77 protein-coding genes, 1 tRNA gene and 1 riboswitch (1 of these 79 running past the window's edge) are annotated in these 84,272 nt (G+C 68.1%); of the genes, 16 read left to right on the top strand and 62 right to left on the bottom strand.

Annotated features, from left to right (window positions below):
* The first annotated feature begins 100 nt into the window (after positions 1-100).
* The 3 genes from BMX37_RS15205 to BMX37_RS18550 all read left to right on the top strand — a co-directional run bounded on the left by BMX37_RS15205 (position 101) and on the right by BMX37_RS18550 (position 1,780).
* The gene (locus BMX37_RS15205; protein ID WP_093666635.1) at positions 101-397 is read left to right on the top strand and encodes an alkylphosphonate utilization protein; all 297 of its coding nucleotides are present in this window, start codon (positions 101-103) and stop codon (positions 395-397) included.
* Positions 398-468: 71 nt separating this feature from the next.
* Positions 469-903 carry a pyridoxamine 5'-phosphate oxidase family protein gene (locus tag BMX37_RS15200; protein WP_093666594.1) on the top strand — a complete coding sequence of 145 codons (435 nt, stop codon included), beginning with the start codon at positions 469-471 and terminating at the stop codon, positions 901-903.
* A gap of 478 nt (positions 904-1,381) precedes the next feature.
* Positions 1,382-1,780 carry a hypothetical protein gene (locus tag BMX37_RS18550; protein WP_139198101.1) on the top strand — a complete coding sequence of 133 codons (399 nt, stop codon included), beginning with the start codon at positions 1,382-1,384 and terminating at the stop codon, positions 1,778-1,780.
* Between the two features lie 130 nt (positions 1,781-1,910).
* Here BMX37_RS18550 and BMX37_RS15195 read toward each other — a convergent pair whose 3' ends face one another.
* From BMX37_RS15195 to BMX37_RS15180, 3 genes are all read right to left on the bottom strand, one after another.
* Positions 1,911-2,813 carry a DUF2171 domain-containing protein gene (locus BMX37_RS15195; protein ID WP_425288468.1) on the bottom strand — a complete coding sequence of 301 codons (903 nt, stop codon included), beginning with the start codon at positions 2,811-2,813 and terminating at the stop codon, positions 1,911-1,913.
* A gap of 166 nt (positions 2,814-2,979) precedes the next feature.
* Complete coding sequence (locus BMX37_RS15185; protein ID WP_170841993.1) at positions 2,980-3,486, bottom strand: DUF3833 family protein; 507 nt, start codon at positions 3,484-3,486, stop codon at positions 2,980-2,982.
* A 70-nt stretch (positions 3,487-3,556) separates the two neighbouring features.
* Positions 3,557-4,225 (bottom strand): TetR/AcrR family transcriptional regulator, encoded by a 669-nt coding sequence (locus BMX37_RS15180; RefSeq protein ID WP_244501626.1) that lies wholly within the window; start codon positions 4,223-4,225, stop codon positions 3,557-3,559.
* A gap of 159 nt (positions 4,226-4,384) precedes the next feature.
* Between BMX37_RS15180 and BMX37_RS15175 the strand changes: the two genes are divergently transcribed.
* The 3 genes from BMX37_RS15175 to BMX37_RS15165 are packed head-to-tail and all read left to right on the top strand — an operon-like array spanning position 4,385 to position 10,332.
* Positions 4,385-5,587: an efflux RND transporter periplasmic adaptor subunit gene (locus tag BMX37_RS15175; protein ID WP_093666592.1), complete on the top strand. Its 1,203-nt coding sequence runs from the start codon at positions 4,385-4,387 to the stop codon at positions 5,585-5,587.
* 5 nt (positions 5,588-5,592) lie between these two features.
* A complete protein-coding gene (locus BMX37_RS15170; protein ID WP_093666591.1) occupies positions 5,593-8,808 on the top strand; it encodes an efflux RND transporter permease subunit in 3,216 nt (1,071 codons plus the stop codon).
* Positions 8,809-8,853: 45 nt separating this feature from the next.
* Complete coding sequence (locus tag BMX37_RS15165) at positions 8,854-10,332, top strand: efflux transporter outer membrane subunit (protein WP_093666632.1); 1,479 nt, start codon at positions 8,854-8,856, stop codon at positions 10,330-10,332.
* Positions 10,333-10,388: 56 nt separating this feature from the next.
* On the opposite strand, the gene thiC is transcribed toward BMX37_RS15165, so the two are convergent.
* The 7 genes from thiC to BMX37_RS15130 form a co-directional block, all read right to left on the bottom strand.
* Positions 10,389-12,251 (bottom strand): phosphomethylpyrimidine synthase ThiC, encoded by a 1,863-nt coding sequence (gene thiC, locus BMX37_RS15160; protein ID WP_093666590.1) that lies wholly within the window; start codon positions 12,249-12,251, stop codon positions 10,389-10,391.
* Positions 12,252-12,293: 42 nt separating this feature from the next.
* Positions 12,294-12,404: riboswitch (TPP riboswitch) on the bottom strand.
* A gap of 272 nt (positions 12,405-12,676) precedes the next feature.
* Positions 12,677-13,675 (bottom strand): ferritin-like domain-containing protein, encoded by a 999-nt coding sequence (locus BMX37_RS15155; RefSeq protein ID WP_093666589.1) that lies wholly within the window; start codon positions 13,673-13,675, stop codon positions 12,677-12,679.
* Between the two features lie 22 nt (positions 13,676-13,697).
* The gene (locus tag BMX37_RS15150; RefSeq protein ID WP_093666588.1) at positions 13,698-14,687 is read right to left on the bottom strand and encodes a ferritin-like domain-containing protein; all 990 of its coding nucleotides are present in this window, start codon (positions 14,685-14,687) and stop codon (positions 13,698-13,700) included.
* A gap of 253 nt (positions 14,688-14,940) precedes the next feature.
* The gene (locus BMX37_RS15145) at positions 14,941-15,834 is read right to left on the bottom strand and encodes a MipA/OmpV family protein (protein WP_093666587.1); all 894 of its coding nucleotides are present in this window, start codon (positions 15,832-15,834) and stop codon (positions 14,941-14,943) included.
* Between the two features lie 84 nt (positions 15,835-15,918).
* Entirely contained in the window at positions 15,919-16,326 is a 408-nt protein-coding gene (locus tag BMX37_RS15140; protein ID WP_280139260.1) for a DUF2141 domain-containing protein, read from the bottom strand.
* The gene (locus BMX37_RS15135) at positions 16,274-17,065 is read right to left on the bottom strand and encodes a sterol desaturase family protein (protein WP_093666585.1); all 792 of its coding nucleotides are present in this window, start codon (positions 17,063-17,065) and stop codon (positions 16,274-16,276) included. The genes BMX37_RS15140 and BMX37_RS15135 overlap by 53 nt, the downstream gene beginning before the upstream one ends.
* 47 nt (positions 17,066-17,112) lie before the next feature.
* Positions 17,113-17,703 carry a GNAT family N-acetyltransferase gene (locus BMX37_RS15130; RefSeq protein ID WP_093666631.1) on the bottom strand — a complete coding sequence of 197 codons (591 nt, stop codon included), beginning with the start codon at positions 17,701-17,703 and terminating at the stop codon, positions 17,113-17,115.
* A gap of 80 nt (positions 17,704-17,783) precedes the next feature.
* Here BMX37_RS15130 and crtY point away from each other — a divergent pair, with 80 nt between their 5' ends.
* Both crtY and BMX37_RS15120 read left to right on the top strand, forming a co-directional pair.
* The gene (crtY, locus tag BMX37_RS15125; RefSeq protein WP_093666584.1) at positions 17,784-18,959 is read left to right on the top strand and encodes a lycopene beta-cyclase CrtY; all 1,176 of its coding nucleotides are present in this window, start codon (positions 17,784-17,786) and stop codon (positions 18,957-18,959) included.
* On the top strand, positions 18,956-20,434 hold the full coding sequence (locus tag BMX37_RS15120) for a phytoene desaturase (RefSeq protein ID WP_093666583.1): 1,479 nt from the start codon (positions 18,956-18,958) through the stop codon (positions 20,432-20,434). Before crtY ends, BMX37_RS15120 begins: the two co-directional genes overlap by 4 nt.
* A 113-nt stretch (positions 20,435-20,547) precedes the next feature.
* Here the strand turns inward: BMX37_RS15120 and BMX37_RS15115 are convergent, their stop codons facing one another.
* Both BMX37_RS15115 and BMX37_RS15110 read right to left on the bottom strand, forming a co-directional pair.
* Positions 20,548-20,973: a hypothetical protein gene (locus BMX37_RS15115; RefSeq protein ID WP_244501624.1), complete on the bottom strand. Its 426-nt coding sequence runs from the start codon at positions 20,971-20,973 to the stop codon at positions 20,548-20,550.
* Complete coding sequence (locus BMX37_RS15110; RefSeq protein ID WP_093666582.1) at positions 20,970-21,440, bottom strand: protein tyrosine phosphatase family protein; 471 nt, start codon at positions 21,438-21,440, stop codon at positions 20,970-20,972. Before BMX37_RS15110 ends, BMX37_RS15115 begins: the two co-directional genes overlap by 4 nt.
* A 130-nt stretch (positions 21,441-21,570) precedes the next feature.
* On the opposite strand from BMX37_RS15110, the gene BMX37_RS15105 reads away from it, so the two are divergent.
* Positions 21,571-22,236, top strand: coding sequence for a hypothetical protein (locus BMX37_RS15105; protein WP_244501623.1), 666 nt, complete (start codon positions 21,571-21,573; stop codon positions 22,234-22,236).
* 54 nt (positions 22,237-22,290) lie between these two features.
* Here the strand turns inward: BMX37_RS15105 and BMX37_RS15100 are convergent, their stop codons facing one another.
* From BMX37_RS15100 to BMX37_RS15075, 6 genes are all read right to left on the bottom strand, one after another.
* Positions 22,291-22,605 carry a hypothetical protein gene (locus BMX37_RS15100; RefSeq protein WP_093666581.1) on the bottom strand — a complete coding sequence of 105 codons (315 nt, stop codon included), beginning with the start codon at positions 22,603-22,605 and terminating at the stop codon, positions 22,291-22,293.
* A gap of 160 nt (positions 22,606-22,765) precedes the next feature.
* Positions 22,766-24,535 carry a DNA helicase RecQ gene (gene recQ, locus BMX37_RS15095; RefSeq protein ID WP_093666580.1) on the bottom strand — a complete coding sequence of 590 codons (1,770 nt, stop codon included), beginning with the start codon at positions 24,533-24,535 and terminating at the stop codon, positions 22,766-22,768.
* Between the two features lie 246 nt (positions 24,536-24,781).
* Positions 24,782-26,827 (bottom strand): M13 family metallopeptidase, encoded by a 2,046-nt coding sequence (locus tag BMX37_RS15090; RefSeq protein ID WP_093666579.1) that lies wholly within the window; start codon positions 26,825-26,827, stop codon positions 24,782-24,784.
* A 53-nt stretch (positions 26,828-26,880) separates the two neighbouring features.
* Positions 26,881-27,645 carry an energy transducer TonB gene (locus BMX37_RS15085; RefSeq protein WP_093666578.1) on the bottom strand — a complete coding sequence of 255 codons (765 nt, stop codon included), beginning with the start codon at positions 27,643-27,645 and terminating at the stop codon, positions 26,881-26,883.
* Positions 27,646-27,726: 81 nt separating this feature from the next.
* Positions 27,727-28,671, bottom strand: coding sequence for a hypothetical protein (locus tag BMX37_RS15080; RefSeq protein WP_093666577.1), 945 nt, complete (start codon positions 28,669-28,671; stop codon positions 27,727-27,729).
* A 59-nt stretch (positions 28,672-28,730) separates the two neighbouring features.
* Entirely contained in the window at positions 28,731-30,551 is a 1,821-nt protein-coding gene (locus tag BMX37_RS15075; protein WP_093666576.1) for an ABCB family ABC transporter ATP-binding protein/permease, read from the bottom strand.
* A gap of 132 nt (positions 30,552-30,683) precedes the next feature.
* Here BMX37_RS15075 and BMX37_RS15070 point away from each other — a divergent pair, with 132 nt between their 5' ends.
* Positions 30,684-30,914, top strand: coding sequence for a hypothetical protein (locus tag BMX37_RS15070; protein ID WP_093666575.1), 231 nt, complete (start codon positions 30,684-30,686; stop codon positions 30,912-30,914).
* A gap of 22 nt (positions 30,915-30,936) precedes the next feature.
* On the opposite strand, the gene BMX37_RS15065 is transcribed toward BMX37_RS15070, so the two are convergent.
* The 12 genes from BMX37_RS15065 to BMX37_RS15010 form a co-directional block, all read right to left on the bottom strand.
* Complete coding sequence (locus BMX37_RS15065) at positions 30,937-31,890, bottom strand: phytoene/squalene synthase family protein (protein ID WP_093666574.1); 954 nt, start codon at positions 31,888-31,890, stop codon at positions 30,937-30,939.
* 4 nt (positions 31,891-31,894) lie between these two features.
* Positions 31,895-32,476: an LOG family protein gene (locus BMX37_RS15060; RefSeq protein ID WP_093666573.1), complete on the bottom strand. Its 582-nt coding sequence runs from the start codon at positions 32,474-32,476 to the stop codon at positions 31,895-31,897.
* Between the two features lie 59 nt (positions 32,477-32,535).
* On the bottom strand, positions 32,536-33,633 hold the full coding sequence (locus tag BMX37_RS15055) for a GGDEF domain-containing protein (protein WP_093666572.1): 1,098 nt from the start codon (positions 33,631-33,633) through the stop codon (positions 32,536-32,538).
* 170 nt (positions 33,634-33,803) lie between these two features.
* A complete protein-coding gene (locus tag BMX37_RS15050; protein WP_093666571.1) occupies positions 33,804-35,207 on the bottom strand; it encodes an ammonium transporter in 1,404 nt (467 codons plus the stop codon).
* A gap of 15 nt (positions 35,208-35,222) precedes the next feature.
* The gene (locus tag BMX37_RS15045) at positions 35,223-35,561 is read right to left on the bottom strand and encodes a P-II family nitrogen regulator (protein WP_093666570.1); all 339 of its coding nucleotides are present in this window, start codon (positions 35,559-35,561) and stop codon (positions 35,223-35,225) included.
* A 145-nt stretch (positions 35,562-35,706) separates the two neighbouring features.
* Positions 35,707-35,910 (bottom strand): putative signal transducing protein, encoded by a 204-nt coding sequence (locus tag BMX37_RS15040; protein ID WP_093666628.1) that lies wholly within the window; start codon positions 35,908-35,910, stop codon positions 35,707-35,709.
* Entirely contained in the window at positions 35,910-36,422 is a 513-nt protein-coding gene (locus BMX37_RS15035) for a YdcF family protein (RefSeq protein ID WP_170841992.1), read from the bottom strand. Before BMX37_RS15035 ends, BMX37_RS15040 begins: the two co-directional genes overlap by 1 nt.
* Positions 36,423-36,445: 23 nt before the next feature.
* Entirely contained in the window at positions 36,446-37,513 is a 1,068-nt protein-coding gene (gene ribA / locus BMX37_RS15030; RefSeq protein WP_093666568.1) for a GTP cyclohydrolase II, read from the bottom strand.
* Entirely contained in the window at positions 37,507-38,289 is a 783-nt protein-coding gene (xth, locus tag BMX37_RS15025) for an exodeoxyribonuclease III (RefSeq protein WP_093666567.1), read from the bottom strand. Before xth ends, ribA begins: the two co-directional genes overlap by 7 nt.
* Positions 38,290-38,747: 458 nt before the next feature.
* Positions 38,748-39,371, bottom strand: coding sequence for a LolA family protein (locus tag BMX37_RS15020; RefSeq protein ID WP_093666627.1), 624 nt, complete (start codon positions 39,369-39,371; stop codon positions 38,748-38,750).
* A gap of 399 nt (positions 39,372-39,770) precedes the next feature.
* The gene (locus BMX37_RS15015; RefSeq protein WP_093666566.1) at positions 39,771-40,091 is read right to left on the bottom strand and encodes a DMT family transporter; all 321 of its coding nucleotides are present in this window, start codon (positions 40,089-40,091) and stop codon (positions 39,771-39,773) included.
* 191 nt (positions 40,092-40,282) lie between these two features.
* Positions 40,283-42,577, bottom strand: coding sequence for a DNA translocase FtsK (locus BMX37_RS15010; RefSeq protein ID WP_093666565.1), 2,295 nt, complete (start codon positions 42,575-42,577; stop codon positions 40,283-40,285).
* Positions 42,578-42,691: 114 nt separating this feature from the next.
* Here BMX37_RS15010 and BMX37_RS15005 point away from each other — a divergent pair, with 114 nt between their 5' ends.
* The gene (locus BMX37_RS15005) at positions 42,692-43,906 is read left to right on the top strand and encodes a UbiH/UbiF/VisC/COQ6 family ubiquinone biosynthesis hydroxylase (protein WP_093666626.1); all 1,215 of its coding nucleotides are present in this window, start codon (positions 42,692-42,694) and stop codon (positions 43,904-43,906) included.
* A gap of 280 nt (positions 43,907-44,186) precedes the next feature.
* Here BMX37_RS15005 and BMX37_RS15000 read toward each other — a convergent pair whose 3' ends face one another.
* The 14 genes from BMX37_RS15000 to BMX37_RS14935 form a co-directional block, all read right to left on the bottom strand.
* Positions 44,187-44,387 carry a Trm112 family protein gene (locus BMX37_RS15000; protein ID WP_093666564.1) on the bottom strand — a complete coding sequence of 67 codons (201 nt, stop codon included), beginning with the start codon at positions 44,385-44,387 and terminating at the stop codon, positions 44,187-44,189.
* A complete protein-coding gene (locus BMX37_RS14995) occupies positions 44,384-45,004 on the bottom strand; it encodes an LON peptidase substrate-binding domain-containing protein (protein WP_093666563.1) in 621 nt (206 codons plus the stop codon). Before BMX37_RS14995 ends, BMX37_RS15000 begins: the two co-directional genes overlap by 4 nt.
* Entirely contained in the window at positions 45,001-45,897 is an 897-nt protein-coding gene (locus BMX37_RS14990) for a tetratricopeptide repeat protein (RefSeq protein ID WP_093666562.1), read from the bottom strand. Before BMX37_RS14990 ends, BMX37_RS14995 begins: the two co-directional genes overlap by 4 nt.
* An 83-nt stretch (positions 45,898-45,980) precedes the next feature.
* Positions 45,981-48,344, bottom strand: coding sequence for a bifunctional diguanylate cyclase/phosphodiesterase (locus BMX37_RS14985; RefSeq protein WP_244501622.1), 2,364 nt, complete (start codon positions 48,342-48,344; stop codon positions 45,981-45,983).
* Between the two features lie 280 nt (positions 48,345-48,624).
* Entirely contained in the window at positions 48,625-49,713 is a 1,089-nt protein-coding gene (locus tag BMX37_RS14980; protein ID WP_093666561.1) for a glycoside hydrolase family protein, read from the bottom strand.
* Between the two features lie 143 nt (positions 49,714-49,856).
* A complete protein-coding gene (locus BMX37_RS14975; protein WP_093666560.1) occupies positions 49,857-53,204 on the bottom strand; it encodes an error-prone DNA polymerase in 3,348 nt (1,115 codons plus the stop codon).
* A gap of 4 nt (positions 53,205-53,208) precedes the next feature.
* On the bottom strand, positions 53,209-55,782 hold the full coding sequence (locus tag BMX37_RS14970) for a Y-family DNA polymerase (protein ID WP_244501621.1): 2,574 nt from the start codon (positions 55,780-55,782) through the stop codon (positions 53,209-53,211).
* Positions 55,697-56,446 (bottom strand): ImuA family protein, encoded by a 750-nt coding sequence (locus BMX37_RS14965; protein WP_244501620.1) that lies wholly within the window; start codon positions 56,444-56,446, stop codon positions 55,697-55,699. The genes BMX37_RS14970 and BMX37_RS14965 overlap by 86 nt, the downstream gene beginning before the upstream one ends.
* A 493-nt stretch (positions 56,447-56,939) precedes the next feature.
* Entirely contained in the window at positions 56,940-58,487 is a 1,548-nt protein-coding gene (locus tag BMX37_RS14960; RefSeq protein WP_244501619.1) for a Y-family DNA polymerase, read from the bottom strand.
* A gap of 510 nt (positions 58,488-58,997) precedes the next feature.
* A complete protein-coding gene (locus tag BMX37_RS14955; protein WP_093666559.1) occupies positions 58,998-59,846 on the bottom strand; it encodes a TorF family putative porin in 849 nt (282 codons plus the stop codon).
* A gap of 155 nt (positions 59,847-60,001) precedes the next feature.
* Complete coding sequence (locus BMX37_RS14950; protein WP_093666621.1) at positions 60,002-61,483, bottom strand: SulP family inorganic anion transporter; 1,482 nt, start codon at positions 61,481-61,483, stop codon at positions 60,002-60,004.
* A 77-nt stretch (positions 61,484-61,560) separates the two neighbouring features.
* Positions 61,561-62,253 carry a carbonic anhydrase gene (locus tag BMX37_RS14945; protein WP_093666558.1) on the bottom strand — a complete coding sequence of 231 codons (693 nt, stop codon included), beginning with the start codon at positions 62,251-62,253 and terminating at the stop codon, positions 61,561-61,563.
* Between the two features lie 108 nt (positions 62,254-62,361).
* A complete protein-coding gene (locus tag BMX37_RS14940; RefSeq protein ID WP_093666557.1) occupies positions 62,362-63,687 on the bottom strand; it encodes an ATP-binding protein in 1,326 nt (441 codons plus the stop codon).
* Positions 63,688-63,689: 2 nt separating this feature from the next.
* Positions 63,690-64,400 carry a response regulator gene (locus BMX37_RS14935; RefSeq protein WP_093666556.1) on the bottom strand — a complete coding sequence of 237 codons (711 nt, stop codon included), beginning with the start codon at positions 64,398-64,400 and terminating at the stop codon, positions 63,690-63,692.
* 326 nt (positions 64,401-64,726) lie between these two features.
* On the opposite strand from BMX37_RS14935, the gene BMX37_RS14930 reads away from it, so the two are divergent.
* Positions 64,727-64,801: transfer RNA gene (locus BMX37_RS14930), tRNA-Gly, on the top strand.
* A gap of 134 nt (positions 64,802-64,935) precedes the next feature.
* Here BMX37_RS14930 and astD read toward each other — a convergent pair.
* Positions 64,936-66,342, bottom strand: coding sequence for a succinylglutamate-semialdehyde dehydrogenase (gene astD, locus BMX37_RS14925; protein ID WP_093666555.1), 1,407 nt, complete (start codon positions 66,340-66,342; stop codon positions 64,936-64,938).
* 162 nt (positions 66,343-66,504) lie between these two features.
* Between astD and BMX37_RS14920 the strand changes: the two genes are divergently transcribed.
* The gene (locus BMX37_RS14920) at positions 66,505-67,314 is read left to right on the top strand and encodes a DUF72 domain-containing protein (RefSeq protein WP_093666620.1); all 810 of its coding nucleotides are present in this window, start codon (positions 66,505-66,507) and stop codon (positions 67,312-67,314) included.
* A gap of 19 nt (positions 67,315-67,333) precedes the next feature.
* Here the strand turns inward: BMX37_RS14920 and BMX37_RS14915 are convergent, their stop codons facing one another.
* Genes BMX37_RS14915 through hemC form a run of 3 tightly spaced genes read right to left on the bottom strand, consistent with a single transcriptional unit; the run spans position 67,334 to position 69,833 of the window.
* A complete protein-coding gene (locus BMX37_RS14915) occupies positions 67,334-68,191 on the bottom strand; it encodes a hypothetical protein (protein WP_093666554.1) in 858 nt (285 codons plus the stop codon).
* 32 nt (positions 68,192-68,223) lie between these two features.
* On the bottom strand, positions 68,224-68,922 hold the full coding sequence (locus BMX37_RS14910) for a uroporphyrinogen-III synthase (protein WP_093666553.1): 699 nt from the start codon (positions 68,920-68,922) through the stop codon (positions 68,224-68,226).
* The gene (gene hemC, locus BMX37_RS14905; RefSeq protein WP_093666552.1) at positions 68,922-69,833 is read right to left on the bottom strand and encodes a hydroxymethylbilane synthase; all 912 of its coding nucleotides are present in this window, start codon (positions 69,831-69,833) and stop codon (positions 68,922-68,924) included. Before hemC ends, BMX37_RS14910 begins: the two co-directional genes overlap by 1 nt.
* 64 nt (positions 69,834-69,897) lie before the next feature.
* Here hemC and tsaD point away from each other — a divergent pair, with 64 nt between their 5' ends.
* Positions 69,898-70,923, top strand: a complete 1,026-nt coding sequence (gene tsaD / locus BMX37_RS14900) for a tRNA (adenosine(37)-N6)-threonylcarbamoyltransferase complex transferase subunit TsaD (RefSeq protein ID WP_093666551.1) — start codon at positions 69,898-69,900, stop codon at positions 70,921-70,923.
* A gap of 61 nt (positions 70,924-70,984) precedes the next feature.
* On the opposite strand, the gene BMX37_RS14895 is transcribed toward tsaD, so the two are convergent.
* Together BMX37_RS14895 and BMX37_RS14890 are read right to left on the bottom strand one after the other, a co-directional pair.
* Positions 70,985-73,348 carry a TonB-dependent receptor gene (locus BMX37_RS14895; protein WP_093666550.1) on the bottom strand — a complete coding sequence of 788 codons (2,364 nt, stop codon included), beginning with the start codon at positions 73,346-73,348 and terminating at the stop codon, positions 70,985-70,987.
* A 125-nt stretch (positions 73,349-73,473) separates the two neighbouring features.
* The gene (locus BMX37_RS14890; protein WP_093666549.1) at positions 73,474-74,124 is read right to left on the bottom strand and encodes a PilZ domain-containing protein; all 651 of its coding nucleotides are present in this window, start codon (positions 74,122-74,124) and stop codon (positions 73,474-73,476) included.
* Between the two features lie 234 nt (positions 74,125-74,358).
* On the opposite strand from BMX37_RS14890, the gene BMX37_RS14885 reads away from it, so the two are divergent.
* On the top strand, positions 74,359-76,521 hold the full coding sequence (locus BMX37_RS14885) for a transglycosylase domain-containing protein (protein ID WP_093666548.1): 2,163 nt from the start codon (positions 74,359-74,361) through the stop codon (positions 76,519-76,521).
* On the opposite strand, the gene BMX37_RS14880 is transcribed toward BMX37_RS14885, so the two are convergent.
* Genes BMX37_RS14880 through BMX37_RS14870 form a run of 3 tightly spaced genes read right to left on the bottom strand, consistent with a single transcriptional unit; the run spans position 76,494 to position 78,183 of the window.
* The gene (locus tag BMX37_RS14880) at positions 76,494-77,174 is read right to left on the bottom strand and encodes a M48 family metallopeptidase (RefSeq protein WP_093666619.1); all 681 of its coding nucleotides are present in this window, start codon (positions 77,172-77,174) and stop codon (positions 76,494-76,496) included. The two genes, BMX37_RS14885 and BMX37_RS14880, sit on opposite strands and share 28 nt — an antisense overlap.
* On the bottom strand, positions 77,168-77,605 hold the full coding sequence (locus BMX37_RS14875) for a YcgN family cysteine cluster protein (protein ID WP_093666547.1): 438 nt from the start codon (positions 77,603-77,605) through the stop codon (positions 77,168-77,170). The genes BMX37_RS14880 and BMX37_RS14875 overlap by 7 nt, the downstream gene beginning before the upstream one ends.
* Complete coding sequence (locus BMX37_RS14870) at positions 77,593-78,183, bottom strand: SCO family protein (RefSeq protein ID WP_093666546.1); 591 nt, start codon at positions 78,181-78,183, stop codon at positions 77,593-77,595. Before BMX37_RS14870 ends, BMX37_RS14875 begins: the two co-directional genes overlap by 13 nt.
* 64 nt (positions 78,184-78,247) lie before the next feature.
* Here BMX37_RS14870 and BMX37_RS14865 point away from each other — a divergent pair, with 64 nt between their 5' ends.
* Complete coding sequence (locus BMX37_RS14865) at positions 78,248-78,841, top strand: ankyrin repeat domain-containing protein (protein ID WP_093666618.1); 594 nt, start codon at positions 78,248-78,250, stop codon at positions 78,839-78,841.
* Positions 78,842-78,867: 26 nt separating this feature from the next.
* Here the strand turns inward: BMX37_RS14865 and BMX37_RS14860 are convergent, their stop codons facing one another.
* The 9 genes from BMX37_RS14860 to BMX37_RS14820 form a co-directional block, all read right to left on the bottom strand.
* Positions 78,868-79,362: an MmcB family DNA repair protein gene (locus tag BMX37_RS14860; protein WP_093666545.1), complete on the bottom strand. Its 495-nt coding sequence runs from the start codon at positions 79,360-79,362 to the stop codon at positions 78,868-78,870.
* 53 nt (positions 79,363-79,415) lie between these two features.
* Entirely contained in the window at positions 79,416-80,087 is a 672-nt protein-coding gene (locus BMX37_RS14855; RefSeq protein WP_093666544.1) for a cell wall hydrolase, read from the bottom strand.
* A 153-nt stretch (positions 80,088-80,240) separates the two neighbouring features.
* On the bottom strand, positions 80,241-80,567 hold the full coding sequence (locus BMX37_RS14850) for a DUF1491 family protein (protein WP_170841991.1): 327 nt from the start codon (positions 80,565-80,567) through the stop codon (positions 80,241-80,243).
* 10 nt (positions 80,568-80,577) lie between these two features.
* Positions 80,578-81,054: a PaaI family thioesterase gene (locus BMX37_RS14845; RefSeq protein WP_093666542.1), complete on the bottom strand. Its 477-nt coding sequence runs from the start codon at positions 81,052-81,054 to the stop codon at positions 80,578-80,580.
* The gene (locus BMX37_RS14840) at positions 81,044-81,511 is read right to left on the bottom strand and encodes a PTS sugar transporter subunit IIA (protein ID WP_093666617.1); all 468 of its coding nucleotides are present in this window, start codon (positions 81,509-81,511) and stop codon (positions 81,044-81,046) included. Before BMX37_RS14840 ends, BMX37_RS14845 begins: the two co-directional genes overlap by 11 nt.
* Before the next feature lie 95 nt (positions 81,512-81,606).
* On the bottom strand, positions 81,607-82,197 hold the full coding sequence (gene hpf, locus BMX37_RS14835) for a ribosome hibernation-promoting factor, HPF/YfiA family (RefSeq protein ID WP_093666541.1): 591 nt from the start codon (positions 82,195-82,197) through the stop codon (positions 81,607-81,609).
* 64 nt (positions 82,198-82,261) lie between these two features.
* On the bottom strand, positions 82,262-82,942 hold the full coding sequence (gene dnaQ, locus BMX37_RS14830) for a DNA polymerase III subunit epsilon (protein WP_093666540.1): 681 nt from the start codon (positions 82,940-82,942) through the stop codon (positions 82,262-82,264).
* Between the two features lie 7 nt (positions 82,943-82,949).
* Positions 82,950-83,564: a dephospho-CoA kinase gene (gene coaE, locus BMX37_RS14825; protein ID WP_093666539.1), complete on the bottom strand. Its 615-nt coding sequence runs from the start codon at positions 83,562-83,564 to the stop codon at positions 82,950-82,952.
* Positions 83,561-84,272, bottom strand: the 3' portion of a protein-coding gene (locus BMX37_RS14820) for a shikimate dehydrogenase family protein (RefSeq protein WP_093666538.1). The gene runs 98 nt beyond the window's last position; only the last 712 of its 810 coding nucleotides appear in the window; its start codon lies beyond the right edge, outside the window — the gene reads right to left on this strand; the stop codon is at positions 83,561-83,563. Before BMX37_RS14820 ends, coaE begins: the two co-directional genes overlap by 4 nt.

The raw sequence follows: 84,272 nt of genomic DNA, 5'->3' as shown, positions 1-84,272 counted from the left end.
ACAAGGATGCCGACGCCCCCATCTTCCAGGTCGCCGATATCGGTCTGGTCGGCGACCTCTTCACCCTGATCCCCGAACTGACAAGCAAGCTGTGAACGCGATGAGCGAAGAGTATATCTATGACGAGGCGAGCGGCGAATGGGTCGCCGCCGCCGATGCGCCGCCGCCCGCGCGCGACGACAGCGTCGAGGTGCGCGACGCGCTCGGCAACCTGCTGGCCGATGGCGATCAGGTGACGTTGATCAAGGACCTGAAGGTCAAGGGTGCGGGCCAGACGCTGAAACGCGGCACGCTGATCAAGTCGATCCGCCTGACCGGCGACCCGCAGGAGATCGATTGCCGGTTCGAGGGGATCAAGGGCCTGGTGCTGCGCGCGGAGTTCGTCCGCAAGCGCTGACAGGAATCGCGCGAGGGAGCCTCGGCACGGCCGGCACGTTGTTCCTGCGTTTCCACCAGGAGTTCCGATACATGGCCTACAAGACCCTCGCCGACCTGTCCAGCAAGATGGCCAAGATCGATTACTGCACGCTGTCGACGCATGGCGATGGCGGCACCATCGCCGCGCGGCCGATGAGCAACAACCGCGACGTCGAATATGACGGTGACAGCTTCTTCTTCGCCTATGACTCGGCACGTTCGGTTTCCGACATCGCACGCGATCCGAAGGTCGGTCTGTCGTACCAGGGCAGCAGCGGCATCGTCGGTCAGCGCCCGTTCTTCATCACGATCGAGGGCCAGGGCGAACTGATCCGCGACAAGGCCGCGTTCGAGGCGCATTGGACCAAGGACCTGGAGATCTACTTTCCGCAAGGGATCAACACCCCCGGCATCGTCCTGATCAAGGTGCATGCCGAGCGGGTGCATTACTGGGACGGCGAGGACGAAGGGGAAATCCGCGTCTGAGGCAAGGCAGGCGGTGGTATCGACACGTTCGGTATCGCCGCCTCCAGCCGGCTAGAGCGGGAAGCAGCGAAGTCGTGGCCTCGGCGTCTGTCTCCCCGTTATTGCCTGAACGCCACGGGTCTATCCGCCGCATACCCTTAACAGATTGAACGACTTTCCTGACGGCAACAGATGCGCACCGCGCGGACTGGTGCCACGGCTAGTTCGTCACCAAGCCCCTGCTCTTATCAGCGGAACCGGGCGGAGAGCGGAAGCTTCGTTCGCGTTTCCGCTCGCGGAGAGAGGCTCCGGCCTTCGCATTACGTCTATCCAGATCGGACCGGACAGCCGTTGCGCCCGACCTCTCCGCTTTTAAACACGCGACGTGCCAACATTCAGCAGCACCATACCCGCTTTGTGGGGCGTCGGCGGGGTCCTTCTCGGCGGTGGACTGACCAGCATCCGCGACTGGTCGCTACGGCGGGCAGAAGCACGGTCGGTGGACGCCGCCCTGACGGCCGAGGTGAAGGCGCTGCTCGAGACGATCGAGGCGCGTGGCTTCTTGCGTAGCCTAAACAGGTGTCTTGGCGAGGCCGAGCGTCTGGTCGCCGCCGAGCAAGGCGAAACACCTTTGGTCTTCCCGCAATTCTCCATGACATGGGACTATTTTGCTGTGTTCGAGGCGTTGCGGCCCAAATTGGGTTTGCTGCCAGCGCAGAGAACGTCGTTGGTAACGTGCTTCTATGTGGCGGCGAAATCATCCTGCGAAATGCTCATTCGCCGGCCCGAACAGCCACTGGCCCGGTTCCGGCACGGCACCTTTTGCCTCATCTGCGGATGGAGTCCGCGCTCGCGAACCGCGCCATCGGCCTGGGCCATAGCATCGTCGGGACGGTGATCGTCGGGACAACGGATTCAGCCAAGGCTTAGCCTTGGTACCGCCACGTTGAGCAAAATCGCAATGCAAACCGACGGACCGCTACACATGAAGTCCACCGCCCGACGCACGCCGGGCGCTGGAGGAACAATTACTTGGCCGTGACGGTCAGCTCGCTGCGGCGGTTTTCGAAACGACCACCAGCCGTCGCGTTGGTATCGGTCGGGTCGCTCTCACCACCCGTCGCGGTGGCAATGCGGCCCTTGTCGATCCCCTTGCCGGTCAGCGCCGTGGCCACGGCCTGCGCCCGCTGTGCGCCAAGCTGTGCGTTCAACGGCTGCGATCCGCGGGCGTCGGTGTATCCGGTGACGGTCACGCGCGCCTTGGGATAGGCGGCCAGGATCAGGGCGAGTGCGTCGACATTTCCCGCATCCTCTGCTCGGATCGCGGCCGATCCCGTGTCGAAGTTCAGCTTGTCGAAGGTGAAGGTGCGCGGGGTCGGCTGGTTGGAGGCGAGGTACCGCTGAAGCTCATAGTTTAGCGTGTTCGGCGCCAGATCGACCGAGCGGCCATTGGGCAGCTTCACCGCCTCCACCGGCAGTGGCGCGACGGCCGGGGCGGCGGTGTCAGTCGCGGCCGTGGTGGTCGTCGTCGTTGTCGCCTGCTCATGCGAGGCACAGCTGCGGAACAGCAGGAACAACAGCAACAGGCCGATCAGCGCGACGATCCAGGGTAGGTAATAATTGCCGCGCGGGCGCGCACCCTCGACTTGGCGGTTCTTCACCGGCGGAAACGGCGCGGCGCCATGATCCGCCGTGAACCCGGTCGCGCCTGCCACTGCAAGCAACCCCATCGCGGCGGCCGTGGTTCCGACATGGACATGCTCGTCGACGCGAACGACGTCCGACAGCGGCAGGTAATGGTGCTCGCCGTCGTTCGAATCCTTGCGCGTGAGCTTGATGCGGTCGCCGTCGACATGATCGATCGTCCCGACATGGATGCCGTCGGAGCCCAGCACTTCCATATGCGGGCGGATGTCCGATGCCTGTGCCATGACGCGTCCCTCCTATATATTCGTGTGAGCGGCGTAACGATTTCCGGCTAACCGCGTTCCGACTCCGGTGGAGGTGCGCCCTGCACCCTCGCATGCCGAGACGATCCGAGCGGATCTGATCGGAGTAGCTTATAGGCACACTCAACACATGCCCGGCGACGAGACCTCAGTCGACCTTGCGGATCACCTCATCCAGCCGCGCGACGACGAGCCCCAGTTTGCGCGCGGCCAGATGGTTGCGCGCGCTGCGCCCGTCCGGCGACAGGACCAGCCATTGATCGATCCGGACGCCGCCCTTTGCGGCATAGGCCAGGTGGAGACGATCCCCCTCCGCCTCCCCGACGACCGGCCCCGCCGCGTCGGACAGCCTGCCCGCGTAGCGCCCCGGCGCGACCTGGCGGATGCGCCATTGTCGCATGGTCGCTGGCCGGCCCTGTTGCGCCACGCGCTGGTCGAGGATCAGCGTGCCTTCCGCGTCCTGCCGTCCGACACCGCGCACCTGCACCGCGCGACCGCGTCGGAACATGATCTTCAGCCGCGCCTGCCCCTCGGTCGTGCCGGAAAAGAATTGGATCGGATCGAAGCATCGATGCCGCCGAGTGGGGCGGTGCCGCCGGCCGGGGTGATGGGGCGACAGGCACAAGGGCGGCGAGGAGGAGCGCGAACACGGCATCCGAACGCACTGGTCATGCAATCGGCTGCGGCGATAAGGCGGGACTCCGTCCCGGACAGCGTGTCCGTTGTCAGCTGTCCTGAACCTGCGCGACCTTGTCGGGGGCAGTTGCGGGGGCGTGCGCGCAGCACCCGGAACCGACCGCCAGCTCGTCCGTGTCGAAATCAGGTGCCACGGAGGTAAAGGTGCCGGAACAGGACTTCGTCGCCAAGGCATAGGCCAGCTCGACGATCAGGTCCTTGATGAAGTCGGCCTCTTCCTCATGCGTTTCGCCGTTGACGACCCGCATGCTGACCAGGCCCATGAAGAATGTCGAAAAGACCCGCGCCAGCGCCAGGTGACGATCGCTGACGGCATCCGCGCCGCCCAATCCGGCGAACGCGCGGGCGACACCGCGGATCACGCCATCCTTGGCGGTGCGGATGGCGTGGCCGACATCGGGATTGCGCACCGCTTCGGCCACCATCTGTACGAACAGCCGGTCGGATTCGTCGTCATGGGTATGGACGCAGTCGGACAGCCAGCCCTCGATGCCCTGCTTGTCGTGCGCGTCCAACGCGACATCCAGCGCGGGCAGGTTCGCGACCTGCTTGCAATCGACCTGGACGATGGCGGCGATGATGTGGTTCTTGGAGGGGAAGTCGCGATAAAGCTGCTGCACGGCGACGCCCGATTCCCGCGCGATCGCGGCGATACCCGTTGCATGAAAACCGTGCTCCACGAACAGGCGTCGCGCCACCTCCTTGATATGCTCGCGGCGTTGGTTGGCACGTTCACTTCTGCTCGCGCAGCCTGCGGGCGACACTTCATCTCTCCAACTGGTGTTGACGAGACATAGGGGCGTGGAGTAGCTGCGTCCAGAGTGATCGATCACTCTCACATTCCCAGGCGAATTGGCATGTTGTTCAAGCGGTTGACCGGAATCATCGGCTCCACGGCGCTGTTCACGCTCGCGGCGTGCGGCAAGTCGGAGCAACAGGCGCCGCCGCCACCCCCGCCGCCGGTGTCCTTCGTGGTCGCGACGAACCAGCCGGTGTCGCTGACCACCGAACTGCCCGGCCGGACCAGTGCGTTCGAGACGTCGGACGTGCGCCCGCAGGTGAACGGCCTGATCCAGGCCCGCCTGTTCGAGGAGGGCGACACGGTGCACGCCGGACAGCCCCTGTACCGCATCGACCCCTCCCCCTATCAGGCACAGGTCGCCAGCGCGCGGGCGTCGCTGGGCCGCGCCCGCGCCGCGATCGCATCGTCCCAGGCGCTGGCGCGCCGGTATGGCGAGCTGGTGAAGATCAACGCGATTGCCCGGCAGGAGTTCGAGAACGCGCAGACCTCCGCCGCGCAGGCGCAGGCCGATGTCGCGGCCCAGCAGGCGGCACTGCGCACCGCGCAGATCGACCTGGCACGCTCCACCATCCGCGCGCCGATCTCCGGCCGGATCGGGCGCTCGCTGTTCACCACGGGCGCGCTGGTGACCGCCAGCCAGACCGATCCGCTGACCACGATCCAGCGGCTGAACCCCATCTATGTCGACATCCAGCAATCCTCGTCCGACATCCTGAAGCTGCGCGAACAGATGCTCGCCGGTCAGGTGCGGCGCGGCGGTGCGGCCCGCGTCCGGCTGAAGCTGGAGTCGGGCAATGATTATCCGGTGGAGGGCACCCTGCGCTTCGCCGACGTGACGGTGGACCCGACGACTGGATCGCAGACCATCCGCGCGGTGGTGCCGAACCCGTCCGGGCTGCTGCTGCCGGGCATGTATGTGCGCGCGGTCCTGCCCGAGGGCACGCAGTCGCGGGCGATCCTGATCCCGCAGCGCGCGATCGGCCGCGACGAGCGTGGGCGGGCGACCGTGATGGTCGTCGGCGCTGGCAACAAGGTGGAGGTGCGCACGCTGACCACCGGTCGCACCCAGGGCGACAACTGGATCGTCAGCGACGGGGTGAAGCCCGGTGACCGCGTGATCGTTGAGGGCGGCATGATGCTGCGCCCCGGCATGCCGGTGACCCCATCCCCCTTCAACCCGAACGCCAAGCCCGCTCAGCCCGGCGCCGCCGGCCAGGGCAAGGGTGAGGCACCGGCCCAAGGTTCGGCAGGAAAGTAAGCCCCATGTCGCGTTACTTCATCGAACGCCCGATCTTCGCCTGGGTGCTGGCGGTCATGGTGATGATCGCCGGCCTGCTGTCGATCCGCAGCCTGCCGATCGCGCAGTTCCCCGCGATCGCCCCTCCGGCGGTCGCGATCACCGCCACCTATCCCGGTGCCGACGCGCAGACGTTGGAAAACACCACCACCCAGATCATCGAGCAGCAGCTGAAGGGGATCGACCACCTTCGCTACTTCTCGTCCTCGTCGTCCTCGGCGGGCACGGTGACCATCACGCTGACCTTCGAGCAGGGAACCGACCCGGACATCGCCCAAGTCCAGGTACAGAACAAGCTGCAGGCGGCGACGCCCCTGCTGCCGCAGGAGGTGCAGCGCCAGGGCATTCTGGTGGCCAAGGCGACGCAGAACTTCCTGCTGTTCGTCGGCCTATATTCGGAAACCGGCGAACATGACGCCGACGACCTGGCAGACTATGTCGCGTCCAAGATCCAGGACCCGCTGTCGCGCGTGACCGGCGTCGGCGACACCCAGATCTTCGGCTCGCAATATGCGATGCGCATCTGGGTCGACCCGCTGAAGCTCAACAATTACGCGCTGACCATGGCGGACGTGACGAGCGCCGTCACCGCTCAGAACGCGCAGGTGTCCGCCGGGCAGATCGGCGCCCAGCCAGCGCCCAAGGAGCAGATGCTGAACGCCACCGTGTCGGTGTCGTCGCGCCTGACCTCGCCCGAACAGTTCGGCATGATCCGGCTGAAGAGCAATGCGGACGGGTCCGTGGTACGCCTGCGCGATGTCGCGCGCGTCGCCATCGGTGCCGAGAACTACAGCTTCTCCGCACAATGGAACGGCAAGCCGGCGTCCGGCATCGGCATCAAGCTGGCCCCCGGCGCCAACGCGCTGAACACCGTGACCGCGGTGAAGGCGCGGGTGAACGAGATCGCCAAGTCGTTCCCGCCTGACGTGAAGGTCATCTTCCCATACGACACCTCGCCGTTCGTGCGACTGTCGATCGAGCAGGTGGTGGAAACGCTGGTGGAGGCGGTGGTCCTCGTCTTCCTGGTGATGTTCCTCTTCCTCCAGAACTTCCGCGCCACGTTGATCCCGACGATCGCGGTGCCCGTTGTGCTGACCGGCACCTTTGCGGTGCTGGCGGCGGCCGGATACTCGATCAACACGCTGACGCTGTTCGGCATGGTGCTCGCCATCGGCCTGCTGGTCGACGACGCCATCGTGGTGGTGGAGAATGTGGAGCGCCTGATTCAGACCGAGGGGCTCAGTCCCAAGGATGCGGCGCGCAAATCGATGGACGAGATCACGGGCGCGCTGATCGGCATCGCGACCGTCCTGTCGGCGGTGTTCCTGCCGATGGCGTTCTTCGGCGGATCGACGGGCGTGATCTATCGCCAGTTCTCGATCACCATCGTGTCGGCCATGGTGCTGTCGGTCGCGGTCGCCCTGATCCTGACGCCGGCACTCTGCGCCACCATCCTGAAGCCGCACGATCCCAAGAAGACCGAAGGCGACGGGCTGCTCGCGCGGTTCTTCCGCTGGTTCAACGACCGGTTCGATCGGGGTCGCGACCGCTACGAGCGCGGCGTGCGCTCTTCCGCCAGGCGCTGGGGCCGGTCGCTGATCGCCTATGCGCTGATCGTCCTGGGCCTCGTCTTCCTGTTCACGCGCCTGCCCTCCGGCTTCCTGCCGGACGAGGATCAGGGCGTCATGATCGCGCTGGTGCAGGGCCCCTCCGGCTCCACCACCGCGCGGACGCAGAAGGGGCTGGACCTGGTCCGCGACCACTTCCTGAAGGATGCGGGCAGCGCGATCCGCGGCGTGTACACGATCAACGGCTTCAGCTTCGCCGGTGTAGGACAGAATAGCGGCATCGCCTTCATGCCGATGAAGGAGTGGAAGGATCGCCCCGGTGCCGAAAACCGCGCACAGGCGATCGTCGGTCGCGCCATGGGCGTGCTGGCGCGCTACAATGACGGTCTGATCTTCGCGGTGATCCCGCCGGCTGTGCAGGAACTGGGCAATGCGACCGGGTTCGACCTGCAACTGGTCGACGAGGGCGGCATTGGCCACGAAAAGCTGCTCGCTGCGCGCAACCAGCTGTTGGGCATGGCGTCGCAGAACAAGTCGCTGGTCGGCGTGCGCCCCAACGCCCTGGACGATGCGCCGCAGCTGCGCGTCGAGGTCGATCAGGACAAGGCGCGCGCGCTCGGCCTCGACCTGTCGGCGGTGAACAACACCATCGCGACGGCGTGGGGCGGTTCCTACGTCAACGACTTCATCGACCGTGGCCGCGTCAAGCGCGTCTACATCCAGGCCGACGAGCCGTACCGTCAGAAGCCGGAGGATATCGGCAGCCTGTACGTCCGCGGCGCGAGCGAGGCGATGGTCCCCTTCACCGCCTTCTCCACGCTCAGCTGGCATGAAGGACCGATGCAGCTGACCCGCTATAACGGCCTGCCCTCGATGGAAATCCTGGGCCAGCCCGCGCCCGGCGTTTCATCGGGCGACGCGTTGAAGGCGATGCAGGACATGCAGGCGAAGCTGCCGCCCGGCACGCGACTGGACTGGACCGGCCTCAGCTATGAGGAGCAGTTGTCCGGCGGACAGGCGCCCGCGCTGTACAGCCTGTCGCTGCTGATCGTGTTCCTGTGCCTTGCCGCGCTGTACGAAAGCTGGTCGGTGCCGATCGCGGTGCTGCTGGTCGTGCCGTTGGGCGTGGTGGGCGCGATCCTGGCGGCGTCGCTGACCGGGTTGAACAACGACATCTATCTGCAGGTCGGCCTGATCACCACGATCGGTGTGTCCGCGAAGAACGCGATCCTGATCGTGGAATTTGCGGAGGAACGCATGGCGATGGGCATGGGCGCGTTCGACGCGGCGATCGAGGCGGCCAAGCTGCGACTGCGGCCAATCCTGATGACGTCGCTGGCATTCGTGTTCGGCGTGCTGCCGCTGGCGATCACCACCGGCGCGGGTGCGGGCGGCCAGAACGCCATCGGCCGCGCGGTGGTCGGCGGTATGTTGTCCGCGACCATCCTGGGCGTGATCCTGATCCCGGTGTTCTTCGTGGTCGTCGCCCGCTTGTTCGGCCACGGCCGTCGAGACGGCGACCGGCCGGGCGAGCATGGCGAGACGGCCCACCACGACGCGCCCGACGACCACCATCCTTCCCATGACCGCGGCACGGAGCCGCAGGGAGCATAAGGCGTGCGCAAGCTTCTTCTTTCCACCGCGCTGGCGGCATCGGCGATGCTGGCCGGCTGCAATCTGGCGCCGAAATATGTGCGCCCGGTCGGCGCCGTGCCTGCGGAACTGCCGCAGGGCGGTGCTTATCCGACCGCGATGGGTGCGGCGGCGGATGTGTCCGCGATCGGCTGGCAGGATTTCTTCGTGGATCCGCGCCTGCGCTCGACCATCGAACTCGGCCTCGCCAACAATCGCAATCTGCGGGTCGCGGCGGCGAACATCCTTCAGGCGCGCGCGCAATATATCAGCCAGCGTGGCGCGCTGGTGCCGACCACCGGCGTCAGCGGCACCGCGACCTATACCAACAATATCTTCGGTGCGACCGGCGCGTCGGCCGGCGGTGCCGGCGCGGGTAGCGGCACGGGAACGGGAACGGGTGCCGGCACCGGTACTGGCGTCGGTGCGGGCGCGGGAGCCGGTGCTGGCGCGGGTGTCGGCACGGGCGGCACCACCAACATCGAGGCGTATTCGGTCACCGCCGGCTTTTCCGCGTTCGAGCTGGACCTGTTCGGCCGCCTGCGCAACCTGACCCGCGCCGCGCAGGAACAGGTATTCGCATCGGAAGAGGCACAGCGGTCGACGCGGATCAGCCTGATCTCTCAGATCGCCTCGTCATGGCTGACCATGGCGTCCGACCAGGAACAGCTGCGCCTGTCGCAAAGCACGCTGAAGACCTACCGGCAGACGCTGGACCTGACCCAGGCACAGTTCCGCATCGGCGTCGGTTCCGAACTGGAAGTGCGTCAGGCCGAAACCAACTACCAGTCGGCGCGCAACGACATTGCCGCGTTCCAGACCCGGATCGCGCAGGACCAGAACCTGCTGAACCTGCTGGTCGGCACGACCGTCACCGCGGACATGCTGCCGGGCGAGCTGGGCAGCAACCCGTACACGCTGGACGCGCTGCCCGGTGCGCTGTCGTCGGAGGTGCTGTTGAAGCGTCCCGACGTGTTGCAGGCCGAACATCAGCTGATCGCGCAGAACGCCAATATCGGCGCGGCTCGCGCGGCGTTCTTTCCGACCATCTCGCTGACCGGGACGGTGGGGACGCTGGCGACGTCGCTCGGCAAGTTGTTCAGCGGCGGCAGCTTCACCTACACCGGCGCGCCTGGCGTATCGCTGCCCCTGTTCGACGGCGGGCAGCGGCGGGGCAATCTGGACTATGCCCGCGCATCGCAGCAGGCGGCGGTCGCCACGTACGAACAGACCATCCAGACCGCGTTCCGCGAGGTCGCGGACGCGCTGGCGCAGCGGGGCACGATCGACGAACAGGTGTCGGCGCAGACCGCCCGTGCCGGCGCGGCACAGACGGCGGCGAAGCTGTCGGACGCCCGCTTCCGGGCCGGCGTGGACTCGTTCCTCAACACGCTGGACTCGCAGCGCGCCGCTTATGCCGCGCAGCAGAGCCTGGTGACCACGCGCCTGACCCGCGCGGACAACCTGGTCACGCTGTACCGCACGCTGGGCGGCGGCATCCGCTAAGCGGTAACGACCCGGCAGGCGGCGCCTGAGCGCTCCGCCTGCCGGGCCTGGGCCGGTCACTCGGCCGGCAGATAGACCTCGCCGCCCTTTTCCCGGAAACGCTCGCTCATCTCCGCCATGCCAGCCTCGGCATTCTCGGCGGCGACGAAGCTTTCGACCGGTGCGTTCTGCTTGGCGGCGAACTCGCGCACCTCCTGCGAGATCTTCATCGAGCAGAATTTCGGCCCGCACATCGAACAGAAATGCGCGGTCTTCGCGCCTTCCGCCGGCAGCGTCTGGTCGTGGTACGATTCCGCCGTATCGGGATCCAGCGACAGGTTGAACTGGTCGCGCCAACGGAACTCGAACCGTGCACGCGACAAGGCGTCGTCGCGCATCTTCGCCGCCGGATGCCCCTTCGCCAGGTCGGCAGCATGCGCGGCGAGCTTGTACGTCACCACGCCGACCTTCACGTCGTCGCGGTCCGGCAGGCCCAGATGCTCCTTGGGCGTGACGTAGCAGAGCATCGCCGTGCCGTACCAACCGATCATCGCGGCGCCGATGCCGCTGGTGATGTGGTCGTACCCCGGCGCGATGTCGGTGGTCAGCGGCCCCAGCGTGTAGAAGGGCGCCTCTCCACACACCTGCAGCTGCTTGTCCATGTTCTCCTTGATCTTGTGCATCGGCACGTGGCCGGGGCCCTCGATCATGACCTGCACGTCTTCCTTCCACGCGCGGTGGGTCAGCTCGCCCAGCGTGTAGAGTTCGGCGAACTGCGCCTCGTCATTGGCATCCGCGATCGATCCGGGACGCAGGCCGTCGCCCAGCGAATAGGCGATGTCATACGCCTTCATGATCTCCGTGATCTCGTCGAAGCGCTCGTAGAGGAAACTCTCCTTGTGGTGCGCCAGGCACCATTTCGCCATGATCGATCCGCCGCGCGACACGATGCCGGTGACCCGCTTCGCCGCCAGCGGAACATAAGGCAGCCGCACGCCGGCATGGATGGTGAAGTAGTCGACGCCCTGTTCCGCCTGTTCGATCAGCGTGTCGCGGAAGATGTCCCAGGTCAGCTCCTCGGCGATGCCGCCGACCTTTTCCAGCGCCTGGTAGATCGGCACCGTCCCGATCGGCACCGGCGAGTTGCGGATGATCCATTCGCGCGTGTCGTGGATGTTGCGACCCGTGGACAGGTCCATCACCGTGTCGGCACCCCAGCGGATCGACCAGACCAGCTTGTCCACCTCGCTCGCCACGTTCGACGCGACGGCGGAGTTGCCGATATTGGCGTTGATCTTGACCAGGAAGTTGCGGCCAATCGCCATCGGTTCGGATTCGGGGTGATTGATGTTGCTGGGGATGATCGCCCGCCCGCGCGCCACTTCGTCGCGGACGAATTCGGGGGTCACGTAATCAGGAATCGCTGCGCCGAAGCTTTCGCCGTCGCGGACATAGTCCCGCAGCATCTCGCGGCCCAGATTCTCGCGCGTGGCGACATATTCCATTTCGGGCGTGATGATGCCGCGCCGCGCGTAATGCATCTGGCTGACGTTGGCGCCCGCCTTGGCACGCAGCGGTCGCTGGATGACGCGCGGGAAGCGCGGCACGCCACCCGAGCGATCGGGGCCGAGCTGGCCGTTATCCTCCGGCCGCAGTTCGCGCGCGTCATAGCTTTCGACGTCGCCCCGGCCCTCGATCCACTGGCGGCGCAGCTGCGGCAGGCCGGCCATGATGTCGATCCGGGCGTTCGGGTCGGTATAAGGGCCGGACGTGTCGTAGACGTTCAGCGACGGCTCCCCACAGGACGGGTCCAGGTCGATCGCGCGCATCGCGACACCCAGCGGGCCGACATGGATCTTGCGGCTGCCACGGATCGGCCCCGTGGTGACACCGATCGGATCGCGGGCAGCGCGTTCGATCGGCGAGTCGATATCGGCCATGGGATGCTCACTCCAAGATCGGAGCGAAGTTTGCAGGCACCCGGATGGCGACCGCTCCCTCCCTCCGCCGGTGTCAACCGGATCAGGTTCAGCGGGTCCAGGGCAGCGACGCCCAATCTCAGCCCGTGTCTGCGGGCTCCCCGGGGATAGACGCGGTTGTACAGGGCTTTGACAAGCTTGGGAAGCGCACCCGCGCAACCGCGCGGTGCGGCGTGGGGTCTGTCGGACGGCAGGAAGTCCGGGCTAGCCTAAGCCCAGTTGCGGTCGACCAGCGACACGCGATTTCGCCAGCCAGACGCCACAGCCAAGCCGACGCGATCAGATATGGGACCGGGTCGGCCGTCACCGGCATACGCCCGGGCGTTATGCCGCGATCCGGACTCGCCCGGCGGCGGTCGGCCACGCCGCCGCCACCGGGCGGTGCGTCAGTTCGCGCCGCTCTGGAAGATGCTGCCGTTGACGCCACTGGGGAAGAAGCCGCCGGCCTTCACCGCCGACTTGTTCAGGTACACCACGTTCAGCACCTGTGCGGCTGTGCGGCCGAGCACCAGGCCATTGCTGTCGGTGGGCACGATGTTGGCGCTGGTGCCGTCCGTGCCGACCACCGGCTGGTCGAGGTCGGTCGACCCGTCCAGCGCGTCGCGCGCGTCGCTGATCTTCACCGTGTTGGTGCGCAGGTCGGACCGGGTCAGCCCCTTGGCATACAGGTTCCCGCGGATCGCCGCATCGTGATACGCCTCCGCCGCCAGGATGCCGGCCGACGCCTCCAGGAAGGTCTTGTTGGTCAGCAACCGCGCCGCGCCGCGATAGGCGCTGACCCCCACATCGGACAGCAGATACGCGCCGAGCAGGAAGCTTTCGTCATTGGCATAGGGGTTGAACACGTCGTTCGGGCCGACCACGCCCGCCGCCCGCGCGGCCGCGGTGAAGGCGCCGGTCGCATCGCCCGCGATGTTGATCGCCGGCATCGCCGTCGACTGCCCGCCCAGCGCCGAACGCAGGAACGTGATGTGCGCCACCTCGTCATACGCGATCTCACGCGCCAGGTTGCGCACCGCCGTGTCGGTGAAGGTCACCGCCGCGCCGCCCGTGACGGTGCCGATCGTGCCCACGCCCGTGACCAGGTCGGCGCTCAGGCCGGAACCAAAGGCCGCCTTGTAGTAATAGTTCGCTTCCAGATATTCGAGCTGGAGTGCGAAGTTCAGCACGTCGACATCGACATTGGTGCTGGGCGTGGGGGTCGGCGCGGGCGTCGTGCCGTTGCCGCTGTCGTTGTCGCCATCGTCGCTGCCGCACGCGCTGAGCAGCGCCGCGCCGCCGGTGATGGCGGCCGCACCGCCGCACAGGCGCAGGAAGCGGCGGCGCGCCCGGCGCTCCGCCCCGGCGGCTTCCATGGTGTCGAGAAGGGTCTGGGTGTCGGTCATGGGTGCCTCCGCGTCCGCCCGATCAGCTGGCGCTGCTGGTCTTGATGGTGCCGTTGACGCCGGCGGGGAAGAACCCGCCCGATGTCGTGCCGGCGGTGGCGTTCAGATAGACGATGCCCAGCACCTGTCCCGCCGACCGGCTATAGGCACGGCCGTACAGGTCGGTCGGCGCGATGTTCGAATAATCGATCGCCGGCGTCGTCGCGGTTGCCGCCACCTGCTTGGTGGAGATGCCCTGATCGAGGTCCTGCGCCCCGTCCAGCGTGTCGCGGGCGTCCGAGATCTTGTCGGCGGAGGTCAGCAGCGAGGGCGCCGCGATCCCCTTGGCATACAGCGTCTGACGGATCAGGCCGGCATGGAACGCCTCCGCCGCCAGAATGCCTGCGGCCGCGTCGATATAGGTGTTGGAGCTGATCAGCGGGCTGGCGCCCTTGTACGCCGTCACGCCGACATCCTCGAACAGGAATGCCGCGAGCAGGAAATTCTCGTCGGACGCATAGGCGTCGAACGCGGTGCCGGCCGTGACCAGTCCTGCCGCCTGCGCCGCCTTGGAAAACGCACTGCTGGCGGTGAAGCCCAGGTCGATCGCCGGCTGTGCCACCGCACTGCTGCCCAGCTGCGTGCGCAGGAACTGCACGTGCGCCTGCTCGTCCGCCGCGATCTCACGCGCATATTGCGCCACTACGGGATCGGTGAATGCCACCTGCTTGCCGCCGGTGACCGCGCCCGGAGTGCCGGTGCCGCCTAGCAGGGTGGAGGGCAGCCCGGCGCCGGTGACGGCGTAGGAATAGAATTGCGCCTCGAGATATTCGAGGTTGAGCGCGAAGTTCAGGATGTCGGCGTCGGTCAGGGTGACGGCCTGCGCCGCAGCGCCGCTCGCCATGCCGAGCGCGGTCGCGCCAGCCGCGGCAACGGCCGCCCCGCCGATTGCCGCCCGAAAGAAGTCGCGCCGCCCTTCCCGGCGGCGAACGCGCGCATCGAGCGCGTCGAGGGTGGTCGCGCTGTCGGTCATGGCAGGTCCAACTCCCTGGCGGACGAACCGCCGTTCATTCCAAACACCCAGACGCCTTGGCGCGTTTACGGGTCGGCACGCAAGGCCGGACGTCGCTTTCGGACGCCCGACCTTGCCTGGAAATGAACCGCACGACCGCCTGGGACGGATGGAGCCCGATCCAATGCGAGCCGTAGCCGGATCGCAACGGCCGGATCAGCCCATGCCCGCTGACGAACCCCCGATCAGCCAAGCCCGGCTGGCGGCCGCCCGGTTAGAAGGTGTAGGCGACGCCCAGCACGCCCAGCCACTGGCTGCGCGAACCTGCGACGCTGACCAACGGGCTGTCCGCGAAGTCGTTCAGCATGCGGCGGTACGTGACGTTGCCGACCAGCTTGAACCCGTGCAGCAGGTCGCCGGTGACGGACACCGCGCCCAGCGCGCCGATCGTGTAGTTCTTCCACCCCTTGCCCGCGTCATAGACCGGCAGCGTGCTGGCCAGGCTCTGCGTCGGCGTGACGGAGAAATAGGCATCGGCATATCCGTTGCCGGCATGCTCCGCGGACGCGAACAGGCCCACCGCCGCCTTGCGGCTGAGCGGGGTGAAGTAGTTCACCGTCGGCTGCCAGATGCCGCTCTTGTGCGTGCCGCTGACATCGTGGCGATAGCTGAGCGAGACGCTCAATCGGTCGTATTCGGAGGTGATGACCCCCGTCTTGCCGATGCCGACGTAACCGCCCAGTTCGACCGCGGTATCGACCTTGCCCAGCGCCTTGACGCGGTCGTCGTCGATGCTCTTCGTGCTCGACCGGTTGAAGTTGATGACGCCGATCGGACCCGCCTGGATGTCGATCGTCGGGCCGCGACCGTCGGGGATCAGGTCGACGCTCAGCCGGTTGCCCGCCAGCGTGAAGTTGAAGCCGCGGAACGACCCGATCGCGCCGGGCGCCGGCACAAAGCGGTAATCGTCCGACCCCTCGTAATCCGGCAGATAGGCCGCGCCCAGGCCAACGGTGATCGAGTCGCCGGACATGTCGGCGGTGCCGACCTGCGTCGCGGTCGCGCCCGCGTCGGGCGGCGCGGTTTCGGCGACCTGCGCCGCTGCGGGAAGGGCGAAAAGGATCGCGACCGGCGCTAGTGCGCCAGCAAGATTCGAGGTCAAACGCATCGGAGGCTCCGAACGAGAAGAACGGGAAATGAATTGTTACAGGCGCGCAACGCAAGCAATTGCGAATCGCTCCCGCATCGCGGGTCAGAGAATGTAACGCATCCGAATCTGTTGCATCTCTGCATCACCCTCCAGCGCGAACCTTGCCGCGTCGAAGCGGGGCGGGCCGAAGCGGATCGCCGGATTGCGCGAGAAACCGAACCCTTCGCGCGGGATGCCGGCAAAGGTGTCGAGGCGGGCGTTCCCGTTCTCGTCATGGATCACCGCCACCGCATAGCGACCGCGCGGCAGCGCGTCGAAGCGGATGCTGGTCTGGCCCGCCGGCACCGACCGCCGCACCGCATCCGCATCGTCGACGCAGTTGGGGAAATTGCCCGGATCGTCGGTCAGGCAGATGCGCACCAGCCCCTTGGCGGAACGCATCCCGTCGATCTCGACATCAAGCCGCGCGACGGGGGCGGCGCCGAGGAGCAGGGGGACGCACAGGGGCAACGCCGCCAGTGCCAGCCGAACCCGGAACCGCCCGCCTGCGCGCGCGGGCATGGTCGCGTCCGAAGTCGCCGAGGCCGCCGTCGGTGCCGCAAAGCCTGTCCCAGAAGCGGAAATACAGTCCAAAATTACACCCGTACCGCTCATGATGCCGCTGGTGATGGCTTGCTGTGATAAGCCAGTCGCCGAGCCGCCCGGCCCATAGGACTCGTGGGAAAACCTCCCACCCCATATGGTTGGTTACCCCCATAACAGTCATGATGGTCAGCACCAGACCCAGGGCGGCGATATGAATCGGAATCAGGAACACCAGTAGCGGAATTACAACAGCGCCGGTCACCGCCTCGATCGGGTGGAACGCCATCGCGGCCCAGGCGGTCGGCGGTCGACTGGCATGATGCACCGCATGCGCGCGGCGGAACATCGCCGGCCGGTGCATCCAGCGATGGGTCCAATAGAACCACGTGTCGTGCGCGATCAGGTACAACAGCACCGACACCGGCAGGTACCAGATCGGAAAGGCGTGGATGTCGTCATAGATGCGGGTCCAGCCATGCGCACGCCAGCCCCAGGCGACGATCCCCGCCGGTACGCCATAGATCGCGGTGGATGCCAGGCTCCACCCGATCTCCGTACGCATCTGCCTGTCCAGGCCCGCATACAGGCCCGGGTGGCGCAGCCGCGTCGCCAAGGCGAAACCACCGGACGCGATCAGGTAGCGGACGCCGACGATAAGGGTCATAGCGACGGCGGAGGCGGCAAGGGCGAAAAGCGCGGTCACGATCCGTCCTATAGCTCCATAAGCGGCGGAACGGGCGGTTTTTCGCGCCGGAACAGCCGCACCGGCTGTTCGCGATATTGAACCGTGCCCGCCGGCCGAAATCCGCAGCGTTCGGCCAGGCGGATCGAGGGCAGATTGGCGTCGTCGATGATGCACAGCACGGGCGCGATCCCGTTCGCGTCGGCCCATGTCAGCATCGCGCCCAGCGCCTCCCGCGCATAACCCTGTCCATGCGCGTGCGGCACCAGCGTCCACCCCGCCTCCACCTCGTCCTCGAACGACGGGATCGTGGCGCGTCGGGACAGCATCAGCCCGACGCTGCCCAGATAGGCGCCATCCTGCCGGGCGCGGATCGTCCAGGTGCCGTATCCCAACAGATGCCAGTGGCCGATATAGCGGAGCAACCGCTGCCACACCTCTTCGCGGGTAAAGGGGCGGCCACCGATCATCCCGTACACGGCCGGGTGCGCCCACATCGCCGCCGCATCCTCCAGATCGGCGACGGCGGGCGGCACCAGATGCAGGCGCGCGGTTTCCAGGGTCGGCGCCCACGGCGATGACGCGGGTTGCCGCGTCGATGATCCTGCAATGACATGCATCACGCACCGGTCATGCGCGCCATCATTGCGACGCACAAGGGCGGTTCTCCTGCATCGCCGCATCGGCTAGGGCGGTGGCGATGGCATCGACGATCTCCTGCGACCTGGCGATCCTGGGCGGCGGTCTGGCCGGCGGGCTGGCCGCCATGGCGATCCGGGCAAGGCACCCGACGCTGGACCTGTGCCTGGTGGAATCGTCGAACCGCATCGGCGGCAATCACCTATGGTCCTTTTTCGGCAGCGACGTCTCCGCCGACGACCGCCCGCTGGTGGCGCCACTCGTCGCGCATGCCTGGCCCGGATACCAGGTCGCCTTTCCGGCGCACCGGCGCAGCATCGCCCAGCCCTATTACTCGATCGAAAGCATCAGGCTGGACGCGGAGGTGCGGCGCATATTGCCGGCCCACGCGGTGATGACCGGGCGACGGGTGCTGGCCGCCTCTCCCACCGCGGCCGTGCTGTCCGACGGCGACCGGATCGAGGCGCGGGCGGTGATCGATGCGCGCGGCACCGGCGACCTGTCGCTGCTGGAGCTGGGCTGGCAGAAGTTCGTCGGGCGCGAGATCAAGCTCGACGCGCCGCATGAACTCGACACCCCGATCGTCATGGACGCGACGGTGGCGCAGATCGACGGATACCGCTTCATGTACGCCCTGCCGTTCAAGCCGAAGCGCGTGTTCCTGGAGGACACCTATTACAGCGACACGCCCGACCTGGATGCTGCGACCCTGCGCGAACGGATCGACGCCTATGCAACGGCGCGCGGTTGGGTGACGCGGCGGGTGGACCGCGAGGAGGCAGGTGTGCTGCCGGTCGCGATGGGCGGCGATTTCGAGGAATATTGGCGATCCGGCGGCAACAGGGTGGCGAAGATCGGCATGCGCGCCGGCCTGTTCCACCCGACCACCGGCTATTCGCTGCCCGACGCGGTACGCACCGCCGCGATGCTGGCGAACCGCCGGGACTTTTCGGCGGACGGCCTGCATGACGCCACCCACGCGCTGGCCCGGCGCAGCTGGCGCCGCCGCGGCTTCTACCGGATGCTGGACACCATGTTGTTCAAGGCGGCGGAACCGGCCGACCGGTACCGGGTACTGGAACGCTTCTACAGGCTTCAACCCGGCCTTATAGGTCGGTTCTATGCGGGAACATCGACTGTGAGCGACAAGGCGAGAATTCTGACCGGCCGGCCACCGGTGCCGATCATGCGCGCGGTGCGGGCCCTGACCGGCTTCGGCGCGGGAGCGCGGGCATGAAGCGCGCGATCGTCGTCGGGTCCGGCTTTGGCGGGCTGGCGCTGGCCATCCGGCTGCAATCGGCCGGGGTTGCGACCACCATCGTCGAGTCGCGCGATCGGCCGGGTGGCCGCGCCTATTACTGGGAACGCGACGGCTTCACCTTCGACGCCGGTCCGACCGTCATCACCGATCCTGCCTGCCTGGAAGAATTGTGGCAGCTGACCGGCCGACAGATGCGCGAGGATGTGGAGCTGCAGCCGGTGCTGCCCTTCTACCGCCTCAACTGGGTCGACGGCACCAATTTCGACTACACCAACGACGATGCGCTGCTGCGCGCCGAAATCGCGAAGCTGAACCCCGACGATGTCGCGGGCTATGCGCGCTTCCTCGAATATTCCGCCGGCGTGTTCCGCGAGGGGTATGAGAAGCTGGGGCACGAGGCGTTCCTCGACTTCGCCTCCATGATCCGCGCCGCACCCGCGCTGGCCAAGTACCAGGCGTGGCGGTCGGTTTATTCGATCGTGTCCAGCTTCGTGAAGAACGAGAAGCTGCGCGAGGCGCTCAGCTTCCACACCCTGCTGGTCGGCGGCAACCCGATGACGACCAGCGCGATCTATGCGCTGATCCACAAGCTGGAACGCGATGGCGGCGTGTGGTTCACGCGCGGCGGCACCAACCGGCTGGTCGCCGGGATGGTGAAGCATTTCGAGCGGCTGGGCGGCGTGATCCGACTGGGCGACCCGGTGGTCAGCATCGACACGCTGGGCGACCGGGTGACGGGCGTCACGACGCGTTCGGGCTGGATCGGACAGGCCGATGCGGTGGCGTCGAACGGCGACATCATCCACACCTATCGCGACCTGCTGTCCACCTCTCGCTCCGCACAGCGGACGCTGGCCGGGCTGGAGCGAAAGCGCTTCTCCCCGTCGCTGTTCGTGGTGCATTTCGGCATCCAGGGCACCTGGCCCGGCATCCCGCATCACATGATCCTGTTCGGGCCGCGCTACAAGGGGCTGCTCAGCGACATTTACGACCATGGCGTGCTGTCTCAGGACTTCTCGCTGTATCTCCACCATCCGACCGTCACCGACCCGTCGCTGGCGCCGGAGGGCCATTCGACCTTCTACGCGCTGGCGCCGGTGCCGCATCTGGGCAAGTTCCCGGTCGATTGGGACGAGATCGGGCCGATCCTGGAAAAGCGCATCCTGGACGAGATCGGGCGGCGGTTGATCCCCGACATCCACAGCCGCATCGTGACCAAGTTCAGCTACACGCCAAAGGATTTCGGTCGCGATCTGGCGGCGCATCAGGGCTCCGCATTCAGCCTGGAGCCGATCCTGACGCAAAGCGCCTATTTCCGCGTCCACAACCGCGACGACCACACGCCCAACCTGTTCTTCGTGGGGGCAGGTACGCATCCAGGCGCCGGCATACCGGGCGTGGTCGGCAGCGCCAAGGCGACGGCGAAGCTGATGCTGGAAAGCGTGCGCTGACGCGCAACGACGCTGGCATGGCGCACGCCATAATAGCGGCGGATGCGACGCTTTAGATCAGCGGCGGGAACGCTTTTCCCGCCATCCTTCCCGCCGTCGCGTTGCGGACGTGCTCAGGACGCCAGCCGGCGCCGCTCCACGGACGGCGCAAGGCGGCGGATGTCGAGTACGTCGACCCCGGTCAGGATCACCCGGCCGAATCGCGGCTCATCGGTTTCGACCAGGATTCCGGCGGCGGTGGAGCGCACCGCCTGCCACGGCACCTCGCGCACCGCGATCCGCTTGCCGCGACGCTTGGCGGCGGCGATGCGGCCGTCGCGTCCCACCGCCAGCGCGCCCGAACCATCGGCACCCACGACCGCGTCCACGGTCTCGAAGCCGGACAGCCCTTGTTCCGCCGCCTCCGCAACCTCTTCCGGGCTGCCGATATGGCGGTCGCGCCGACGCCAGACCAGGACCGCGACACAAACGACGATCAGCACCAGCACCGCCGACCCCGTGGCGGCCATGGCCCAGCCCGGTATCACGGCGTGCTTCATCGCGCGCCAGCATCTCCATCCTCGTCCCCCGACGGGCTGGCGCCCGCCAGTGCGTCGAGCATGGGGCGGATGTTGGTCAGGTCGTACCCGGCCTGTTCGGCCTGCATCGCCAACAGCCGGGGATTGCGCCCCCCCTTGGCCGCGGCCAGCGCCCACAGGTTGCAGCTGCGCGTCCCCGAACGGCAATACGCCAGGACCGGCCCGCCCGCATCGACCAATGCGCGCGCCATCGCGTCCAGCTGCGGATGGCTGAACCCTGCGCCGGTTACGGGAATGGCGGCATAGGACAGCCCGGCTGCCTCGGCCGCAGCACGGATCGACTCACCGGATGGCTGACCCGGCTCCTCGTCGTCAGGCCGATTGTTGACGATCGCCACGAACCCCGCGGCCTTGATCTCGGCAAGGTCATCGGGCGCGATCTGCGGCGCGACGGCGACGGTTTCGTTGAGTTGACGGATGGTGGCCATGCACCACCCCTAGCGCAGGGCGAGGCGGGATTGAACCGGTTCGTCCTCCACGCCGACGCTATCTATACGATCGTAGAGTTAAACGTCCGGCTGTTTACTTGCGTGGCGCTTGGGGGCCGGGCATCACTCGATGATGGGAAGTCCCGACGCTGTGCCCGCCTCATACCATTCCGACGGCTATGCCCTGCTCGACAGGCTCTTCCCGCCAGAGGTTCTACTTACCTTTTACAATCGTATGCAGGCCGATCTGCAACGCGCGGGCAAGCCGTTGGGCAGCTTCACGGCCCAAGGCCCCCTGCTCCGTCGGCAGGCGATCGAGGTATACGGCTACGCTTACCCGCCGATGCTGGGACTATTGTGGGGTTTGACCCCCCGGATCGCGCTTGCGACAGGACGTGAGGTCTTACCCACTTATGCCTATTTTCGTGCATATCAGCAGGGTGACGTTTGTCGGGTGCACCATGATCGCTTTGCCTGCGAGCACAGCCTGTCCCTCACTATTGCCTATGGTGACGACAAGCCCTGGGCCTTGTCTGTAGAAACCCAGCGTTCCGAACCCAACGCGTCCGTCGCTGACGATTTCGGCGGCAACCCTTACGGATCAATGGCGATGAAACCGGGCGATGGAGTGCTCTATCAGGGCGTCCATCATAGGCATGGCCGGCTGGAGCCAAATCCGAACAGTTGGTCCGCGCACCTTTTCCTGCACTGGGTAGATCGTAACGGCCCTTATGCCGAGCACGCGTTCGACAGACCGGCAATGGAAGCAGCGGCGAGGGGCCGTAGTCTCGTATGAAAAAACAAGGGCGAGGCGGATCGCTCCGCCCCGCCCCGTCCTGCACCCGCGTGATTAGTGGCGGTTCTTCTTGTGCTTCTTGCCCGTGGTGGCGGACTGGTCCGTGCCGTCGGTCGTCGCCGTCGCGCTGTCGGTCGCCGGCGTCGTGGTGTCCGCGCTCGTCGGCGCAGTGGTCGTGTCCTGCGTCGAGGTCGACGGGGTCACCGTCGCTGACGGATCGACTGGAGTCGTGGCCGTTGGGTCGGGTGCCGTGGTCGTGGCGCCCGGCTGCGGCGTGGTCTGCGGACTGGTGGTCTGGGCCACAGCAGGCAGTGCCATCAGGCCAGCGGAAGCAGTGATGGCGAGGGTCGTCTTGCGAAATGCGATCATGGTGTTCTCTCCGAAAATCGTTCCTGTTCGCCCCGTTCAATGAAATGGGGAGCCCGCACTGCGGAGTCATCCGGCGGTGCGGCGGACGGGGCCGCTTAGCGGGTAGGTGGAGCGCGAAGGACACGTCGTTGCGCCGAGCTTTGCGAAAATGTCGCCGGAATCAGGCGGCGGCTCGGATCACATTCAGGAACGCGTCGCCGTAAGCATCCAGCTTCCGCGCGCCGATGCCGCTGAGCAGCGCCAGTTCGGCCCGGCTCCCCGGCCGCCGCGCCGCCATGTCGCGCAGTACAGAGTCGTGGAAGATCACGTACGGCGGCACGCCGGCGTCCTTGGCCAGCGTCCGCCGCCGCTCCCGCAATGCCTCGAACAGGGGATTGTCGGCGGGGTTGCCGGCGACCGGCGCGCTGCGCCGTCGGCGCTTCTCACGCGGCGCCGGGACGATCAGCGATACCCGCGCCTCCCCCTTCAGGATGGCGCGCGCGGCGGGACCGAATTCCAGCCCGCCATGCGGATTGGTGCGCAACGCATCGCGCAGCAGCAGCGCGCGCCCAACCGGCTTCAACAGCGCCACCTCCTCACCCGACACGATGTTCCACACCGACAGCGCCTCGTGACCGTTCATCAGCGACCGCTCGCTCGACTGGCCGGTCAGCACGCTTTCGATATAGCCCGCGCCGAACATCTGGCCGGTGCGGAACACCGCCGACAGGAACTTACGCGCGGTTTCCGTCGCGTCGACCGCATCGGGGGAGCCCAGGCAATTGTCGCAATTGCCGCAATCCTCCGCCAGATCCTCCCCGAAATGGCGGAGCAGGATGCGGCGGCGGCAACCGGCCGTCTCGACCAGCGCGGCCAGCGATTGCAGCCGCGCGCGTTCCCCCGCCTGCCGCTCCGGCTCCACTTCGCCGATGCGTTGGCGGGCGCGGGCGAAGTCCTCCGCGCCCCAGAACAGGTGCGCGACCGACGGATCGCCGTCGCGACCCGCGCGGCCGGTTTCCTGATAATAGGCCTCGATCGACTTGGGCAGGCCGGCATGCGCGACGAAGCGGACGTCGGGCTTGTCGATGCCCATGCCGAACGCGACGGTGGCACAGATCACCATGTCCTCGCTCGCCACGAAGTCGGCCTGGTTCTTGGCGCGGATGTGCGGCTCCAGCCCGGCATGATAGGCCCGCGTGGGCCGGCCGGTGCGCGCCAGCGCCTCCGCCAGCTTTTCGGTCGCGGCGCGGGTCTGCGCATAGACAATGCCAGGCCCCGGCGTCGCGGCGATCAGGTCGGCGATCTGGCGGTTGGTGTTCGCCTTGGGGCTGATGCTGTAGCGGATGTTGGGCCGGTCGAACCCGGACACTATGGTGCCGTCGGCCGAAATGCCCAGCTGTTTCGCGATGTCTGCGCGGGTATGCGCGTCGGCGGTCGCGGTCAGCGCCAGGCGCGGCACGTCCGGAAACGCGTCCATCAGCGGTTCGAGCAGGCGGTAATCGGGGCGGAAGTCGTGACCCCATTCGCTGACGCAATGCGCCTCGTCGATCGCGAACAGCGACAACTTCGCACTTGCCAGCAGCTCGCGGAAGTGGCCGGACGATGCGCGTTCCGGCGCAACATAGAGCAGGTCGAGATCGCCGTTGCGGAACCGGGCCATGGTCTCGCCCCGGTTCTCGTCGACGCTGGTCAGCGTGGCCGCCCGGATGCCCACCGCTTCCGCCCCGCGCAGCTGGTCGTGCATCAGCGCGATCAGCGGCGACACCACGACGCAGCACCCCTCCATCATCACGGCGGGCAATTGGTAGCACAGCGACTTGCCCGCGCCTGTCGGCATTACGGCCAGCGTGCGCCGCCCAGCCAGAACGCGCTCCACCACCTCCGCCTGCACGCCGCGAAACGCGGGATAACCGAAGACCTTGGCGAGTAGGGGAAGCGGGTCGGGGACCATTGCGCGCCATGTAGGGAGAGTGCGCGGCGGGGTCGAGCCTCGGCGGGCCACAGCCTCCAATCGAGAGGGTCAGTCGGGCACCGGGTACTGGCTGTAGGTCGAAACGCGATGTTGAGGCCTGTCATGCACGCGTACGAGATCGTGGTCGCGCTGCAGACGAAGCGGCGCGCTTAATCGAGCTTCGGCACCCGCACGATTGACGATTCGACCATCGCCCGCTCGCCAAACGGCCAGCGGGCCGGTCGCTCAGCTGCCCCAGACCGACACGCGCTGTGCCGGGGGCAGGTACATGGCATCGCCCGGCTTCACGCCGAACGCCGTGTACCAGGGGCCGAAGTTGCGCACGATGCCGTTGACCCGGTACTTGTCGGGGCTGTGCGGGTTGGACAGCAGTTGCGCGCGCAACGCCCCCTCGCGTGTGTTGCCCTGCCACGCCTGGGCATAAGCGAGGAAGAAGCGCTGGTCACCGGTCATGCCGTCCAGCACCGGCGGCTCGCCATGGCGCGACACATAGCGGCGGTACGCGGCATAGGCCGTCTCCAGCCCGCCCAGATCGGCGAGATTCTCGCCCAGCGTCAGCCGCCCCTTGATATGCGTGCCGGCGATCGGTTCATAGGTGTCGAACTGGTCGGACAGGCGATCCGCCTGCACCTTGTACTTGGCCGCCGTCGCCGGGGTCCACCAGTCGCGCAGGCGACCCTTGTCGTCATATTGCCGACCCTGATCGTCGAAGCCGTGGCCCATCTCGTGCCCGATCGTGGTCGCGCCCGTTTCCGCATAGTTCACCGCCGGATCGGCACTGGCGTCGAAGAAGGGCGGTTGCAGGATCGCGGCGGGCACCGTGATCTGGTTCAGCGTCGGATCGTAATAGGCGTTCACCGTCTGCGGCGTCATGAACCACAGCCCGCGATCGACCGGCAGCGGGAACCGCTTGAGTTGCAGGCGCCACTGGAAGTCGTCCGCCGCCAGCGCATTGCCGAGCGGATCGGTGCGGCTGACCTTCAGCGTCGAATAATCGATCCACTGCTTGGGATGGCCGATGCGGGGATCGAAACTGGCCAGCTTCGCCAGCGCGGCGGTGCGGGTCGGCGTGTCCATCCAGGTCGCGCCGTCGATCCTGTCCTTGTACGCGGCGCGCATGTCGGACACCAGCTCGTCCGCCTTGGCCTGTGTCGCGGGGCTCCAGTACCGCTGGACATAGATCGCGCCGACCGCCTCTCCCAGGGCGCCGTCGATCAGGCCCATGCCGCGCTTCCACCGCGCACGCTGTTCAGGCACGTCGCGCAACGTCTTGCTGTAGAATGCGAAATTCGCCTGGTCGAACGCGCGGGGCAGGAACGGCGCGTGGTCGCTGATGAAGCGGGCGGTGACCCACTCCTTCCACGTCGACAACGGGATGTCGCCCAGACGCTTGCCCGCCGCCGTCACCGCCGTCGTCTCCGCCACATCGACCGTCTTCGCCGCGCCCAGCCCCATCGCGGCGAGCGTCGGGGTCCAGTCGAATTCCGGCGCCAGCCTGGTCAGCTGGGCGCGCGTCATCGGGTTATGCGTCGCCACCGGATCGCGCCGCCGCTCTGGCGTCCATTGATCCTGGCTGACCGCGGTTTCCAGCGCGATGATGCGGTCGGCGCGGGCGGCGGGGTCGGACAGGCCGGCCAGCGTCTGGATACGGATCAGGTAATCGCGATAGGCGCGGCGGATCGCGTCGTACTTCTCGCCCTTGAGCAGGTAATAATCGCGCGTTGGCAGGCCCAGCCGCGCCTGACCGGCGGCGGCGGAATAGCGGGTGGGGTCGTCCTGATCCGCCTGGATCCCGATGTTGATCGGCGACGGATATCCCGGCGTCATCATCAACTGGACCAGGGCCCCGCGCGTCGTCACCGCATCGATACGCGCCAGGTACGGCTTCAGCGGGGCGAGGCCGCGTGCGTCGATGCCGCCCTCATCCATCCATGCGGCATAGAAGTCGCCGACCTTGCGCTCCGTCGCGTTGGCGGGATGCGCCGCCGCCTGTTCGACGATGGTGCGGACCTGGCCCTCGATCTCGTCGGGCAGCTCGGAGTTGTACCCCGCGCTGGACTTGTCCGACGGGATCGGATGCGTCTTCAGCCACGTCCCCTCGGCATAGCGGAAGAAGTCGTCCCCCGGCTTCACCGACCGGTCCATGTCCTTCAGCTCCAGACCCCAGGGCGCATAGCGGGGGCCGGCCGGCGCGGTCTGCGCGAAAAGAGCGGCACCGGAAAGCGACAGCGGGGTCAGGGTCAGGCAGGTGAGCAGAAGCTGGCGACGCATCGACGGTCCTTGCAAGGTGAAGCGACGACCCTATCGGCTCGCGCGCACCGCCGCTAGCGGCGCGGTGGTGCCGGCGGCACGGGTTCCCGCTCCATCAACCAGTCGTTGTCGAACACCACATAGGACGTCACCGGCCGACCCTGTCCATCACGCGACGGCTCGTAGCGATAGCGTTGCTGGATCAGGCGACACGTCGTCTCGTCCAGCACCGCGCTGCCGCTCGATCCGGTGACCACGCATTCGTCGACCCGGCCCACGGTGTTGACGCGGATGCGGACCGAAACGGTGCCGCTGGCGCCTGCATCGTCGGCGGCCTTCGGATAATCGGAATCCTTGATGCGGCCCTTGATCCGGCGCGGCGGAGTCTCGTCGCGCCAGCCATCCCCGTCGCCGTCGCCATCCCCGCCACTGCCGAAGCCGTCGCCGATCCCGCCCGCGCCGGTGCCGGGCCCGGCCCGCAACGCCGCGCCCTGGGTCGGTGCCGCACCCGTGTTGGCGACCGGCGCGACGACGACCGGCGGCGGGACGGGCACGGGGACGATCGGCGGCGGGGCGACCACCTGTGTCGCGGTGGAGCGCAGATTGGGCGGCGCGGCACGCCCTGCCTTGCGCCGCTGATGCTTGCGCGCCGGCACCGTCTTGGGATGCGGCACCTCGCGCGGCGGCACGACGCTGAACACCGCCAGCGGGTCCTCAGTCGGCACAACGCCGGGCAGCCGCAACCCGATCAGCAGCAGCCAACCGACCATGGCCGTCACCGCGGCGGTCAGCGCCACCGACACCATACGATCCTGCCGGGACAGGCTGTTCAACGCCATTACGCACTCCAAGGGGCGCGAAACGCCCGGCGAACGCGTGCGATATGGGTCGTGAACCGCGCCTTGCCAGTTCGTGCGCCGTCAGGCGGTCAGATAGCCGGTGGCCACCAGGAAGGCGCGCAAGGAGGCGGGAAAGTCGGCATGATGGGTGGTGCCGTCGGACGGACAGACGCCGTGCAGACGCGGCTTCACGCAGCCCTGCCACAGCGTGGCACCATCCCGCTGATAATGGCGCAGCATCGTCGCCCATGCCGCATCGAAGCGCCCGGCGTGGGCAGCATCCGCGACATAGGCGGCACAGATGCCGTTGCGACCTCGTTGTGAGGATACGCAGCCGGCGCGCAAGCGTGCCATGTCCGCCGCGAACACACCGCGCGCGGATGAATCGGCGGACAAATCGACCGCCCGCCCATTGACGACGCTGAGCACGACTGGCGGACGCGGCGTGCAGGCATTGCAACCGAACGCCGAATCGAAACGCGGGTCGCGCACCACGAAATCGACCACACCGTCGCCGGTGCGATCGATTGGGTTGTCCCCGATCTGTCCTTGCAGGTTCCGGTCCATGCCGCCGCCTGCTTCGCCCCGCCGAAGCTCTACAGAACGATACCCACCAGCGTCCGGAGCCAGCACCGTGATCCAGCTGCCGCCCCCCGATCCGCCGGACTCGCTGTCGATCACCACCGCCGGGCGAACATCGTCACGGCGAAGCCTTACCGCCGCGATCCGGACATAGGACGATGCGCCATCCGTCAGCGTTCGTTGTGACGGCAGGCCGAGTGCGGACACCGTGACCGCCGCCTGATTGTTGTACCCTTCCCAACTGCACGACGAGTCATCGCTGTGTGGCGGTTTCGCCGGACAGGGCAGCGCCTCCACCTGCACCGTGACACCACCCGACGTGAAGATCAGCGCCTTGCGGTCGGATGACGCCCATGTGCGAAAATGCCCGACCGGTGCCTCCTGCGCAGGGATCGATGCGGCACCCAGGAGAGGCAGAGCGGCGAACAACACCAGCAGCTTCATCGGCGACACTCCGGTGGAAAGCGCCACGCTACCCGGACGAGTGACCCTAAAAAGGCCCTTCACTCCGCCGCCAGCGCCTCGTCCCGCTCGGCCGCCTGACGGGCCCACATCTCGGCATACAGGCCGCCGCGCCGCAGCAGTTCGGCGTGGGTGCCGCGCTCCGCCACCCGGCCGGCGTCCAGCACCACGATCTGGTCGGCATGGACGATCGTCGACAGACGGTGCGCGATGACCAGCGTGGTGCGGCCGCGCTCGATCGCCTCCAGCGTGTCCATGATCTCCGCCTCCGTCCGGCTGTCGAGCGCGCTGGTCGCCTCGTCCAGGATCAGGATCGGCGGGTTCTTGAGCAGTGTGCGGGCGATCGCCACGCGCTGCTTCTCGCCACCCGACAGCTTCAGCCCCCGCTCGCCGACGCGGGTGGCATAGCCGTCCGGCTGGCGCTCGATGAACCCGGCGATGGCGGCACCGCGCGCGGCGGTGGCGACCTCCTCCTCGGTCGCACCCTCCCGGCCATAGGCGATGTTATAGGAGACCGTGTCGTTGAACAGCACGGTGTCCTGCGGCACGATTCCGACCTGCGCACGCAGGGACGCCTGTTGCACAGCGGCGATATCCTGCCCGTCTACCGTGATGCGCCCTCCGGTCAGGTCGTAGAAGCGGTAGAGCAGCCGCGCGATGGTCGACTTACCCGCGCCGGACGGGCCGACGATCGCCAGCGTCGAGCCGGCGGGTACGTCGAGGTCGATGCCCTTCAGGATCTCGCGTTCCGGCTCGTAGCCGAAATGGACGCTCTCGAAACGCAGATGGCCGGGCCCGATGACCAGCGCCGGTGCGCCCGGCGCATCCACGACCTCGGCGGGCGTGTCGATCAGGTCGAACATCGCGCCCATGTCGATCACGCCCTGCCGGATGGTGCGGTATACCATGCCGAGCAGATCGAGCGGCCGGAATAGCTGCGCCAGCAATGTGGACACGAACACCACGTCGCCCGCCGATGCCTGCCCCCGGCTCCATCGCCATGCGACGAACGCCATGCCGCCGCCCAGCATCAGGTTGGTGATCAGCGCCTGTCCGACGTTCAGCCAGGCCAGGCTGTTCTCCGACTTGGTCGCCGCGCGCGCGTAGGCGGTGATCGCCGCGTCGTAGCGTCGCGCCTCCCGCTCCTCCGCGCCGAAATACTTCACCGTCTCGAAATTGAGCAGGGAGTCCACCGCATGCGCGACGGCGCCGGTGTCCAGGTCGTTCATCTGCGTGCGCAGGTGGTTGCGCCAGTCGGTCACCTTGCGCGTGAACACGATATACAGGGCGACCATCGCCGTGGTCGCCGCCGCCATCGGCCAGCCGAAGCTGCGCCCGAAGATCGCGAGCACCAGCGCCAGTTCCAGCACGGTTGGCGCGATGTTGAACAGCAGGAAATACAGCATCGTGTCGATGCTCTTGGTGCCGCGCTCGACCACCTTGGTCACCGCACCGGTCCGCCGTTCGAGGTGGAAACGCAGCGACAGCCCATGCAGGTGGCGGAACACGTTGGCGGACAGGCGCCGGGTCGCGTCCTGACCCACCCGCTCGAACACCGCATTGCGCAGATTGTCGAACAGGGTCGTGCCGAACCGCGACGCCGCATAACCGACGACCAGCAGGATCACGAGCATCGCCAGTCCGCGGTCGCCAGCCGCCATCCGGTCGACCGCATATTTCAGCGTATAGGCCGCGCCGAACACCTGAAGCAGCTTCGACGCGATCACCAGCGCCATCGCGCCGACGATCCTTGCCTTCAGCCCCGTCTGACCGGCCGGCCACAGATAGGGGAGAAAGCGGCGGAGGGTGGGCAACAGCGGCTGGTCGGCGCGGGTGGTGGCGGTGGGATCAATCGGCGGCATCGTCGCCCCCGAAGATCGGGGTAAGCGCGGCCATTATCAACCGGCTCGTGCCGATACTGGACAACTCGCCGTCAGGCACGGGAACGCATCCGCGTCAAGCCCGTTTTTCCCTCCAAGAGTGTGGAGGCGTATATGGAACCGATGTTCTTCGTGATGGCCATCCTGGGCTGCGGCGACGGCAATCTCGGTTGCCAGGAAGCACGCGTCCTGCCGGCCCGTTACGAGACCATGGCTCAGTGCCGCGCCGACCTGCCGACGATGCTCGCGCGCAACAGCGACGTGGATGCACCCAGCCTCGCCGCGAACTGCCGCGTCAACGGCCTGACCATCGCGCAGAAGGATGCACCCCGCCCCCGCGGTTGACGCACCGCACGGTCCACCCGGGTCAATTGCGCCCGGGCCGTGTCCATAGATCGGGATCGCGAGGTACGAGTGGGTAGAGTCGGGCGCGGCCCCGTGCCTCCACGAACGCGCGCGCTATGAACGCCAGTTTCTGACCGCCCGACGTAGTGACGCGGTGATCCCAGGCATGGGCCCCGCGACTGGCCACCTCGCGGCCGATCGCACCATAGATATGCGCGGCGGACAGGACCGCCCAGGCAGACCGGAACGACAGGGCCGGCGTGCCGCGCCGGGCACTCTCCTCGAACGCCGCCGCATGCGTCGCCAGCCGCTTCGCCAGCACCGCCAGGCGTGGGCGGAAGAAGGGCTTCAGATGCTCGCCCGGCGGGATGTCCATCTCCACCAGCCACTCGATAGGCAGGTAGCATCGCCCCGCGCGATCGTCCTCGTCCAGGTCGCGGGCGATGTTGGCCAGCTGAAACGCCATGCCCAGGTCGCAGGCCCTGTCCAGCGTCTCCGCATCGTCGGGATCGACGCCCATGATCACCGCCATCATGCACCCGACGACGCCGGCGACGTGGTAGCAATACCGGAACAGGTCGTCCTCGCTGCGCGGTCGCCATTCCTCCGCATCCAGGGCGAAGCCGGCGATCAGGTCGCGCGCGAAGGCATGCGGCAGGCGCGTTTCGGCGGCGACGATGCGCAACGCGTCGAACGCGGGGTCGCCCACCACCTGTCCCGCCAGCGCAGCCTCCGTCATTGCCGACAGACGCTCCAACCGGGCGGGCGCGTCGGACACGCGCGTCATGCCGTGACCCATCTCCTGCCCGTCGGCGATATCGTCGCAGGCGCGGCACCATGCATAGAGCAGCCATGCGCGTTCCCGCGTCGGCCGATCGAACAGCAGGCTGGCGGCGGCGAAGCTCTTCGACCCCCGCGCGATCGACTCGCGGGCGGTGGCGACGATCGCGTCGCGGGACGGGCTCGCCTCGCTCATCGTCTTACAGGTCCGTCGTCTTCATCCTGACGATCGGCTGGGTCGGCACATGCGCGGCCATCTTGTCCAGCAAGCCATCCAGCGTGCCGTCAACGATCAACAGGTCGCGGTGCTGCGGACGCAGGAAGCCCACCTCTCCCATCTTGTCCCAGAACGCGACCAGATGGTCGTAATAGCCGGCCAGGTTGAGCAACCCGACCGGATCGGAGTGATAGCCCAGCTGCGACCAGCTGAGCGCTTCCCACAATTCATCCATCGTGCCAGTGCCGCCGGGAATGGTGATGAAGCCGTCGCTCAGATCGGTGAACAGCTGCTTGCGCGCATGCATGCCCGGCACGACGTGCAGTTCGGTCAGCCCGCGATGCGCAACCTCCGCATCGACCAGCGCCTGCGGAATGACGCCGATCACCTCGCCCCCGGCCGCCAGTGCCGAGTCGGCGATCGCCCCCATCAGGCCCAGGCGTCCGCCGCCATAGACGACACCGATGCCCCGTTCGGCCAGTGTCCGCCCGATGGTGCGGGCGCCCTCGATATATTGGGGGTCGGCGGGGGTGGCGGATCCGCAATAGATGGCGACGCGTTTCATGGGTCATGCGCTAGGCGATCAACCCCCGTCACGGCAAGCCGATGCGGGCATGCCCGCGATCACGCGGCGATCCGGTTCCTGCCCTCCGCCTTTGCGCGGTAGAGCAGACGGTCAGCGCGGGCGATGGGCTCGTCCAGCCCCCGCTCCCCCGGCGCGACCATCGCGATGCCCAGGCTGACCGAGCGTTCGGGCAGGCGGTCGGCGGGACGTGACGCGTCGACGCGCACCGTCTCCGCGACCTGTTTCGCATCGCTCAGGTCCGTGGCGGGGAACACCAGCAGGAACTCGTCGCCGCCCAGTCGCACCACGCGCCCCGCCCGCGTCGCCGCGACGCGCAGCAGCGATGCCGCCACGGTGACGAGCACCGCGTCGCCCGCGGCATGGCCATGGGCATCGTTGATTGCTTTGAAGTGGTCGATGTCGATCAGGATCGCCGCGTTGCCCGCGCGTGCCAGCCCTGTCTCGTTGCGGATCAGCGCCGCGCGGTTCCACGCGCCGGTCAGCGGATCGAACAGCGCCGCCCGACGCAGGGCATGGTGCGACCGCTGCCCCGGAATGGCGAGCAGTGCCAGGTTCATCACGCCCAGCAACATTTGGTCCGACAGCATCGGCAACAGGGCAATCCAGTTGATGTCCGGGCCCAGCCGCAGGTCGAGCGCGATAGAGGCCAGGAACCCCGGCACATAGGCCAGCAACGCCACGCCGACGATGCGTCGGGTCGCGCGGGTGCCGTCATCGGGACGGGCCAGCGCCAACGGCAACCCGCATGCGATCACCGATATCGTCAGCAGGATGGCATCGACCACGCGGCCGGAGCTGGACGCTCCCGAGCCGAACAGCGCTGCGAGCACGCCTTGCGACACGACCAGCACGATCATCCATCCGGTCAGCGGCCTGTGCCCGTCGAATGCACGCACTCCGCCCAGCATCAGGCAATTGGTGGCCGACAGAGCGGCGATCACCAGGCCGGCCCGCAAGGGCGAGAACGTCTCCAGCCCCTGCAACGCGATCAGCACGCACGCATACAAGCCGGCCCCGGCACCCCATAGCGCCAAGTGCCGCTCGCTCCGGCGGCCGCGCCACAGCACCAGGAACACGCCAGCGAACGCGCTGCTCGCCAGCACGCTGCATAATCGTAGCGTCGACAGGTCCGGCATGTCTCACCCCCGGGATCGCGATGGTAAACGGCGATTCTTTAGAAACCTTCAAAGGCTATCGCAGTAGGTTCACAAAAAATGGCCCGGCATGTCGCCATGCCGGGCCCAGGTCGTCCGCAGGAGGAACATCGTGGCGACCGGGCGGCACCACGCCGCCCGGCCGGAAAGGGTCAACTGTTGTAGGCGCGCTCACCATGCTCGCCGATGTCGAGGCCCTCGGCCTCCACCTCGGGCGACACACGCAGGCCGGTCAGGACCTTGGCGATGGTGATCGCGATCGCGGTGCCGATGGTGGACCAGATAATGGTGGTCACCACCGCCTCGACCTGGACCAGCAGCTTGGCGCCCATGACGTAGTCGGCGGCACCCGGCCCGCCCAGCGAGGGGGCGTAGACGATCGCGGTGCCGACCGCGCCGATCATGCCGCCGATGCCGTGGACGCCGAACGCGTCGAGCGCGTCGTCATAGCCCATGCGCGGCTTCAGCACCGACACCGCGAAGAAGCAGATGACGCTGGCGACCGCGCCCAGCACGATCGCGCCGAACGGGCCCGAATTACCGGCCGCCGGCGTCACCGCGACCAGACCGGCGACGATGCCCGAGCAAAAGCCCAGGGCCGACCCCTTGTGGCCACGCGCCCGCTCGATCAGCATCCAGGCAAGAGCGGCGGAGGCGGTGGCGACAAAGGTGTTGATCATCGCCAGGCCCGCCGAACCGTTCGCCTCCAGCGCGGAGCCGGCGTTGAACCCGAACCAGCCGACCCACAAAAGGCCCGTACCGACGCCGGTCAGCGTCAGGGAGTGCGGGGGCATCGGCGTGTGGGGGTAGCCCATGCGCTTGCCCAGCATCACGCTGGCGACCAGCGCCGATACGCCGGCGTTGATGTGCACCACCGTGCCGCCCGCGAAGTCCAGCGCGCCGGCCTTGTAGAACACACCCGACGACGCCCACACCATGTGCGCGATCGGGAAGTAGACGATGGTCAGCCACACCGCGGCGAACGCCATCACGGCGGAAAACTTCATCCGCTCGACCACCGACCCCAGCACCAGCGCGACCGTGATGGCGGCAAAGGTCATCTGGAAACATATGAATACATATTCGGGGATCTCGACCCCGGTGGTGAAGGTGGCGGACTGGCTGGCGGAGGTGACGCCGCGCAGGAACGCCTTGTCCAGGCTGGCGATGACATTGGACAGGCCGGCGCTCGACACGTCCGGACCGAATGCCAGGCTGTAGCCGTAGATCACCCAGATCAGCATCGCGAGGCATGCCACCGCGCCGATCTGCGTCATGGTGGACAGCATGTTCTTGGCACGCGTCAGGCCACCATAGAACAGCGCGAGACCGGGCAGGATCATCATCAGCACCAGCAGCGTGGACGTCATCATCCACGCCGTGTCACCCTTGTTGACGACGCCGGTGGGCGCGGCGGGCGGTGCCTGCAGCGGTGCGGCGGCGCCCGGTGCGGCCTGTGCCAGCACCGGTGCCGCCCAGGCGAGGCCGGCGCCCAGCGCCAGCGCGCCCGCGATCCGGAGGACCGGCCCCACCGCCGGCTTGATGGCTGATGTCATGCGGTTCACCCCCCCTCAGAGTGCGGTATCGTCGGTTTCGCCGGTGCGGATGCGCACGGCCTGTCCGACATCCAGAACGAAGATCTTGCCGTCGCCGATCGCGCCGGTGTGCGCGGACGACTGGATCGCCTCGACCACCCGGTCGGCCAGATCGGCGGAACACGCGACCTCCACCTTGATCTTGGGCACCATGTTGGTGCTGTACTCGGCCCCGCGATAGATCTCGGTCTGGCCCTTCTGCCGGCCGAAACCCTTGACCTCCGTGGCGGTCATGCCGGCCACGCCGATGGCGGTGAGCGCTTCGCGCACCTCGTCCAGCTTGAACGGCTTGATAATGGCGATGACCAGCTTCACCCCTGTCCCCTCGTTGCTGATGCCCCGGGGATCGTTAAGCAATTGCCGTGCCAACCCGTTTAGCGGGTGCGAGCGCTACATTGAGCAGCATGCGGGCAGCAGGGGCCGCCTGTTTTTCAAGCAGGCGGAGGCAGTTGCCGCTTTTTCAGGCAGGCGTGTCCAGAATGCGCCGGGCGTGGTCCAGATCGTCGGCATGGACCATGACCCTGACCGGGATCAGCAGCCACGATCCCTCGACGATGGAGGCATTTCCGTCGAACGCGACCGCGTCGATGCCCTCACTGTCCAGTCGCCCGACGATCACATGTGCCTCGATGCGCGGGAAACGACCAAGCTCGACCAGCGACATCAGGACCGCCCCCGCCGATCGCGCCATGCCGCGCGCAGCCCCGCGACCAGGTCGTAGGGCACCGCCGCCGCCTCTCGCATCCACATGCGACGGCGCAGCGGGCTCGGCCCTCGATCGGAAAAGGGGAGCGGGCGACACCGCACGCCTTGCATCGCGAACAGCATGCGGACGCGAGGTTGGTGGTACGGGTCGGTGCAGGCGAGGCACTCGGCATAGCCACCGTCGCGCACCAGCGCCGCCGCCGCGCGGACGCTTTCCAGAGTGTCGCGGCTCTCCGTGTCGAGGATCACCCGCTCCGGCGCGACCAGCCCGTCGAGCAGCGCCGCCATCACCTCAGCCTCGGCAGGCGGATAACGGCCCACTCCGCCCGAGCAGAACAGGTCGACCGACGGGTCGCGCTGCGCCAGTGCCGCGGCATGGCCGACCCGCCGCGCCAGGGTCGGGCTGGCGCCGCCATCGGCACGCACCGCCGCGCCGAACACCACCGCCAAACGGCGCGGGCGCGCGTCCACGGGTCCGCCGGGCGTGTCCGCGTTCAGAACTGATGCCCCGTACGGTCGCGCTTGGTCGCGAGATAACGCTCATTGTGCGGGTTCGGCGGCAGGTGGTGCGGAACCCGCTCCACCACCTCCACCCCCGCCGCCGTCAGGCCGGCGACCTTGGCGGGATTGTTGGTCAGCAACCGCACGCGATCCTGTCCCAGCAGCGTCAGCATCCGCCCGGCCACGCCGAAGTCGCGCGCATCGATCGCGAAGCCCAGACGCGTGTTCGCATCCACGGTATCGAACCCCTGGTCCTGCAGGGCATAGGCGCGCAGCTTGTTGACCAGGCCGATGCCGCGCCCCTCCTGCCGCAGATAGAGCAGCACGCCCCAGCCGGTGTCCGCGATGGCATGGATCGCGGCGTGCAGTTGCGGCCCGCAATCGCATTTCAGGCTGCCGAGCACATCGCCCGTCAGGCATTCGCTGTGCAACCGCACCAGTGGCGGTCGACCATCAGGCTGGCCGATCACCAGCGCGATATGCTCGTCCGCGCTGTCCGGTGAGCGAAAGGCGACGATCTCCGCATGCTCCGCGCCCGCGACGGGCAGGCGCGCACGCGTCGCGATCGCAAGCCGCGCCGGATCCTCATGCGCCACGATGTCTGCGGCGGTGACGCTGGCCTCCACCGCGCCCGATCCGCCCACGAAAAAGGCGGGCAGCAGCCCCGCGATGCGCGCCAGTCGCAACCCCGCCGCGGCCGCATCGCCATGGGTCAAGGGCAGCGCGCGAAACGGCCCCTTCAGCGGCGTCGCCAGGTCGAATTGCGGATCGGCGAGTGCCACCGCGGCCGCCATGTCGATCCACGGCGCGCGCGCGACCAGCACAGGGGCATCCGGATCGGCGGCGGCGAGCTGGTTGGACAGTTTCAGCGTGCCGGCTCGCCCGGCGGAGATCAGCAGATCCGCCGCCTCCGTCGGATCGAACCGCCCCAGCCGCTCTGCATCGGCCGTTTCCACCGCCAGCAGCCGCAGCGGTCCGACCGCGATTGGCCAGCCGCGCCGCATCGCGTCGATCGCGCGTGCGGCCGCATGGCCATCGCCGTTGATGACGTCGCCTACCATGCGAACTCGGTCATGATCGGGACGTGATCGGACGGCTTCAGCCACGACCGGCAATCCTCGAACACCGCGTGCCGCTGGGCCTGCGCGGCGACATGGGCGGTCGCCCACATATGATCGAGCCGTCGCCCGCGATCGGACGCGGCCCAATCCTTCGCGCGGTAACTCCACCAGGTGAACAACCGCTCCGGCGCGGGGTGGAAGTGGCGACCCAGATCGACCCAGCTGTTCGACGCCTGGAGCCTGTTGAGCGCCTCCACCTCGATCGGCGTATGGCTAACGACGCCGAGCAGCTGCTTGTGGCTCCATACATCCGCCTCGAGCGGCGCGATGTTGAAGTCGCCGACTAGGATCGTCGGGCAATCCAGCCTCTCCGACCAGCGGGTCATGCGCTCCACGAAGTCGAGCTTCTGCCCGAATTTCGGGTTCGCCTCCCGGTCGGGCACGTCACCGCCGGCGGGCACGTACACATTTTCCAACCGCACGCCGTTGGGCAGCCGCACGCCGACGTGCCGCGCCTCCCGGTTCGCCTGCCAGTCGAGGCGATCGTCCTCCACGATCGGCACCCGGCTCAGGATCGCGACGCCGTGATGCATGCGCTGGCCATGCAGGACAACGTGTTCGTACCCCAGCGCGTGGAACGCGCTTAGCGGAAAGTCGCCGTCGATCACCTTTGTTTCCTGAAGGCACAGGATGTCCGGTGCGACCTCCCGCAGGAAGCGTTCGACGATGTCGATGCGAAAGCGCACCGAGTTGATGTTCCAGGACACGATCTTCACGCCGCGCCATGTAGGGTCTGCGGGCGTGCGCGTCACCTGTGGGTTGTGGGACGTAGAGGGGTTGCGCTGTTAAACTGGTCGGCGCGTGGTGTAGGTCCGGCGTCGCGGCAAAGCCGCGCCATCGATCATGGCTTTGCCATATCGCCCGAGCTGGTGCGCGTGGCGCCGGGGCGGCGCTCTCCGCCCTGCGCGTCGCGGCAAAGCCGCGCCGTCGATCGTGGCGTTGCCACGTCGGCCGTGCTCGGGCGCGTGGCGCCGGGACGGCGCTCTCCGCCCTGCGCAGAAAGGCCCCCGCTCCGGGGGCATGGAGCGAGGGCCGACCTGGCGTTCGTCACGCAGGCGGGAAGCGATCATGTTCCGGGCAACAGGGGGAAAAATCCCGAAACACACCTCATCCGCAAGAGCCGCTCTAGGGCAGCGAACCTGTCGCCCGGATGAACCGCGCCGCTCGAAAGTGACTAGCGCCGGCCGCCTGACCTCCGTGGGTCGTTCCAGCGGAACGTTCCGTCGCTAACCAGCGTGCCGAACCGCTGATTCGACAAACGAACCGTGGTGCGATTGTTCTGGCTGTCCAATGCCACCCATCCCTGCAACGTCAGCCCAGCCGGCCCGGCGGCGTTGCGCGCGAAGACCAGCGTGATGCGGCCATATTCGGGATGCTTGGGATCGCGCGCCTCGACCGACAACAGCCGGTCGTCCGCCCCGGGCACGACGCTGGCGAAGCGCGTCAGATCACGCGTCGGGTCGAGCAGGACGCCCAGCGGCGACTCCTTGATCGGCCAGCGCTGCACCTGCCGCACTGAATAATCGATAAAGGTCAGCGCCCCGCCCTCCGCGACGATCAGCAGCGGCACGCCCTTCTCGTATTGGAAGCGCAGCTTGCCCGGCTGCTTCAGGGTCAGCGTGCCGGTCAGCACTTTCCCGGCGCGGTCGGTCTGCGAAAAATCGGCGGTCATGGTCGACAGCCCGCGCAAGTGAGTCTGGACGAGTTGCAGATCGGCGGATTGGCCCTGCGCTATGACAGCGGCGGGCATGGCGGTCGCGGCGATCGCCGCCAGCGGTGCAAGACAATGACGAAACATGATGATCCACATCCGGGTGAGGCATTGAACCCGGCGTGAACCGGGCTGCGGCATGCCGGTTCCCCGTAAAGCCGCCGCAGTCGGCCCTCGCCTATTGCGAAAGGCGCGGCTGTGCTATCCTCGAACTGTCCGGAACTAGGGAATGCACGGCATGCCAACGAAGGATCTTATCGGCCGGCCCCGCCCAACTCCTGCGCAAATGGCGTTCGAGCGCGAGATGATCCGTCATATCCAGGACATGATGCGTCGGCGACGGGGTGAGCAGGGCGACGACGGCCCGACGCCGGCTGTTCCTCCCTCGGGTCCCCGCCCTAGCCCGCTCATCGGCGGGGCCGAAGCCGTTATGGATGATCCGCCTGAGGTGTAAGAGCCCGCGCTGCGAATCGCCCCGACTTGGCGTCATGCCTGCGCGAAGAACTTGGTCCCCACGACGCCAATGACGATCAGGCCGATGAAGCCGATCTGCACCGTGTTCAGCTTTTCGCCGAACAGGATCATGCCGAACACGGTCACGCCGACCGCGCCCAGCCCCGTCCACACCGCATAGGCCGTTCCCGCCGGCAGGCCGCGCATCGCCAGCGCCAACAGACCCATGTTCACGAAGCTGAGCACAACCGGCACCGCCGACGCCGCCCAGCTGCCCTGCATCGCCGCCCATTTCAGGCTGAGCGCCCAGACGATCTCCGTCACCACCGCGACGGCCAGGATGAGCCACGCCATGACCAAATTCCTCATGCGGGCTCGTATCGGGCAGTGGCGGCCGGAAACCCGAAAGAGGCCGCGTCTGCTGTGGTCGGCGGCCGATCCGCCGAACGGCGCGCGCCTTAGCACGCCGGGCGCGGGGAGCAACCGAAAGGCCGGACTAGACTCAAGCGGCGGCCGAGCCCGCCGCCCACACCGCGGGGTTCGCGCTAGATCGCGTGCCCTTCCGCATCGCGCAGCACCTCGCGCCGGCCGACATGGTCAGGGCGGCCGACGATGCCGTCCTTTTCCATCCGCTCGATCAGGCGCGCGGCGGAATTGTAGCCGATCCGTAACTGACGTTGCAGCCAGCTGGTCGATGCCTTTTGCGATTCGCACACCAGCTGGATCGCGGCGCGATATTGCTGGTCTTCGGCCGAATCCTCACCAGTCGGCGCGCCCTCCATCGCGAAGCTTTCCGCCGGCTCCTCGGTGACCGACGAGATGTAGTCGGGCGCGCCCTGACCGCGCCAGTGTTCGGCGACCGCGCGCACCTCGTCATCCGATACGAACGGACCGTGGACGCGGACGATACCCTTGCCGCCGGGCATGTACAGCATGTCGCCGCGACCCAGCAGCTGTTCGGCGCCCTGCTCGCCCAGGATCGTGCGGCTGTCGATCTTGGACGTGACGTGGAAGGAGATGCGCGTCGGCAGGTTCGCCTTGATGACGCCGGTGATGACGTCGACCGATGGCCGCTGCGTCGCCATGATGAGGTGGATGCCCGCCGCGCGCGCCTTTTGCGCCAGCCGCTGGATCAGGAACTCCACTTCCTTGCCCGCCGTCATCATCAGGTCGGCTAGCTCGTCGACGATCACCACGATCTGCGGCAGCACGTCATATTCGAGCTGTTCGGTCTCATAGACCGGGCTGCCGGTTTCCGGATGGTAGCCGGTCTGGACCCGCCGGCCGAGCGGCTGGCCCTTCGCCTTGGCGCCGCGCACCTTTTCGTTGAAGCCGGCCAGGCTGCGTACGCCCACCGACGACATCTGCCGGTAACGGTCCTCCATCTGCTCGACCGCCCATTTCAGCGCACGCACCGCCTTGGCGGGATCGGTCACCACCGGCGACAACAGGTGGGGAATATCGTCATAGACGCTGAGTTCCAGCATCTTCGGGTCGATCATGATCATCCGGCACTGGTCCGGGGTCAGCCGGTAGAGCAGCGACATGATCATGCAGTTCAGGCCGACCGACTTGCCCGACCCGGTGGTGCCGGCGACCAGCAGGTGCGGCATGGGCGCCAGATCGGTGATGACGGGGTCGCCGGCGATGTTCTTGCCCAGGATGATCGGCAGGTTGGCGCTCTGGTCCTCGAACGTCTGGCTGCCGACCAGTTCGTGCAGCGACACCGATTCGCGCTTCGCATTGGGCAGCTCGATGCCGATCACGTTGCGACCGGGAATCACCGCGACGCGTGCCGACACCGCCGACATGTTGCGCGCGATGTCGTCGGCCAGCGCGACCACGCGGCTCGCCTTGATGCCGGGCGCGGGTTCCAGTTCGTACATGGTGACCACGGGGCCGGGGCGGACCTCCGTGATCGAACCCTGCACCTTGAAATCGTCCAGCACGCTTTCGAGCAGGCGGGCGTTGCGTTCCAGTGCGGCCTTGTCGATCGCCGCCTTGGGCGCGGGCGGCGCCTCGGTCAGCAGGTCCAGCGTCGGCAGCGTGTAGTTGTCGCGCAGGTCCAGCTTGCCCTGCGGCTTGGGCCGGGCGGCGGACGGGGCGAGCTGTCGATCGGCGATCACCGGCGCGGGGCGGGGATCGGGCGCGGCGACAGGGCGCGGCTGCGAATCGACCGGCTGGCGCATCAGTGTCAGCGGCTCGTCCAAGTCGTCGATCGGGGCGGGCGTCTCTTCACCCGAACGGCGGCGGCGCAGGTTGGGCGCGCGCACCTCCAGCTCCAGGCTGCGTGCCCAGACGATCACGCCCGCCACGCCAGCCAACAGCCCCAGCACCCGCGCGCCCCACAGGTCGAGCAGCGGCTGGTCGGCAAGCGCCAAGAGGCCGTGCGCGGCATCGACCACGGTCAACCCGATCACCCCGCCCCAACCGGCCGGCAGCGCCATCACCGAGGCGGCGGACACGAAGCTGAGCGCCGTCGCCATCAGCGCCACGCCCAAAGTCGCGCCGCGCAACATCGCGCCCCATCGCCCGACTGGCTGGTCGCGCCACAACCTCAAGGCGACGATAGGACCGATCGGCAGCAGCAGCGCGACCGCCGGGCCGAACAGCATCAGCAACAGGTCCGCCAGCCACGCGCCCGGCGCGCCGGCCAGATTGGCGACGCCCTCTCCGGCCGCGGTGTTCAGCGCCGGATCGCTGGCGCGGTAGCTGGCGAGCGACAGCGTGACGAGCAGGGTCGCCAGGATGATCGCGACCGACAGGCCCAGCGCGCCGCTGCGTACCGCCCCCGCCTTCACCGTCTCGCGCCAGAGCGCGGGCTGCGCGCGGCTCGCCATGATCCTGATACCTTTAAAATGTGCTTGGAATTGGCGGAAATGATCGCGCGCACGGGCCCCGGCGTCAAGGTGGCGGCGTTGGCAGCGGGGTTCCGCGCGGGTAGAGCAGGGCGCATGGACATGGATGTCATCATTCTCGGCGGCGGGCTGGTCGGTGCGACCCTGGCCGTCGGATTGTCGGCGCACGGGCTGTCGGCGACGGTGGTCGACCCTGCCGATCCGGCGATCACGCTGGCGCCCGGCTTCGACGGTCGGGCCTCGGCGGTGGCAAGCGCCAGCGGCCGGATGCTGGATGCGATCGGCGTCGGATCGCGCCTGGCCGGACAGGGATGCCCGATCGCGCGCATCCGCGTGTCGGACGGTCTTAAGCCGGGGCGGCTGGATTTCGAGCCGGCGGCGGACGACGGCGCACTCGGCACGATGTACGAGAACAAGGCGCTGCGTCGCGCGCTGTTCGACGCGGCGACCGGGGCGGACGGTGTCGACCTGCGCATGCAGACCCGCGCCGTCTCCGTGGAGCGCGGCACGGCCGGCGTGTCGGTCACGCTGTCGTCCGGCGATACCGTGCGCGCGCCGCTGCTGATCGCGGCGGAGGGGCGCAACTCCCCGACCCGCGCGGCCGCAGGCATCACCGTCGCGCAATGGCGCTACGACCATACCGCGACGATCGGTGCGTTCCACCACGAGCGCCCGCACGACAACACCGCGTTCGAGATCTTCTATCCCGCCGGGCCGTTCGCGCTGTTGCCGCTGCCCGACGATGCGATCGGCCATCGCTCCGCGATCGTGTGGACGGTGGCGAGCCGCGATGCCGCCGGCATGGCGAAGCTGGGCGACCGCGCGTTCCTGCACGAGGCGGAAAAGCGGATGGGCGGATTTCTGGGCCGGCTGTCCGATCCCAGTCCGCGCGGCGCCTATCCGCTGGGATTCCACCATGCCGGCCGCTTGACGGCGGACCGGCTGGCGCTGGTCGGTGATGCGGGGCACGGCATTCATCCGATCGCGGGACAGGGCCTGAACCTGGGGTTCCGCGACGTCGCCGTGCTGATCGAGGTGCTGGTCGAGGGCAAGCGGCTGGGCATGGACCTGGGCGCACCCGCGCTGCTCGACCGCTATGCCCGTTGGCGCGGCGTCGACACCTTCGCCGTCGCCTTCGCAACCGACAGCCTGACCCGGCTGTTCGGCATCCCCGGCCGCACCGCCAGTGCCGTGCGCCGCCTGGGCATCGGCGCGGTCAACGCCATCCCCCCGCTGAAGGACCGCTTCATGGCGGAAGCACGCGGGGAGAGCGGAAAATTGCCGAAGCTGTTGGAGGGCGTGAGAGTCTAGCGAATCGCATGATCCGCAGCGCCCGTTGGTTTTTCACTCTGCCGCTTGCGCAGTTGGGCGGCTGTGTCGTCGATGCGACACACCGCCAATGGAGCTTAGGCGCAGTCTTCTGTCTGGCTGCAAGACAGCCCGCGTGGAGCTGGATAGGTACAGCCATATGGCTCGCCTTGATTGCATCCTTGCCGACGGGTTTTGCCGCCATCAGGGTTCACAGCCTGCGCTGGGTGTACCTCATCCAATTAACATGTATTCCAGTCCTTGGAGCCTTCAGGCGTGGCTTCTATCCCAAGGAACGCTGTTCTGCGACGCCCCCTGATAAGGGTCTCGCCTCTTCCACCAGCATGACCGGCACGCCGTCCCGGATCGGGTAAGCCAGTCCCGCCGCATCCGACACCAGTTCTCCGGCCACTTCGTCATAGCGCAGCCGTTGACGGGTGACAGGACAGACTAGCCGCTCCAGCAGCCACGGGTCCAGGCTCATTGCAGCGTCACCCGCTCCTCGCCGTCATGGCGGCCGAAGAACTGCATCAACTGCATCGCCAGGTCGGCGCGGGTCTGAAGGTCGGCCGCCTCCAACAGCGCCTGCTTGGCCGCGACGTCGAACGGCGCGATCTGCGCGATACCGTTGACCAGGCTCTCATCGTCGAGCCGGCCGACCGCATCCCAATCGACCTGAAAGCCATGCGCGTCGGCAAAGCGGCGGGATTCGAGTTCCAGCGCCGATCGGTGCGCCAGCGGCAGCGTCTCGTCCTCCGTCGCAGGTACCAGCTCCGCCTCGACCTGGCGGAACTGCGTCGCCACATCCAGTTCGCGAAGAACGCGGAACAGGGACGCGCCCTCCAGCACCAGATTATATCGGCCGTCGTCCAGCGCCTCGACCTCCGCGATCCGCCCGACACAGCCGACATCGTACAGGGCGGGCCGATCCGCCTCGCCGCCGCCGGTGCGCGGCTGGATCATGCCGATGCGCCGGTCACGCGCCATCGCGTCCGACACCAGAGCGCGGTAACGCGGCTCGAAGATATGCAGCGGCAGGAACAGGCCGGGGAACAGCAGCGCCCCGGGCAGGGGAAACACCGACAGGCGGGTGCTCGTCATCCGAACAGCACGGCCGACAGCCGCCGGCGCTGCGCAGCGACCCACGGGTCCATGACGCCAACCACCTCGAACAGCTTCAGCAACTGCTGCCGCGCCGCGCCCTCGTTCCAGTCACGCTCGGCCGCCACGATCGCCAGCAGGTTGTCCGCCGCCCCATCGCGGTCGCCCGCCGCCATCTGTCCGTTGGCGAGCTCGAAACGGGCCTGATGATCGTCCGGCTGCGCGGCGACGCGTGCGGCAAGGCCCGACAGGTCGTCGACCGGCTGCGCCGATCGCGCCAGCGCCAGGGCGGATCGGGCGCGCTGCACGCCTGGGTCCTTGTCCAGTTCCGCCGGCAACGCTGCGAGCGCCTGTTCCGCCTCGTCGTGCATTCCTGCCGCGACCAGCGCGCGGGCCTGCCCCGACAGGACGGCGGGATGATCGGGCGCCATCTCCGCCAGTTGCACAAAGATCGACAGGGCGCGTTCGGCATCGCCCTCGTCCAGCACCTGCTCGCCCATCGCGATCAGCGGCTCCAACTCCGCCGCCGCATCCGCCGCCTCCGACTGGATCGGCAGCTGCTTCAACAGCTGGTCCAGCGTCGTGCGCAGCTGCGATTCGGTACGTGCGCTGGTCAGGTCGGCGACCAGCTGGCCGCCGAACATCGCATATACGGTCGGGATGGACCGGATCTGGAATTGGGACGCGATGAACTGGTTCTTGTCGGTGTCGATCTTGGCCAGCACCACGCCCTTGTCGGCATAGGCGGCGGCGACCTTTTCCAGCACGGGGCCCAGTGCCTTGCACGGCCCGCACCATTCCGCCCAGAAATCGATGATCACCAGCTTCGTCATCGACGGTTCGACGACGTCGCGGCGGAACGCCTCCACGGCGGTCTTGTCGGCGGGGGACATGCCTAGGGTGGCCAAGTGAGAACTCCTGCTGCTTGCCCGCTATGTGGAGACGCCACGGCCAAGCGCCAAGCGCTTTGTGGCTATCAGGCCGCCGGCTGGCAGACCGGCTCGCAGAGGAGCGCGCGGAATGCACCCAGCGGGATCGGGCGGCTGACATGGAAGCCCTGGATCGTGTCGCACCCTTCCGCGACGCAGAAATCATACTGCTCGGTGGTTTCGACGCCCTCCACCGTGGTGGTCAGGCCCAGGCAGGCGCCCATGGTGATGATCGCCCGGACGATCGCCACGCTGTCCGGATCGGCGGGCACCTGCCGCACGAAGGACTGGTCGATCTTGATCTTGTCGAAGGGAAAGCGGCGCAGATAGCTGAGCGAGGAATAGCCGGTGCCGAAATCGTCCATGGAGATGCGGACGCCGGACGCGCGCAACCGGGTCAGCGTCGCCATGGTCTGCTGCTCGTCCATCAGCAGCACCCCTTCCGTGATCTCCAGCTCCAGCCGTTCGGGCGGCAGGCCGGCGGCGGACAGCGCCTCCGCCACGGTCTGGGCCAGCGTCTGTTCCCGGAACTGCGCCGGCGACAGGTTGACCGCGACGTTGATCGTGTCGGGCCAGCGCGCGGCGTCGGCGCATGCGGTACGCAAGACCCACGCGCCAAGCGGCTGGATCAGCCCCGTCTCCTCCGCCAGCGCGATGAAGTCGCCCGGCGGGATCAGGCCGCGTTCCGGATGTCGCCAGCGCAAGAGCGCCTCGGCAGAGGTGATCTTGCCGGTGCGCGCATCCACCAGCGGCTGGTAATGCAGCTCCAGCTCCCCTTCCGCCAGCGCGCGGCGCAGCCCAGCCTCGATCACCCGCCGCTCGCGCGCCTTTTCGTCCAGCGCCACCGCGTACCGGCGGGCCGCTCCCTTGCCCTCCGCCTTGGCGGAATACAGCGCCACGTCGGCGGCGCGCAGCAGTTCGCCGGGATCGTTGCCGTCCTCGGGCGAGCAGGCATAACCGATGCTGGCACCGACATAGACGGCCTGGCCGTCCAGCATGAAGGGGCGGTTGCCGATCCCCTCCACCAGCCGCGCCGCCAATGCCGCCGCAGCCGCCGGCGTCGCGGCCGCGAGTTGCAGCATCGCGAACTCGTCGCCGCCCAGGCGGGCGATCAGGTCGTCGTTGCGGGCCAGCGCGCGCAGGCGATCCGCGACCATGCGCAGCAACAGGTCGCCGGCCGCATGACCCAGCGTGTCGTTGACCGGCTTGAACCGGTCCAGGTCGATCATGAACACCGCGAAACCCTGATCCCGCTCCCGCCGCGACGCGGCATGCACGGCAAGCAGGTCGAAGAAGCGGGTGCGGTTGGGCAAGCCGGTCAATGGGTCGCTGAACGCCAGGGTGCGCATCGTTTCCTCGGTGCGCAGCCGTTCGCGCTGGTCGCGCACCGCGATCACCGTCTGGGACCAGGATCCCATCGGCACCTCCGACCGCAGGATGCGGACGGGGATCGGCTGACCCTCCGCCCCGATCAGTTCGGCCTCCCGCTCCTCGCGCTCCGGCAGGCTCGACAGATCCAGGCCCGGCAGCAGGGAGCTGACGAACGCGCCGCTCAGCGTGCCCGGCGCATGGCCGGACAACCGCTCGACGCTGGCATTTGCGGTCGCGATCACATCGTCGCGACAGATCAGCAGTCCTTCCAGCGCGACATCGGCCAGCGCCCGGAACCGCCTGCGATCAAGGCGGCTGCGGGCGCGGGCGCTCAGGTCGAACCACCAGCCGATCACCGCCAGCGCCAGCAGCGCCAGGCTGACGCCGGCCACGATGGGGGTGATGGTTTCGGGCGATACCGCATCGGCGGGCAGCATGCGGCCATGGTCGCGGTGCAGCTCCATCGCCGCCATACCACAGACATGCAGCACGGCGATCGACACCAGCAGCAGCGGCGCCGCCAGACGCCGCAAAGGCCGCACGGGATGCGCCGCCGCGACCAGCGCCAGGCCGGAGATCGGCAGGCTGACCAGGATCGACGGAACGACCAGCCACAGGTCCCACTGCACCGTCCCCTCGACCAAATAGGCCGCCTGTCCGACATAATGCAGCCCGGCGACTCCGCCGCCGACGATCAGTCCGGCGAGGAAGCGGCGCACCAGCCCGCGTCCGCCGATCGCCAGCACCATGCCGATCGCGATGCCGCCGATCACGCACAGCAGCGATGCGACGGTCAGCAGGGGGTCGAACGCGGCCGGCATGCCGGGACGAAAGGCGAGCAGCACGATGAAGTGCGTCGCCCATGCCGTGCACCCGCTGGTGACGATGCTGACCACGTTCCAGACCAGCCGGGCCCGTCCCGCGGACCGCACCGCATGGGTGGATATGGCGAACGAGGCATAGACGCCGATCGCACAGACCAGACCCGCGGCCATCACCAGCCGCGCGTCGTGCATGTCACGCATGCAGGTCAGGATCATGTGCAATCGTGCCAGCATAAAGGCGGCAGGATGCCACCCAGTGCTTAACGACTCAGTGGCGACACAGGCTTAAGCATTTGTGAAAGGCGACAAACTGCCGTCTCGCCAGGGGTCGACATGCGTCGGCTTCAACGGACAGGCCGGTGCGACCTGCCGCATGTTCGACCCCGGCGCGTCCTTTCCTCCCCGTCACCGAGGCAGCAACGCACCGGCTCCTGTCATGAGCAGCACAAGCCACGCCCAGGCAGCTCGCACCCCGTTCGTGGCACCCACTACCCGCCTACTGCCCCGCCGGGCCATTGGCAGCGGGTGGGAATGCCGCGAGCAGCGCGTCATACTGCCGCCGGTCGATGGCGATCATCGATCCGTGACGCAGGCCCGCCGGCATCGTGTAGCGATCCCATTCTGCGACGCCCGTATTGCCCGACACCTGATACCATGGCCCCGCCAGGCGCGGCGCCTTGGACAGACCATAGCTGGTGCCGGCATATTGCTCGTAATAAAGCAGCCAGTCGCGATTGCCGGGCGCCCGGATCAGGGTCGGTGCCTCCCGGAAATTGGGGCTGAGCGACGGTCCGGGCAATGGAAAGGGGCCCGTCAGCGTCGGCCCGCAGCTCATCCGTACGGTTTTGCCGGTCGTCCAATTGTACGACGGATACCGCTCGTCCTTGATGATCGCGCAATATCCCGGCGCGCTGTCGTTGGGCACGACAAAGGTGTCGATCGTCGCCATGTCCCAGTCGAACAGGCGGCGCGGCTTGGCGGCGAAACGCTTCAGATCGGGCGACAGCACGTACAGGGTGCGCTGGCTGGCCCAATAGCGTTCGGGGTCCTCGGGAACGCCGGGCACGGTCGCGGTATGCCAGGTGAGCAGGAAACGGCGGGACGCCGCGTCGAAGAACAGCTTGGGCGCACCGATCCGCTGCATCGCGTTCGGCAGGTCGGGGATGTTGCGCAGGTCGGGCTTGTACGTGCCGAACGGTGACCAGCGCACCAGGTCGTCCGATACCCAGAAACGGATCAGCGGATCGTCGTCGCTGCGGTTGCCGACTAGGTAATAGCGTCCGTCACCGCCGCGCGCGATCGATGCATGGCCATGATAATCCTCCGACACCGGCCTGCCGCCGTTCAGCTGCTGCCAGTGCAGCCCGTCCCGGCTGACCGAATAATACAGGATGCCGTAGCGTTCCTTGGTCATGTGCGCGAACAGATAGGCCGTGTCGGGATCGACATAGGGCGTCTCCGGCGCGCCGGGCGGCACTTCGCGCATCTGCGCCTGCGCGAGCGGTGCGACGGCGGCCGTCGCCAGCGCGCAAAGCAAAGCGCGGATACTGTGCCGCCATCCAGGCCGTGGCCGTTCACCCGTCATCGGTTCTCTCCCATGCTCTTCCGCCCCTGACGAAGCCTGTCAAAATCGTGCCCCGATGCTGGTGGCGTAGCACGAAGCAAGGTGCGGCGGCCCGCGATCATCCGCATCCGGTCGCCTGCACACAAGCCCGTCGCGCGGCCGCGTCAATGAAAGTCGTGGCTGCGGATCGGGATCACGTCCTCCGGATCGCAACCGTTGCGGAACGGCGGGTGGTAGTCGCTGCGAATGCGCGCCTTCCAGCCGGGATCGCCACGATCGAGAGAGCCGGCATGCGTCGCACCGTCGCCGGGACTGGTCAGGCGCGGCATGTCGATGTCGCCGACCTCGCGCAGCATCGTCGTGCGGTCGTGTATCCGGTCCGCGATGACGTGGATCACCTCCCCCTCGCGCTGGACGATGCCGGTCACGCTGATCATCGCCGACGACATCACGACCGTGCGCTGCGCCTCGAAACGGTCGGGCCACAGGATGATGTTGGCCACCCCGGTTTCGTCCTCCACGGTGATGAACAGCACACCCTTCGCCGATCCGGGTTTCTGCCGGACCAGGATGATGCCGGCGACCTCGACCCGGCGGCCGTCGCGCGTGGTGCGCAGATCGGCGCAAGGGATCACCCGCTGTCGCGTCAGCATGCCGCGCAGGAAAAACAGCGGATGCTTGCGAAGCGTCAGCTGCGTAGCGCGATAATCCTCCACCACCTCGCGCCCCGCGGTCAGGGGAACGAGGCTGACCGGCGCCTCGTGCCGTTCCGCCATTTCGAGCAGCGGCAGCGGCTTTTCACCCAGCCCGCGGATCGCCCACAGCGCCTGTCGCCGGTTCAGCCCCAGCGCGTGGAACGCATCGGCCTTGGCCAGTTTCTCCAGCGTGGAAAGCGGCACGCCCGACCTGCGCCACAGATCCTCGACCGACCGGAACGGTGCGGCGTCGCGGGCGGCGATGATACGCGCCGCATCCAGTGCCGCGACCCCGTGCACGATACGCAGGCCCAGCCGGAGCGGCAGGCGGGCACGCGCGCCTGCGTCCCGATCGCCCTCCTCACCCTCGCTCCGATCGTAGTCACCATCCACCAGTTGCGTGTCCCAACCGCTGTCGACGACGCACACCGGCCTGATCTTCACCCCGTGATCGTTCGCGTCGCGTACGATCTGCGCCGGGGCGTAGAACCCCATGGGCTGCGCGTTCAGCAGCGCGCAGCAGAACACGTCGGGATGGTGGCACTTCATCCAGCTCGACGCATAGGCGATCTTCGCGAAACTCGCCGCATGACTTTCCGGAAAGCCGTAGGAGCCGAACCCCTCGATCTGCTTGACCAGCCGTTCGGCGAATTCGGGGCCGATGCCCTTTTTCGCCATGCCCGCGATCAGCTCTTCTTTGAACTGGCCGACGCCCTGGGTGTATTTGAACGTCGCCATCGCCTTGCGCAGTTCGTCGGCGCGCGCGGGGGTAAAGCCGGCCCCCTCGATTGCCACCTTCATCGCCTGTTCCTGGAACAGGGGCACGCCATAGGTCTTTTCCAGCACCGCCTTCAGCGCCGGGCTGGGGTAATCGAACGCGATGTCCGGGTTGCGGCGTTTCTGTTCGCGCCGCTTCAGATACGGGTGGACCATGTCGCCCTGGATCGGGCCGGGACGCACGATCGCGACCTGGATGGCGATGTCGTAAAAGGTGGTCGGCAACATCCGGGGCAGCATCGCCATCTGTGCCCGGCTTTCGATCTGGAACACGCCCAGCGTGTCGGCCTTCCGGATCATGGCAAAGGTTGCCGGGTCGTCGACCTGCAATGCCTTGTGGTCGAGCGTCAGGTGGATGTCCTTGTGCCGGGCGAGCAGGTCGAACGCCCGCCGCATGCAGCCCAGCATGCCCAGGCCGAGGATGTCGACCTTCATCATGCCGACCTCCTCGATGTCCTCCTTTTCCCATTCCACGACCCGCCGCTTCTCCATCGCCGCGGGTTCGATCGGCACCAGCCGGTCCAGCGAGTCGCGGGTCAGCACGAATCCGCCGGGATGTTGCGACAGGTGGCGCGGCGTGCCGATCAGCTCGCGCGCCAGTTCCAGCGTCAGCGCCAGCCGCGGATCGCCGCGATCCAGGTTCAGCGCGTCGACGTGCCGGTCCGCGACACCTTCCTCCGACCAGCCCCACACCTGTCCGGCCAGCGCCGCAGTCATGTCCTCCGGCAGGCCCAGCGCCTTTCCCACCTCCCGCACCGCGCCGCGCGCGCGAAAGCGGCTGACGACCGCGGTCAGCGCGGCATGTTCATGGCCATAGGTTTCGTAGATCCACTGGATCACCTCCTCGCGGCGCTCATGCTCGAAATCGATGTCGATATCGGGCGGCTCGGCGCGGTTCTCCGACAGAAAGCGCTCGAACAGCAGCTGGTGAACCACCGGGTCGATGGAGGTGATGCCCAGCACGAAACAGATGACGGAGTTCGCGGCGGAACCCCGCCCCTGGCACAATATCTCCTGGCTGCGCGCGAACTCGACGATCGAATGGACGGTCAGAAAATACGCCGCGTAGTTCAGCTTGGCGACCAGCCCCAGTTCCTTGGCCAGCAGGTCGCAATACGCGCGCGGCGGCTCGCCGTCGAAACGCTGTTCGAGTGCGCGGACGGCCAGCTTTTCCAGCGCCTGTTGCGGCGTGTGGCCCGCCATCACCGCTTCCTCGGGATACAGATACTGGTCGCGAAGATCGCGCGGCGAGAATGTGCAGCGTTCCACCACCCCCTCCACCGCCGCCAGCGCTTGCGGAAAGCGGGCAAAGCGGCGCGCCATCTCGGCCGGCGTGTGCAGGCACCGGTCGGCCGAACGCTCTCGCCGCAGGCCCAGGTCGTCCACCGTACTCTTTTCCCGGATCGCGGTGACGACATCCTGCAACAGGCGGCGATCGGGATGGTGGTACAGCACGTCGCCGGTCACAAGCGGGGTCAGGCCGTAACGATCGGCGGCCACCACCGCCTCATGCAACAGGCGCGCGTCGTCGGGCCGGCGCCTTTGCGTCAGGCAGATATACCCCCGCGCATCGCCGGACCCCTGCCCGAACAGGTCGGCCATCCAGCGCAACTCGCCCGCCTCCGCGCCGTCCACGCCCGGCACCAGCGCGGCGACGAGTCCGCCGGCATGGTCGGCCACATCCTCCCAGTGCAGGAAGCACCGCCCTTTTTCGCCATGCTGCGGACGTGCCCGCGCCTTGCCGATGGTCAACAGCCGCGTAAGACAGCTCCACGCGGCCAGATCCTCCGGCCAGACCAGCAGCGACGCGCCGGTGACCAGGTCGAGCCGGCAGCCGGTGACCAGGCGGACGGGATGGCCCTGTTCGGAGGCTTCTTGCGCCGCCACCATCGCGCGAACGATGCCGGCGACCGAGTTGCGGTCGGTGACGCCCAGCGCCGGCATGCCCATGGTCGATGCCGTCGCGAACAGCTCCTCGCAGGACGACACGCCGCGCAGGAAGCAGAAATGGGTGGAAACCTGAAGCTCCGCATAGGTCATCGGCTCAGTTGCCCAGCCCGTGGACGAACCAGCTCAGATCGCCCGTCTGCTCACGCATCCCGTCGCCACGGCGGAACAACCAGAAACGCTGGCCCGATTCGTCCTCGACCCGGAAATAATCGCGCACCGCCTGCCGCTCGGGCGCACGCCGCCACCATTCGCCCGCCACCCGCTCCGGTCCCTCGGCCCGCACAACGCGGTGTGCCACGCCCCGCCAGCTGAAGCGCCTGGGCGGCTGGTCGGGCATTTCGGCCAGCACATGGTCGATCCGTTCCGGTCGGCGCAGCAACCACACGGGACGCGGCCAGCGCGGGTGCCAGGGATGATCGGGCGTTCGGGCATCCAGGCGCCGCACATCGTCCTGGCGCAGCGTGGGTGCCCGGTCCTGCGGCGGATCAAGCGGCGCGGTTCTGGTCCAGCAGCGTTCGGGCACATCGCTGTCGACCGGGGTCGCGCGCCACAGCCGGTCCGCGCCGATGCGATTCGCCAACGCGTCGATCAACGGCGCGAGATCGGCCGCGCACTCCTCCGCCAATGCCGGCGAAAGCGCCTCCGCCCCCAGCGGATCGGCGCGCCGGACGATCAGCGCGATCGCGTCGATGCCATAGCCGGGCTCGATCTCCTCGATACGCCGCAGCGTCAGGCGAAGCATGTGCGCCGCATCGCGCGTCGGCCGCGCGAAGCCGAGTCGCAGGCGCTGCGGCACGCCGTCCACACGGGCGGCGATCATGTCCACGCTTCGTGCGCCCTGCCCCGCCTCGGCCAGTTCGATCACCAACCGCTCCATCAGCGCCCGCAGCCAGTGTTCGATCGCCTCAGGCGTCGCGATCGGCTCCGCGAAACGCTGTTCGACGATCAGGCACGTCGGTGGCACCACCGGCTCGAACGGTTCCGGCGCACGCCCGATCGCCTGATCGATGCGGTCCACGACCAGACGTCCGAACCGCCGCACCAGCGGCGCGCGTGGCAGATCGGTCAGCTGGCCGATGCGATCGATGCCCAGCCGCGCAAGCAGTTCCAGCGCAGGCGACTCCAGCCGCAACGCCGCCACGGGCAGTGCCGCCAATGCCTCGCTTTGCCCGCCCGGCGGCAGGATCTGCACCGGGTCGTCGCGTCCGAAGCGCGCCAATGCCCAGGCCGCACCCGCCGTATCCGCCACCGCCACGCGCCCGGCGACGCCATGTCGCGCCAACAGGCGCAGCAGCCTGCAGCAGAAGCGCGCTTCTCCGCCGTGAAGATGCGCGACGCCGGTCAGATCGACGAACAGCCCGTCCGCGTCGGAGATCGCCACGGTGGGCGCCCAGCGCCGTGCCAGCAATTCGGCAAGCGCGGACAGGTCGGCGGCGTCGCCCGTCGGGTTCGCATCCCGCACCTCCAGCCCCGGCACCTGCGCCTTTGCCATGGTCAGCGCGGTGCCGGCACCGATGCCGAGCGCGCGCGCGGCGCTGTTCGCAACGGCGACCTCCACCCGCGATCCCACCTTGCGCACCGTGACCAGCGGCGGCTCGTCATGGCCCGCCCGCTCCCCGGCGGCGGCCTCGTCGTCGCCGCACACGCGTGCCACGACGTCGGCCAGCGTGCGCCCGGTCTGGAAAATCCGTCCCTGACCATAGGTCGGCGCGGTCGGCTCGCTGCGCCCGTGATTATCGGGATGCGGGCCCTCGCCGGGGAATTGCACGGCGGGCATGGCGGCCAGTTGCTTCAGGCTTTGCGCCACATTGGGCGGAGAGACATAGCCGGCCTCCCCGCCATGCCCATCACGCGCGCTGCGCCGGTGCGCCTTGATCGCCCTGCGCACCACGACGTCCTCGCCCGGACCGTTCACCGGGGGCATGGAGGCTAGTCGGCGCAGGGGCGGCGCCTGATCGTGATGGCGGCTCCGCTTGTTCCCATCCCCCAGTGCCGCGCCCCGGCCGGCCTTGGCCGGCGCGTCCTCACCCGCAAAGCGCACCGGGGGCATGGCCATGCGGCGCCCGGCGCCGAACTCGTCGGGGGGCATGGGCCGGAACGGGTTGTCCAGCACCTCCGTCTTGCGCGACAATTCCTGCAACGACGGTCGGCGGTGTTCGGGCAGGCCGTCGATGGCCGCCTGCAGATCCTCGCCCATCCAGCCGCGGGTGCCGGGACGGAACAACGGCTCGGCCGCTTCGGTCCGCCGCGCCATCTCGCGCAGGGGCGCGGGCGCGGCGACTCGCTCCTCGGCCGGCCGGGTCAGCCCCTTGCTGAACGCGTCTCCCGCGAACGGCGCGCCCGCGGCCTCGCTGGTCCGGCCCAGTTCACGCTGCGGCGGGCGACGATGCCCCGGCAGCGATGCGATCGCGGCCTCCACCTGTTCGCGCGTGTCAGCCAGCCCGCTGCCCCCCGCATCGGGATCGCTGCGCGCCCAGCGTGCACCAGGCCGCCAACCGCCCTGCTTGGGCACGGAACACTGCTGCGACCGCTCCGCCGCCGCGTCCGCGCCGATCGCGTGAAATGCTGCGCGGCCATCGGCTTCAGCCGAAGGCGCGCGTCGGCGCTCGATCCTGCGCAACCGGTCGATCGACCAGCTGGGCAGGTAGAGCGAGGCGACCCGCTTCATCGGAGCCCTCCACCACCAGTTCAAATGGATCGCCGCCGCGCTGGCGCACGCAGTCCAGGTGCCAGCACGCCCGGCCCAGCCCGCCCCAGGGCACCGGTGCCGACGGCGCATGTGCCACGCGCCAGCGCGTCACCGCGGCGGAGGGCGCGTGCAGCGGGTCGGTCCCGTCGCGCATCGGCCGCCGCAGCAGCAGGGCAACCGTGCCGCCACCCTCCGCCGCAAGCTGGAGCCGGCGGGCCTGCGCCATCTGCATGCGCCTGGCCTCACCCACCACGGCACCCAGGCCGCGATGCCTCAGCCCCTCCTCCAGCAGCGCCAGCAACTCCGCATCGTCACGCGCCTCCGCATAGACCACGCGGCAGGCGGCAAGACCCGCCTGGTACAGCCCCGGTGCGAACAGGTCGCGGGATCGCACCACCCATAGCACATCGCCCCGCGTTCGTGCGGCGATGCCGGCCACGAACAGCACGGCGGCGGCATCGTCACCCCAGTTCGCCCCGCGCGACGACACCTCATGCAGCGCATCGAGCCGCAATCCGCCATCGGCGAGTCGACCGTCGAGATCGGCACATCCGAATGCCAGAATCGGCCGCTCGCGCACGTCGCCGGTGATGGCTCGCAAGCTGTCCCGAAGCTCGGCAATCGTGGGGATCGGATCAGACACAGCGACTCGCAACCAAGATTGTTCGCTATTTGTTCCAGTATGCGCGGCGCAGTCAAGGGCGCCTATCCCGCTGAGATCGGATGGTTCTCGACCTTGCTTCCCGATGATCGGGAGCGTTCAGCAGAATCGCTGCATTCGTTCCGATATCCCCCTATACGGGCCGACAGCAGCAGCCTCGGCCAGCCGCAGGGAGCCACAAGCCCATACCGATGCCGAGCATCCGATCTGTCGCCACCACACGACCATCCGCGAACGATCAGCCATGGCTCACAAGAGGCGCCCCGCCCCTGCCAGCACTTCCGATCACAGCGCACGCCACCTGCCCAGACTCACCACGACCGCGATCCGGAGACGCTTCACCGCCGCCAGCGACGACCCGCCAATGAACCCCGCAGGCACGTCTCACGCCCGCCCGGCAACCTTGCCGTGCATATCCACAGGCGCCGCGCCGCGCGGACCACGAACGCCGGCACACGCCCTCAAACCGGCGACATCACGCGAACAGCCCATGCACATACCAGCGCGGCGGCACTTCATCCCCTTGGCCGCCCTGCCGGAAGATCCAGAAGCGGCGGCCGCGCCGGTCCTCCAACCGGAAATACTCGCGGGTCGCCACGGCGGGTTGACGATGCCGCGCGGTCCCCACGATCCGCTCGGGCCCCTCTACCCGCGCGACATCGTGCAACTTTCGCTGCCAGCGGAACCGTGCCGGCGGGCCGTCAGCCGATCCAGTGGCAAGCGACTCGATCGGCTGGGGCGGATCGAACAGATGGATCGGACGAAGCGGCGCCTCCCCGACCTGCGACTCAGTCCAGTTCGCCGGAGCCTGCGTGTCGCCCGCGACCGGGAGGCTGAGTTCCACCTGTTCCGGCGAACGCTGCCTCCGGCGTCTCGTACGCACGTTGTTATCGCCCGCCAATGGCTGACCCGGCAGAGGCTCGACGGGCATTCGCTGATCGCCGCCGCCCTCCAGCCGCAATTGGCTGGCGTCGAGCGGCTCCGCCAGCACGACATCCAGCCGGATCAGGTCATAGCCGACGCCGGATCCGATCGGATCGGACAGCCCGTCCATCCGCTCACGCAGCAGCCGGACCAACATGGCGGAATCGCGGATCTGGTGTTCTGCCCCGACCCGCAGCCGTTGCACCTGCCCGTCGCTGCGGAACAAGTCGGCCTTCCACAATCGGCCACCCGATCGTCGGCCTTCCAGCGCTTCAATCGCTTCACCGGCAAGCTCGCCCAGGATCAACAGACCATCCGCCTGTTTGACAGGCACGGCAAGGCGACGCTCCGCCCGGATCGGCTCCACCCTGGCGCGTGGGGCAGCGGGTGCTTTCCCCTCCTGCGTCAACTGGCGGAGAGCGGTTGCGGCCTCCTTGCCGAAGCGCGCGGCGACACCGGACGCCGGCTGCGCCATGACGTCACCGATCGTCTTCAGCCCGGCTTGTGTCAGCGCGGCCTCATCCTCCGCATCCAGCTCCAGCGCGGCGACCGGCAGGCGGCGCAGCGCCCTCGCCTCGTCGGGCGCAGGGGCGCCGGAAAAGCGGGCGAGCGCACGGGCGGCATGCGGCGTGTCGCCGAACGCATGGCGCAGGGTGATGCCCCGGCGCGCCAGACGCTCCTCCACGTCCGTCGCCAGCCGGCGTTCCGAATCGGACGCGTAAAGGCACTGCGTCACGTCCAGTGTCAGCGCATCGGGCGGGTCCAGCGTCACGGCATCTGTGTATCGTTCGCAGCCGTCCGCTAGCCGCTCCAGCCAGTCCAGATCGGCATGGGCGTCGTGCGGGAACACCGTCAATTCCGGAACCTGCGCCTTAGCCTCGGCCAGACTCAGCCCCGGCCGCAACCCGTGGCGTGCCGCCGCCGGATCGACGGCAGCGAGCCGCGCTATGCCCCGCACCGTTTCCGTGAAAGCGATCGGCGCATCGTCGCGTCCCACGAACACATGTGGCCGGTCGGCCCGCAGCCGCTCGCTCGGCAACCAGGGGAATACCAGCGCGAGATAGCGGCTTGTGCCGGAGGGTCTGCGCAGCGCGGTCACGTTTCGGCTGCCGACACACAGCAATGAGGAGCGCCAGCGTACGGGCGGCAACCTTGCCTCACGCCCGCCTCGCACGCGTGTGCCATGTGCGAAGACGACGGGGCACACAGCGAACTGGCCGCTCGCGCGTCATATGGCACCGCTGCACCCCGTCGGCGTCTGGCCACAGGTCCCGAGCATTTCGGTACAATGCGCGCATGCAGCGGCATCGGCCTGACGCTGGCCACGTCCATCGCTGGCACGACTCGCCTGACAGCGAACCCGACCGAGCGGACGGACATAGGCGAGACGCCGACGACCCTCCCGCCGCCGCACCTCGCTTTGCACGCAGAAAGTGCGGCCACGCGCCGACTCAGGACGGGCAAACGATTCGCTCACCCGAGTTCCTGTAATGTTCCAACCACCTGCACGCCAAGGCAGAATCGTGCAGGCGTTCGCCGAACGTCCCCGTAACCTCAGCCAGGTCGAGCCCCGGCACGGCCCCGAGAGGCCATGGCCGGGGCCCTCAGGTCAGAACGCCGCCGACAGGGCGAACACCACCTGCGATCCCGCGATCGAACCGCCATCCTTCGTGGATGCGAAATTGGGCAGCAGGTACGCCGATTCGCGGCGGCTGATGTCGGTGTCGACATAGGCGACGCCGACGGTCAGCGGCGTCCCCTTGATCGCGTAGTCGGCGCCCAGCATCCAATCCCAATATTTGCCGGTCGGTGCCACGCTGGTGCCGTTCGGGCCCAGGCCGCGATTGCCGTCCGAATAGCCGATATGCGCCTTGGCAGTCAGGCCCGTGCCAGGAATGCCCGCATTGGCATCGCCCCACAGATACAGATTGTCCTCCTTGTCGCCCGGATCGTCATAGGTCCCAGCCGCCGCCGATGCGCCGGAATAATACCAGCGGCCCAGCGCCTGCTGCTTGGGGGCATAGGCGACACCGGCGGTCAGGTTGAGCGGCCCGGTGGTGCCCGACAGCTTCACATAGGGTTCCGCAAAGTCGGTCTTGTCGGCACCGCCGGGATACACATACCAGGTCAGCCCGACGTCCAGCGTGCCGCCGCCGCCGATCGGCGTCTTGTACCCGCCGATCAGGTCCAGTTCCATGTTGGCGCCACCGAACGTGCCCCAGCCGGACAGGTTCGACGCCCATGTGCCGATGTAGAACCCGCTTTCATGGGCGATGGTCAGGCCGCCCTGAACGGCCATCTCCTCGTCGGTCTGGGACACGCCGCGAAAGCGATAATCCGACACCAGCCCGACACTGCCGGACACCGTGATCGGCTTGGGCGGTGCGGTATCCTGCGCGAATACGGGTGTGGACAGGCCGAGCGTCACTAACGCCGCGGCAAAACCAAGGGACTTCATAGGAACCTCCGTCTGAAAAGAGGCTCCTCCTGCATCCGCTGCCGACCGCTCGTTGCGGGGCCGATCATCCGGATGCTGCACATGCTAACGACGCGGGGGACCGGCATCAATCCCCCGCGTCGCCGTCGTCGACCCCGCTTTCGTGGGTCGCTCTCCTAACCCAGTTCGACCTTTGGCGAGCTGCCGGTCACCAATACCGGCGCACCCGATGCGCGCCGGCGTTGCAGCCAGTCGCGCAGCAGTTCCAGGCTGCTATGGTCCGCCGCCGGAACCTTGCTCATGTCCAGCGTCACGGGGCGGCCCGCCGGAATCCCCTCCAGCGCGTCCGACAGCTTCGGGATCGCCACGAACGTCGCCGCGCCGTCCAGCGCCAGGCGATGACCCGCCTCGTCGTGATCCTGATAGATCTTCAGGCGCAGCCGCTTCAGGTTCGGCACCAGTTCGAGCAGCGACAGGCCGATGCCGACCAGCACGCCGGTCAGCAGATCCTCCAGCACCACCGTCAACAGCGTCGCGGCCCAGATCACCGGCGGCAAAAGGCCATGGTCGCGCGCCAGATGTTTCACATGGACCAGATTGACCAGCCGAACCCCCGTGACCACCAGGATCGCGCCCAGCGCGGCCATCGGAATCTCCCGCAACACCCACGGCAGCAGCGCCACGAAGCCCAGGATCCACGCGCCGTGCAGCATCGCGGACGCCCGCGTCACCGCACCCGCCTGGACGTTGGCGGAACTGCGCACGATCACCCCCGTCATCGGCAGCGCGCCGGCCGCGCCGCACAACAGGTTGCCGATGCCCTGCGCGCGCAGTTCCTTGTTGTAATCGGTGCGGACGCCGTCATGCATCTTGTCCACCGCCGCCGCCGACAACAGCGTCTCGGCACTGGCGATGAAGGCGATGGCGAGCGCGCTGGTCAGCACCGCCGGGTCCAGGAACTTCGCCAGGATACTCGCATCGGGCAGGGTGATCGCCGCCGTGATCGATTCGGGCACGGCGACCCGCGTCACCGGCAGCCCCAACATGAACGCAGCCAGCGTGCCCGCCAGCACCCCGACCAGCGCGCCGGGCACCAGCCGCAGCGAGGCCGGACGCAGCTTCTCCCACCCCAGCATCGCCGCGATGGTCAGCAGGCCGATGCCGAACGCCGCTTCCGTCGCGGAGATGTTGGTCGGGTCGAGCCCGAGCATCCGGCTGGGTATCGCGGCCAGGTTCTGGAGCCCGCTGGGCAGCGGGCGGGCGTCGAACAGGACGTGGAACTGACCCACCACGATCAACACGCCGATCCCGGCCAGCATGCCGTGCACCACGGCCGGGCTGATCGCCTTGAACCAGCCGCCCAGGCGGAAGATGCCGGCCGCGACCTGGATCAGGCCCGCCAGGATCAGGATCGGCCCTAGTGCCGACAGGCCCTGGTCGCGCACCAGTTCATAGACGATCACCGCCAGACCAGCAGCCGGGCCGCTGACCTGCAATGGCGATCCCGCCAGCGCGCCCACGACCAGCCCGCCGATGATGCCCGTGATCAGGCCCTTTTCCGGCGACACCCCGGACGCCACCGCGATCCCCATGCACAGCGGCATGGCCACCAGGAACACGACGATCGATGCCGTCAGGTCGCGCCCCAGGAACTGCATCCTGGGGACGGAGACGCCCGGACGACCGGGTTCGCCCGTCACCCGCGCGGATACGGTGTCCAGTGCCGCCGGCGCGCTCATTCCGCGGCCAGGTCGAAATCGTGCGCGCGACGCTCTGCCGCAGGGAGCGCGACCGGCAGCGGGCGATCCTCGCGGATCGGCATGAAGCGACCGCTCTCACCGTCCAGGGCGAGCAGCGTGCCCTCGCCGATCTCGATGAACCAGCCGTGCAGCGCGATTTCGCCGCGTGCGATACCGGCCGCGACGGAGGGGTGCGTGCGAAGATGCGCGATCTGCGCGACGACATTTTCCAGCGCCAGCGCGTGGACACGCTCGCCATCGTCCAGTTCCGGATAGCTCTGGTCGACCACCTGCCGCGCGGCAGAGCCGTGACGCAGCCAGGATGCGACGTTGGGCATCGATTCCAGCTTCTTCGGATCGCCGGCCAGGCCCTTCATCGCACCGCAGTCGGAATGGCCGCACACGATGATGTCCCGCACGCCCAGCGCCACCACCGCGAATTCCACGGTCGCGGACACGCCGCCGATATTCTCCATGAACGGGGGCACGATGTTGCCGGCGTTGCGGCACACGAACAGGTCGCCGGGCTGCGCCTGCATGATATGTTCGGGGACCACGCGCGAATCGGCGCAGGAGATCATCAGTGCCTTGGGGCTCTGACCATGGCTGGCGAGCTTCGAATACAGCGCTTGCGCCTCGGGAAAGACCTGCTTTTCGAAGCTGAAGACGCGGCCGATGAGTTCGTTCATGGCGGGTGCTCCTTGATGGCGCCCGCAGCTCGGGCGCTTTACGGATCACCTGCTAGCGACGCTGCGTTGCTGCCCGGCCGCGCCCTTGTAACAAATCGTTGCCGGGGATCAGTGATCGTTCTTCGGCAGGATCACAGTGGCGCGCAGACCGCCACCTGCGCGATTGCACAGGGCCAGCCGCCCGCCCTCCGCACCGATCGCCTGCACCACGATGGGCAGCCCAAGGCCGAACCCGACCGTGTCGCGGCCCCGCGCGGGGTCCAGGCGGACGAACGGCTGCAACACCTCCTCCAGCTTGTCGGGCGCGATGCCGGGGCCGTCGTCATCGACATGGATCGCGACCTCGTCCTCGCCGGGCTCCAGCACCACCCGGATGCGGTCGCCATAGTGCAGTGCATTGTCGACCAGGTTGGTCAGCGCGCGCTTCAAGCCCACCGGTCGCGCCCACAGCTCGCAATGGTCGGGCCCGTCGTAATCCGCCTCCCGACCACGATCCATCGCGTCGTCGACCAGCGTCGCCGCCATCACCGCCACATCGACCAGCACCGGCGATTCGGGATCGCTGTCCCCGCCGAGAAACGCGAGCAGCGAGGCCACCATGGCGTCCATCTCCGCCACATCCTCCCCGATCGCGTGGCGCAGTTCGGGCGTCTCGATCGCCTCCGCGCGCAGCCGCAGCCGCGCGAGCGGCGTGCGCAGGTCGTGGCCGACCGCCGCCAGCGCCTGCGTCCGACCGGCGATCAGGCGCCGGATCCGGTCCTGCATCCGGTTGAAGGCGACCGTGACACGGCGCACGTCGCCCGTCCCATCCTCCGGCACCGGCGCCTCCGCCCCGCTCCCCACCCGGTCCGCCGCCTCGGTCAGCCGACGCAGCGGCAGCATGGTGCGACGAACCATGGTGCCGCCCAGCACCATCAGCGCGGCTGCGGGCACAAGTGCCAGCAGGATACGCTCCATCGCCAGGTTGATGCCCTTCACCGGCTCGCGCGTGCGGAAATACAGCCAGCCGTCATCGGGCAGTCGCAGCGCGCCCGACACCACGGCGCCCCGTCCGGGAGAGGTCAAGCGCACGTGCAGGTCCGTACCGCGCAGCGCCGGTTCCCAGTCGATGATCTGGCGCCGCATCGTGTCCAGCGCGGGCGCGATCGGCGGCGGTGGCGGTGGCGCGGGGTTCCACGCGATCGTGTAGCGGGTGGTGGTCAACTCGGCCGCCATGTCGCCGCGCTGTTCCACGGGCTGTTCCGCCATCAACTTGCGGCTGATGACCAGATGCTCCGCCAGCCGACGCGCCTCATCGTCCCGGACGGAGAACTGGCTGGCACGCTCGTACAGCAGCGTGCTCGCCGCGAACTCGAACATCAACGTCAGCAGCAGGATGGCGACAATTCGCCCGACCAGCCCGCCGGACCACCTGGGCAGGCGGCCGATCGCCATCCTCAGGCCCGGTCCACCGGCGCGTTGAGCATGTACCCGACGCCGCGTACGGTGACGATCGGCGCGGCATGGCCGGCGCTGGACAGCTTGCGGCGCAAGCGGCTGACCAGCACATCCACGCTGCGGTCGGAACTGTCGCCCAACCGGGTGCGCGACAGTTCGATCAGCCGTTCGCGCGCGATCACGCGGCCCGCATGGTCGAGCAGCACCACCAGCAGGTCGAACTCCGCACCCGTCAGTTCCACCGACGCACCGGTCGGCGATGTCAGCGATCGGCGCGGCAGGCTGACCGTCCAGCCCTCGAACCGGATCACCCCATCCTCTCGCTCACCCGATCGGCGGTCGAGCGGAGGGCGGCGCAGCACGGCGCGGACCCGCGCGATCAGTTCGCGCGCGGAAAACGGCTTGGCGACATAATCGTCGGCACCCAGTTCCAGCCCGACGATGCGATCCGTCTCGCTGCCCTTCGCGGACACGAAGATGATCGGCACGTCGCTTTTCTGGCGCAGCGCGCGGCACAGGTCGATGCCGCTGGTGCCGGGCAGCATGATGTCGAGGATCACCAGGTCGGCGGGGCCGGCATCCAGCGCCAGCCACATTTCGGGCGCCGCCGAGGCGGAGCGGACCGTGAAGCCGTTCTCCTGCAACGCGCGCGCGGTCAGCGTCCGCAGCGCCGGATCGTCCTCGACAAGCACAATGGTGGGCGCGGTCATGGTCGGCGGAGGTAGGTGGAAGGTCCGCGGCGGTCAACGCGGGGTCGGTCGGAAACCTTTCCTCACAGAGCGCCCGTCTGCCGGACATGTTGGCGCGCTATCTGGATGCCATCGCGCATCGGGGCATCCCCGGTGTGCGAACCTTCACAGTCCCTCCTTGTGCCCGGTCACCACCCCCTGAACCCTCCGGCCGGGCACACTTTTTGGCGGCGATCCAACCGTTAAGAAGAAAGACGCAAACGGGGGTTGCCGAGCAACCGGACCGCTGCTAGAGGCGCCACCTCACCCGGCCGGACCATTCGATTGGCCCGGACCAGAACGCCAGAGCGGGCGTAGCTCAGGGGTAGAGCACAACCTTGCCAAGGTTGGGGTCGAGGGTTCGAATCCCTTCGCCCGCTCCAGCGGACCTTTCCCGCAGCGACGATCGATCAGGCCCGTGCTGCCTGCGGCCTGCTTGCGCGCGAGCCTTTCGGCTACCTTACTAGAACAACGCCCGGTCGACTATTCAACCGAACGGACATGTCCGCTCAGGCCGTCAGAGGCCGGGCACCGGAACCGGCACGACCGCGTCCGCTTCGAAACTGGCAATCGGATAGGCGCAATAATCGGCGGCGTAATAGGCGCTGGGCCGGTGATTGCCAGATGCGCCGATGCCGCCGAACGGCATGGTCGCCGCGGCCCCCGTGGTCGGCCGGTTGCGGTTGACCACCCCTGCCCGCGCGCCCTCGACGAAGCGGGTCCACAATGCCGGGTCCGCGCTGACCAGCCCGCCGGACAAGCCGAAGCTGGTACGGTTCGCCGCGGCGATCGCGCTGTCGAAATCAGGCACCCGCACAACCGTCAGCACGGGCGCGAAGATCTCCGCATCGGGCACGGCGATGCCGGTGACGTCCAGGATCGCCGGGGTGACGAACGCCTCGCTGCGTCCGCTGACCCCATCGAACGGCCGAACCACCTGCGCGCCCCGCGCCACCACGTCCTGCACCGCGCGCCGTGCGGACGATGCAGCCGCGGTCGACACCAGCGGGCCCATGAACGCCTCACCAGACTCGTCCCAGGCAGCGATGCCGAGACGGTCGGTCATCTCGGCCAGCGCGCGTACCACCGCATCGCCGACGGCACCCGCCGGCACGATCAGTCGACGCGCGCAGGAACAGCGCTGACCGGTGGTGACGAAGGCGGATTGCACGATGATCGACGCCGCTTCGTCCGGCGAGTCCCACACGATCAACGGATTGTTGCCGCCCAGCTCCAGCGCCAGGATGACGTGCGGCCGGTCCACCAGCGCCCGGCGCAGCGCGCTGCCGGCGGTGGCCGATCCGGTGAACAGCAGTCCGTCGATGTCTCCCCCGACCAGCGCCTCCCCCGTCGCACGGCCGCCCTGGACCAGGTTGAAGACGCCTGTCGGCAATCCAGCCTCCGCCCATGCCGCGGCCATGGCCTCTCCGGTGGCGGGCGTGACCTCCGATGGTTTGAAGACCACCGTGTTCCCGGCCAGCAATGCCGGCACGATATGTCCGTTGGGCAGGTGGCCGGGAAAGTTGTACGGGCCCAGCACCGCCATGACGCCATGGGCCTGGTGCCGCAGCACGGCGCGGCCAAACGCGGTGTCCGCCGATCGCGCGCCCGCACGCTCCGTCTGAGCGGCGATCGACACCTCCACCTTGGCGATCATCGACCCGATCTCGGCCCGCGTTTCCCAGAGCAGCTTGCCCGTTTCGCGCGAAATCAGTTCCGCCAGGGCGTCGCGGCGCGCCTCCAGCACGCCCGCAAACCGCCGCACCGCCGCGACCCGGTCCTCCAGCGCCGTCGCCCGCCATGCGGGGAAGGCGCGACGCGCCGTTGCGATCGCCGCATCGCATTCGGCGGCACCGGCGGCGCGACCTTCCCAGATCACGGCCTCGGTCGCGGGGTCGAAGGAAACCAGGCGGTCGTCAGTCATGTCGCTTCACTCCCCCGGGCGCGCTCGGGCACCTGCCGCACGCCGTTCCGCCGATCTGTGGGGATATAGGCACTGACAAACCGTACGGCCATCCGGCACCGCCTGGGCATGAGCGTCCCGTCGCCCACTCGTGCAGCCGGCAACTCCTGCTACACTGGCGGCATGACCATGCGAATCGGCATCGGCGGCTGGACCTATGAGCCGTGGCACGGGACCTTCTTCCCGGACAAATGGCCGCACAAGCGTGAGCTGGAATATGCCTCGCGCCAGCTCAGCGCGATCGAGATCAACGGCAGCTATTATTCCTCGTTCAAGCCGGCGACCTGGGCCGGATGGCGCGACACGGTGCCCGAGGATTTCGTGTTCGCGGTCAAGGCGTCGCGATATTGCACGACGCGCAAGGTGCTGGCGGAGGCGGGCGAGTCGATCCAGCGCTTCGTTGGACAGGGCCTGACCGAGTTGGGCGACAAGCTGGGGCCGATCCTGTGGCAATTCATGGCCACCCGCCGCTTCGACGCTGAGGATATGAAGGCGTTTCTGGCGCTGCTACCCGCGAGCCATGCCGGCGTCACCTTGCGCCACGCGGTCCAGGTGCGGCACGGCAGTTTCAAGGTGCCCGAGTTCGTGGACATGGCACGCGCCGCGGGTGTCGCATTGGTCTATGCCGATTCTGCCGAATATCCGGCCATCGCCGATGTCACCGGCGACTTCGTCTATGCGCGGCTGGAGCAGGCCGAGGAGTCCGTTCCGACCGGCTATGACGACGACGCGCTCGACCGGTGGGCGGCCACCGCGCGGGCGTGGCAGGCGGGCGAACGGCCGGACGGCCTGCCCTATGTCACGACCGATGCGCCGCCGGCGCGCGCCCGGGACACGTTCGTGTTCTTCATCAACGGAGCAAAGGTGCGCGCGCCCCAGGGCGCCATGGCGTTGATGGACCGGCTGGGGACGAAGCGAGAGCCGACCGGCTGAACCGAGCGCGAGCCTAAGCCTACGCCGCCACCGTCCGGCCCGTGATCGCCGCGCCCTCCAGCCTGTCCAGCGCGCGGCGCGTCGCGATATAGCGGTCGGCCGCGCCCAGCCAGTTGCGTGCCTCCGACGCGCCCGGCATCCGCGACACCTCCGCCCGCGCCGCCTCGACCTGCCCCGCTTCGATCAATCGCCGCGCACGGGCCAGCCGATCGGCCGGCAGGGGGGACGGCGTGCCGACCTTGCGCAGCGTAACCAGACCGGACAACTCACGTCTCAGCCCCGCGAACCAGCCATCGCCCCGCGTTCCGGTGGCAAGATCCCCGGCGATCGCGTCGAGACCCTGGCGAAGATCCTCCAGTGTCAGCGGCTGGCGCGCCGCGCCGATCACCTGCTCTGTCGCGTCGGGTTCGCTGACGCCGAAGCGCGTGCGCAACTGCCCTTCCAGATAGCCGAGGCCCAACCCCCGATCGACCGCGCGCCGTGCTGCAAATGCCACCAGCGCCGCCTCCGCACGGGTCGCCTGCCCTCCCGCCGCACCAGCATCCGCCGCCAGCGTCGCCGTCCGGGCCTCCAGCGAAGCGAGCTGCGCGGCAAGCGCCGCCTCGCGCGTGTCCAGCGTGTCCGGGTCGATGGTGGAGGCTGCCGTCGTGGAGCCGGCGACATGCGCCGCCTGTGCCAGGTGGGACGCAGGCGCAGTGACTGAGGTCGAGGCCGGTTGCACGTCGCCCGATCGCTGTTCCCCGGCCAGCCAGGGCAAACGGGTCAGGGCAAAGCGCGCGGTCAGCAATCCGGCGGCGAACGCGGCCAGCAGCAGCATGCCGACCCATGCCCAGCGGACACGCGATCGCCTGTGGTCGGTCGACGAATATCCGCTCATGACGCCGCTTATCCCCATGCCGCCGACGGGCGTCAATCCGCGCCGGCCGATCGGGACGCGTCGGGGTAGCGCGCCAGCAGATCGATCAGTGCCCGATCGGTGGGAGCCGGGGCAACGCGCACCTCGCCCCACCCCTCGCCCGCCGCCTGCGCCACGGCCATGCTCAAGGCGGCCAGGCGCCAATCCTGTCGCAACTGTTCCGCCGCATCGACCAGCGCCGCGAAGCGTGCGGCCGCCCTGGCGGAATGGAGCATCGCCACGGCACCGGCATGTCTTTCCAGGGCGGACGGCGCCACCGCGACTTCGTCGCTGGCGTACACCGCGATGCCCTCGACATCGGCCAACGCCACCCGCTCCCGACCGCCGAGGTGGAGCAGGCGTGACAGGCCCGCCGCGCGCGCCTGCGCCACTACGGTCGCGGCATCGTCGGCGCCCACCACGGTCACGCACAGGCCTGCGTCCTCCGCTTGCCTCGCTGTCGCCTGGCCGACCGCAACCGCGGGCAGCCCGGCCAGCGCGAGCAGTCCCGCGCCGGCATGACGCACCGCGTTCGCGCTGGTCAGCAGCAGCGCGTCGAAGCGGGCTGGGTCGGGCACCACCCAGTCGAGCGGGCGCACGAGGAACAGGGGCAGCCGGTGTGCGACGATCCCCGCTTCCGATAGTCGCTTGGCCGTGACGCTATTCCCCGGCTCCGGGCGCAGCACCAGCGCGGCCACCGGGGCGGTTCCCATTACGCCCCGAACAGGCGACGGACCGCATCCGGTGCGCGGGCCAGCAGGTCGACGGCCAGCGCCTGACCCAGCGTTTCCGGATCGTCACCGGTCATCTCTCCGGCGACCCAGGCCGCGCCGTCGTTCGCGATCAGCTCGCCGCGCAGCCGCAACGTGCCGCCATCCATGTCGGCCATTGCGCCGACCGGCGAATGGCAATCGGCGACCAGTCCCGCGAGCAACGCGCGCTCCGCCCGAACACAGGCATGGGTGCCGGCATGATCCAGAGGCGCCAGCAACGCGAGCGCATTCGTGTCGTCCGCCCGCGTTTCCAGCCCGACCGCGCCCTGCGATGCGGCTGGCAGCATGACGTCGGGATCGATCGGCTGGCCGACATGGCCGCGTCCCAGCCGGTCCAACCCGGCTGCCGCCAGCAGGGTCGCGTCCACCTCACCCGCCGCCAGCTTCGCCAGACGGGTGTCGACGTTGCCGCGAAAGATCACGACCTTCAGGTCGGGGCGCATGCGCAGAAGCTGCGCGTGTCGCCGCGGCGAACTGGACCCCACGGTCGCGCCATGGGGCAGCGCCGCGATGGATTGCGCACCGATCAGCCGGTCACGCACGTCGGCGCGCGGCAACATGGCGGCGATACGGATCGCATCCGGCCGGATAGTTTCCACGTCCTTCATCGAGTGGACGCAGGCATCGACCTCCCCGGCCAACAGCGCGCGGTCCAGTTCGCGCGTCCACAGCGCCTTGCCGCCGATCTCGGCCAGCGCACGGTCCTGCACGCGGTCCCCGGTGGTGCGGATCACCACCGTCTCCACCTGATCCTCGGTCCAGCCATGGGCAGCACACAAGGCCGCGCGCACCATGCCGGCCTGAACAAGGGCGAGCGCGGAGCCGCGCGTGCCGAGACGGAACTGGACCATGGTTCCGCCATGGCAAGGCGCGTGCCCTTCGACAAGTCGGGTCCGCACGCCTATCTCGCCGCTCATGCTGATCCTTGGTCTGGAATCCTCGTGCGACGAAACCGCGGCGGCGCTGGTCACCGGCGACCGGCGGGTGCTGGCACACCGGCTGGCGGGACAGGAGGCGGCGCACGCCCCCTTTGGCGGGGTGGTGCCCGAAATCGCCGCCCGCGCGCATGTCGAGGCGATGGAGCCGCTGATCGCCGCCGCGCTGGCCGATGCCGGTGTATCCCTGGCGGACGTGGACGCGGTGGCCGCCACCGCCGGGCCCGGCCTGATCGGCGGGGTCATGGTGGGGCTGGTCACCGGCAAGGCGCTGGCCCACGCGGCGGGCAAGCCGCTGGTCGCGGTCAACCATCTGGAGGGGCACGCGCTCAGCCCGCGTCTCGCCGACCCGGACCTGAGCTATCCCTACCTGTTGCTGCTGGTGTCCGGCGGGCATTGCCAGTTGCTGCTGGTCGAGGGGGTCGGCGCGTATCGGCGGCTGGCGACCACGATCGACGACGCCGTGGGTGAGGCGTTCGACAAGACGGCCAAGCTGCTCGGCCTGGGCTATCCCGGCGGGCCGGCGGTGGAGCGGCTGGCATCGGCCGGCGACGCGCGCGCTGTGCCCCTGCCCCGTCCGCTGAAAGGTGCGGCGGAACCGCATTTCTCCTTCGCCGGGTTGAAGAGCGCGGTGGCGCGGGCGGTGGGCCAGCACGCGCCCGCCGACATCGCCGCCTCGTTTCAGCTGGCCGTGGTGGAATGCCTGATCGACCGGACGCGCCGCGCGCTGGCGGTCGCCGGACCGGTGCAGGCCCTGGTCGTCGCCGGCGGGGTTGCCGCGAACGGTGCGGTACGCGGCACGCTGGAGGCACTCGCGGGCGAGCACGGCATCCGCTTCGTCGCGCCGCCGTCCTGGCTGTGCACCGACAATGCGGCGATGATCGCCTGGGCCGGATGCGAGCGGTTCGCCGCCGGGCTGACGGACCCACTCGACACGCCGGCGCGCGCGCGCTGGCCGCTCGATCCGGATGCGGGCGCGGTGCGGGGTGCCGGCGTTAAGGCGTAGAAAAAGGGGCGGCACCGCATCGGCACCGCCCCCTGATCGCTTCAGTCGCTTTCGCTCGACCTCAGCGAATCTTGCCGCTCAGCGAGATACCGATGACGCGCGGGTCGTTGAACACCGCCGCCATGTAGTTCTCGATCACGCCCTTCAGGTTCTTTTCGTTGGTCAGATTGCGGGCAAACGCCGCAATCTCCCAATCCCCGCCCGGCGCGGCATACCCGACCTTCAGGCCCAGCTCGAAGTTGCCGTCGGCATAGAACTCACGCGTCTTGTACAGCACGAAGTTGGTGTAGCCCTGGACGTTGCCGTCCACCGCCAGGAACAGGCTGGACCCGTCCTTCAGAGGCTGGTCGTAGCGGGCGGTGGCGTCCAGCGTCCATTTCGGCGCGTTGGGCAGCGGGTTGCCGTTGATGTTGGCTAGGAACACCGGACCGAAGGCGGTGTTCACGCGCCGCACGGGGTCCAGCACGGTGCAGACGACCGAACCGTTCAGCGCGCAGACCTGGGCCTCGGCGCGCGAATCCTCTATCTTGCTCTTCAGCGCGCTGGCGCCGGCGGTCAGCGTCAGGTTGGGTATCGGGCGGTACTGCGCGTCCAGCTCCACGCCCCAGGCGCGTGCCTTGTCCGCGTTGAACAGCACGCCGTTGCCGTCCGCATCGTTGCCGTTCAGCTGGATGTCGTCGACCGTATAGGTGAACAGCGACGCGTTCAGGCGCAGCCGGTTGTCCAGGTACGTGCCCTTCGACCCGACCTCGTAGGACGTGATCGTTTCCGAATTCGCCGTGGTGAAGTCGCTGTTGAACACCGCCGATCGGCCCTGGATGGTGGGGCCGCGGAAGCCGCGCGCAACGCGGGCATAGACGCTGTTGCTAGGGTCGACCTGATACAGCGCCGACACGTCCCAGCTGGGCGTGGTGTCGGACAGGCGGACGTAGCGGCGGCCATTATAGGTGACGCGGCCTGCTGCGGTATCTGCGGTCTTGAGCAGGCGGGTGCGCTTCGTATCCTTGGTCTCGCGCGCGCCGGCGGTGATCGTGAAGTCCGGCGTCACCTTGAAGCTGGCCTGGCCGAAACCGGCCCAGCTGGTGTTCAGGTCGTGCAGCCGGACGAAGTTGTTCGGATTGCGCGCCGCCGTGTTGAGGAAGAACGCGCGCTGGTAGAAGTCGGTGGTGTCGTTCTGCTGGAAATAGAAACCGCCGAACTGCCAAGTGAAGCGCCCATCGGAGGGGCTGGCGATGCGCACTTCCTGCGTCACCTGGCTGAGGTCGCGGACGTTGCCGCGGCTCTGGCCGAACCCGTTGGCGACACCGTTGACCGGGAAGTTCGCCGCTGCGCCACCATCCGTGTCGCCACGCGAAAACCCGGACGTGGTCTCGTACGCGCTGATCGAGGTCAGCGTCGCCGGCCCGAAATCGTAGCTGGCGTTCACCGACCCGCCATAGGTGTTGTACGCCTGACGGTTGTTCTGCCCCTCGTCATAGGCGACGCGGTCGCGCGGCTCGGCCGACACGTCGTTGGACCCCTTCTTCAGCGCGGCGCGGTGGAAGAGGGTGGAGGTGCCGTCATAATCGCGGGCATGCGCCGACACGTTGACCGAGAACCGGTCGGTCGGGGTCAGCAGCACCTGCAACCGGACGTTGCGGTCGTCGAACCCGCCCATCGCCTTGTCCAGCGGAGTCAGCGTGCCGTCCTGGCTCACGCCGGCAAAGGTGTTGTCGACCCAGTCCTCCCGGTGCTGCACCAGCGCCGACAGGCGGAACGCGATCTTGTCCGCCACGATCGGGCCGCCGATGCCCGCGTCGAAGGTGGAGGTGTTCAGCTCACCATAGGATGCCGACGCGCGACCCTGCAGCGTCTGGGTCGGACGATTCGTGTCGAACTTGATGATGCCGGCGGTGGTGTTGCGGCCGAATAGCGACCCCTGCGGCCCGCGCAGCACCTCGACCTGGTTGACGTCGAACACCGGGTTCGACTTCAGCACCACATGCTCCAGCACCACGTCGTCTTGGATGATCGACACCGGCTGCGACGCACCGAGATAGAAGTCGATATTGCCCAGACCACGGATGTAGAATCGCGGAAAGATGCGCCCCGTCGTGGTTTCCGCGTACAGGCCGGGCACGCGACCCGACAGCGCCAGGATGTCCTCGCCCGCCGACTGGAAATTGCGCAGGTCACCGCCGCCGATCACCGCGACCGACACGGGCACGCGCTGCAGATTCTCCGAACGGCGCTCCGCCGTCACGACCACTTCGCCCAGATCGCCCGACTGGCCCTCACCCGTCTGGGCGGCGTCGGTGGCGACGTCCTGTGCCTCGGCATGATCGGCGCCGGGCGTCGCCGACTGCGCCATGGCCGATCCGGGCAGCATGGCCGCGCCGGCAATGCCGAACAGCAGGGCGGATTTGAGCAACTGGAACTTGGTCACGAAGAAACCCCCAAAGATTTGTCCGGGGGATGCGTACCGACAGGGAAGCGCGCGCTGACGCCTGCTTCCTTGCTGTTCGCGGACGATGCCCGCGCCGTTGTCTTGCCGTTCCCCCGCCCGGGGTCCTAATCGTCCAATGTGTCGGTTTCGTGATCGCCCAGCGCCAGCGTGTCGGCCAGCATCGTCATGCTGAGCGGAAAGGTGAAGCGCAGGCCCATGCGGCCATCCTTGCACCAGCAGATCGTGGCGGGCAGCGGTGCGGGCGCGGTGGGCAACGACAGCTGGACCGGTGTTCCCGGCGTCAGCGGCCCGTCTACGATCAGCTTCGCGCCACCGGGCGACAGGTCGACCAGTTCCACCACCGTCCGCTCTCCGCGCACGGTCATCTGCGTCGCCAGCGACACGGCGAAGCGGGGGGCGCGCGCGACCTTTCCGTCTTCCTTGCCCAGCACCTTGGACAGGTCCTGCGGCGTGTCGAAGGCGAGGCCTGCCTTGTATCCCCGGACCCAGCGGATGTTGGCGCGTGCGGCCGCCATGCCGCGCACGGAAATCTGCACATCCTCCCCGACCACGGGAATCGTGGTGAAGCGTGCCATGACACCGCCGGGAGAGATATCGTGGACCAGGCACATGGCGTCGATGCCGCGATGGCGGACCTGGCCGACCAGCAACACGGTGGCATGCCGCCGCGCGCCACGCCGATCGCTGCCCGGCTGGGCGTCGGGCGCGGCAAGCTCCTGCCCATCGACCAACTGGTTCGGCAAAGCCCCGTCCATTCTGCTCGCCACGTCCTGCCTCCGGTCAGGCAACCCGATCGCCGCCCGTTCCACGCGTTGTCCGAATCGCGCCAGTCTCCCTTAACACCCAGCCAACTGCACAAAGGTTACCGGACCGGACCATCACGCTGGATCGGCAGTCGCGCTTCCGCCGCTCATCGACGTCGCACCGCCCCTGTCACGACGCGTGCCGCTTGTCGGCGGGACGGTTAACCGATAATCGCAAGCCGGTTCATGGCACGCGCCCGGTCATCCCGCTCCACCCCCACGCCCCGCTCTCCCTGGCGTCGCCGGCTGGGTATCTTCCTCAAGGTCACGCTGGCGCTCGCGCTGGTGGCGGTCATCGGCTTGGTCACGGCGGTGTACGTCACCCGATCCGACCTGCCGAGCTTCGACGAACTGAAATCATCGCCGAACGGCCAGATGATCCGCGTTCACGCCGCGGACGGCACCGTGCTCGTGTCATTGGGTCCGAGCTACGGCCAATGGTTGCCCTATGACCAGATTCCGACGGTGATGCGCGACGCCACCGTGGCGGTGGAGGATCGCCGGTTTCGCAGCCATCCGGGCGTGGACCCGATCGGCATCGCGCGATCGGTCCAGGTTCGTTACCAGCGCGGACGTTGGGTCCAGGGCGGTTCGACCATCACGCAGCAGCTGGCGCGCACGATCTTCCTGTCCAGCCAGAAGAAGTTTGGGCGCAAGTTCCGCGAATGGATCCTGGCGTTGGCGCTGGAGCGCAAGTTCTCCAAGGACCAAATCCTCGAACTGTATCTCAACAAGGTCTATTATGGCGGTGGCGCCTACGGCATCGATGCCGCGGCGCGGAAGTTCTTCGGCCATGGTGCCGACCATCTGAGCCTGGCGGAGGCGGCGGTGATCGCCGGTCTGGTGAAGGCACCGTCCAACTATTCTCCCACCGCCGATGTCGACGCCGCCAAGGGGCGCGCGGGCGTGGTGATCGAACAGATGGTCAAGGCCGGCGTGATCAGCCAGGGCGAGGCCGATGCGGCGGAGGTGTCGCAGGTGCGGCTGGCGCCTGAGGCCAAGCAGAACAGCGCCCGCTACTTCACCGATTGGGCTCTGCCCCAGCTCGACACATTGATCGACGAGCAGCAGGCGCCGCTGGAGGTGTGGACCACGCTGGACCTGTCGATGCAGCGCGCGGCCGACACCGCGATCCGCCAGAACGTGCCCGCCGGGGCGCAAGGTGCGCTGGTCAGCTTGGACCGCGACGGCGCGGTGCGCGCCATGGTCGGCGGTACCGATTACGTGTCCTCGATCTACAACCGCGCGACTCAGGCGGTGCGTCAGCCGGGCTCCGCCTTCAAGCTGTTCGTGTACCTCGCCGCGCTGGAGGCCGGACACAAGCCGGAGGATACCGTCGTCGATGAGCCGGTGACGATCGACGGATGGAGCCCGCGCAACGATTCCCGGCGCAATTCCGGGTCGGTGACGCTGCGCACCGCCTTTGCCTATTCGCTCAACACCGTGGCGGCGAAGCTGGGGCAGGAGGTCGGATTCCAGACGGTGGCCGACATGGCGCGGCGGTTCGGGATCACCACACCCGTCAACACGCATCCGTCGATGGTATTGGGTACGTCCGACGTGCGGCTGATCGACATGACCCGCGCCTTTGCCAGCGTGGCGGCCAACGGGGTCGCGATCGCCCCCTATGCGATCACCCGCGTCACCGCCAACGGTCAGACGATCTACAGCCACGAGGTGGATCGCAGCCATGTGCTGGTCGCCCCCTATGTCGCGGCGCAGATGACCGACCTGCTGCAGACGGCGGTGAACACGGGCACGGGGCGACAGGCGCAGATCGGCCGGCCCGTGGCGGGCAAGACCGGCACCACCAGCTCCGCCAAGGACGGCTGGTTCCTGGGCTTTTCCAGCGGGCTGACCACGGGCGTGTGGATGGGCAAGGACAATGCCCGACCGATCCCGGGGCTGCACGGCGGCACCGCGCCCGCCCGCGCCTTTGCCGCCTTCATGAAGCCGGCCACGGCCAACCGCCCGATCGAGCAGTTCGAGACGCAGGTCACCCTGCCAGACATGGAGTTGGAGCCGGATCAGGAAAGCTATTACGGGCAACCCGACAACGGCCTGTTCGTCGACGAGGACGGCAATCCTGTCGCGCAGCCCGATCAGCGCGAACCGGCGGCGCGACCGCTGCCCGACGATACCGGTGACGAACAAGCGCCGGATGCTGCTGCCCCCGCGGCCGCGCCTGCGCCGGACCGTCAGGAACTCAATCAGGATTGGCTGAACCGGGTCACGGGTCGTGACAACGGTCCTCCGCGTGACCGGCACGACGTGCCACCGACTCGCCCCCTGCCCCGCGACGTACCACGTGACGCCCCCCGTTATCCGGACGAGCGCCCGTACCAGTGAAGCTGCGTGCCGTGGCGGCGCAGCCAGTCGCGAGCGGGGCCGGGATCGGTGCCGGTCAACTCGGCTGCAAGGGCGTGAAAGGCCGGACCGTGATTCATGTGGATGCGGTGCGCGACCTCATGCGCGACGGTTGCGTGACGCACGAACGGCGGCGCCAGTATCAACCGCCAGCTGTACCGGATCGCGCCCCCTGACGCACAGCTGCCCCAGCGACCGCGTGGATCACCGATCCCGACGCGCGTCACATCGACGCCCGCCGATCGGGCGACAGCCAGCGTGTCCTCCGTCAGGATGTCCAGCGCCGTCCGCCTGAGCCAACCCTCTACGCGTGCCGGCACCGTCTCGGCGGGTCCGCCCAGGATCAGGCAGTCCCCATCCCGGCGGGGCGTACGCGCGCGGCTTTCGCTGTTCCACACGATGCGAAGCACCGCCCCCGCGACCGGGATCGTCGCACCGTCGATGAACGGGCGTGCCTCCGGCAGGCGGGCGCGTTCGGCCGCGATCCAGTCCGCCTTTCCCTCCGCCCAGGCGATCGCCGCCTTCAGCGAGGCGCGCCGTGGCACCACCAGCCGTGCGCGTCCTGTCACCGGGTCCATCGCTAGGCGCGTGCGCCGGGCGGTGGGATGGCGAACGACGTCGAAGCCGCTCACAATTCCCGATCGACCAGATGATATTCCAGGTCGCCGGCATCGTCCTCGCTGATCGTCCAGCCCTTCACCGACTGGCCTGCGCGGTGCACCGCATCCCGATCGCCGGACACCAGATAATGCCATTCCGGCAACGCCTGCCCCGCCGCCCGCAGGCGATAGGCGCATGTGGAGGGCAACCAGTCGATGCCGCGCACATTGCCGGTGGTCAGCCGCACGCATTCGGGAACATAGGCGCGGCGATGCCGGTAGTCCGAACAGAAGCCGGTGCGACGGTCCAGCAATCGACAGGCGACGTTCGTGGCGAGCAGTTCGCCGGTGTCCTCATCCTCCAGCTTGTGCAGGCAGCATTTGCCGCATCCGTCGCACAACGCCTCCCACTGGCCGCGGTCCAGCGTCTCGATTGGCTGTTCCCAGAAGTTCGTCACCTGACCCATTTTCCCAGCTCGGCCGCCACGGCTGCCGGCCCCTTGTCCGACGGGATCAGCGCCAGCGGCTGACCGTTCGGATCCATCAGATAGGTCTGGCGGCTGTGGTTGACGAGATAGGCGCCCTCGGCATTCGGCTTTTGGCGCTCGAACCACACGGCATAGGCCTTGGCGATGGCGTCCACCTGCGCCGTGGTGCCGGTCAGGCCGACCATGCGGGGGTGAAAGGCGCCGACGAACGGCTTCAGCACCGCGGGCGTATCGCGTGCGGGATCGACGCTGACGAACACCGGCACGATCCGCTTCGCGCGGGCGGGATCGTCGGCTTCCATCCGCTTCAGCCCGGCACCGATCGCCTGCGCGTCGGCCGGGCAGACATCCGGGCATGAGGTGTAGCCAAAATACATGATGCGATAGCGACCGGCGAGGTCGCGGTCGGTGAACGCCCGCCCGTTCTGGTCGACCATCGCGAACGGACCACCGATCGCGGCGCCGGCCAGCGGCGCCTTGTCGCCAGGCGCGGCACCCTGGCGATCGCACGCGGTGAGCGACAGGCACAGGGCCGCGACAAGACGGACGCTATTCATGACGGCGGCAGCCTTGCTGTGTTAAGGGTGACGGCGCAAGTTTCGTTCGATGGGTTCATTCGCCATGTCCTACCGCTTTCTTTCCGCCCTGATCCTGATGGGGATCGCCGTGCCCGCCACGGCACAGTTCCAATCCGAGAGCCGCAAGTTCCTTCAGGCCGTGCGCGAGGCCAAAGGCAATGACGTGCTGGAGATGCTGAACAAGCCCGGCCAGACCATGGTCAACACGCGTGATGGCGATTCCGGGGAGACGGCGCTGCACATCGTCGTGAAGCGGGGTGACCTGCCCTATACCAACACCCTGTTGATGAAAGGGGCCAATCCCAACGCCGTCGATTTCAAGGGCAACACGCCCCTGTTGCTGGCCGTCGAGGCGGGTCAGACCACCCTGGTGCCGCTGTTGGTGGAGAAGGGCGCGAACCCCAATCTGGGCAACCGCGCCGGTGAGACACCGCTGATCCGCGCAGTACAGCGGCGCGATGTCGCCATGGTACGCGCGCTGCTCGCGGTCGGTGCCGACCCGGACAAGACCGACAATCTGGCCGGCCGCTCGGCACGCGATTACGCGGGCAAGGACCTGCGCAACCCCGTGATCAGCACCCTGCTGGCGGAGACTCCGAAAAAGGCGACAAAGGCCGTGTCCGGCCCGCGGCTCTGATCGATCCTGCTGCCCGGCGAAGCAGTTCAGCCGGGCAGTATCGCATCGGGGTCGATCAGCCCCGTCAGCCGTCGCGCGGCACGCCGTGCGAAGGCGAGTGTGCAGCGCTTGCGGACATGGGCGGGCAGGGGGTGGGTATGCGCCTCGCGCAGGATCGCCGCGTCGTAGCGATCGGCGACGATCACGCCCGTTCGCTCCGGCAGGAAGGGCGGCGTGTCCAGCGGCGAGAGGTCGAAACCCGGCGGAACCGCCCAGTAGTAGCGGTCGCAATGTCCGAGGTAATCGGGCCACTTACCGTCGCCGAGCAGATCGGCGCGCGATACCTTGACCTCCACCACGACGATCTGTCCGCGCGCATCGAGCGCCATCAGGTCGGCGCGCCGTCCGCCGTCCAACGGCACTTCGCACATCGCCGTCAGGTCGTGACGGAGCAGCAATCGGGTAACGCCGCGCACCACATCGGCGGCGCAGGCGGGAGAGTCGGGCTGGTCGGTACAGGGATGATCCGTCGCGTCGAGCATCACGCGAGGATTAGAACATTTACCGAACGAGGCAAGCCCGTCCGGGGAACCTGTCAGCGATAGAAGACGTGGTTGCCGATGGCTGCGACACGCACGAACCGGCCGGACGGCGCGACCCGGCGGGCGTGGAAGAACAGGGCGCCGTGCGCACTGCTGTCCCAGGCCTTGTCCATCGCGACCTTCGCCACCGCCAGCGCGGTGCGATAGCTAGGCCGACCCTCGTCGATCGAGGGGATCACACCGCCACGAACAAAGGAGAACTGGCCGCGCTGCGTCACGACATCGCAGACGTCGGGGGGAAAGCGACCGGACTTGGCGCGGTTCATGATGACCTCGGCCACGGCGAGCTGACCCTCGATCGGCTCACCCTTGCTCTCGAAATAGATCGCGCCGGCGAGGCAGCGGAGATTCTCTCTGACGGCGACATCCGCCTCGCCATCGTCCTGGGCCGCAACGGCCTCTGCCAGGGTGTCGAATTTTTCGGGTTCCGCCTCGACGGTCACGGTCTGGGCAGCGGGGCTGCCGGACTGGACGGAGGGAGTGGCGGTCAGGGTGGGGATCGTGGCCGTCGTGGTGAGAACGGCAGGAATTACGGAAACGATGGGGACGGCGGCGGCGATCGGCGTGCGATCCAGCTCTGCGGCCAGTCCGGGGGCGCTTTGAGCGATGCCGCACAGCGCAAAGGTAACCGCCGCAATCGCTGCGACGCGGGAAACAAACGACATTCAAACACGTTCATGTGCGGTAGGGCCACGGACCCGATCGGCTCAAGCGATCGTCCGGGCGCCCTCCCGACTGCGTAACCGATGCGGATCGCACCCGCCCACGGCACAACGCTCAATAGGAATGCCACTTCCTTTCCCAGCGAAGGCGCGTCGTCAATCGTCGAGCATCGTTTCAGCGGCGAACCGTTCCGCCGCCGCGACATCCAGTTCGACGACCCACAAATCCGGGTCGCGCGCACGCCGGCGTCGGCAATATTCCTCCGGCTCGTCCTTCGGAGTCGACTCGATCAGCATGGTACGGCCGTCAGGTCCGACGCCGCGCTCCCATATCCGGGGGGGACCGCCGCGGTCGACCGCAACGACCAGTATGCCGCCCGCCTGCGCGTCACCACGAGCCAGGATCGTGGCCATGCCACCGGCCCCCTCCACCCGTCGCCGCATGGCCGCGACGATCAGGTCCGCAGGCAGGCGTCCGCTCACCGCGGCCCTGTCATGAGCGTGCGTAGCCGGGCAGGCCCGCCAAGGGAATCTGCGACCGCATGAAGGTACCGGTACCCCGCGCCGCTTCTTCTCCCTCTGCATCGATCAAACGTGCGTCCGCGACGAACACGCGCCGTTTGCCGCTGATCCAACGCCCCTCCGCCACCACTCGCCCCGCGGGCAGTGGCCGGGTGAACAACAGGTTGAAGGCGGTGGTCAGGAGGAAGCGATCGGTGACCAGGCTGTTGCACGCATAAAAGGCTGCGTCGTCCAGCATCTTGAAATAGCTGGTGCCATGCACCGCGCCACCGGCGTGGAAATGCCGCTCGTCCAGGTCGAAATGGATGCGGGCGACACCCGCTGCCGGAATTTCCAGGCGAGAAGCGAACAGGCGGTTGATCGGCGCCGCCGCATAGAGCGACTCCAGCGCGCGGAAATGCGCCGCCTCGCCCGCAACATCGCCCTGCCTCTGTGTGTCAGGCGGCATCGCGCGCGTCGCCGGTGCTGAGCAGCGCGTAGACCGCGTCGTGCGATCCGGCACCGCGCAGCTTCGCTACCAGCCCTTTGTCGCGCAGTCGGCGCGATACGCGTGCGAGCGCCTTCAAATGTTCGGCCCCCGCATGGGTAGGCGACAACAGCAGGAAGACGAGGTCCACCGGCAGACCGTCGACTGAATCGAAGTCGATCGGCTGAGCCAGACGCACGAACAGACCCGTCACCGCCGCCAAGCCGTCCAGCTTTGCATGGGGAATGGCAATGCCCGCGCCGAATCCGGTCGATCCCAACCGCTCGCGCGCCGCAAGCCGATCCACGATGTCGCGCGCATCCTCACCCGTCAGGCGAGCGCCATGGGTGCCTAGCTGTTGCAGCAACAGCTTCTTGTTGCCGACCGACAATCCGGTCAGCACCGCGTCGGGCCGCAACAGGTCGCTAAGATCGGGGATCGTCTGCACGTGGAATTCCATCAGCTCCCCGACGGGCGCGGCTGCGCGCATAGCGCTGCGCGTGCCCGTCGAAAAGTCAGGGCTTTGCCGTAGGGTCAGCCGGCCGCCACCTGTGGCTCGACCCAGCCGATCGTGCCGTCGCCGCGGCGATACACCATGTTGTAGGCGCCGGTGCCCGCGTTGCGGAACAGCAGCGCCGCCGTGTTGCGAAGATCCAGCATCATCACCGCGTCCGACACGCTGGCATCGGGAACGTCGACGCGGGTCTCGGCCACGATCAGCGGCGCATCGACAGCTTCCTCATCGTCGATCCGCTCGGCGAACAGGGTATAATTCGCGTTCGCGTCATAGGCGCCGGCCTCTGCCAGCTCGATCGCCTCACCGGCGTGACGGTCCTTCAGGCGGCGGGTATAGCGGCGCAGCTGCTTTTCGATCTTCGCAGCCGCCCCGTCAAAGGCGAGGTGGGCATCCTGCGCCTGATGCCGGCCCTTCAGCACCAGCCCGCGCGTGACATGCGCCACGATGTCACAGGTGAAGCCGACGTCGTGCGGCCCCTTGCCGAAGGTCACGTCACCCGACACCGCGCGCGCGAAATATTTGTCAGCGATACCCTGGAGCCGGTCGGAGACGTGATCCTTGAGCGCGTCGCCCGTGTCCACCTGATGACCAGAAATCCGGATATCCATAAATCAGTTCCTTCTTCATTCCGGGACCGCGCCATCGGCGCTGTCCCTGCCGTCGTCGAAGGGCCTAGGCCCCCCAGATGGGATCGTTGATCCGCTTCATGAACGCGACATGGGCCGCGATTTCTCCCGCATTGGGTGCGAAAACACGCGGTTCGCGCCGCACGCGGGGCGCATGATCGACAATCGGAGCCACCACCGACTCGACCGGCCGGTCGGCAAGGCTCAGTCCGATCTGACGGCCCCCCATCAGTTCCACATAGACCTGCGCCAGCAACTGGGCGTCGAGCAGGGCGCCGTGGAGCACGCGGTGCGACCGGTCGACACCGTAGCGCGAACAGAGCGCGTCCAGGGTATGCTTCGCGCCCGGATGGCGGCTGCGGGCGATCTGCAGCGTGTCGACCATGCGGCTCATGCACACCGGATCGCGGCCGCATCGGTTCAGCTCGCCGTTGATGAAGCCGAAGTCGAACGTGGCGTTGTGCGCGATCAACGGCGCGTCGCCGATAAATTCGATCAAGGGCGCGACCGCGTCGGCGAACACCGGATGCTTGCTGAGGAACTCGATACGCAGGCCGTGCACCCGCGCCGCCTCCTCAGGCATGTCGCGCTCGGGATGGTAATAAGCGTGAAAGGTGCGGCCGGTCTCGATCCGGTTGACCAGCTCGACGCAGCCGATCTCCACCAGCCGGTCGCCATCGGCGAAGCTGAAGCCGGTGGTTTCCGTATCGAACACGATCTCACGCATCCCCACGCTATCCTCCTTCCGCCCGCGCGAGGCAAGCGACGAGCCGGGCTACGCAGGCGCGGGTTTCCGCCAACGGGACGTCGGTGGGGATCACGAAGTCCGCACGGGCACGCTTGTCGGCGTCGGGCATCTGGCGCGCGAGGATCGCGGCGAATTTTTGCGCGGTCATGCCCGGCCGGGCGAGAACCCGGTCGCGCTGAACCGCAGGGTCGGCCGACACGACGGCAACCTTGTCCACGTAGGCGGCCCCCGTTTCGAGGAGTAGCGGCACGTCCAGCACGACCAAGGGCGCGTCGGCATGGTCGCGCAGGAACCGGGTGCGCTCCTCCGCGACGGCCGGGTGGACGATCCCCTCCAGCATCCGTATCGCCGCCGCATCGCCCAGCACCGCCTCCGCCAAGGCGGTGCGGTCCACACCGGCGGGTCCGGTGGTGCCCGGGAACGCGGCCTCGATCGCCTGCACCGCCCGGCCGGCGGGACCCTGTAGCCGGTGAACGGCGGCATCGGCGTCGAACACCGGCACGCCCATGTCGGCAAACATGGCGGCGACCGTGGACTTGCCCATGCCGATGGAGCCGGTCAGCCCCAGCACGACCCGAGGCACGGGCGCCGTTTCCGTCATGCGATCAGCAGGTCGCGCAACGCATCGTCGCGGTCACGCGGCGGCGCGGCGCCGAAGAACAGCTCGAACGCGATCGCCGCCTGGCCGACCAGCATCTCCAGCCCGTCCACCGTGTCGAGATCACGCGCGCGCGCCGCCGCGAGCAGGGGCGTCTCCAGCGGCGCATAGACGATGTCGTACACCACCGCATCGTCGGGCAGGGGGGACAGGTCGATCTCCAGCGGCGGCTGCCCCGCCATGCCGAGTGTGGTGGCGTTCACCAGCAATGCGGCGGCCGGCAGGCGTTCGATGGGCAACGCCTCTCCCTTCAGGCCGAAAGCGGACAACAGAGCGGCCGCCTTGATCGGGTTGCGGCCCAGCAGGGTGACCGGGCCGGTGTCCATCCGCGACAAGGCGAACAGGATCGCCCGCGCCGCGCCGCCGGTGCCGATCACCGCGACAGGCCGCCCGGACAGGTCCAGCCCCGCGATCGGCTGAAAGAAGCCGGCCGCATCGGTGTTGGTGCCGACGATCCCGCCATCCTCCTGGCGCAAGGCGGTGTTGATCGCGCCGATCGAGCGGCGCACGTCGCCGGGGTCGGAGACATGGTCCAGCGCGACGATCTTGTGCGGAACGGTGATGTTGCACCCACGCCAGTCCGGATCGGCACGGCGGCCTTCAAAATAATCGGCCAGCCCCTCCGCCGCGACATGCGTCGCGCGATAATCG

Source organism: Sphingomonas gellani (assembly GCF_900110035.1).
Classification (GTDB): domain Bacteria; phylum Pseudomonadota; class Alphaproteobacteria; order Sphingomonadales; family Sphingomonadaceae; genus Sphingomonas; species Sphingomonas gellani.
Note: the sequence above shows the minus strand (reverse complement) of the source record. Positions and strands in the feature narration are given on the sequence as shown.

What these genes read in the sequence shown, in the direction of transcription:
- BMX37_RS15205 (WP_093666635.1), top strand. Translation starts at nt 101, where the DNA reads ATGAGCGAAGAGTATATCTATGACGAGGCGAGCGGCGAATGGGTCGCC.
- BMX37_RS15200 (WP_093666594.1), top strand. Translation starts at nt 469, where the DNA reads ATGGCCTACAAGACCCTCGCCGACCTGTCCAGCAAGATGGCCAAGATC.
- BMX37_RS15195 (WP_425288468.1), bottom strand. Translation starts at nt 2,813, where the DNA reads ATGGCACAGGCATCGGACATCCGCCCGCATATGGAAGTGCTGGGCTCC.
- BMX37_RS15185 (WP_170841993.1), bottom strand. Translation starts at nt 3,486, where the DNA reads ATGCCGTGTTCGCGCTCCTCCTCGCCGCCCTTGTGCCTGTCGCCCCAT.
- BMX37_RS15175 (WP_093666592.1), top strand. Translation starts at nt 4,385, where the DNA reads ATGTTGTTCAAGCGGTTGACCGGAATCATCGGCTCCACGGCGCTGTTC.
- BMX37_RS15170 (WP_093666591.1), top strand. Translation starts at nt 5,593, where the DNA reads ATGTCGCGTTACTTCATCGAACGCCCGATCTTCGCCTGGGTGCTGGCG.
- BMX37_RS15165 (WP_093666632.1), top strand. Translation starts at nt 8,854, where the DNA reads ATGCTGGCCGGCTGCAATCTGGCGCCGAAATATGTGCGCCCGGTCGGC.
- thiC (WP_093666590.1), bottom strand. Translation starts at nt 12,251, where the DNA reads ATGGCCGATATCGACTCGCCGATCGAACGCGCTGCCCGCGATCCGATC.
- BMX37_RS15155 (WP_093666589.1), bottom strand. Translation starts at nt 13,675, where the DNA reads ATGACCGACACCCAGACCCTTCTCGACACCATGGAAGCCGCCGGGGCG.
- BMX37_RS15150 (WP_093666588.1), bottom strand. Translation starts at nt 14,687, where the DNA reads ATGACCGACAGCGCGACCACCCTCGACGCGCTCGATGCGCGCGTTCGC.
- BMX37_RS15145 (WP_093666587.1), bottom strand. Translation starts at nt 15,834, where the DNA reads ATGCGTTTGACCTCGAATCTTGCTGGCGCACTAGCGCCGGTCGCGATC.
- BMX37_RS15135 (WP_093666585.1), bottom strand. Translation starts at nt 17,065, where the DNA reads ATGACCCTTATCGTCGGCGTCCGCTACCTGATCGCGTCCGGTGGTTTC.
- BMX37_RS15130 (WP_093666631.1), bottom strand. Translation starts at nt 17,703, where the DNA reads ATGCATGTCATTGCAGGATCATCGACGCGGCAACCCGCGTCATCGCCG.
- crtY (WP_093666584.1), top strand. Translation starts at nt 17,784, where the DNA reads ATGGCATCGACGATCTCCTGCGACCTGGCGATCCTGGGCGGCGGTCTG.
- BMX37_RS15120 (WP_093666583.1), top strand. Translation starts at nt 18,956, where the DNA reads ATGAAGCGCGCGATCGTCGTCGGGTCCGGCTTTGGCGGGCTGGCGCTG.
- BMX37_RS15115 (WP_244501624.1), bottom strand. Translation starts at nt 20,973, where the DNA reads ATGAAGCACGCCGTGATACCGGGCTGGGCCATGGCCGCCACGGGGTCG.
- BMX37_RS15110 (WP_093666582.1), bottom strand. Translation starts at nt 21,440, where the DNA reads ATGGCCACCATCCGTCAACTCAACGAAACCGTCGCCGTCGCGCCGCAG.
- BMX37_RS15105 (WP_244501623.1), top strand. Translation starts at nt 21,571, where the DNA reads ATGATGGGAAGTCCCGACGCTGTGCCCGCCTCATACCATTCCGACGGC.
- BMX37_RS15100 (WP_093666581.1), bottom strand. Translation starts at nt 22,605, where the DNA reads ATGATCGCATTTCGCAAGACGACCCTCGCCATCACTGCTTCCGCTGGC.
- recQ (WP_093666580.1), bottom strand. Translation starts at nt 24,535, where the DNA reads ATGGTCCCCGACCCGCTTCCCCTACTCGCCAAGGTCTTCGGTTATCCC.
- BMX37_RS15090 (WP_093666579.1), bottom strand. Translation starts at nt 26,827, where the DNA reads ATGCGTCGCCAGCTTCTGCTCACCTGCCTGACCCTGACCCCGCTGTCG.
- BMX37_RS15085 (WP_093666578.1), bottom strand. Translation starts at nt 27,645, where the DNA reads ATGGCGTTGAACAGCCTGTCCCGGCAGGATCGTATGGTGTCGGTGGCG.
- BMX37_RS15080 (WP_093666577.1), bottom strand. Translation starts at nt 28,671, where the DNA reads ATGAAGCTGCTGGTGTTGTTCGCCGCTCTGCCTCTCCTGGGTGCCGCA.
- BMX37_RS15075 (WP_093666576.1), bottom strand. Translation starts at nt 30,551, where the DNA reads ATGCCGCCGATTGATCCCACCGCCACCACCCGCGCCGACCAGCCGCTG.
- BMX37_RS15070 (WP_093666575.1), top strand. Translation starts at nt 30,684, where the DNA reads ATGGAACCGATGTTCTTCGTGATGGCCATCCTGGGCTGCGGCGACGGC.
- BMX37_RS15065 (WP_093666574.1), bottom strand. Translation starts at nt 31,890, where the DNA reads ATGAGCGAGGCGAGCCCGTCCCGCGACGCGATCGTCGCCACCGCCCGC.
- BMX37_RS15060 (WP_093666573.1), bottom strand. Translation starts at nt 32,476, where the DNA reads ATGAAACGCGTCGCCATCTATTGCGGATCCGCCACCCCCGCCGACCCC.
- BMX37_RS15055 (WP_093666572.1), bottom strand. Translation starts at nt 33,633, where the DNA reads ATGCCGGACCTGTCGACGCTACGATTATGCAGCGTGCTGGCGAGCAGC.
- BMX37_RS15050 (WP_093666571.1), bottom strand. Translation starts at nt 35,207, where the DNA reads ATGACATCAGCCATCAAGCCGGCGGTGGGGCCGGTCCTCCGGATCGCG.
- BMX37_RS15040 (WP_093666628.1), bottom strand. Translation starts at nt 35,910, where the DNA reads ATGTCGCTGGTCGAGCTTGGTCGTTTCCCGCGCATCGAGGCACATGTG.
- ribA (WP_093666568.1), bottom strand. Translation starts at nt 37,513, where the DNA reads ATGGTAGGCGACGTCATCAACGGCGATGGCCATGCGGCCGCACGCGCG.
- BMX37_RS15020 (WP_093666627.1), bottom strand. Translation starts at nt 39,371, where the DNA reads ATGTTTCGTCATTGTCTTGCACCGCTGGCGGCGATCGCCGCGACCGCC.
- BMX37_RS15015 (WP_093666566.1), bottom strand. Translation starts at nt 40,091, where the DNA reads ATGGCGTGGCTCATCCTGGCCGTCGCGGTGGTGACGGAGATCGTCTGG.
- BMX37_RS15010 (WP_093666565.1), bottom strand. Translation starts at nt 42,577, where the DNA reads ATGGCGAGCCGCGCGCAGCCCGCGCTCTGGCGCGAGACGGTGAAGGCG.
- BMX37_RS15005 (WP_093666626.1), top strand. Translation starts at nt 42,692, where the DNA reads ATGGACATGGATGTCATCATTCTCGGCGGCGGGCTGGTCGGTGCGACC.
- BMX37_RS15000 (WP_093666564.1), bottom strand. Translation starts at nt 44,387, where the DNA reads ATGAGCCTGGACCCGTGGCTGCTGGAGCGGCTAGTCTGTCCTGTCACC.
- BMX37_RS14995 (WP_093666563.1), bottom strand. Translation starts at nt 45,004, where the DNA reads ATGACGAGCACCCGCCTGTCGGTGTTTCCCCTGCCCGGGGCGCTGCTG.
- BMX37_RS14990 (WP_093666562.1), bottom strand. Translation starts at nt 45,897, where the DNA reads ATGTCCCCCGCCGACAAGACCGCCGTGGAGGCGTTCCGCCGCGACGTC.
- BMX37_RS14985 (WP_244501622.1), bottom strand. Translation starts at nt 48,344, where the DNA reads ATGATCCTGACCTGCATGCGTGACATGCACGACGCGCGGCTGGTGATG.
- BMX37_RS14980 (WP_093666561.1), bottom strand. Translation starts at nt 49,713, where the DNA reads ATGACGGGTGAACGGCCACGGCCTGGATGGCGGCACAGTATCCGCGCT.
- BMX37_RS14975 (WP_093666560.1), bottom strand. Translation starts at nt 53,204, where the DNA reads ATGACCTATGCGGAGCTTCAGGTTTCCACCCATTTCTGCTTCCTGCGC.
- BMX37_RS14970 (WP_244501621.1), bottom strand. Translation starts at nt 55,782, where the DNA reads ATGAAGCGGGTCGCCTCGCTCTACCTGCCCAGCTGGTCGATCGACCGG.
- BMX37_RS14955 (WP_093666559.1), bottom strand. Translation starts at nt 59,846, where the DNA reads ATGAAGTCCCTTGGTTTTGCCGCGGCGTTAGTGACGCTCGGCCTGTCC.
- BMX37_RS14950 (WP_093666621.1), bottom strand. Translation starts at nt 61,483, where the DNA reads ATGCAGTTCCTGGGGCGCGACCTGACGGCATCGATCGTCGTGTTCCTG.
- BMX37_RS14945 (WP_093666558.1), bottom strand. Translation starts at nt 62,253, where the DNA reads ATGAACGAACTCATCGGCCGCGTCTTCAGCTTCGAAAAGCAGGTCTTT.
- BMX37_RS14940 (WP_093666557.1), bottom strand. Translation starts at nt 63,687, where the DNA reads ATGGCGATCGGCCGCCTGCCCAGGTGGTCCGGCGGGCTGGTCGGGCGA.
- BMX37_RS14935 (WP_093666556.1), bottom strand. Translation starts at nt 64,400, where the DNA reads ATGACCGCGCCCACCATTGTGCTTGTCGAGGACGATCCGGCGCTGCGG.
- astD (WP_093666555.1), bottom strand. Translation starts at nt 66,342, where the DNA reads ATGACTGACGACCGCCTGGTTTCCTTCGACCCCGCGACCGAGGCCGTG.
- BMX37_RS14920 (WP_093666620.1), top strand. Translation starts at nt 66,505, where the DNA reads ATGACCATGCGAATCGGCATCGGCGGCTGGACCTATGAGCCGTGGCAC.
- BMX37_RS14915 (WP_093666554.1), bottom strand. Translation starts at nt 68,191, where the DNA reads ATGAGCGGATATTCGTCGACCGACCACAGGCGATCGCGTGTCCGCTGG.
- BMX37_RS14910 (WP_093666553.1), bottom strand. Translation starts at nt 68,922, where the DNA reads ATGGGAACCGCCCCGGTGGCCGCGCTGGTGCTGCGCCCGGAGCCGGGG.
- hemC (WP_093666552.1), bottom strand. Translation starts at nt 69,833, where the DNA reads ATGGTCCAGTTCCGTCTCGGCACGCGCGGCTCCGCGCTCGCCCTTGTT.
- tsaD (WP_093666551.1), top strand. Translation starts at nt 69,898, where the DNA reads ATGCTGATCCTTGGTCTGGAATCCTCGTGCGACGAAACCGCGGCGGCG.
- BMX37_RS14890 (WP_093666549.1), bottom strand. Translation starts at nt 74,124, where the DNA reads ATGGACGGGGCTTTGCCGAACCAGTTGGTCGATGGGCAGGAGCTTGCC.
- BMX37_RS14885 (WP_093666548.1), top strand. Translation starts at nt 74,359, where the DNA reads ATGGCACGCGCCCGGTCATCCCGCTCCACCCCCACGCCCCGCTCTCCC.
- BMX37_RS14875 (WP_093666547.1), bottom strand. Translation starts at nt 77,605, where the DNA reads ATGGGTCAGGTGACGAACTTCTGGGAACAGCCAATCGAGACGCTGGAC.
- BMX37_RS14870 (WP_093666546.1), bottom strand. Translation starts at nt 78,183, where the DNA reads ATGAATAGCGTCCGTCTTGTCGCGGCCCTGTGCCTGTCGCTCACCGCG.
- BMX37_RS14865 (WP_093666618.1), top strand. Translation starts at nt 78,248, where the DNA reads ATGTCCTACCGCTTTCTTTCCGCCCTGATCCTGATGGGGATCGCCGTG.
- BMX37_RS14860 (WP_093666545.1), bottom strand. Translation starts at nt 79,362, where the DNA reads ATGCTCGACGCGACGGATCATCCCTGTACCGACCAGCCCGACTCTCCC.
- BMX37_RS14855 (WP_093666544.1), bottom strand. Translation starts at nt 80,087, where the DNA reads ATGTCGTTTGTTTCCCGCGTCGCAGCGATTGCGGCGGTTACCTTTGCG.
- BMX37_RS14845 (WP_093666542.1), bottom strand. Translation starts at nt 81,054, where the DNA reads ATGCCGCCTGACACACAGAGGCAGGGCGATGTTGCGGGCGAGGCGGCG.
- hpf (WP_093666541.1), bottom strand. Translation starts at nt 82,197, where the DNA reads ATGGATATCCGGATTTCTGGTCATCAGGTGGACACGGGCGACGCGCTC.
- dnaQ (WP_093666540.1), bottom strand. Translation starts at nt 82,942, where the DNA reads ATGCGTGAGATCGTGTTCGATACGGAAACCACCGGCTTCAGCTTCGCC.
- coaE (WP_093666539.1), bottom strand. Translation starts at nt 83,564, where the DNA reads ATGACGGAAACGGCGCCCGTGCCTCGGGTCGTGCTGGGGCTGACCGGC.